The following is a 113094-nucleotide window of genomic DNA, read 5'->3' as shown; positions in this document are numbered from 1 at the left end:
GATGGTCGAGCAGCCTGTTGCCGTCGCACTGCACGGCGATCATCCAATCTGCCGCGTATGCCCGCGCGTCCACTGCTTCCAGCGCGCCGAGCCCCACCGCGCCACCCGGCAAGTCCATGATGCGTGCGCCGACAGCGCCGCTTTCGCTCAACTTTCGCATCTGCGCATCCGAAGTGTCCTCGTCGATGACGACGACGGCGCGCGCGGCGGCACCCATTGCCGCAACACAGGCAAGCGTGTTGCCATTGTCCCGCTGATGGGCGTTGCCCTGGGTGATGATCACCCTGTCGATGCCGAGCCAGGCCATGACCTGGCGATAGGCCGCAGCATCCGGCAACGGTTCAACAGGCAAAGGCGGACCGCCGGGAAGCGACGGGAAGGCTGGCAGATACATGTGCATCTGCGAATCGATCGCGCCCTTCGGCAGACGCGGTTCAGGCGGGCGGCCGGTCAGGATTCGCTCGATCATCTCGCAATCTCGGGCATCTTGAATTCGGTGAGCGCATCGCGATTGATCTCGATGCCGAGCCCCGGGGCGTCCGGTATGGCGACGACGCCGTTGACGGCCTCGATCGGCGCCGTCAACACGGCCTGGCGGAACGGGTTCTCCGTGCGGTCGAACTCCAGGACCGGCTCAATCGGCTTCACCCGCACCGGATCCGGCGTCATCGCCGCCATGAATTGCAGCGCCGCGGCAATGTGAACCCCCGTGCCCCAGACATGCGGCACGATGCGAACGCCATGCAATGTCGCGAGGCTGGCGATCTTCATCATTTCGGAAAAACCGCCGCAACCGCACAGGTCCGGCTGCAGGATGTCGATGGCGCGGCTCTCGATCGCCGGCCACATGCCATAGCGCGCATGCCAGGTCTCGCCGCCCGCGACCGGGATAGGCTGCCCTGCCCTGACCTCGCGATAGGCCGAGAGCTGCTCGGGCACCACCGGCTCCTCGAACCAATCGATGTCATAGTCCGCCGCAGCCTTGCCGAGGCGGATCGCTTCGGTGACGGTGTAGCCGTGGTTGGCGTCGATCATCAGCCGCATCTCGTCGCCGATCGCCTCGCGCACCGCGCGGATGACGGAAAGGTCTTCCTCGATGCCGAAGCCGATCTTGATCTTGCAGGCGTGAAACCCGTGCGCCCGGCGCTCCGCCATCTCCATCGCGTTGTCGGACACACGGTCGACGCCATCACGCTTGAAGCTGCCGGTCGCATAGGCGCGAACGCTCTCGCGCCAGCGACCGCCAAGCAGCATCGAGACGGAGGCACCGTAGTGCTTGCCCTTGAGGTCCCAGAGCGCGATGTCGATGCCGGACAGCGCCGTGATCGCGAGGCCACGCTGCCCCTGGTCGCGAAGCGCGTTATAGAGGATCGCCCAGAGCTTTTCGGTCTGGCGCGGATCCTGGCCGATCAGCCAGGGGGAATAGGCCGCGACCACGGCCGCATTCGGCCGCGCCGGCCCAAGGCACTCGCCCCAGCCGATAGTGCCATCATCGCATTCGATCTCCACCAGCACATGGGCGCGACGATCAAAGCGCATGGACGCGCTTTCGAAGGGCACGGCCAGCCGGTGCTCGAGGAGATGGGTGCGGACGGCGGTGATTTTCATCGGTTGCCCTCGCTGCGGTTCAATTCTTGCGCTTGTTCGCACCGATCAGGGCATCGAGCATCGCGACTTCGTCATCGGTGAGGTCTTTCAGCGGAGCGCGGACCGGGCCGGCATTGAAGCCCTGCAGGCGCACACCGGCCTTGATCGCCGAAACCGCATAGCCCTTGCCCCGGTTGCGGATTGCCATGAACGGATAGAAGAAGTCCTTGAGGATGCGCTCGCAGGTGACGCGGTCGCCGCCGCGAAGGGCGGCGTAAAATTCGTTGGCAAGGCCCGGCACGAAGTTGAAGACGGCCGAGGAATAGGTCGTGAAACCGGCGCCGAGATAGGCCTCGGCAAAGAGCTCGGCGGTCGGCATCCCGCCCAGATACATCAGGCGGTCGCCCATCTTGGCCGTGACCTGACGCACGAGACCGATGTCGCCGGTGCCATCCTTGAAGCCGATCAGGTTCGGGCACGCGTCACAGAGCCTCGCCAGCGTGTCGGCCTGCAGCACCGAATTGTCGCGGTTATAGACCATGACGCCGATACCGACCGACTGGCAGACCTTCTTCACATGCGCGTAAAGCCCTTCCTGCGGCGCGTCGATCAGGTAGTGCGGCAGAAGCAGGATACCGTCCGCGCCAACGCGCTCGACCGATCGGGCGATATCGATGGCCATCTCCGTACCGTAACCGCAACCGGAAACGATTGCCGTGTCGCCTGCAACCTCCTTAGCGGCCCGCACGATGCCGGGAATTTCATCGGGCTTCAACGAGAAGAATTCGCCGGTGCCGCCGGCAGCAAATAGCACCGGCGCCTTGTAGCCGGCCAGCCACTCGACATGCGCCCGATAGCTGTCCGGCGCGAAACGGCCATCGGCATCAAAATGCGTCACCGGGAAAGAAAGCAGGCCCGATCCAAGCGCGGCCTTGATCTGCTCGGGGGTCATTTCGTGCGGGTCCTCCTCAAAACGCAATGCATCCTACTAAGCGAGTCACGCCATCCATGTCAATAGGTCGTAATACAGGTGATCATACAAGATAAACATCCCACAATCGCGCTGAAATCAGGCTTTATTATCGGCTTTCTATCGGCCATCAGGGCGTACGCCACCCCGACGCAGAAGCAAAATTGACGCAGCTCGTCCATATTGCGTCGATCACATATTATGTGTTAGCCCCTATTGTATGACGGCATATGACAATGCCGCGACACCGGCTGGCCTTCTGGAGGAAAGAGGAAATGGAACGGCTTTTGATCACCGGCGCGGCGGGGCAGCTCGGCCGCGCCATGCGCAAGAAACTTGCGCCGCTGGCAACCGTGATCCGACTTTCCGACCGGTCGCCGCTCGATCCGCCAAGCGAAAACGAAGAGTGCATTCAATGCGATCTCGCCGATGCCGCGGCCGTCCATGACCTCGTCACCGGTTGCGACGCGATCCTGCATCTTGGCGGCATCTCGGTCGAGCGGCCGTTCTCGGAAATCCTCGACGGCAACATCCTCGGCCTCTATAATCTCTACGAGGCGGCCCGTGCGAACGGCAAACCACGCATTCTCTTCGCCAGCACCAACCACACGATCGGCTTTTATCCGCAAAACGAGCGGCTGGGTCCGAACGCGCCCTACCGGCCTGATGGGCTCTACGGCGTCTCGAAGTGTTTCGGTGAAGCGCTTGCCCGCATGTATTTCGAGAAGTACGGGCAGGAGACGGCACTTGTCCGCATCGGCTCCTGCATGCCTGAACCGACCAACTACCGCATGCTCTCCACCTGGCTTTCGCATGACGACTTCGCCTCGATGATCGAAGCGGTGTTCCGGGTGCCGGTCCTTGGCTGCCCGGTCATCTGGGGCGCCTCCGCAAACGACGCCGGATGGTGGGACAACGCCCATGTCTTCTGGCTCGGGTGGCGACCGAAGGATAATGCGGAGGTCTTCCGCGAGAAGATCGCCGCAAACACGCCGAAACCGAAGCCGGAGGATTCCCTGGTGCGGTTTCAGGGCGGCGCCTTCGTCGATGATCCGATTTTCAAGGACTAAGCGGATCGTGCTTTGCCCCCCATGGATTGCACTGCCGATCGGCAATGGCGTATCCAGAAGCTTCGTTAAATTACGGAATTGGCCCCATGACCAATGCAACCGCATCCGAGACCGCCGCCCCACCAGGCAAGACACTGGTGGCGAAGGTGACGGATGCACTCAGCAGCCAGATCGCCGGCGGCCATTACAAGCCGGGAGACCGCCTGCCGTCAGAGGCACAACTGACCCAGGAGTTCGGCGTCAGCCGCACCGTGGTGCGTGAAGCGATCGCGGCACTCCGCTCCGGCGGATTGGTCGAGGCGAGACATGGCATCGGTGTCTTCGTGCTGGAGCCGACCCCGGTCGCTCCCTTGCCTTTCCACGGCGTCGATCTCGCGCGGGTCTCCTCGTTGATCGAAATGCTGGAGCTCAGAACCGCAGTCGAAGGCGATGCCGCCGCCCTCGCCGCCCTTCGCCGCTCGCCGGCGCAGGAGGAAAAGATCGTCGAAGCCTTCGACAGCTTCTGTGCGAGCGCCGCCGAGGGACGTCCAACCGCCGAAGCCGATTTCAATTTCCATCTCGCGATTGCCCAGGCGACCAACAATCCGCGCTTCAGCGAGTTCCTGCAGATGCTGGGTCCGGCGCTTATTCCCCGCCGCGCGGTTTCCGAAAGTGGCGAGGAGACCGTGCTGGCGTCGGCAGAACTGAGCCGATTGATCTCCGAGCACGAGGCCATCCTCATCGCAATTCAGGATGGCGACGAGGAACAGGCGCGCAGCGCCATGCGCCAGCACCTCAAGAACAGCCAGGTGCGATACCGCTCGATGTTGCGCGCGGCCCGTTGAGGGCCGGGTGGCGGCGGCGCTCAGGCCCGGCCGAGCCGGCGTATGTTGCTCGCAAGCTCGGCCGCCAGGCGAAGCGCCGCTGCCGCTGCACCAGCCATCTGCGGCATAATCAGCCATTCGAGCGTCCAGGCGGCACCGGAGCGTTCCTGCTCGTGGATCAGCGCCTGGTGCATGCCTGAGAGCTGGGTCGCGTTGAAACGCGCCAAGGACACCAGAACCTCCGCCGCCACGGGGTTCTGCTTGTGCGGCATCGCCGAGGAACCACCACCGCCGGCCAGTTCGATCTCGTCGCCCTGCTGCGCCATTAGCGCGATATCCTGGCCGAACTTACCCAGGCTGCCGGTCATCAGCGATAGCGCATTGGCAAAATCCGCCACTTCCGAGCGCTGACTGTGCCATTGCGGAAAATCGGCGAGTCCCAGTTCTTCCGCAAGCGTGGCGCGCACGTCATCTGCCCGGCCATCGAGTTTTTCGAGCGTTCCTGCAGCGCCTCCGAACTGGACGGCGAAGAGGTCGCGGTCCATCGCTTCCAGCCGGTCCTTGTGGTCAAGCAGCGGTTCGATCCAGCTGCGCAGCCGGTCGGATACGGTGATCGGGATCGCCGCCTGCATCCGGGTCCGCCCCATCAGCGAACGCTCCCCCCATTCGTTGTCGCACTCCTCGAGCACCGAAACGACATTGCCGAGGCGCGCGGCGAAAAGCTCGGCGATCGCCTTCATGCGCAACATCATGCTGGTATCGATGACATCCTGACTGGTGGCGCCGTAATGCACATAGTCCGCAACCTCGCCACCCACAGCGGCGCGCAATTGCCGGACGAGTTCCGGCACAACCACCCCATCGACACCCATGGCGCGTTTGAGCGCGATGACATCGGGCGAGAAAGCACGACAGGCTCCGGTGATCCGGTCGGCGGCGCTTGCCGGGATGATGCCGTGCACGGCTTCCGCCCGTGCAAGCGCCGCCTCGAAGGCGAGCATCGCATGGATATCAGCGGAGGCCGAAAACTCGGCGGCAACCGCCTCATCACCCAGGAGACCGGACAGATAGGGATGGTCGAAGGCGGAATAGGTCATGGTTTCCCCGTTTCTGCTTGCTGAACGAAATGCCACCTGCTGCATGGGACGCACTTCGCCCCATGTCCAGGCGTGACATTCCTGTTCAGATGTCGAGGAACACCGTTTCCTTCTCACCTTGCAGGTGAATGTCAAAAACATAATTAGGCGCCGCTCCGGTCGCGACAAGCGTCGCGACGCGATGGCGATGTTCTATTCGCGCAAGCAACGGATCGACGGCGTTGGCCTCGGCTTCCTCGGGGAAATACATGCGCGTGTGCAGCCCGACATTGATGCCGCGCGCAACGATCCAGAAGGTGATGTGCGGCGCCATCGGCCGGCCGTCCTTGAAAGGCACGCGCCCCGGCTTAACGGTCTCGAAGGTGAAGACGCCGTCGTCCGCGGCAGTCGGGCAGCGTCCCCAGCCGGAAAAATTCGGATCTGCCGAACCGCGCAACTCGGTTGGCGAGTTATAGAGACCCGCCGCATCCGCCTGCCAGATCTCGATGAGCGCGTCCTTCAGCGGCGTGCCTGTGCCATCGATCACGCGGCCAGTAATGGTGATGCGCTCGCCAAGCGTCTGCTCGTTCACCATCCGTGCGCCGAGATCCGTTTCATAGACGCCGCCGATGCCGCAGAAGTTCGGGGTCAGGCCGATATGCACATAGGGGCCGGCCGTCTGTGACGGCGTTTCCTTGAGATAGCTAAGTTGCTGAACCATCAGTTGCCCTCCAGCCGGTTCTCGAACAGCGTCGAGCGGCGTCCCCGCAGCACGATATCGAACTTGTAGGCACGCGCGTCGAACGGAATCGTGTTCGCCCAGTCAAGCGGCGCGATCAATTGTTCGATCGCCTGGCGATCGGGGATCGTGTTGACGATCGGACACTTCCAGATCATCGGGTCGCCCTCGAAGTACATCTGAGTGATCAGGCGCTGCGCGAAGCCGTGGCCGAAGACCGAGAAATGGATGTGGGCCGGACGCCAGTCGTTGACCCCGTTCGGCCAGGGATAAGGGCCAGGCTTGATTGTGCGGAAGGAATAGAAGCCCTCGTCGTCGGTGATCGTGCGGCCGCAGCCGCCGAAATTCGGGTCGAGCGGCGCAAGGTAGCTTTCCTTCTTGTGGCGATAACGGCCACCGGCATTGGCCTGCCAGAATTCGAGCAGAGCGCCCGGCACTGCGCGCCCGCGCTCGTCGAGCACGCGCCCATGCACGATGATGCGCTCGCCGATGGCGCTTTCCCCTGGTCTGGCGAAATTGTGGATCAAATCGTTGTCGAGCTTGCCGATGACAGAATGGCCGAAGACCGGGCCGGTGATTTCCGAAATCGTACCGTCGAGCGACAGGAGTGCCTTTTGCGGCGAGCGCAAAACCGAGGTTTTGTAGCCCGGCGTCAGCACCGGCGCGTGCCATTGCCGGTCACGCGGGAAAAAGGCGCCGGTCTCCGGCTTTCCATTCGTTCTGTCGGACATCATCTTCTCCCGTCAGGCCGCCTTGCCGGCATCGATCTCGGCAAAGACCTGCTTGGCGATCTTGATTGCGTGATTGGCCGCCGGCACGCCGGCATAGATCGCCACATGCAGCAGCGCTTCGCAGATATCCTCGCGGCTTGCGCCCGTATTACTCGTCGCCCGCACATGCATCGCCACCTCGTCATCCTGGCCGAGCGCAGCGAGCAGCGCGATCGTTACGATCGAGCGCTCGCGCTTCGTCCAAGTCGGACGCGACCAGACATGGCCCCAGGCCGCCTCGGTGATCAGTTCCTGAAAGGGGCGATCGAACTCGGTGGAAACCGACTGCGTCCGATCCACGTGATTGTCGCCAAGCACGGCCCGGCGCGTGGCCATGCCCTGGCGATAGCGATCGGAGGGCGCAGAGGCGTCATTCATGGGTCTTGTCTCCATGCATTGCGATTTCGAAGAAGGCGCGCAGCACCGCGGTCAGCGCCTCCGGGTTTTCGACGCAGGGAATATGACCTGCATCGCGAATGACTTCGTATCGTGCACCGGGAATGAGGCGGGCTGTGGCGAGCACGACATCCGGCGGCGTCGAACCGTCCTGTTCGCCGACGACGCAGAGCGTCGGCACCGCGATGCGAGCGGCGGCCTCCGTATAGTCGGCGTCGCGGATGGCGGCACAAGTGGCCAAGTATCCGGTCACCGGCTGGCGCACCAGCATGTTGCGATAGCCGGCATAGGCGGTGTTTTCCGGCCGGCGGAAGGCCGACGTGAACCAGCGTTCGAGCACACTGTCGGCGATCCCTTCGATACCATGTTCCTCGATGGCGGCGATGCGCGCCGCCCACATCTCGGCGGTACCGATCTTGTGCGCCGTGTCGCAAAGAACCAGCGCACGCACGAGATCGGGCCGGCGCCGGTAGAGCGACTGCGCAACCAGGCCACCGACGGAGAGGCCGCAGACGATCGCCTGCTTGACCGAAAGCATGTCGAGCAGACCGGCAAGGTCGTTGGCATGATCCTCGATCGCATAGGGCGTCGGCCCGATATCCGAAAGGCCATGGCCCCGCTTGTCATAGAGGACAATGGCGTAGTCCCCCGCGAGCCGAACGACGACGTCGCGCCAGATGCGAAAATCCGTGCCGAGCGAATTGGCAAAAACCAGCACCGGCCGGTCGCCGGTCGCGCCGATCACCTGGTAGTGAATCGTGATGTCGTTGATGCGGGCAAACTGCACGGGCTCTCTCCTCCGTCACCAAATTGGATATTTAATCTGGTTAGGTAAAATGATATTTCATGGCCTTTCATTAACTTGAGGGTTATGAATTCCATGCTCGACGCCCGGGTCAAGTTTCGCCATCTGCAGACTTTTGTCGAGGTCTCCCGGCAGAAGAGCGTGATGAAGGCGGCCGAACTGCTGCATGTCAGCCAGCCGGCCGTGACCAAGACGATCCGCGAACTCGAAGAGGTGCTTGGCGTCGCGGTTTTCGAGCGCGATGGGCGCGGCATCAAGATAACACGTTACGGCGAGGTATTCCTGCGCCACGCCGGTGCGGCACTGACCGCGCTGCGGCAAGGGCTCGATTCCGTTTCGCAGGAGCGCGCTGGCGACGGGGTACCGGTCCGGGTCGGGGCGTTACCGACGGTCTCGACACGGATCATGCCGCACGCCATGACGCTCTTCCTCAAAGAGGATACCGGTGCGCGCATCAAGATCGTCACCGGCGAAAACGCCGTGCTTCTCGAACAGTTGCGCGTCGGCGATCTCGACCTCGTCGTCGGGCGGCTTGCGGCGCCGGACAAGATGACCGGTTTTTCCTTCGAGCATCTTTATTCCGAACAGGTGGTCTTTGCCGTCAGGGCTGGCCATCCCCTGCTTGCGGGCGCGCATTCCACATTTGCACGGCTCGCGGATTTCCCGGTGCTGATGCCGACGCGCGCGTCGATCATCCGCCCCTTCGTCGAACGCTTCCTGATCACCAACGGCATCGCCAGCCTGCCGAACCAGATAGATACCGTGTCCGACGCCTTCGGTCGTGCTTTCGTGCGGGCGAGCGATGCGATCTGGATCATCTCCGCCGGCGTCGTCGCAGCCGATGTCGACGACGGCACGATCGCGATCCTGCCGATCGACACCAGCGAAACGAAGGGACCGGTCGGCCTGACCATGCGCGCCGACGCGGCGCCGACGCTCGCCCTCTCGCTGTTGATGCAGACCATTCGCGAAGCGGCGACGTCGGTCTCGGCCAAGCTCTAGCGGGCCGGCGGCGGCTGCGGCACCACGGAGGCGACAGCAGCGAGCCGTTTCCTGATCAAAGCGACGGGCTGACAAGCCCGCTTGCCATCATCTCGCGCCGCCAACCGCTCCGATATTCAGTATACGGCTGCTGCTCAGCAAACCGGCAGGCTGCACCAACGGGTAGCCAGCGGCTGCGATCGGCGTTGGTCCGGTGGGGATCGCGCACGAGATCAATGAAGAGGGCGTCGTGTCCGGCGCCGGCTGCCGTGTCCGCATGCTCGCCGGCAAGACGCCGGCGCACAATCTCATCTTCGAACCCTCGGAAACGGCCGCCGCCAGACGGGAATTGTCGCGGCCGTTCATCCGCTCTCCGCGGGGAACTGAAGCCTGAGAACTTCAGCTCCCCGGACGGGACCGGACGAGCACCGCCTGAGAGCCCGCAAACAGACCCGGCGCGGGTCGCGTGGCTACTCCTCGATGTCGACCTTGTCGAAGCGATGCGAACCCAGAGGCTCCATCACGTAGTTCTTCACCTTCTTTGACATCGGCAGCACGACGGTGGAATGGGCGATCGGAACCCAGGGCGCCTGCTCGCTGATGATCGCCTGCGCCTCCTCGTAAAGCTTCGTCCGCTCACTCTGATCCGCGCTCATCCGCGCCTTCTGGAAGATCTCGTCGAGCGGCTTGTAGCACCAGTTGGCATTGTTGCTGCCGCCGACGCCGGCGCAGCTGAAGAAGTAGCTGAGCAGGTTGTCCGGGTCGCCGTTGTCGCTCGTGCCGCCGAGGATGATGGCGCCATCGCGCGCCTTGTCGCGCGACTTCTTGAGGTATTCACCCCACTCGTAGGAGACAATTTCGACCTTGATGCCGACCTTGGCGAGATCCGCCTGCATCAGTTCCGCCGTACGGCGTGCGTTCGGCATGTACGGGCGGCTGACCGGCATCGCCCAGATCTTCATGCTTAGATCTTTGACGCCTGCCTCGTCGAGGAGCTTCTTTGCCGCCTCCGGATCATAGCTGTATCCATCGATACTGCCGTTATAGCCCCACATCGTCGGCGGCAGCACGCTCTGGGCGAGCTGGCCCATGCCCTGATAAACGGAATCGACGATCGCCTTCCGGTCAATCGCCATGTTGATGGCGCGGCGGACCTCCAGCTTATCGAACGGCGCGACCAGGGTGTTCATCGCCAGATAGGAAACGTTGAGGCCGGGCTGCTCGAGAACGTTGAGGTCCGGATTGGCCTTCAGCCCTGCGATATCAGCCGGTGCCGGATAGGGAGCGACATGGCATTCGCCTGCCTGAAGCTTCTGCATGCGGGTCGTCGGGTCGGTGGTAATCGCAAAGATGAGATTGTCGATCTTCGGCGCGCCATCCCAATAGTCGGCGTTGGCGGCAAAGCGGATTGCCGCGTCCTGCTGGTAGTCGACAAAGCGGAACGGCCCGGTGCCGACCGGCTTGCGGTCGAGGTCCTCGCGCCGCCCTTCCGCCGCCAGCTTGTCGGCATATTCCTTCGAAACGATCGAGCCGAAATTCAGCGCGAGCTTCGACGGCAGCGACGCATCCGGCTGGTTCAGGACGAATTTGACGGTCCGGTCATCGACCTTGACGATCTCTTTGATCGCCGCCGGCATCTCCATCGCGTTGAACATTTCCCAGTTCGCGCCGGCAAAATAGCTGTGCCACGGATCATCCTTGTCCAGCTGGCGATTGAAGGTAAAGAGCACGTCATCAGCGTTGAAATCGCGCGTCGGCGTAAAATCGTCCGTCGTCTGGAACTTCACACTCTGGCGCAGCTTCAGCGTATATTCGAGATTGTCGGCGGAAATGGTCCAGCTTTCGGCAAGGCCGGGCACGACATTGGTGGTGCCCGGCTCGAATTCGGTGAGGCGGTCATAGACCGTCTCGGCCGACGCGTCCCAAGTGCTGTTGGCCGAATAAAGGGCGGCGTCGAAGCCTTCCGGCGCACCCTCGGAGCAATAGACGAGCGTCTTTGCCATGGCCGGTGTCAGTGCTGCTCCCGAAAGCACGGTTGCAGCGAAGAGCGAGACAAGGATCTTGCGTGTAGGCGCGAATTTCAGGTTCATTGGTGTGTTCTCCCTAAAGGAATGCGATGGACCGGCAGATGGCGTGCCGGAAAGATCAGTCGGCCCTGCCGGCCGTCGTGCCGAGCCCGCGACCGGGCGCCCAGACGGGATCCGGCGCAGTCCAGAGCACGTCGTTGCGGATGAGCTTGACGAGTTCACCTGCCTGCAGGTCGAGGAAGCGTTCTCCCTTTTCAGCCGTTGCGCTGCGCGGATCGCCCCAGGTGCCGGTGACCGGCGCGCGCTCGGAGAAGGAATAGAAGCGCGACACGTCCGCAGGCACGTCGACGGGGTGCTGCTGATTGCCGAAGGCCTGGCCGAACATCTCGGTCTTCACCGCGTCCGGCACGATCGCCAGCATGACCGAGGCCTCGCCTTCGCAGGCGTGGTGGGCGCCGGTATCAACCTCGAAGATCTTTGATGCTTCCTCCGGTGCCAACATCCATGGCGTCGTGGCGACAATCGGCATGGCGAACTCGACCGCCAACTCGCGCACGGCAACCGCCAGCGGGTCCATGTTGCCGCCATGACCGTTGACGATGAACAGGCGCTGGAAGCCGAGCGTCTTCAGCGAGCGGACGATGCAGCGGATGAGGCGGCTCAGCGTATCGTAGTCGAGCGTGATCGTGCCGCCGAAGGGCAGGTGATGCTCGCTCATGCCGGTCCACAAGCCCGGCAGAACGGCAACCGGAATGTCATCGGCAACCAGCCGGGCAGCGCGGATCGCGGCTGCCGATGCGCTCGCCGTGTCGGTGATGACCGGCAGGTGCGGCCCATGCTGCTCCAGCGAGCCGATCGGCAGGATTGCCAGCGCGCCCGGCTTGCCGGCAATTTCGCGCAGGCTCGGCGCGGTCATGCGCGCCCATTCGACTTCCTTCGTCATGTCCAATTCTCTTTCATTTCATCGAACCAAAATCTGTTCGCCGCCGCACGGGCGGCGTGCGGCTTACGTCTGGCGTCCCCGGGCATCGACCCGCAGCGTCACAGCGCCCCCGTCCGATGGCCGCAGGGTGACGTTGTCGAATTGCGCGACGACCGCGCAGGAATGGTTGGGAAAGATGCGGACGCGGCTGCCGATGGCGGGTGGCGCGTCTGCAAAACGGACAAAGCCGTGTTCCTCGGAAAGCCGCTCGACCTCCCAGGACGCCTGCGCGCAATCGTCGGCACAGACCGCGATACCGAAGCCGCTGCCGCCGGAGCCATGCGCGCCGAGGTCGGACGAGAGCGATTTGGAGCCGGCGTCGACGATGAAATGGCTATCGTTGTGGGCGACGACGGTCGCGACCACCGAAAGCGAAAGATCGTCCGGCGTGGCGATACCGAGGCGAAGCGCCGTGCGGTCGAGAAAGGCGTAGTTGCCCGGGCGGATCTCCGTGACGCCCTCAGGAATGGGAGCGCCGAGGCAGGTCGGCGTCGCGCCGACCGAAATTCTCGGCACGTCGATTCCGGCTTGCCGCAAACGCCCGGCCAGTTCGAGAAGATCGCGTGCCTCCGCCGATGCGATGTTTGCGAGTTCCTCCGCGCTCTTGCTGCCGTAGGCGTGACCGGCATGGGAGAGCAGGCCGGCAAAGGCCAGGTGGGGATGGCGGTCGATCCTCTTCGCCAGCGCAAGGGCTGCCGGATCCTGCGGCTTGACGCCGACGCGGCCGAGACCGACGTCCACCTTGAGAAAAACGCCAAGGCGAACGCCAAGTGCCGCGGCTGCGGCTGCGATGGCGTCAACGCCCGTTTCATGCGCCGCGATCAGCAGCAGTTCGGTTCCGCGCGCCTTGGCGCTTGCCACCAGCCGGTCGATCTTTTCGGGCCGGACGATCGGATAGGCAAGTGTCAGCGACGGGACCCCCGCCTCGACGAAAACCAGCGCTTCCTCAGGCTTGGAAGCGGTCACGCCCACCGCACCGAGATCGAGCTGGCGGCGGGCGATCGCAAGGCTCTTGTGGGTCTTGATGTGCGGGCGCAGCGTGACACCCGAGGCATCGGCCCGCGCCTGCATGCCGCGCAGATTGGACATCAGCCTGATTTCATCGAGTTCGACATAGGGCGTCGGCAGGTCGGCCGCGTTCGGTCGACGGAAGGCGGCGATCAACGTTGAGTCAGTCAATCTCATCTCCGGCAAGCGGCGGAGTCGCGAAGAAGCGCCCCCGATTGGCAAGCTCCGCCCAAAGGCGGCGGCTACAAATTTACACAGTCGGAAATATCAATCAAATTATTTTTCCTATAAGAAAATTATATTTCTCAAAATGTGCGCACGGCGCATCAAACGGCATAGACGGCGATGCGGCACCGCTCCGGTGGCTACCAGCGGCCAGGATGTGCCACGGCGCCTGCGCTTTCATGTCTGCGCCAGATGGCACCTTACTTGGCGTGTGTTGTCGGCCAGGCGCCGCAGGGCCTGCCCCACCTCGCAGCCGCCACTGATCCTGTCGCATCTCTGCCTGTAGAAGCAGCCATCCGGCAGGCTGCGGTTGTTGGGCAGTTCGCCTGCCCGTACCTGGGCGATGTCCGGCAGCGGGCTTTCGAAACTCGGCGCCGCCGCCAAAAGCGTCTGGGTATAGGGATGGCAGGGATTGCGCAGGACCTCTTCGGCCGGGCCGGATTCGACGATCTGGCCGAGATACATCACCGCGACGTCGTCACAAAAATGGCGCACCAGCGCGACGTCATGCGAGATCAGGAGATAGGTCAGCCCGCGCTCTCGCTGCAGCTTCAGGAGCAGGTTGATGATCTGCGCCTGCACCGACACGTCGAGCGCCGATGTCGGCTCGTCCAGAACCATGAGGTCCGGGTCGGTGCTGATCGCGCGGGCGATGGCGATGCGCTGGCGCTGGCCACCGGAAAACTCGTGTGGCAGCCGATCGAGATGTTCTGGCCGGAGCCCGACGGCGACGGCCAGTTCCTCCGCCTTCTCATACAGCTCGGCCCTCGTGTGGCCGCCGCGAACATGCAGCGGTTCGCTGATCAGCCGCCAGACCGGCAGGCGCCGGTCTAGCGAGGACTGCGGGTCCTGAAAGACGATCTGCATCTTTTGCCGCAAGACGCGCTTCTGCTTGCCTTGAGCCGCCTGAAAATCCTCGCCGTCGATCTTGACCTTGCCCACTTCGTAAGGCGCAAGTCCGATGATCGCCTGGGCGAGCGTGCTCTTGCCGCAGCCGGACTCGCCGACAATGCCGAGGCTCCGCCCGGCGCGAACCGTCAAGGTCACTCCGTTGACGGCATGCACATGGGAGGTGGGGCGGCCGAGCCAGTTGCGGGACGCCGGGAAGCGGACGTGGAGATCGAAGACTTCGAGCACCGGCCGCGTGAACGTATCAACGCCTTCCGTCATTGGCGGCTCCCCTGTCCGGCCAGTTCCACTGCTACGCCGCGCTGCCAGCAGGCCACCTGCTGGCCGTCGGTTCCCGCCAACTGCGGGGTCTTGGATCGACATTGTTCGACCGCCTCCTTGCAGCGCGGCTGGAAATAGCAACCCGCGGGCGGATGCAGGAGGTTCGGCACGGCACCGGGAATCGCCTCGAGTTCCTGTTTCGGTGCCACCCGCTCCGGCAGGCAGCGCAGCAGCGCCTGGGTGTAGGGATGCTGCGGTGTTTCGAGCACGGTGCGGGTGGCGCCGTGCTCCACGATCCTCCCGGCATACATCACGTAGAGCCGGTCGCAGAGCTGCGACACGACGGCGACATTGTGTGAGATGAAGATGACGGCGGTGCCCGTCCGGCGCGCGCGGTTCTGGATGAGCCTAAGGATCACCGCCTGGACTGTGACATCGAGCGCGGTCGTCGGCTCGTCGGCGATGATCAGGCCGGGATTGCAGGAAAACGCCATGGCGATCAGCACCCGTTGCCGCATGCCGCCGGAGAGCTCGAACGGATAGAGGTTCATCACCCGCTCGGGCTCGCCGATCAGCATGTCGGCAAGAATGTCGCGGGCGATGCGCCTGGCCTCAGTCGGGCCCACTTCCTCGTGACGCATGATGACGTCGGTCAGTTGCCTGCCGATGCGGATCGTCGGGTTCAGTGCGTTCATCGGTTCCTGGAAAATGGTCGAGACCACCTTGCCGCGCAGGTCCTGCAACTGACTGTCGTCCATGGAAAGCGTGCTGTGGCCAAAGAGCCTGACGGATCCGGCGGTGATCCTGTAGCGCCCCTTGGGCAGCAGGCCGGTTGCGGCCATTGTCGTCACCGACTTGCCGCAGCCAGACTCGCCGACGATACCGACGATCTCGGCCTTTCCGACGTTGATCGACACATTGTCGAGCGCCCTGACGGCGCCGCTGAAGGTAGGAAACTCCAGCGACAGATTGTTGATGGCCAGCGCCTGGCCGCGTGGTTCTGCCGTGCCCGTCATCATCTGCCCCTCAAGCGCGGGTCGAGCATGTCGCGAATGCCGTCACCAACGAGATTGCACCCCATGGCCGTGATCAGGATCGCCAGCCCCGGAAAGGTCGCGTACCACCATTGATCGAGCATGTAGCTGCGACCACTGCTGACGAGCGCGCCCCATTCGGCGGTCGGCGGCTGGGCACCGAGGCCGATGAAACTGAGGGCGGCCGCGATCAGCACGACGCCGCCGAGATCGAGCGTCGCCTGGACGATGATCGGCGACATTGCATTCGGCAGGAGATGCCAGCGCAGAATATAGAAGGGGGAGGCGCCGTAGGTGCGCGCCGCCTTCACGAAGACCTGCTCGCGCAGCGAAAGCGTCTGGCCGCGGGCGAGGCGCACATAGGCGGGAATTCGAACGATCGCCACCGCCAGCATGGAATTGAACAGGCTCGGGCCAAGGGCCGCGGCCAGCGCCATGGCCAGCACCAGCGCCGGCAGGGCGAGTACGACATCCATCAGCCGCATGATGGCGGTGTCGACCCGTCCGCCGACCACGCCGGAAAAACAGCCGATCAACACTCCGATCGCTGTTGAAATCAGGACGATCATGAAGGCGGCGCCACACGACGCCCTTGCCCCGTAGATCACGCGGGAGAACAGGTCACGCCCGACTTCGTCGGTGCCGAACCAGTGCGCGGCGCTCGGCGGCAACAGGCGCGCCGTCAGGGACACCTTGTCCGGATTGTAGGGCGCGATGACCGGTGCCGCGACGATCATGACGAGAACGACGAGGATGATCGCGACGCCGACCAGGGTCAGCGGGCTGCGGCGGCTGAGGTACCAGAGATAACGCAGCCGCTCGGAGAGAGACTTGGTCCGGCGCATTGCTGCATTTGTTGCGGCGGGTTCTGTCGGCATGACGGCGGTCATGGTCAGACCTCCCTGATCTGTGGATCGGCGAGCATATAGGCGAGATCGACCAGGAGGTTGATCAGCACATAGCCGACAGATGCGACGATGGTGAAGCCCATGATGGCGGGGAAATCGAGCGTCTGAATGGAGGTCACGACATAGGTGCCCATGCCCGGCCAGGCAAAGATAGTCTCGGTCAGCACCGCACCATAGAGAAGATCGCCCAGCGCCAGCCCCAGCAGCGTGATCGAAGGGATGAGCGCGTTTCTGAGCGCATAATTGAAGATGATCATGCCCTTGCGCAGGCCGCTGGCGCGCGCCGTTCGGATGTAATCTTCCTGCAGCACGTCGAGCATCGAGGCGCGGATCTGGCGGGTGATCACGCCCATATTGGCAAAGGCCAACACGAAGCCCGGCAAGATGATGTGGTAGAGGGCACTGCCAAAGGCATCGAAACGGCCCTGCAACAGCGAGTCGATGTGCAGGAAGCCGGTGATGCGTTCGGGTGCTACGATGCCCATCGCCAGCCGTCCGCTGCCGGGCAGGATCTGGAACTTGGCGTAGAAGACGTAAATCAGGATCAGCCCGAACCAGAAGACCGGCATCGAGATGCCACAGACGGAGACCGTGCGCGCGATCTGGTCGATCGGGCCATCCTTGTAGACGGCCGAGAGCACGCCGAGCGGTACGCCGAGACAGATCGCGATGAAGAGCGCTACCGTTCCCAGCTCCAGCGTCGCCGGCAGGAAGGTGCGGATGTCGGCTGCAACCGGGCGATTGGTGCGGAGCGACGTGCCGAGATCGCCTTGCAGGAGATTGCCGATATAGATGGTGAACTGCTCGACGACCGGCCGGTCGAGACCGAGGTTGCGCCTGACGTTTTCCAGCGTTTCAGCACTTGCCCGGTCACCCGCAATCATGCGCGCGGGATCGCCGGGAATGAGGTGCGAGATCGTGAAGGTGATGACCGCGACCCCCAGCACCACGAAAAGCAGCAGGATCAGACGCGGAAGTATGATGCGGGTGATTGCCATGGATGCCAGCCCTTCCGGCAGGGAAAACCCGGCCTAGCTTGGGAAACGATGAACCCCTGCCGGCACGGGCGCTGTGACCGGCGGCAGGCGTTCCGTGACATGAGGTTGGCCAAGGCGCGGCTTGGCCCTATGCCTCATTCCGTTTTCGACATCGTTGCGAAGTTGTAGACCTGGATCAGCATGGGATTGTAGACATAGCCCTTGACGGCGGCGCGGCGGGCGAAGATGTCGTTCTTCTCCATGATGTAGAGATAGGGCGCGTCATCGGTCGAGAGCTTCTGCGCTTCGATGTAAAGCGCCTTGCGCTTCTCCTCGTCGACGATGGATCCGGCTTCCTTGACGAGCGCAGTCACCTTGCTGTTGGCGTAGAAGGAACGGTTGCCCGGCCCACCCATTTTGTCGGCGTCGAACCAGTAGTTCATGAACATGTAGGGGTCGGCAAAGTCAGGCGTCCACGCGCCCGGCGCCATATCGAACTTGCCGTTGGCGACCAGTTCGCGCTTGGTCGTGTCGGCGACTGCCTGCAGATCGAGCTTGATGCCGATTTCCGCAAGCGAGGCCTGCAGTGCAAGGCCGACCGGCTCCCAGGCCGGATCGGCCTGCGAGAAGGTGTAGGTCAACCGAATGTCGCCCTTGCCGGATTCGGCAAGCAGCGCCTTGGCCTTCTCGATGTCGTATGTGTACTGGAAGCCTTGCGGGTCGTGTCCCCACATGCCGCTCGGCACCGCGCCGCGCATCTGCTTGGCCTGGCCGAGCATGATGCCGTCGATGATGCCCTGATAGTCGACCGCATAGGAAATCGCCTGACGCACCTTGGCGTCGTCGAGCGGCGGCTGGCGGTTGTTCATGTAGATGTAGTTCACATACATGCTCGGATTGCTCTCGACGACGACGGAGGCATCCTTCTGCAGCGCTTCGGCCTGATCGAGCGGAATCTGTTCGATGATGTCGGCATCGCCGTTGGTCAGTTGCAGGCGGCGGGCCGAGACATCGCCGACGATGCGGATGACCACCTGCTTCAGTGCCGGCTGGCTTCCGGCATAGTGTTCGTTGCGGTCGAGAACGATGCTCTGGTTGCGCTCCCAGGAGGCGATGCGGTAGGGGCCGCTGCCGGCCGAATGTTCGGCGAGCCAGGCCTTCGCCATGTCGCCGTCCTTCTCATGCTCGATCACCTTGGGATTGATGATCGCGGCACCGGAGACGGCAAGCGTCGAGATAAAGGGCGCAAACGGCGCCGTCAGGTGAAATCTCACGGTCTGCGGATCGACGACCTCGACCTCCTTCAGCACCGGAAACGCATCGGAGGGGCCGGCCTTCAGCTTCATCAGCCGATCGAAGCTGAACTTGACGGCCGCCGCATCGACCGGCGAGCCGTCATCGAACTTGTGACCGGCCGCAATCTTGAAGGTCCAGACGAGGCCGGCATCGTCGGCGGTCCAGCTTTCGGCGAGTTCCGGCCCGACTTCAGTCGAGGCGCCCTTGTAGGCGACGAGCCTTTCATAGGCGGCATAAGTGAGCGTGTAGCCGCTGTTGCTGATCTCAATGCCCGGATCGGCCGTCGGCGGATCTTCCGCGCGCGCCAGCACCAACACGTCCTGCGCGGCCATCGCGCCGGAAAGCGGCGTCGATGCCAGAAGCAAGGCAATGCCGATCGATTTCCACTTGGAACCGTTCATCTCGTAGTCCTCCCCAGAACTGCGGCGTGCGATGCCCTCCCGGCACCTACCGCAGTGCTAGACTAGGAAACGATTTTCCTAAGTGCAATATTTTTTCTTATCGTATTCGTTTTTTAGTTTCGATCAGCTTTTGAGCTTGATCGTCTGCGCATTTGCCAGCGTGGACACCAGCTCGGTTTCCGGGGTCGAGCAAACGCACAGGATCTGCGCCGGCTCTTCACTGACACTCAGATAGGCGTGCCCCATCATTGCGTCGAAGTAGCAGGAATCGCCCTTCTTGAGCCGCAGGGGGGCATAGATCTCCGTGTGAAGCTCCAGTTCGCCGTCGATAACGTAGAAGAATTCCTCGCCCTTGTGCCGGATAAGCGGGCCGAACTCCTCGAGCGTGCGTGCCCGCGCCACCGCCAGAATAGGCACCATCGACTTCTTCGAGATCTCCGTACAGACATAGAGATAATCGTAGTTCTGGGTGATGATCTCCCGCCCGTCGCCGGACTTGGTATAGGTGCGCCGGCCAAGCATGTTGGGAGCATCTTCCCCGCCCGCCGTGGTCCCGAAAAGCTCGACGATGTCGACCTTCAGGCCCTGGGCAAGCTGGATCAACCGGTCGTAGGTGAGCTGCATCTGGTTGTTCTCGACCTTGGAGAGGGTCGAGACAGCAAGCCCGGTCATGGAACTGACTTCGGCCAAGGTCCAGCGATTGCGGTTGCGAATATCCTTGAGGATATCGCCGAGGCTGGATTTCGCGTCGGTCATCGTTGGCGTCTCCATTTGCCTGCAGCCATCGAAGTGCTCGCGGGTCTACACCCGCCCGAAACAGAATCCGATTGGCATGATAGGAAAACCATTTCCTATAATACGTGACCGAAATCAACATCGTGTCGAAGGCAAGTGCCTGCCCCACATCCACTTGCAGCGTTTTGCCATCCGCCTATTCGGCGAACGGGTTGGCGATCCTTGGCCAGTAGGGGCGCTTCAGCTTGGTGAAGGCCAGGTCCTCGAAAGTCGGCTGCAAGGCGCCGGGCGCGCTCACATAGAGAATGTCGCGCGCGATCGGTTCGAAGCCGGCGCGGAAGTGGTTGCTGGATTTCACCACGACGATCTTCTTCCGTGCGGGGTCCAGGCCCAGCGCCGTCATGCATTCCGGATGGAAGGTCTGGGTGCGCACGGTGTTGAGCACGATGTCGATGCTGCCGGACGAGACCCATACGGCATCGCCGATGGCAAGCGGCGTCGGGCCGAAGCGCTGGGTGATGCCGGACGCCACGCGCCTGACGGTCACCGTCAGATCGAGCGGGTTGCCGGAGGCCGGCCCGACCTTGCCGCCGATCCTCAGCGCCAATGTGGCACCCTCTCCCGCCTCGCGGCACATGCGCACCGCAATCGGATCCCAGTAGAGACAGGAAGCCACATCTTCGATGCGGCGCTCGATGATGCGACGCAGGATGAAGGTCGAGTCTCCGGGAGCCCCCCCACCCGCATTGTCCGAGACATCGGCGAGCACGACGGGTCCTGCTTTCGCGGCCACCGCCCGGTCCAGAGCGGCGTCGATGCCGAGATAGTCTCCCCGCATGTCTTCACGTGCCTCGAAAATTTCACGGCCGAAGGACCGGGCGACACGCGTCGCCTTTTCCGGATCGTTGTCAGTCACAACAAGCATCTTGGCGCCGACATCTTCGACGTCGCCCCAGGGAAAGCCATGGCCAAAGGAGACCGACAGCACACCCTCCTCTCCCTCCATCGCCTTCATGCGATCGACAATGCCGCGCAACGGCGCGCGATGGGGATGGAAGGTGTTGATCATCCGGCAGTCGTGCACGCCCATTGTCGGCTTCACTTCGCCCGCGAGCGTGCGCTCCATCAGCCGGAACAGTTGCTCCGCAACCTCCTCGATGTCGGTATGCGGGTATTCCTTGTAGGTAGCAATCATGGTCGCATTGGCGAGCATGCGGTCGGTGATATGGCAGTGGAGATCAAGTTCGGCCGCGACCGGCACATCCGGTCCGACCACCTGCCGGACATGCGCAAGCAGATCCCCTTCGACATCGTCGTATCCGTCGGCGACGCAGGCGCCGTGCAGGGCAAGCATGACGGCGTCAACCGGCATCGCTGCCCTGAGATCGTCGAGAATGGTGGCGCGGAAGCTTTCATAGACCGCCCGCGTCGTCCTGCCGCCGGGCTCGGCCACGGCGCACAGGCTCTCGACCACATTCCAGCGATTTCGCTCAGCGGCGTTGCGCCAGACGAACATCTGGGACGAGCAGCAGTTGAGTGGTTTGCTGGTAGCATCGCCATAGGCGATCAGGTTTTCCCGGAAGGCCTCGAGGCCTGTCTGCATTGGCGAGAAGGTGTTGGTCTCGGTGTCCAGCCCCGCGATGAAAAGTTTCATTTTTCGCCCTCCGCCTATCAAGAAAGATATTTTCTAATCATAAAACTATGTTTATCGTCGGAAAGTCAAATGCATTATCCGCGCCCACGCGCGGCTGACCGGGGGAGGCAGGAATGCGCATCTATATTTCCGCTGACATCGAGGGGATCGTCGGGGTCGTCAGCCGCGACCACCTGATGCCCGAAGGTTTCGAATACGAAAACGCCCGGCGCTGGATGACCGACACAGTGGTCCATGCCTGCGAGGCTGCGCATGAGGAAGGTGTAGAGGAAGTCATCCTCAGCGATTCCCACGGAAATGGCGAGAGCGTTCTGATCGACCGTCTGCCCGACTATGTGCAGGTCGTGCGCAGCTGGCCGCGACCGCTGATGATGATGCAGGGCGTCGAACTCGGCTCCTTCGTCGGCGCCATGCTTCTCGGCTACCATGCTGGAGCGAGCCATTTGGGCGGCGTGCTGTCGCACACGATCGGCGGTACGGCGTTCGCCGAAGTGCGGATCAACGGCGTCGTCATGCCGGAGGCCGGCATCAACGCCGCCATTGCCGGACATTTCGGCGTCCCGGTGCTGCTCGCATCCGGCGACAACGTCGCCCTGGAGGAGATCAGGGAGCGCATCGGCGACATCGTGACGGTGCCGGTCAAGCAGGTCTACAGTACACAATCGGCGATCACGTTGACGCCCGCCGTCGCCCATCGCCGCATCCGCGAGGGCGTCAAGTCGGCGCTGGCGAAAGCCGGCTCGGCCAAACCGTTCAAGCTGGAAAACCCTGTCCTTGAGATCGTCTTTCGCAACCGCCTTCCCGCCGAATACCTCTCCTATCTCAAGGGCGTCGAACGCACCGACGGCTACACGATCCGCTATCAGGGTGACGACATGGTCGACGTGTCGCGCTTCATCCAGTTCGTGGTCGGCTACAACTCCCGCCTGACTTTCTGAAACCCCCTTCTTCGGTACCTACAATGACCACCTCTATCGTCCTCGGCGCCGGCATGGTTGGCGTCTCCACCGCGCTCGCCTTAAAGGAGGCCGGGCACGAGGTGGTGCTCGTCGATCGCAAGGCGCCGGGCCGGGAAACCAGCTACGGCAACGCCGGCATCATTCAGACCGAGGCCGTCGAACCCTATGCCTTCCCCCGTTCGCTTGCCGAAATCATCAGGGTCGCTCTGAAGCGCGGCAACGATACGGACTGGCGGCTCGGCGACATGCCGCACCTGGCGGGACCGCTTTGGCGCTATTTCACGCAATCGGCACCCACGCCCTATGCGAGAACCATTGCGGCCTATTCGAAGCTGGCGCTGAGGGCGAGCGACGACCACGCGCGCTTCGTCGAGCCTGCCAAAGCCGATGACCTGATTGTTCGCCAGGGCTGGCGCGCCGTCTACCGTTCACGCGCGAAACTCGACGCAGCTGCCGCGACCGCTTCGCGCCTCAAGCGTGATTACGGCGTGCCGTCGGCCGTGCTCACGTCCGACGAACTTGCGGCAAGCGAGCCTGCCCTGAAAAGCCGGCTGGCGGGGGCGGTCCACTGGACCTCGCCCTGGACCTGCCGCGATCCCGGCGAGCTGGTCGCGCGCTACGCCGCGCTCTTCGTCGCCCGTGGCGGGAAAGTCGCCCGGGGCGACGCCATGTCCCTGCAGCAGACGGGCGTCGGCTGGCGGGTCCGGGCGGAGGACGGCGACGTCACGGCTGAAAACGCGGTCGTCGCCCTGGGGCCGTGGTCACCGGTGCTCTTGGCGCGCTTCGGCTATCGTGTCCCCATGGTGCTCAAACGCGGCTATCACTGGCACTTTGCGGGCGAGGACGGCCCTCGCATCTCGATGCTGGACGTCGATAGCGCCGCCCTCATCGCCCCGATGAACGCGGGGTGGCGGGTCTTGACCGGCGCGCACCTGGCGCCGCTCGGCACCCCGCCGGCGTCGCGGCAGATACGGCACGCCGTCAGCGCCGCCCGCGAACTCTTCACGCTGCGCGAGCCCGTTGAAGCAACGCCGTGGTCGGGCACGCGCCCCTGCATGCCCGACATGTTACCCGTCGTCGGGCCCACTCGGCACAAGGGCCTTTGGTTCCATTTCGGCCATGGGCACCAGGGCTTTACCCTGGGGCCGACAACAGCGCTTCTCCTGGCAGAGCTGATTGACGGGCATCACACCAATCCGCTGGCCCTGCCCCTGTTGCCGTCGACCCGAGACTGGGCATAGTCGAACGCTGAAGCCCGGTCATTGCATTGCTGTCGAAAACGTGCGGTCGGCGAGCCGCGGCAGCATCAGGCGGAAGGCGACGCTGCGGGCGCTTTGGAACAGGATCAGCGCGATCCACAAGCCGTCATTGCCGAACACGGGCTGCAGGATCGCCCAGGCGGCAAAATAGATCGCCAGTGACGCGACCATCAGGTTTCGCATCTGTTTCGACCATGTAGCCCCGATATAGACACCGTCCATCTGGAAGGCGACGATGCCGAAGATCGGGAGAGCCGCGACATAGGGCAGGTAGGTATGCGCAAGCGCGGACACGCTCTCCGTCGGGGCGGTGATGCCGATCACCCAGTCGCCGGCCGCAAGCAGTGATAGCGCGACGATCCCGGCAAAGATGAAGCCCCATATCGTGGTCAAGCCGACAGCCCGGTCAAAGGCCGGCCGGTAGCGCGCGCCGACGGCACGCCCCGCCAGTTGCTCCGCCGCCGTTGCCACCCCGTCGAGAAAGGCGACACCGAAGAAATAGAACCGCAGCAGGATCGTATTGGCCGCGAGGATCTCGATGCCGAGCATACCGCTCTGGCGGGTGAAGAAGGAGAGCCCGATCAGAAGCGCGAAGGACCGGATCATCATGTCGCCGTTAACTGAGAAGGCGCGGCGAAAGGCGGTAAGATCCGGCAGGTTCCAGGCGGTCCGGTCGGTCTTTGTCCAGATGAGATAGAGCCCCGCCAGCGCCGTGACAGCCTCTGCCACCAACGAAGCGGCAGCAACGCCCGCCACGCCCCAGCCAAGGCCGAGGACCCAATGGACACTCAAGCCGGCGTTCAGTGCATTGAGCAGGGTTTGCAGGATCATGCCCCAGAGCGCTTCGCCGCGCCCGATGATCCAGCCGAAGACCACGAAATTGAACAGAACGAAGGGCGCCGACCACACGCGCCAGGCGAAATAGGTGGCGGCCGCCTCGGCCACTTTCCCCTCCGCTCCCATTGCGGCAAGACCGAGCGCGCCGATCGGCTTTTGAAGCAGAAGCAGCGCCGCCCCCGCCACCAGCGCGATGACAAGCCCGCTTGCGAGCATGCGCTGCTCTTCGCGTCGGTCACCGGCGCCGAGCGCCTGGGCGGTAAAGCCCGTGGTCGCGCCGCGCAGAAAATTGAAAGTGACGAAGATGACGTCGAAGATGACGGTGGAAAGTGCTACGCCGCCGATCAGGGTCTCGTCACGCAGCTGGCCGATGACACCGGTTGCGACGAGCCCGACCAGCGGGCTCGACAGATAGGCGACCATCATCGGCAGCGCGATGCGGAGCACGTCGCGATGCGCGATGTCGAAGGGGCGGATTGTCACCGCAGTATGGTCGCGAGGCGCGTGTTTCACTCAATCCAGCCGGTGGGGTTCGCCGAGCGTATGCATCAGTCGGTTGGCCCAGCCGAAGATCGCGACCGCATGGATGAGATCGAGGATCTGGAGGTCGTCGAGACCGATCTCGCGCAGATGGTAGAACTGGTAGGCGCCGACATTGTCCGGGTGGGCGGTCAGGTCGACGCCGAAATTGAACAGCGCCTGCTCGAACTCCGGCAGGTTCGCGTCGAGGCCGCTGCCATAGATCTCGTCCACCACCTCCGGCCGCTTTTCGAGCTGGATGTAACGCGCGGCATGAACCGAAGCGCAGTAGATGCAGCGGTTGACGAAGGACGCGGCAAGCGCACCAATCTCGCGACCGCCGCGGGAGAGGCCGCCCTCGCTATACATGATGTCGTTGAAGAGCGGCGTGCGCTCCTTCAAGGTTTCGGGCTCGTTGGCAAGAACCAGCACATAGTCCGAGATCTTCTTGTTGGAAGGCGTAATCTTCAGCGCGTCGAGCTGTTCGGCTGTCGCCGTATCGATATCGACCGGCTTGACGTAGGGCTTCCAGTCGAGCGCTTCGACGGTGAATTCGTGCACGGCTTTTGACATGTCAGTTATCCCTCAGCATCTTGAGGCCAGCCACCACCAGCACTTGATAGTTCACAAAGGCGATAAGCCCGGCGAGCGTGACGATGTCCCGATCGTCGAGGCCGGCCGCAAGAAGCTTTTCGATATGGGCGCGTGTCGCCTCTTTTGGTGAAAGCGTGACCAGATCGACATGGGCGAGAATCGCCTGAAGGCGGGGATCTTCGGTGCCGTTGCCAGGATCGGCAATCGACGCCAATCCGGAACCCTCCTCCTCGCGTTCGAGCAGCGCCCGGAAATGCGCGGCAAGTTCCTGCGACTTCCAGAGTGCCGCCATACGCGCGGCAAGCGCCGCCCTCAGCGCATAGGAGAAGTTGCGGGGCTCGGCCGGGCGAAGGGCTGCCTGATAGCTCGTCTGGCTCAAGTGTTTCAGTTTCGCCCGTTGTTCGCGCAGTTCCTGCAGGTCGGGAAAGCGACCAAGCCCGAGCACGGTGTCGATCACGTCATTTGTCGATGGTGAGGTCATTGGTTTTCTTTCCAGCTATCTGAAATGAGGTTCATGCCGTTTTCTGCGCCGGCGTCGGCGCATCCGCATCCACCCATTCGGTCCCGTCGAGCTCCGGCTTTTCGTAGGCGATCAGCGCTTCCCAATGGTAGTCGACGTCGCGGATGAAGAGCGAGGCGGCAACCCCGCGCGCCAGCCAGAGGGCGCCTTCACTGATGGCGGGGATGTCGCCGCTGACCTTGCCGACGCTGACCGAGGCACCGTAGTTGAAGCAATGGATGTCCTTCAGCCAGGGTGCCGTTCCGGGCTCCTTCTCGGTGAAGGAGAAATCCGCATTCAGCCAGGGAAAGCGCCCGAGCCCCGGGTTTTCTTCGCCCGGCGGCGGCGCGTAGCGATCCTCCCAGCAGGCGATCTGGTGCTGGTAGGGGGCAAGCTCGCTGCGGCTCAGCGGATCGATCGAGAAGCCGGTGCCGAGGATGACGAAATCGGTGCGGAAGATGCGACCGTTGGTGGTGGTGATGACGACCTCGCTGCCCTCCTCCTTCATCGAGCGGATACCGCAGCCGAAATGGAAGTAGGCGTTCGGATGCCGGCTGACACGCAGCGTCGAATTGTGCGGCGCCGGTGTCTGCTGTTTCGCCGCATAGTCCATCAGCCGCCAGCGCCATTCCGGAGAAATCTCGGCAAAGCCTGCGGTGACGCCATAGGAGCCGATGCCCATCAGCTTGTTGACGGTCGGCATTTCCTTGCGGCGGGCGAGAAGCCGCACCTCTCCTGCCCCCTGCTCCAGGGCCTCCGCCGCATTGTCCACCGCCGAAGCGCCGACGCCGATCACGACAACACGCTTGCCCTTCACACGAACGAAGTCGATGCCGTCGGCCGAATGCGCCCAGGACCGGTGCCGCTCCATTCCCCTGACGAAGTCGGGAATGGTCGGCTCACCGAGCCCGTCGCGGCCGGTCGCCATCACCAGCTTGCGGGTGATGATCGCAGGCTTCGCGCCGCCTTCGATTTCAAGCTCCAGCAAACCGTCGGTACGCGGCACGATGCGGGTGACATGGGTGTCGTTTTCGACCGGAACATCCATGACCTCGCGATACCAGCGCAGGTAATCCATCCACATCGGCCGCGGAATACGGAACAGTTGATCCCATTCCGCTTCGCCATTAAGTGCAGTGAACCAGGCGCGAAAGCTGAGCGAGGCAATTCCCAGCGCGGGGCCGAGAAGGTTCTTCGGCGAGCGCAGCGTCTCCATGCGCGCATAGGTCACCCAGGGCCCCTCGAAACCCTTCGGCGCACGATCGACGATGCGCAGATTGACAATGCCGGCGCGCGTGAGCGCATGCCAAGCAACGAGCCCGCACATACCGCCGCCGATCACCACCACGTCGCTCACGGCATCGCCCGCCGCCGTCGTCACAGGCTTCGACCAGTTGGCCGGCGGATAGTTGAGATAGCTCAGATCCTGCCTTACGCGCGCATTGAGCTCGGTAAGCCGCTGCTTGTGTCTGTCGGTCATCCCCGGTCTCCCTTTCATTTCGCCAGCAGGACGGCGTCGCGGTCGCGCCAACCCACCCAGACGTCGTCTCCTTCGACATGAGAAAGTGCCACGGGGTCGATCTGCGCCGAGAGCATGCTCCCGTTGTCGAGCGTGACGGTCAGCGACGTGTGGGCGCCCTTGAAGACGCGCTGGTTGATACGCGCCTTCAGCGACGGGCGATCTTCGGGCTTGCGCGACAAGCAGAAAACCGCCTCCGGACGCAGCGCCAGGGTGACATGGTCTCCCGGTCTCGGCGCCGTGCCGTTCACGTCCGCGTTCACGACGTTGCCGCGCCACTCGACCGCGGCGACCCGGCCCGAAACCGATACGACCGTGCCCTCGAGAAAATTGCTCTGGCCGATGAAGTTCGCGACGAAACGGCTGCGTGGCCGGGCATAAAGCTCGTCCGGTCCACCCATCTGCTCGATCCTGCCCTTGTTCATCACGACGATGACATCGGACATGGTGAGCGCCTCTTCCTGGTCATGGGTGACGAAGATGAAGGTCTTGCCCGTCTTCTTTTGGATCGACTTGAGCTCGATCTGCATCTGCTGGCGCAGCTTGGCGTCGAGCGCCGAAAGCGGCTCGTCGAGGAGCAGCACGTTCGGATCGGGCGCCAGCGCCCGCATCAAGGCCACGCGCTGGCGCTGTCCGCCGGAGAGCTGCGCCGGCATTCGCTCGGCATGGTCCTCCAGCGAGACAAGAGAGAGAAGCTCGGAGACCCGTCTGTGGATCGCGGCACTTTCCATGCCCTTCAGCTCCAGACCGAAGGCGATGTTGCGGCCGACCGTCAGGTGCGGGAAGAGCGCATAATCCTGGAAGACGATGTTGACGTTGCGCTTGTTCGGCGGCAGGTGCGAAATCGGCTTGCCCTCGAGGTAGATTTCCCCCGACGTCGGGCTATCGAAACCGCCGAGCATGCGTAGCGTCGTCGACTTGCCGCAGCCGGAAGGGCCGAGCAGCGTGACGAACTGGCCGGGCGCGATCGAAAGGTCGAGATCATCGACGGCGGTCAGCGCCCCATAGGACTTGTTGACGTTCTTGAAATGGACGACAGGTTGCATTCGCGTCAGCTCCTGGAACGGCGGGTGAAATGCTCGGCGTAAAGGCCGATGGCAGTGGTGACGACGAGCACGATGGTCGCCATGGCGTTGATTTCCGGCGACATGCCGCTTTGCACCTTGGCGAAGATCAGCATTGGCAGCGTCGGCTGGTAGCCGCCGAGGAAGAAAGTGCGGACGAAGTCGTCGATGCTGGTCAGCACGCAGAAGATCATGCCGCCGAAGAGCGCCGGCATCAGATAGGGAATGGTGACGCGCAGGAAGGCGATGAAGGGGTCGGCCCCGAGATCGCGCGCCGCGTCCACCAGATTGGCCGGCATCGAACGCAGCCGCGTCAAAACCATGATGACGACAAAGGGCACGGCATGAACCGTATGTGCGAGGATGATTGCGAAGGATCCGGTCGGAATGTCAACGGCACGGATGAAGATGCGCATCGAGATCGCGTTGATCAGCCCCGGCACGACGGCGGGCAGACAGGCAAGCGCGAAGATCATCGCCTTGCCCCAGATGTTTTCTGCCGACACGAGAAGCGCGATCCAGACGCCGATGATCGTCGCCGAGACCGTGGTGGCAAGCGCGATGCCGATGGAATAGAGCGAGGCTTCGAGGAACTGCTTGTCCTGGACCACCTTGCCGTACCAGGAAAGCGTCCAGTTGCCGATCGGGAAGGCGATGAAGTTCGCGTCCTTGAAACTCATCGCCGTCATCAGTGTCAGCGGCAAGACCAGATAGACGGCGAAGATCCAGTAGGAGGCGCCGAGCGCGGTTTTCGGAAGGTCGTTGAAGTAGTTTCGCATCGGTCCGCCCTCACATCAGCCGGATGGAGCGGCCGCCGACGACCCGCATGAACAGCCCGACGGTCGTCAGCGACACCACCAGCATGATCATCGAGAAGGCGGCACCTTCCGGCCATTTGTCGTTCGACCCGTGGAAGAGGGTCGCGATGACCTCGGGAAAGATCACCGCATTGGGGCCACCGAGCAGCAGCGGTGCTGCGAAGACGCCGACGGCCGTCAGGTAGACGAGGCTGCAGCCGGAGACGATGCCGTCCTTGGAGAGCGGCAGGATGACCCGGCGGAACCGCTGGAGGGGGCCGGCGCCGAGGTCGGCGGCTGCGTGGATCAGCGGCGTCGGGATCTTCTCGATCGCCGAATAGAGCGGCAGGAGCATGTAGAGCGCAAGCAGATAGATGACGCCGAAGCTCAGTGAAAAGAAGGTGTAGAGCATCGGGATCGGCCGGTCGATGAAGCCGAACTCGCGCAGGAGCACGTTCAGCGCCCCGCGATTGGCAAGCAGCATGATGACCGAGAAGGTGCGGATCAGTTCACCGGCCCAGAAGGGTATGAGCAGCAACAACAGGGCCCGCATCCGGTTCTTCGGCTGCACCACCTTCGCCACGTAGTAGGCAACGGGGTAGACAATCACCAACGTCGAGATCGTCACCACAGCGGCAAAGATCAGGCTGCGGACGAAGGGCAGGAAATAGAGCCGGTCGGAAAAGAACAGCGCATAGTTCGCAAGCGTATATTCGCTGCTTTTGTCCGGCTGCGGCGGGTAGTTGGCAAGAAGGCTGATATTGGCCATCTGCAGGATCGGGCCGATATGCAGCATGGCGATCCAGACAAGTGGCACGCCGGCGAGCACGGCGAGACGCACGCGCCGGCTTTCGACCAGAAGTCCGATTGTATGGCGATAAAGCCCCGAACGCGCCGTCCTGCCGATCCAACCGGCATAGCGCGGCACCATCGACAAACCGACGGGTGGCGGTTGTGTTGTCGTATCCAGCATTCTCTTTGTTCCCGGCTCTGGAAGAGTCATTTTTTTTAAAGGCGACCGGCCGCAGCCGATCGCCCGGGTTCAGACGTCAGGCTGCCTTGATCTCGGCGGCGGCCTTGTCGATCATCTCGTTCTTCATGTCGCGGTTGACCGAGCTGAAGAACTGGATGCGTTCGACCTGCTCGGGCGGCAGCGACAGCGCGGCACGCTCCTTGTCGTCCAGCACCTTGTCGACGCCTTCGAAGGCCGACGAGAAGCCGGACTGGCGAGTCATCGCAGCGCCGATCTCCGGCGAAGACAGGATGGCGTCGAGGAAGGTGTAGGCCGCGTCAGCGTTCGGTGCGTTGTTGACGATGTTGAACGAATAAAGGAAGCCGAAGGTGCCTTCCTTCGGCACCGAGATTTCGATCGGATGTCCGTCCATGACGAGCTTGGCGGCCGGCCCGGACCAGGCCTGCGCCAGGTAGATGTCCTCGTTGACGAACATCTGCTGCAGCTCGGAGCCGGCATCGTAATACTTGCGAACCTTGTCCTTGTGCTGGATGAGGAAATCGCGGGCCTGGTTCGTTGCGGCCTGCGCGACATCCGGCTTGTCGCCATAGGTCACGTAGTCGCCGTCGTTGCCCTGGTAGCGCATGACGATCGAGAGGAAGTCGCTGACGATATAGGACGTCAGGTTCTTGTTCTCGTCATCGAACATGATGCTCCAGCTGTCGGAGGCCTTGGCGTATTCGGTGTTGCGCACAAGGCCCTCGAAGCCGGCAAGCAGCGGCACGCCGAAGGTCTTACCGTCGACGGTCAGCTGCGGCGCGCCCTTGTAGGCGGCGGCGAGCTTGTCCCAGTTCTTCAGCCGCCCGGTGTCGAGCGTCGCCAAGAGGTTCGACTTCATGAACTGTGAGAGACGGTGTCCGGTCACGGTCACGATGTCGGTGGAAGGTGCGGCCCCCTCCGCGGTCAGGAGGTTGTACTGCTTTCCCTGGTCGTCGGTCAGCCGAATGCGCACCTCGATACCGGTATCCTTCTGGAACTGGTCGATGAAGGACTGCGGTACGAACTTGTCATAGGTCGTGATGTTGACGACCTTGCTCTGTGCGAAAGCCGGGCGAAGGATCGAAGGCGCAGCAAGCACGCCGGCCCCAGCCGCCAGCAGCTTCATTGCCGATCGGCGGGTTACGTCAAAATTGTTCATCTCATTCTCCTCATTTTAGCAGGCTCAATTCCGTGTGAGCGTTTAGAGCTTTTGCTCCCCTTTATTCCGCCGCCGGGTTATCCGGCAGCGCACCGATGCCGGCCTTCCTGCCGGCAAAGCTCCTTTCGGCGATACGCGCCATCTGCTTGGGATCGTGGGCACTAAGATCCGGCATCCGCTCCGAGGCGATCCGCGCTATCAGTCGAATGAGTTCCCGGACGCCGGCGGAGAGCGGGCGCGAACCTGCCGACAGGATCGCCCACAGGAAGGGGATCTCGACATCGAGCGGCCGAACGACGATGGACGCCGATTGCAGGCCGTAGGCCGTCGCCGGCTCGATGATCGCCACGCCAAGGCCGAGTGATGCGATCTGCACGGCGTTGTTGGCCGCGTTGGTCGCGATGATCCGATTGGGCCGCACCCCGGCTGCATCGAGTGCTTCATCGACGCTGTGGCGGAGCCGAAAGGGGTTGGACATGGTGACGAGCGTGCGCCCGGCAAGATCGGCGATCGAGATCACGTCCTTGGCAGCCAGCGGATCGTGCGGCGCAACTGCAGCCACGCAACGGCCTTCGAAGAACCCTTGTACCTCCAGGCCCGGCTGGTCTGCCGGCAGCGAGGTCACGCAGAAATCCGCCGTGCGGGCGAACACCGACTGAACGGCAGCCTCGGCCGGCATGCTGCGAAGATTGATCGTGTGCGGCAGCAGATGCTCTGGCAGTTCTGCGAGCGCGATCGGAATGATGCCGCTGGCGAACGCCGGAGTCGCGGCGATCTCGATCGGCTCGGGCTCCTTGTCAGCGATTGCCTTGGCGCGGTTGCGCAGATGGCCGATGCCGCTCACGAAACGCTCCGCATCCTCATGGAAGGCAATGCCCTTGTCGGTCGGCGCGATCCTCGGGCCATTGCGCTCGAACAGCGCGAAGCCGAGCGACGTCTCCAGGTCCTGGATCAGACGCGTCACCTGCGACTGCGAGCGGTCGAGAAGGCGAGCGGCACCGGTAATGCTGCCCGTCGACATAACGGCGAGAAAGGCCTCGAGATCGCGAACTTCCATGGGCTATCATGCGCTCCTTGCATGCTGATTTATCAATAGTGCATAAAACGCATTCTTAGTTCTAGTGACAAAAGACAATTTTTCTCGTTGGGTTCTTTGAGCGCCTGCTCACCAGTCCATGACGACCTTGCCGGAGTTGCCGGAGCGCATGGCCTCGAAACCGTCGCGGAATTCGTCGATCGTGATGCGGTGGGTGATGACCGGAGACAGGTCGAGGCCGCCTTGCACGAAGGCGATCATCTTGTACCAGGTCTCGAACATCTCGCGGCCATAGATGCCCTTGAGGTTCAGCATCTTGAAGATCACCTTGTTCCAGTCGATCTCGAAGCCGGCCGGCGCGATGCCGAGGATGGCGATCTTGCCGCCATTGTTCATCTTGTCGATCATGTCGCGGAAGGCCGGGGCCGCACCGGACATCTCCAGCCCGACGTCGAACCCCTCGGTCATGCCGATCGCCTTCATCACGTCGGCAAGGTTTTCCTTCGAGGCGTCGACGACGTAGTCGATGCCGACGCTTCTCGCGAGCGCCAGCCGTGTCGGGTTGATGTCGGTGATGACCACCTTGCGGGCGCCGGAGCGCTTGGCGACCAGCGCTCCCATGATGCCGATCGGCCCGGCGCCGGTGACGAGCACGTCCTCGCCGACGAGATCGAAGGACAGCGCCGTGTGCACGGCATTGCCGAACGGGTCGAAGATCGCGGCGATCTCATCGGGCACGTCGTCCGGGATCGGCACGACGTTGTATTCCGGCAGGCAGACGAACTCGCCGAACGAACCCGGCCGGTTGACGCCGACGCCGAGCGTGTTGCGGCACAAATGCCCGCGGCCGGCGCGGCAGTTGCGGCACTTGCCGCAGACGATATGCCCCTCGCCCGACACCCGTTCGCCGACATGGTACTTGGTGACGGCCGAGCCGACCGCGGCAATCTCGCCCATGAACTCATGGCCGACGACCATCGGCACCGGTATCGTCTTCTGCGCCCACTGGTCCCAGTTCCAGATGTGCACATCGGTGCCGCAGATCGCCGATTTCTTGACCTTGATCAAGACGTCGTTCGGGCCGATCTCCGGCACCGGCACGCGCTCCATCCACAGGCCCTCTTCCGGCTTCGACTTGACCAGCGCCTTCATCATCTTCGTCATCGGTCCCTCCTTCAGATCACCCCGAGCGCGCGGCCGACCTCTTCGAAGGCGGCGATCGCCCGGCGCACGTCGTTGTCGCTGTGCGCCGCCGACATCTGCGTGCGGATGCGCGCCTGCCCCTTCGGCACCACCGGGAAGGAGAAGCCGATGACATAGACGCCCTTCTGCAGCATGCGGGCCGCCATCTCCTGGGCGAGTGCGGCATCGCCGAGCATGACAGGAATGATCGGATGCCCCTCGCCGGCAAGCGTGAAGCCGAGTTTCGACATCTCGGTGCGGAACAGCGCCGCATTGGCATAGAGCCGCGCGCGCAGCGCAGCGCCGTTCTCGATCAGGTCGAAGACCTTGAGCGAGGCCGCCGCGATCACCGGCGCCAGCGTGTTGGAGAACAGATAGGGGCGCGAGCGCTGCCTGAGCCAGTCGACCACTTCGGCCTTGGCCGCGGTGTAACCGCCGGAGGCGCCGCCGAGCGCCTTGCCGAGCGTGCCGGTGATGATGTCGATCCGGCCCTCGACGCCGCAGTGCTCGGCCGAGCCGCGGCCATTCCTGCCGACGAAACCGACCGCGTGGCTGTCGTCGACCATGACCATGGCGCCGTATTTGTCGGCGAGGTCGCAGACCCCTTTGAGATTGGCGATGATGCCGTCCATCGAGAACACGCCGTCGGTGGCGATCAGCTTGAAACGGCTGCCGTCGGCCTTCTTCAGTTCCTCCTCGAGCGCCGCCATGTCGTTGTTGGCATAGCGGAAGCGCTTGGCCTTGGAGAGGCGCACGCCATCGATGATCGAGGCATGGTTGAGCGCGTCGGAGATGATCGCGTCCTCTTCGCCAAGCAGCGTCTCGAACAGGCCGCCATTGGCATCGAAGCAGGAGGAATAGAGGATCGTGTCTTCCATGCCGAGGAAGGAGGAGATGCGCGCCTCGAGCTGCTTATGCTCCTCCTGGGTGCCGCAGATGAAGCGCACCGACGCCATGCCGTAGCCGTAGCGGTCGAGCGCCGTCTTGCCGGCCTCGGCGAGCGCCTCGTTGTCGGCCAGGCCGAGATAGTTGTTGGCGCAGAAGTTGAGCACCCGGTCGCCCGAGGCGACCGCGATCTCGCCCGCCTGCTTCGAGGTGATGACGCGCTCGGACTTGTAAAGCCCGGCCGTCTTCAGGCCCTCGAGTTCGAAACGAAGATGAGACAGAAAGCGTTCGTCCATTCAGGCACGTCCCTCGGCTCGATCGGCAGCGGTAATGGGCGGAAAGCCGGTGCGGCAGAGGGCATCGAGACCTTCGAGACCCAGTCGCTCGAGGCCCAGTTCAGGCAGGAGATCGTTCTCGCCTTCGAAGTCTCGGCCATACATGGCCGAGAAGATGCGGATGCCTGATTCATGCAGGATCGCCGGGCAGCCGGCGAGGCGCGCGAGCTGCGCCGTGACCACCAAGCCGAAGGGGACATCTTCCGTCACGTAGCGGCTGTCCGCTGTCGCAGGACCGGTGCCGTTGTTTCCGGCCTGGTACATTTCCTGGTTCATCTGCGAGATGGTGCTGACGGGCACATGGAATGACAGGTGGAAATGCTGGAAGATGTCGCGAACCTTCAGGTCCAGCTTCTCGGCTATGGCCAGGCGCTCGCGATCAAGCGTCTCCAGAAGGCGGCCGATGTTGGGGGTAACGTTTTGCGCCTGCACCCAGCTTTCGCCGCGCTCCATGCGCGACATGTTGCCGAGCGCGATGCCGAGGTGATTTTGCGGGTTCAGGTTTGAAAGGGCGATCGCCAGCAGGCTGCCGCGGTCGACGAAATGTTCGCCGAACAGCGCCGTGCAGACCGCATGCCCGCGCGCACTCTCCGATGTGGGAACGGTCGCCAGGTCAACCTGCTTGCGAATCGTATTTACGTGCACCACCGCCGGGCCGAGCTTCCGGCCGCTGACGATCGTCGTGCCCCAGGCAACGATCGGCACGGTGATACCGCGCGCCGCAAGCAGCGACGAAAGATAAAGCGCTCCGAACGAGGTATGCGAACTGAAGATCACGACCTGCCCGGCCGTCAGATGCGGCGCGATCGCATCCAGCACGAAGCGGTGGCCGTAGGCCGGCAGCGCGATGAGGATCGCATCCGCATCGCTGACCAGATCTTCCGCGCTTTCCGCAACTGCCGGAAGGAAGGTGCCTTCAACGGCACCTTCGGCCGTCAGGCTTTCTCCCGCGGCAAGTGCCAGTGTTCCCGTGCCAGACGGCGACCAGAGCGTTGCCTTGTGCCCGAGCTTTTCCAGAAGGGCGGCAGTGCCGAAGGCAATAGAGCCAGCACCCGCGATACCTACACGCATGTCGTTTCCATTCCATTTGATAGTCGGTGGCGGGCGCCGCCCGCCGTCGAGACGTCGTTTCTATTGAAGCGTTGCCGGACGAAATGAGCCTGGTCGCCCCTTCACCCGGTTGGCGACACCCGGTTCGCCTGCCGAACACGCTTCCGGGCGCAGCGACGCAGATCGCCTCACCGGCCTTGGGCGACAGCGCCACCTGCGCCCAGCAGCTTGAGCGCGTTCCTGCGATTGATTTTCTGCCCGAATACCATTGTTCCTCCGCTCGTCTCCCAGCGTGACTTGATGGCGCCGGGGCGCGCATGCGCGCGCTTCCGGTCCTGTCGCCAATCGCGCAACCGGAGCGATCCGGCTGCAGCCTGCCTATAGATAGGCGCAGCAAATTTGAGCCGTCTAATTGTTTTTGAGCCTGCATCCATTCCAAAAGGTTATAGCTCGACATCTAAGCCGGAACCGCGAAGGGCTATATTTTGCGGGGATCTCGAGGCGCTCGATTGTCAACCTCTGCGCGCAAAGCTAGGGTGAAGGCAGGTCGGCCCTGTGAGAAGTTATGGAATGAAGCGTGCACCGAACCTGCGACAAATCGAGGCTCTCAAAGCCGTGATCGAATGCGGCACCGTCAGCCGTGCCGCGGAAGTCCTGCATATCTCGCAGCCCGCGGTGAGTAAGCTCCTGGCGCATCTCGAAGAAGATACGGAACTTGAACTCTTCGACCGCATCAAGGGGCGGCTCATTCCTTCAGAGCATGGGATGCGGCTCTACAAGGAAATCGATCGAGTGTTTGCCGGCATCAAGCAAATCGAGCGTGCCGTCGACCTGATCCGGCGCGAGGAACTCGGGCAGATCTCGGTCGGCGTGATGCCGGCGCTTTCGGGCCTCTTCATCAGCCACACCAACAAGCGCTTTCTCGCCCGGCACGGCGATGCCTACATCTCGGTGGTGATCCGCAGTTCGCAGTTCATCGTCGAATGGCTTCTGTCCAAGCAGGTGGATATTGGCCTGATCAACCGCAATACGGACAACCCCTATATCGAGTGCGTTCCGCTCCGCGGCGGAGACCTCGTCTGCATCGCGCCGCGCGATCATCGCTTCGCTGAGAAACAGGAGATCGTGCCCGGCGACATCCACGGCGAACCCTATATCGGCTTTGCCGCGGACAACCGCATCCGGCAGAAGATCGAAAGCACACTCGATAGCTACGGCACCCGCCTGAACTACATCATGGATGCCACCCTTGCGCCGGCGGTATGTGAAATGGTCGCCAATGGACTGGGGATCGCCATCGTCGATCCGGTATTCACCTTTGGCCAGCGCGACCGGCTGACGATCAAACCTTTCCTCCCCAGCATCGCATCGGATCTCAGCCTCTGCTGGCTGCGCGATACGAAAAACCGTCACCTGGTCGACGCCTATGTCGAGGCGACCCGCGCCACGGTTCATGATATGCGGCTGGCGATGGATGCAATCTGAGACTGCGCGCGGCTGCCTGCCGGATTTCGCGGCTTTACAAGCTTCGGCCTGCAACCGAGATTGCGATCCAGACAGAATTGGTGATCCATGCCGACCGTTCCCCTCCTCGTTGACGCATTTTCCGAAGCGCACATTCCCGAGATGCTCGATTGGTTTTCGAGCCTGGAAGCGCTGGTGCAATGGGGCGGCCCTGGTCTCTCCTTTCCACTGCAAGCCGCACACATCAAGGCGATGCTTGCGGAAACCAAAGCTGCCGAGCCTGAACGGTTGATGTTCGCCGGCCTGGTCGACGGCAAGCTCGCCGGCCATGCACAGGTCGCGCTTGATTGGCAGCACGGTGTCGGCCGCCTCAGCCGGGTTGCCATTAACCCGGCCCTGCGCGGTCGCGGCCTCGCCCGGCCGTTTCTGCGTGAGGTGACCGCGCTATTCTTCGCCAATCCCTCTTTCGAGCGACTGGAACTCAACGTCTACACCTTCAACGAGGCGGCGATCCGCACGTACCGCAGTCTCGGCTTTCGCGAGGAAGGCGTCCGCCGGTCCTCGGCCAAGGTCGGGGATGCCCGTTGGGACACAGCAATCTACGGACTGCTCAGAGGCGAATGGCCCGAGCGCGCCATCTCTTCTCAGTAAGGCAATCCGACATAGTTCTCGGCCAGCACCGTCTCGGCGGCAACCGAGTGGGTGAGGTAGTCGAGCTCGGCTTCCTGGATCCGCTGGTCGAAATCGCCGGTGTCCGGGAAACGATGCAGCATGGAGGTCATCCACCAGGAGAACCGCACCGCCTTCCAGACACGCGCGAGCGCCCGTGCCGAATAGGCATCGATCCCAGCATTCGAGCGATCCTGATAATGCTCGAGCAGCCCTTCGAAGAGATAGTGCACGTCGCTGGCCGCGAGGTTTAGCCCTTTCGCCCCGGTCGGCGGCACGATATGCGCGGCATCCCCAACCAGGAACAAACGACCGAAGCGCATCGGCTCGGCGACGAAGGAGCGCAGCGGCGCGATCGACTTTTCGAAGGAAGGACCGGTCACCATCGCTTCGGCATGGTGCTGCGGCAGCCGCCGGCGCAACTCGTCCCAGAAACGTTCGTCGGACCAATCCTCGATCCTTTCGCTCACGGAGCATTGAATGTAGTAGCGGCTGCGCGTCTGCGAGCGCATCGAGCAGAGTGCGAAACCGCGGGGATGGTTGGCGTAGATGAGTTCATGATCGACGGGCGGCACGTCGGCCAGAATGCCGAGCCAGCCGAAGGGATAGACCTTCTCGAAAGTGCGGAGCGCCTTTTCGGGGACCGACTTGCGGCTGACACCGTGAAAGCCGTCGCAGCCGGCAATGAAGTCGCAATCGACACGCTGCGTCGAGCCATCCTTCTCGAAAGTGACGTAGGGCCGATGGCCGTCGAAGTCATGCGGTTCGACATTGCCCGCCTCGTAAATCGTCGTCGCACCCGATCGCTCGCGATGTTCCATCAGATCACGCGTCAGTTCCGTCTGGCCATAGACCATGACGCGCTTGCCACCGGTCAGATGCTTGAGATCGATGCGGTGGTCACGACCGTCGAAGGCAAGCGAGAAGCCGACATGCGGAAGTCCCTCCTTGTGCATTCGTGCGCCGGCCCTGGCGCGATCCATCAGGCCGACCGTCCCCTCCTCCAGCACGCCGGCGCGCACGCGGCCGAGGATATAATCCTTGCTGACGCGGTCGAGAATGACGTTGTCGATGCCGGCTTCCCTCAGCAATTGCCCAAGCAAAAGCCCGGATGGCCCTGACCCGATGATGACGACCTTGGTGCGCATGCTCTCCTCCAGAATTGTCTTTTGGCAGAATTGTCTTTTGGCAAAATCTGCGCCGAGCGGACGTCGCTCTCAATGGACAAATCCGCCATGAAATTGCACAAATCGAACATGGCTTTGGGGTACGTGAGATGAAGAGGACGGTTCCGACCTATGACCTCTATGGCGAAAGGATCGGCGAGCGGCCGGATTTCTGGCTGCATTGCGAGACGATACCATCACGCAGCAGCCTCTATCATTGGGAGATCGGGCTGCATCGCCACGAGAGCTTCTTTCAGATCTTGTACATTGCCGCTGGTTCCGGCGACGCCGTCTTTGGCGACACGGTGTATGCCATAGAGCCCCCGGCCGTGATCATGGTTCCACCGGCGCTCAGCCACGGCTTCCGCTTCTCACGCGACATTGACGGCTTCGTCTTCACCATCCTGGCTTCGCATCTCAAGACATCTCCCGGTGAACGCAGCCGTCTCGGTGCATGGCTGGCCAGCCCGCATCTGACCCGGCTCGACGACCGCGAGGATGCGGCCTATATCGCGGCAACCCTCACCCGCCTGGCCCGGGAGTGGGAAACCAACCGCAGCAATCGCGCCGACCTTTTGGATGCCTATCTGACCTCGGCCCTGACGCTGACGGCGCGGCTCGACGAGGCAAGCGACGAGCGGGACGATACGGCCGATAGCGAAAACGAACAGCGGGTCCAGCGCTTCCAGGCGCTCCTGCAGCAGCACCACCGCTCGCATTGGCCAGCCGCAGCCTATGCCCGCGAACTTGGCCTGTCGCCGACCCACCTTAACCGCATCACACGCGCCATCATCGGCCTCAGCGCCCACGAGATCATCTCACGAAAGCTTGTTGGCGAGGCGAGGCGCGAACTGGTCTTCACCCGCGCCAGCGTGCAGGAGATCAGCTTCCGCCTCGGCTTTGCCGATCCTGCCTATTTCTCCCGCTTCTTCCTGCGCCACACCGGCATGACGCCGCGCGCATGGCGGCTCGCCGAGCGGGACAGGCTCGGCGCGTAGAGGGCCGCCATGCCTCCCTGCCGGTCGTCCCAGCCTAGCCGAAGTGTACGTCCTGATAGAATGTCCAGATGCTGATGGTACTTTCAGGCGCCGCCGAGGTGCTGTGAAGCGTCAGAATGATCGGGAGATCAACCGGATCGTTGAAAACCAGTTTGGCGAAGATCAGGCGACTTCCGTCATCGTGGTACTTGACGATCGCCTCCAGGGTCGGCTCGTCACGGACGCGCCGCAGCATTCCTGAGGCGTCCCGGAATTGTTCCGCCATCGCGGTGGTGTTCGCGAAAGGTCGGTCGGTCAGGCATGCGAACCGCTCCCAGTCCTCGGCTTTCGCAGCCTCGACGATTTCCACGAGACGCGACCGTTCGACAGCACTCGGTCCTCCAGAGCCAATCAACACGGATCGTACTCCGGCCTCCACTGCTGTTCAATGCGGACCGCCAGTAGCGTATCGTTCCAGACGCCTCTGATATTGAGCTTTCGCAGCTGGTGTTCGAGCTTGTCGACCCGGATTTCGTTCACACCATCCCACAACCACCAGACGTCAACCCTGCCTGTCTCCGGGTTCACCATTCCTGCCCGAAAAATCGGAAATGGCCGAAGCGCCTCAGCAACCGGTTGATGCCCGGCTATTGCCACACGCCGTTGTCTGACGGCCGCTGCCAGCGGAAAGAAACAGGAGAAGAGCGGAACGCTAGTCACCACCGCCGAGAGGTCCCGGGGTCTGACTTCAAAGATGCCCGGAAAAACTCTCAAGAGTGCGCCGTAAGGTTTCGCCGTGTGTGTAAGTTGAGCGTAAGCCAGTCCTGACGAAACGGGCACCTCGACCACGGCGCCAGTATTGATCTTCATCGAGATACTCCAGGCGGCAAGCGCCCATAACAAGCCGGGTGGGGCGCATGTGAATTCCAATGCACTCACCCTTCCTGCATCAAGGAGAAAACGCAACACGCCGGCCTAAAAAGACTTTTGCAACGACTCAAAACAGGAGCAGAATCAATGCTCGGGTCCGAGGGGGACCCGGAGGATATACGGAGGAAGACATGGCAGTACGCGATCCGTCGCCCTCGTTGTATAACGAGGATCTGGCACCGGCCGAGGAGCGCCGGTGGGGCGCTTTCAGCATCTTCAATGTGTGGACATCCGACGTGCATAGCCTGTGGGGCTATTATCTCGCAGCGAGCCTGTTCCTGCTCTGCGGCAGCTTCATAAACTTCGTCATCGCGATCGGCATCGGGTCGCTGGCAATCTTCTTCCTGATGAGCCTCGTCGGCAATGCGGGCGTGCGCACCGGGGTGCCCTTCCCCGTGCTCGCCCGCGCCTCCTTCGGTACGTTCGGGGCTAACGTTCCGGCACTCGTACGCGCGGTCGTCGCCTGCTTCTGGTATGGCGCGCAGACGGCCGCCGCCTCAGGCGCGATCGTCGCGCTTCTCGTCCGCAACGAAAGCATGCTGGCGTTTCACCAGAACAGCCACATGCTCGGCCACTCGACGCTCGAGGTCATCTGCTATGTCATCGTCTGGTCGCTGCAATTGCTGATCATCCAGCGCGGCATGGAGACCGTTCGAAAATTCCAGGACTGGGCCGGCCCCGCGGTCTGGATCATGATGCTGATCCTCGCCGTCTATCTGATCGTCAAATCCGGAACCTTCTCCTTCGGCTCGGAAATCCCGCGCGATGTGCTCATCGAAAAAACCAAGGATGCGGGTGTACCCTGGGAGCCCGGCACCTTCCCGGCGCTTGCGGCGGTCGCTGCCACCTGGATCACCTATTTCGCCGCGCTCTATCTGAATTTCTGCGACTTCTCGCGCTATGCGACGGACGTAAGTACGCTGCGCAAGGGCAATCTATGGGGCTTGCCGATCAACCTTCTGGCCTTCTGCCTGGTTGCCGGCGTGACGACGACAGCGGCTTTCGCCGTCTATGGCGAGGTGCTGCTGCATCCGGACCAGATTTCGGCGAAGTTCGATAGCTGGTTCCTGGCGCTGCTTGCGGCGCTCACCTTTGCGGTGGCGACGCTCGGCATCAACGTCGTGGCAAACTTTGTGTCACCCGCCTTCGACTTCGCCAACGTCTTTCCGCGGCAGATCACCTTCAAGCGCGGCGGCTACATTGCGGCCCTGATCGCCCTCATCCTTTATCCCTTCGCACCGTGGGAAACGGGCGCAGCGCATTTCGTCAACTTCATCGGTTCGACAATGGGGCCGATCTTCGGGGTGATGATGGTCGACTACTATCTGATCCGCAGAGCCCAGCTCAACGTCGAAGCGCTCTACCATGAGGATGGCGAATTCCGCTTCCAGAACGGATGGCACAGCAACGCCTTTATCGCTTTTGCGATCGGCGCGCTGTTTTCGTCGATCCTGCCGACATTCACGAATGTCCTTCCGGCCTGGTGGGGAACCTATGGCTGGTTTTTCGGTGTCGCGATCGGTGGAGCGATCTACTACGTGCTGAGGATCGGCGCACGCAAGCCGGCCTTTGCCTCCTAGCTGTCCGACGCCGTACCTAGCCGAACCGCTGGGTACGGCATCCATGCGATCACGAGCCTCGGCTTGGGCGGCCGAGAATCTGGCGAACGCCTTCCTTGGTGAAGGGCTGGACCAGTTGCTTCAGAAATCCCCGTGCGATCTGCCCCTTGATGCCGATATCCGTGGAGGATGGACGATCGGGATTATAATAGGTGGCGAAGATCAGATCCCAGATCACGACGTTCTCGCCGTAGTTCATGTTGCCTTCACGAAGGTCTTTCGAATGATGCCAGCGGTGAAGGCGCGGCGTGCTGAAGACGAAATCGAAGGCGCCGGTGCGCATGTCGACATTGCAATGGGTGAGGATACCCATGAAGGCAGTAACGGCCCCAAGCCACCAGAAAACGTGGAGCTGTGCACCGAGGAAATAGAGCGGAATCTGGCTCATCGCGACCTTGAAGAGCGAATCGGCAACATGGAAGCGGCCGGTGTTGATGACCCAGAGCCGGACGACACTGTGATGCAGGGCGTGGAACCGCCAGAAGAACAGTTTTTCATGGGCGAGGCGATGGGCCCAGTAGAGGCCGAGTTCCGCAATCACCACCGCGAGCGCCACCTGAACCACCATCGGCCAATCCGAGGGCCACAGTCCGACCTTCAACGCGGCAAGGGGCTGCAGGATGTTGGCGGCGTACATGGGGAAGACGGCAGCGATCAACCCGGCCAGTTGCAGCAATCCCTTGGTCGTCAGCGTGTGCCCGATGTCGTTTACCGCTTCGCCATCCGACATCAACCAGCGCCTCTCATAGGGGATGTATCGTTCGAGCAGGAACAGAACGAAGACCGCGGCGGCATAGACCGCCGCGAAGGCGGCCATCGGATGGGCGCTTGAAAAGGCAAAATACGAACCCAACAGTCCGCAGAGGAACACCAGAGGCCAGGACAGGTATCGAACAACATGTTTTAGTAAGTCCCCGAGCTTCGAATGGGCGCGACTACGCTCTGAAACCATCAATGACGCTCCATCCAATCCAGCAGTTCGCGGCATGTGCGCGGACGACCATCGCTGATGCGCCCATCGGAACATGCACCCAGGCGGAGGTCCGGCTCGGACCAGTCGCCCCACCTCGTGCCGCCGTATATGTGCCTGATCTCGGCGCAAGTGCGCGGCCTTCCGTCACTTAGCCGACCATCACGACAGGGATCGTACAGATGCTGTGTGGTGCGTTGCGGATCGTCCGCAATCCACAGTCCTTTGTCGTCGGCATGGCCCGCACCCGCGCCGAACAGCATCATCCACATTGGCAAGACGACCAATCGCATGGACAACCGCCCTTGTTTGAAACGTTGTTGCCGAACTTTGGGGGGAGCGGATTACACGAGCATTGCGAAAAGAAGGATGGAGCGTCCATTCAGACGGCATCGATCTCTTCTGCCGCTACCAGCCCGCGGGCCTGCAGTCACTGATGGATCCGGTAAAGCCTTGAAAGGCGGCGAAGATATTAGTCGTCGGAATAGCGCTCCTCGCGCCACGGGTCGCCGCGCATATGATAGCCGTTCTTCTCCCAGAAGCCGGCGATGTCGCTGGCGCGAAAATCGATGCGCGTCAGCCACTTGGCGCTCTTCCACAAGTAGAGATGTGGAACGATGAGCCGCATCGGCCCGCCATGGGTGCGGGTGATCGGCTGCCCCTCCCAGTCCGTCGCCAGGATCGCATCCTCGGCGGCGAAGTCTTCGAGCGGCAGGTTGGTCGTGTAGCCGTCATAGCTCGTGAGCATGACATGACTTGCTTCGGGCTTCGGCATGACATGATCCAGCAGATCACGGGTCGCGACACCCTGCCAGCGGTTGTCATAGCGCGACCAGGTGGTGACGCAGTGCATGTCCGAGAGCCTATCGCTCTGTGGCAACGCCTTGAAGTCGGCCCAGGCGAGCGACACGGGGTGCTCGACAAGGCCGGTGATTTCGAGCCGCCAGCTTTCCGTCCGAATGATCGGCTGCTGGCCGAGATCGAGCACCGGCCAATCCTTGACCAGGTGCTGACCGGGCGGCAGGCGTTCGTCTTCCGGCCGGGCGGTTCGTCCGGTCAGGAATTTGCCGTCCGCGGCCCAGCGCCGCTTCGTCGACGTGAGCTTGGTTTCCGGCGGATGCGTGTCGTCGGTCATGAATCTCTGCTCCCCAGCCCTGGTTCCCTCGCCAAGTGAGAGTAAGAAGGGCGCAGCCGTGGAACGTCAAGCACAGGCGCGTAAAGTTGCTATCGCAGGACCACACGCAGGGCGGCCTGCGTTTCCTTGAGCAGCGGCAGATAACGCTCCACCATCTCCGCCGCGGCCACATGCACGGCCGGTGCGCCGATATTCAGCGCCGCAACGATCCGGCCGCGATCATTTTCAAGCGGCACGGCAATGGAACAGAGACCGAGTTCCAGTTCCTGATCGATAAGCGCGTAGCCTTGCTCGCGTACGCGGCGGAACTCGGCGATCAATTCCTCCGGATCAGTTTTCGTATAGGGGGTGTTTGCCTTTAGGCTCGAGCGCGAAAGGATCTCGCGCGCCTCTTGCTCCGGCAAAGCAGCAAGCCACACCCGCCCCATGGAGGCGCAATAGGCAGGCAGTCGCGAACCCGTCGTCAGGTTGATCGACATCACCCGCTTCTGCGAGGCCCGGGCGATGTAGACGATTTCGGTGCCATCCAGCACCGAGGCCGAGGCGCTCTGCCCGGCGCGGTCCGAAAGCTGGTCGAGATAGGGCTGGATGATGGTCGGCAGCGGCGTTGCCGAAAGATAGGCATGGCCGAGCCTTAGTATCTTCGGCGTAAGCGCGAAAAACTTGCCGTCATAGTCGGCGTAGCCGAGTTCGGAGAGGGTCAGCAGCGAACGACGCACCGTCGCCCGGTCGAGGCCGGTGATCTTCGACGCCTCGGCGATCGACAGTTTCGGCCGCGTTTCATCAAAGGCTTCGATCACCGCCAGCCCTCTGGCAAAGCCGCTGACGAAATCGGTTTCTCGCATTGTCGCCTCCCAAATCACGACAACGATTTTGTGCGATATACGAACAAAAGTCAAATAACGCACAAAATATTTGACCGCGCTTTCTGATCGGCGCTTATTGGCATGCGGAAGAGCAAGCCGCCTCGCCACCGAAGAGGTGCCGGGGCCGCAAACAGAAAAGCAGCAGAGAGAGGAAACATGGCGAAGATCGTTTCGCTCGCCGAGGCCGTCGGCGACAATGTCAGGGATGGCGACACCGTCGCCATGGAAGGTTTTACCCATCTGATCCCCTATGCCGCGGGCCATGAGGTGATCCGCCAGGGCCGCAAGGACCTCTTTCTCGTGCGCATGACGCCCGATATTCTCTACGACCAGTTGATCGGCGTGGGTGCGGCGCGGGGCATGAAGTTTTCCTGGGGCGGCAATCCCGGCGTCGGCTCGCTGCACCGGTTCCGCGATGCCGTCGAAAACCAGTGGCCGCGACCGCTCGAAATCGAGGAGCACTCCCATGCGGCGATGGCCAATGCCTATGAGGCGGGTGCCGCCAACCTGCCCTTTGCGACGCTGCGCGGTTATATTGGCGCCGACCTGCCGAAGGTGAACCCCAACATCAAGTCGGTCACCTGCCCCTTCACCGGCGAAGTACTGGCCGCCGTGCCGGCGATCCGCCCGGATGTCACGATCATCCACGCCCAACGCGCCGACAAGAAGGGCAACGTGCTGATCGAAGGCATCGTCGGCGTGCAGAAGGAGGCGGTGCTCGCCGCCAGGCGCTCGATCGTCACGGTCGAGGAGATCGTCGACGAACTCAACCCGCCGTCGCCCAATTCGCTTGTTCTGCCGAGCTGGGCAATCACGGCTGTTGCCCACGTTCCGGGCGGCGCCTTCCCGTCCTATGCGCACGGCTATTATCCGCGCTCCAACGCCTTCTACATCGGCTGGGACGAGATCGCCCGCGACCGCGACAGCTTCACCGCCTGGATCAAGGAAAATGTTTTGAACGCCAAGCCGGAAGATTTCGCCAGGCATGCCGGCAACAAACCGGCGAAGGCGGCCTAAAGGGAGGATAGGATGAGCGACTTCACCCCCATCGAAATGATGACGATCGCCGCCGCCCGGGCGCTTTCCAACGACGACGTCTGCTTCGTCGGCATCGGCGCCCCATCGGCTGCCTGCAATGTCGCGCGGCTGACGCACGCGCCGGATATCACGCTGATCTATGAAAGCGGCACGGTCGGAACCAAGCCCGACGTGCTGCCGCTTTCGATCGGCGACGGCGAACTGTGCGATACAGCGCTTTTCACGGTCTCGGTGCCCGAGATGTTCCGCTACTGGCTGCAGGGCGGACGCATCACCACGGGCTTCCTCGGCGGCGCCCAGATCGACAAATTCGCCAATCTCAACACCACGGTCGTCGGCCCCTACGATCACCCGAAAGTGCGACTTCCCGGCGGCGGCGGCGCCCCGGAGATCGCCTCCAATTGCGGCCGCATCTTCATCACCATGGCGCTGTCGAAGCGCGGCTTCGTCGAGAAGCTGCCCTTCATCACCTCCATGGGCCACGGTGAAGGCGGCAATCATCGCGAACGGCTCGGCATGAAGACGAAGGGGCCGACCCGGGTCATCACCGATCTCTGCATTCTGGAGCCGGATCCTGAGACCAAGGAGCTGACCGTCGTTTCGGTGCACCCTGGCGTGACGCGCGAGCAGATCGTCGAAAATTGCGGCTGGGCGATCAAATTTGCCGACCAGGTGATCGAGACGCCTGCGCCGACGGAACTGGAACTTGCGACCCTTCGCGACATCAATGCCCGCACCAAGAAGGCGCATCAGGGCGACAAGGAGGCAGCCTAATGGCCGAGGCATTCATCTGCGACTACGTGCGCACCCCGATTGGCCGCTTCGGCGGTTCGCTTTCCTCGGTACGGGCCGACGATCTCGGTGCGATCCCGCTTCGCGCCCTGATGGAGCGAAACGCTAATGTCGACTGGGACGCGGTCGATGACGTCATCTTCGGCTGCGCCAACCAGGCGGGCGAGGACAATCGCAACGTCGCGCGCATGTCGCTGCTGCTGGCCGGTCTGCCGGTCGGCGTGTCGGGCACGACGATCAACCGGCTCTGCGGCTCCGGCATGGATGCGGTGATCACCGCGGCACGCGCCATCAAATCGGGCGAAGCGGAACTGATGATCGCAGGTGGGGTCGAGAGCATGTCGCGCGCGCCCTTCGTGTTGCCAAAGGCCGACACCGCCTTCTCGCGCAACGCCGAGATTTACGACACGACGATCGGCTGGCGCTTCATCAATCCCCTCATGAAGAAGCAGTACGGCGTCGATTCCATGCCGGAGACCGGCGAGAACGTCGCGGAGGATTTTCACGTGAGCCGTCAGGACCAGGACGCCTTCGCCGTTCGCAGCCAGGCGAAGGCGGCGGCGGCACAGGCGAATGGACGACTGGCGAAGGAGATCGTTGCCGTGACGATCCCGCAGCGGAAGGGCGAGCCCGTCGTCGTCGATCGCGACGAACACCCGCGCGCAACCACGATGGAAGCGCTCGCCAAGCTCAGCACGCCCTTCAGACAAGAAGGCGGCACGGTGACCGCCGGCAACGCCTCCGGCGTCAACGATGGCGCAACCGCCCTGATTATTGCCTCGGAAGCGGCGGCGAAGAGGTATGGCCTACGACCGATTGCCCGCATCCTCGGCGGGGCCACCGCCGGCGTGCCGCCACGCATCATGGGCATGGGGCCGGCGCCGGCGTCGAAGAAGCTGATGGCGCGCCTCGGTCTCACGCAGACGCAGTTCGACGTCATCGAACTCAACGAAGCCTTCGCTTCGCAGGGGCTTGCCGTACTGCGCGATCTCGGGATTGCCGACGATGATGCGCGCGTCAACCGCAACGGCGGCGCCATTGCACTCGGCCATCCGCTCGGCATGTCCGGCGCCCGCATCACCGGCACCGCCGCGCTCGAACTGCAGGAAACCGGCGGCCGCTACTCGCTCTCAACCATGTGCATCGGCGTCGGCCAGGGCATCGCGGTGGCGCTGGAACGGGTCTGACCACGGAATAAAGGCCGCCTAAAACCAGCGAGCCCCGCCTTGGAGAAGGCCGGGCTCGTTGCTTTTGAGATCAAGTCGGTCGGTCGGTAGGCGCGATAGTCCGCTTTCCGATCATTCCGACCAGATCGCGACATCGACGGGGCCGAGCTTGCGGCCACCGACATGGAAGGTGGCGCCGGCCGCTGCCGGCACGTCGACGGCCGTCTTGCCATAATTGAAGGCGAAGGTGAGCTTGCCGCGGCGGGTGATGCGCAGATCGCCCAAATCCGTTAGTGCCTCGACCGAGGCCCAGCTCAACGCGTCGGCGATGACCTTCTTCAGCAGGTCACCACGTGCGCCCGTTGCGAGGTACCGCGCCTTGTCGTTGCCGACGAGCGCCGGCGCGCCATTGCGATAGTCGCCTTCGAAGGTCGCAAGCACGGTCTCGCTGGTCCTGACCGTCTCGCGCCAGACGCCGGCCGGATATGTCTCATTGCCATAGAGCACGCTCTCACCGTGAAACTCCGGCAGTGATTCGACCCGGGACACGCTGAGGTCGATCAGTGAGGCGAGTGGACCCGGCGGCAAGCCCTCCGGAATATGCATGTCCTCGGTCTTGCTGCCGCTGCGCGGTCCGAACAGAACCTTGGCGCCTGACGCTGCAAGCTTCTGAACGAAAGCCTGGTCAGGGATGACAAGGTCGGGCGCGAGCACGAGCTGGTAGCCTTCGAGGTCCGAATGCTGGCCGATGAAATCGACATCGATGCCGAGCCGCGAAACGGTCGAGTACCAGTCGAGTGCGATCGCCGATGCCAAATAGGTACGGCCCTGCGGCAGCGCGCGTGTCGCCCAGCGCGAATTGTAGTCGAGCAGGATCGCGACCTTGGCCTTCTGGCGGCGTTCCCCCTTGGGAAGCCGCTTCATTTCCTCGGCAACCTGCGCGACTTCGAGATAGCCCTGGTCCGCCTCGCTGTTTGGCAAGAGCAGTCCGGCATGGAATTGTTCTTGCGCGAACGGCACCTGGCGCCAGCGGAAATAAGAGACCATGTCGACGCCATGGGCATAGGCGAGCCAGGTCCACAGCCGCACCATGCCGTCCGCCGGCGACTGGTTGTGCGAAGCCCAGTTCACCGGACCCGGTTGCTGCTCCATCACCCAGACGCGGCCATTGCCGACGGCCCGGTAGAGATCGTGGTTGAAAGCCGGCTGGTCCGGATCACCGACGCGGAGGTAGCGGCCCTTGTCTTCCGACGAGAGACGACCGTTCAACAACCCGCCCATCGGATAGACGTCCCAGGACGCGATATCGATATCCTCGCCGACCTTGTAATGGTCGAAGTCGGTATTCTGCGACATGAAGTTGTGCGTCACCGGACGGCCCGGCGAATGCTTGCGGATGATGTCGACCTGCGCCTTGTTGAAGCTTTTCACCTGATCGGAGGAGAAGCGGATGTAATCGACGATATGGGTCGGGCTCGGCTCCTCCACGAGGTTGTTCGGAAGATCGACCTCGTCGAAGCTCAGATAGTTCATCGCCCAGAAAGCCGTACCCCAGGCACGATTCAGTTCCTCGACGGTGCCGTAGCGCTCAGCCAGCCACTCACGGAACGCGCGTAGCGCCTCGTCGGAATAGCTGTAGATCGTGTCGTGGTCGCCATATTCGTTGTCAGTCTGCCAGGCGTGCACGAAGGCATTCTGTCCGTAGCGCTCCGCCATGGCTTCGCAGATGCGTGCCGCCTCGACGCGATAGCGGCGACTGGAAAAACAATAGTGACGACGGGCGCCGAACTTTCGCACCACACTCTTGACGTCGACGGGCAGAATGTCGGGATAGCGATCGATCAGCCACTTCGGTGGCGCGGCGGTCGGCGTTCCCAAGATCACCTTGAGGCCGGCATTGCCGAGCACGTTGATAGCATCATCCAGCCACGCCCAATGGAACTCGCCCGGCCGCGGCTCGATCTTCGCCCAGGCGAATTCACCGATGCGCACCCAGGCAAGGCCGAGCTCGACCATGCGGCGCGCATCCTCTTCCCATTTCTCGCGCGGCCACTGCTCCGGATAGTAGCAGACGCCGAGTTCCAGCATGTCGGTCTGCTGCTCTTTGGCGTTGAAGCGGTTCGATCTCGTCAGGGGCATGTGCACGGGTCCGGTCCTTCGTCATTCTCTCGGCCGGTTGGGTCCGGCCTGGGGTTTGTCTGGCGCTCGGATATAAACGTTTATATCCTGAAGCATGAGTGAGCGGCCCTTCGGGACCACGGTTTCATCAACGGTTGGGGTTCAAGCGATCGTCGCAGCGCTCGATCAGATCGGGCATCAGGAGCGTTTGCAGCGCCTCCGGCGGTTCGCCTTCCATGCGCCTCAGAATATAGGCGCCGAGCAGGCTGCTCGGTTCACTGATCGGCAGGTAGTAGGTGGTGATCGGCGGCGCGAAATACTGGCTGACGTTGAGATCGTCGGTGGCATTGATGACGGCGTCACGCCCATGAACCAGTCCGCGCTCATGGAAGCCCGAGAAAGCACCGAGCGCGGAAGCTTCGTTGGCGCAGATATAAGCGGTCGGCGCATCACTGAGCTCCGACATCGTCAGCACGTTCTCGCGGCCGAAGGCTGGCGTCAGCCGGCCATGGGCAACGAGCGCCGGATCATAGGGAAGCCCCGCCGTCTCGAGGGCGTGTTTGTAGGCTTCCAGCCGCGTGATACCATAGCTTAAGTCCGAGAGCGGGTTGAGCAACGCGATGCGGCGATGGCCGCGCTCGATCAGCCGCGCCATCGACACCCGGATCATCTGCTCGTTGTCGGCATCGACATAGGCATGCGGCGCGTTGTGGATGCTGGTGCCGTAAGTGACGAAGGGGAAGTCCGCCGCCTGCATGGTGCGGATGCGCGGATCGTCTGCGCGCGTGCCCGAGATGACGATGCCGTCCGCCTTCTTCAACGATACGATCTGCTTGATGACCGCCTGGCTTTCTTCGAAATTCCGGACGGCATAAAGCGAGACGCGATAGGGGCTTTCTTCCAGCGCCCAGGAAATGCCGCTCAAGAGCTGGGCGTATTCGACGCCTTCCCATTCGTTCTGCTTCGGGCCCGGCGCCGTCATGATCGCGGCGACCTGATAGGTCTTGCCGGTGCGCAGCTGCACGCCATGCATGTTGAGCTCGTAGCCGACACGTGTCGCCGCCTCGATCACGATCGCGCGCGTCTCCGGGCGAACCTGAGGCGAATGCTTCAGGGCCTTGGAAACGGTGGCGATGGAAAGCCCCGTCTCCTGCGCGATGGTCTTGATCGTCGGTCTCTGCATGGCGTCTCGACTCGTCACGGTTAGTTGGCGCTGAGCGATGCCGCCAGCACGAGATAGACTGCGGATGTCCAGGCGAATGCCCGATCGCGAAGGCCCCTCCCCGAGCGCGCATCGAAGTTTTCGGCCATACCGCTTTTGCTTGCAAGTGAACAGAACTTTTCCGCGACCTCATGCGCAAGCTCAGTCTTCCCTTGCCGGCGCAGACCATCCCAGAGAAGAAGCGTTGTCGGTGCCCAGATCGGCCCGCGCCAATAGCCGTCGTCCTCGTAGAAGGAACTCTGCGGGCTCTCGGTCGCCGGTCCCCAGTCGGTAATGAAGCCGCCGGTGACGAGACGAGCCACGAGCTTTTCGCGCATGTCGGGTGTCAGTCGCGCGCCCAAGAGCAGCGGCATGAACTGGATGAGATTGTCGCCCGGCAGCGCTCGCTCCGGATTCTGTGTCAAGCGCGCGCCAAAAGTTTCGCCGGTCCACAGGCGCTCGAACAGCAACGCCTGCAGGTGGTCAGCCTTTTGCCGCCACGTCGCCTGGCGTTCCGCGCCGTCCTCCAGCAGGTCCGCCAGCGTCTCGCAGGCAAGGATCAGGAAAACCGGCAGGTCCGGCGAGATCACCGGACCGCCTTCGGCAAAGAAGGTCGCATTGTCCCAGCCGCTATCGTTGCCGTGGAAATAGGACGGCAGGCTCTCCGCATCCTTGCGCCCATAGGTCAGCCAGTAATCGACCTGGCGGCCAATGGCATCACGCAGATAACACTTGCGCTCAGCCGTCAGGAAGGACGGATCGGCAGCCGCGATCAGCGACACCGCCCAGCCATGCACCGGCGGCTTGGTGAAAGCGAAGAGCACGTCGCGGTCGTTGATATAGTCCGGCAGCAGGCCGGAGGCGTCCTGATGGTCGAAGATCGCCGCGAATTGATCGAAGGCGAGGTCCTGATCGAAGGCGGCGACGCCAAGAGCTGAGAAGGCGTTGTCCCAGCTCCAGATATTGATCATGTGGTTCTTGGACATGTAGATCGCCGGCCGCGTGAGTGCACCGCCCGCGGGCACGCCGTTCGCCCAGAGCAAATAGCTCGCCAGCCGATGCGCCTCGTCCTTGCCGCGGACGCCCTTTGGAACGCGGGCGTGCCATTCAGCAAATTCGGCCGTAGCGCCGGACAGGGCCTGTGCGAAACGGCCGGGTCGATCGACAGGCGGCACGGTGCGGAAGAAGTCCACATTGCCCTCGAAGAGGTCGGTCGCCGAAAAGGAAAAGGACACGTCATCGGAATGATCGCGCTGCCAGGCGCCGGTGACTTTCAATTCCCCAGCGATCGCCCGTGGGATGAACTTGACGTTCTCGACCGCAGCAACGAGGCAATCCTCGCCGTGGGGCGTGCGGTAAACATAGTCGTAGCGCGACCCCTCCAGATGGAAGCGGACGCCGGCCTGCTTGCCGGATATGTGCAGCCTTTCTCCTTCGCCGATGACGAAGCGGACCATACCCTCGCCGATGCGGGCGTCGAGCCGCTCCGGGGAAAGCATCAGCTCGGGCGTCACGGTCTTGCCTTCCGCATCGAGAAACTCGACGCGGCAGAGGCGACCAAGCGAGGGCCGCTCGTCGCCACCGGCAACGTGGCGCAGATAAAGCGCCCGCTCGCCATCGCGGCCCGGTACCCGCATCGTCGAGAGCGTCAGGAACCGGCCCCTGCGACTGAAGGGGACGTGGTTAATATCGAACAGCATGCCGTTATCCCTTCACCGACGAGCCGACCGCGCCATCCATGATGTAGCGCTGGGCGACGAAGAAGAGTGCCAGCGGCGGCAGGCAGAGGATGACGGTGATCGCGGCGATTGATGTCACATCTACCTCGTGCAGGCCCTTGAACATCGAGAGGCCGAGCGTCAAGGTGTACTTCGATTGGTCGTTCAGGAAGATCAACGGGCCGAGATAGTCGTTCCAGGCGTTCATGAAATGGAAGGTGCCGACCAGCACCAGCGCCGGCATCATCAGCGGCAGATGGATGCGCCAGTAGATGTCGAAGGCATTGGCGCCGTCCATGCGCGCGGCCTCGTCGATCTCCATCGGCACGGTCATGATGTATTGCCTGAGAAGGAAGACGAAGAAGGCGTCGGCGAAATAGGCCGGCACAATCAGCGGCTTCAGCGTGTTGATCCAGCCGAGCAGGTTGAACTCCATGTAGAGCGGAATCATCTTCACGTCCCATGGGATCATCATGGTGGCGAGCAGCAGGATGAACAGCGGATCACGGCCGGGGAAACGGAAGCGGGCAAAGCCATAGGCGACGAGCGACGAGGAGATGAGCTGGCCGATCGTCGACAGCACCACGACGATCACCGAGTTGGTGAGATAGGTGCCGAAGGGCTGTTTGTTCCAAGCGGCGGCAAAGTTCTCCCAGTGCCATTCCGACGGCCAGAAGACCGGCGGGAACTGGTAGAGCTCGGCGGCGCTTTTGATCGCCGTCATGAAGGTCCAGTAGAACGGCGCAATGAACAGCGCAGAGAGCAGGATAAGCGCGGAATAGAGCAGCGTCTTACGCATTGTGCTCTCCATCGTTCTGGCGGACTTCGCCTTCGTAATAGACCCAGGCGGCCGACCAGCGCATGACCCCAAGGCTGAGCAGAAGGACGATGATGAACATCACCCAGGAGCCGGCGGCGGCGTAGCCCATGTCGAAATATTTGAAGGCGTTGTCGTAGATATACATGGCGAAGAAATAGGTGGAACCGAGCGGCCCGCCCTTGGTCAGAAGCAGCGCGATCGTCAGTTGCTGGAAGGCGGAGATGATCGAGGTGATGAAGGTGAAGAGCAGCATCGGCCCGAGCATCGGGAGCGTGATGAACAGCATCTGCGCCCAGCCGGGAACGCCCGAAACCGTCGCCGCCTCATAGAGTTCCTTCGGGATCGCCTTGAGGCCGGTCAAGAGGATCAGCATCGTGCCGCCAAGCCCCCAGAGGCTGGCGATGATGATCGCGACGATCGCCAGGTTCGGATCACCGAGCCAGTTCGGCCCCTCGATGCCGACGAAAGACAGCATGAAGTTCAGGAGGCCGTATTCCCTGCTGTAGATCCAGCTCCAGATCGTCACCAGGGCTACGCCGGAAATGACGCTCGGCAGGTAGAAGGCGGTGCGGAAGAAGCCGCTGGCGAAGGTGATATGGTGCAGCATCAGCGCCAGCAGGAACGACATGACGATGTTGAACGGCACGTAGATTGCCGCAAACTTCACCGTGATCCAGAGGCTCTCCCAAAACTGCGGGTCCTCGAAGAGCATGGAGCGGTAGTTGTCGAGGCCGACGAAGCTGCGCTCGCCGACCACCGGCCAGTCGTAGAAACTCATCGTCAGCGAGAAGACGAGCGGGCCGAGCGTGAAGAACAGGAACCCGAGGATCCACGGGGAGATGAACAGGTAGGGCGCCGCATAGCGCGCGATGGCGGAGCGCTTGCGCCTTGCCACCTTTGGCTCCGCACCGGCATAGGTCATATCCATCTCCCCGTACTCCCTTCGCTTACTTGATCAGACGCTTGGAGCGGTTGACCGCATCGTCGAGATGCTGCTTGGCATTGCCCTGGTCGATCATCGTCGCCTCGATGGCGCGGGCGAGATTGTCCTGGACCTTGCCCCAGTTTGCGTTCTTCAGGAACGCGTGGGTCTCGGTGTTCGAGGTGGCGAGAATGTCGAAGAAGGGCTTGTAGATCGGGTCCTTGGTCATGCCCTTCTCTTCGGCGACGCTGGTGCGCACCGGCAGGTCATTGACGCGCATGGCGACGGCTTCGGGCGAAGAGAAGAACTTGACGAACTCCCAGGCGAGGTCCGGGTGAGCCGCATCCTTGGCGATCGAGATCGCCGAAACGCCGAGCGCCGAATGGGCCGTCTTGTCGCCGAACTTCGGCAGTGGTGCCACGCCATACTTGATGCCCGACTGATCGATGCCGGACTTCGACCACATGGCGCTCTGGAACATGGCGATCTTGCCGCCCTTGAAGAGCGTGCTGCCTGATGTGTCGTCACCGAGGTTCAGCGTGATCGCTTCCTGCTTCTTGGCCATGTCGGCGAACATGTCGAGCACCTGGGCGGCCGCATCGCTGTTCATGTAGCCGTCGATCTTTTTGCCATCGTCGGAGATGTACTTGGTGCCGTTCGACCAGAGGAACTGCTCGAAGTCATAAGGGTCGGGCTTGGCGTCGACGGCGAAGCCATAGACCTTGTTCGGCTCGTCGCGGAACTTGGCGGCCTTGGCGCGCAGGTCGTCCCAGGTCCAGCCGTCCTTCGGCTCCTCGACACCAGCCTTGGCAAACATGTCCTTGTTGTAGAAAACGACCTGCGTGGTGAAGCCCGACGGCATGCCGTAGGTCTTGCCCTCGACACGCACGGTGTTCATCAGGCCCTTCGGGAAATCGTCCGGCTTGATCTCGGCCGCGTCCTTGGCGATCAGATCGTCTAGCGGCTTCAGCGACGTGTAGTATTGCGGGAAGTTCCACATATACATCACATCCGGCGGGTTGCCGGCGCCGAAGGCGGCGATCAGCTTCTGATCGTAACCATCCGCATAGGGCTCGACCTGAACCTTCACGCCAGGATGTTTCTCCTCGAACTTCTTTGCGATCGCCTGCTGGATCGCCAGGCTTTCGTCCGTGTCCCAGGTCGCAAAGCGCAGCACTTCTTCCGCGCGGGCCGTCGCGGTTCCGGCCATTGCCAGAACCATCAGCGAGCCGATGATCGACTTCCTGTTGAGCATGCTTCTCCTCCTCATTCGGGTTACGCGACCCGCTTTGCCTTTTCCTGATTGATGAGCGCCTGCGTCTCGACGTCGAGACGCCGCGCGACCGCCCGACCATCGCCGTCGAACAGATGGCAGTGCTCGGCCGGCAGGCGCAGATGCACGCGCTCTCGCGCCGAAACCGGGTGTGTCCCGCGCACGACGGCGGTCATGTCGCCGCCGTTTTGCAGGCTGATGTGAACATGGCTTTCGGTGCCGAGCCGCTCGACCAGGCGCACGTCGCCGACGAGATGCCCCGCCTCAGCCGAAACCAGCTCGATCTTGTCCGGACGAATCCCAAGCGTCACCGACTTTGCCCCGGCAATCGGCGCGGCGTTAAGCATCTCGAGCGTCAGCGGATGGGCGAGACCACCGCCGGCAAGCGTTACGGATGTGTCGACCTGCCCGGTTACTTCTGTCGTCACGAAATTCATGCGCGGCGAACCGATGAAGCCGGCAACGAACAGGTTGGCCGGCTGGTAGAAAAGTTCGAGCGGGGTACCGAACTGGCTGACCTTGCCTTTGTCGAGCACCACGACACGGTCGGAGAGCGTCATCGCCTCGACCTGATCGTGGGTGACGTAGATCATCGTGACGCCTAGCCGCTCATGCAGGGCCGCAAGCTCGACGCGCATGGTGACACGGAGGCCCGCATCCAGGTTCGAAAGCGGCTCGTCGAGCAGGAAGAGCTTTGGTTCGCGCACGATCGCACGACCAATCGCCACGCGCTGGCGCTGGCCGCCGGATAGCTGGCGCGGCTTGCGGGCGAGCAGTTCCTTGATGCGCAGGATGTCGGCGGCATTCTCGACGCGGCGATCGATCTCGTCGCGCTTCATACCGTTCAGCGCCAAACCGAAAGACAGGTTCTTGCGCACGTTCATATGCGGATAGAGCGCGTAGTTCTGGAAGACCATGGCAATGTCGCGTTTGGCCGACGCCACCTCGGTGATGTCGCGCTCGCCGAGGTGGATAGAGCCGCCATCCAGATCCTCAAGCCCGGCGATCGAGCGAAGCAGCGTGCTCTTGCCGCAGCCCGACGGGCCGAGGAAGCAGACGAACTCGCCATCGGCGATATCGAGGTTGATACCTTTCAGGACTTCGAGTGAACCGAAGCCTTTGCGCAAATTTTCGATGCGGATCGCTGCCAACGGGCCCTCCCTGCCGGCCAGCGCTTAGCAGAGGCCAACGGCACGAGCTATGCGCCTAGTTAAACGTTTATATGCACGATAAAAACGTTTAACTTTCTTGTAAAGGAAAAAATCGCGTTGATCAGATTTTGCTGTTGAAGGTCACGCGCAAAAGCAAAACGGCCGCCGGACGGCGACCGTTTGGTTATTCCTGTCAGGGCGTTAGACGCCCGAGCGTTTCGTCCAAAGCGTTGAGGAAGTAATCGCAATCCTCGGCGCTGAAGGGGGCCGGCGGCTTCACTTTCAGCACATTGTGATGCGGCCCCTCGCTGCTCAAGAGAATCCGGTGCTTGTGCTTCATCTCGGCGATGACGAAATCGAGCTCGCGCGCTGCCGGCTCCAGCGTCTCACGGTCGCGCACCAATTCGATGCCGTTGAAGAGGCCATGGCCCCTGACATCGCCGATGATGGCGTGTTTTTCGGCGAGCGCCCGCGCGCCGTCCATCAGCCGGTCACCGACGACGCGGCAATGGTGCATCAGCCGTTCGTCGCGGATGACGTCGAGCACTGCAAGCCCGATTTCGGCCGAAACCGGATTGCCGCCGAAGGTGTTGAAATACTCCATGCCATTGGCAAACGAGGCGGCGATCGCTTCGGTCGTCACGACGGCCGCCATCGGGTGGCCGTTGCCGATCGGTTTGCCCATGGTGACGATATCGGGCACGACGCCCTGCAGCTCATGCGCCCACATGTGGCGGCCGACTCGGCCGAAGCCCACCTGCACCTCGTCAGCGAGGCAGAGGCCGCCGGCGGCGCGCACATGCGCATAGGCTTCGCGCAAATAGCCTTCCGGCAGCGTCAACTGCCCGCCGGTGCCGAGGATGCCCTCGCTGAAAAACAGCGCCGGGCGACGGCCGTTGGCGGCAAGCGCTGCGACCTGATTGCGGACGTCCTCAGCATATTTGCGACCGGCATCCGCATCCCCGTAGCGGTAGCGCCCACGGTAAAGATCCGGCATCTCGGCGACCTTCACATGCCCCTGCTGCCCCTCCCCGCCCTTGCCGGCGAACTTGTAGGGGCTGACGTCGATCAGGCTCGACAGATGGCCGTGATAGGCGTGATCGACGGTGATGATGTCGCGGTTGCCGGTATAGGCACGCGCCAGCCGGATCGCCAGGTCATTCGCCTCGCTGCCGGAATTGACGAAGAAGCAGACATTCAGTGGATCCGGGAACTGCGCGGCAAGCCTTCGGGAATATTCGACCAGCGAATCGTGCAAGTAACGCGAATTGGTGTTCAGCCGCTGCATCTGCGCCTGCGCGGCTTTGACGACGCGCGGATGGCAATGGCCGACGTGGCAGACATTGTTGACCATGTCGAGCCAGCGAGTGCCGTCCTCGTCGATCAGATGCGCGCCTTCGCCGCCAACGATCTTCAGCGGTGCGGCGCTATAGGCGATGCTCAGCGACCGGCCAATGCGGCGATGGCGCTCGCGCACCAGGAACGCCTTGTCGCGCGGCACGATCACCGACACCGGCGCCGTGAGACCAAGCACGACACTCGGGTCCGGGCTCACCTCGCGCCACACCTGCCATTGATCGCGCACGCCGACGCCATGCATGCGGCCGCCAAGGCCGAGATGGTCGGTGACGATCTGGAAATGCAGGTGCGGCGCCCAGTTGCCGTTCTCCTCGGCCGTGCCGAAGGCAGCGAAGACCTCACCCTTGGCAATCGATTGCCCCTCGGAGAGCTTGGCGACGCTTTCGCGCGACAGGTGTCCGTAGAGCGTCCAGAACTGCACGCCACTTTCAATCTCATGTTCGAGCAACACGGTCGGACCGAAACCACAGGCAACGGCGTCGTCATGAATGAAGGCGACCTTGCCGGCAAAAGGTGCGGTAACCGGCTCGCCCGCCGGGGCGAAAATATCGACACCGAGATGCACCGATCGACGTGCGCCCTTTGCTGCCGTTTCGTAGGCCTCGCCCTGATAGATCTCGCGGTCCTCGCCATAGCGACCAATGCCGAAGGCGGCCTGTTCGCTGCCGATCTCAGCCGCGATCCGGGCCTCGGCCTCCGCCGCATCGAGGTTGGCCCATTGCGCGGCCTCGGCGCCGGTGGCGGAGAAATCGAACACCGTCACTTTCGGTTTGCTGGCCGAAGACCGAACGATCGATGCGAAGTCATGGGCGTTCTTTTCCAGCCAACGGACGACCGCGGCTGCCTGCGGGATCGGCGCAAAACCACAGGCGTCGCGGATGCGCGCCACGGCGATTTTCCGGTTCTCGCTCCGCAGGCGATTGAGTTCGCGCCAGACATCCTCCTGACTGACGAGCAGGTAGGTATTCTCAGGGTTCTCGCGGATCTGCTTGGCCGCCATGCACATGCTGACTGCATAACGGGTCAACACCAGATCGAAGACCAGTTCGACTTCCGCTTCGCTCAAGCGATTGACCTGATGGTAAGCGCCGGCGAGCGCTGCGATGGTCCCAACCGGATCGTCCGATCCGATCAGCGCATAGGCCGAGGCGACGGCGACTTCGATCACCCGCCAGGTCTCGACCACGTCGCCGAAATCGAGCAGGCCGCTGACCTGACCCGCCTCGTCGAGCAGCACGTTGTAGTCGTTGGCGTCGTTGTGAATGACCTGCATCGAGCAGGTCGTGAGGCGTGGCAAGACCGTCGTAGCGAAATGCTCGAGGATTACGTCGACCGCCGCACGCTTGTCGGCGCCATCGATCAGCTCGACGTGTTTGCGATGCATGTCCGCCCGGCCGATATCCCAGCCATAGAGCCGCTTGGCGCCGGCGTGGGAGAAGTCTTCCAGGCTGCGATCAAGCCCTGCGAGCAGGCGCCCGAGGCTTTCGGAGCTGGCGGCGCTGCGGATTGGCGCCTTCGCCCAGACGTCGCCGGGCAGCCAGGAGAGAAGCCGCGCTGTACGCGGGCCGCGAAGTTCGATCTTGCTGGTAGCGGCCCCTGAGCGGTCGCGAAAGGCCCGGGATATCGGTAGACCCGACACCTTGGCAGCGAGGTGTTCGAGCACCGCCACCTGCATATCGAGCTCGTCCGCGTTGCCGGCGGCGTGCAGCTTCAGCAGGAACTCTTGGCCATCGGCAGCAAAGACCCGATAGTTGAGGTCGTGTTCGCCCGGCAGCGGCGACAGGCTCGCCTCGATGCCGTAGGTCTCGCTGAGCCAGCCGCGGATCGTTGCCAGCTCCTGCTCGGTTCTCAAATCTCTGTCTGCCATTTTCACTGTCCTGTCACCATGAAACCCGCCGCCCGTCATAGGCGTGGAAGCTGCCGCTATCGGCCAAATCCGTCTTGTCGATGATCGCCTTCAGTCCAGCCGCGCTCTCTGCGACCGAAACGACGGCTTCGCTGCCGCCCATATCGGTCTGCACCCAACCCGGATGCAGCGAGACGACGGAGATCCCGTCGCTCTTCAGGTCCTGCGCAAGCTTGACCGTCACCATGTTCAGCGCCGCCTTCGAACAGCGATAGGCATAGTCGCCGTCGTCATCGTCGAGTGTACCTTCGGCAAGCGAGCCGGCGCGGCTGCTGATATTGGCGACGACCCGGCGCTCGCCGGCACGCAGGTTCGCAAGCAGCGCTCGCGTCACCAGCAGCGGCGCCAGCGCATTCACGCGCATCACATCGAGGAAGCCTCCCGTATCGAGTGTCGCTAGGCCGCCAATGTCGCCGCGCACGGCCGCATTGTTGATCAGCACGTCGATCGCGACGCCCTGGAGCGTCCGTCCGAGTGCGTCAATCGAGGCAGGATCGGCAACGTCCAGCGTCAACCGATCCGTCGCGTCTTCGGCCCGGATCGCTCCCCGCTGGCAGGCGATCACCCGCCAGCCGTCTTCGGCATAGAGCCGCGCGAGCTCCGCGCCGAGCCCGCGGGAGGTGCCTGATATCAGCACCGTGCGAGGTCTAGCGGTGCTTGATGTCATATTTCCGCTCGATCATGTTGACGAGGCTTGCCGCCGCCAGCGTCAGGAAGATGTAGAAGATCGCCGCCGAGTTATAGGGCGCAAACGGCAGGAAGCTTGCCGACTGGAACTCGCGCATGCGCTGGGTGATGTCGCGGATCGACAGGATCGACAGCAATGACGTGTCCTTGAGGATCGCGATCAACTCGTTGCCGAGCGGCGGAATGATAATGCGGAAGGCCTGCGGCAACACGACGAGCCGCGCCGTCTGCCAGCGGTTGAGACCGATGCTGCGCGCCGCCTCGATCTGGCCAACCGGTATGGCGTTGATGCCCGAGCGGAAGATTTCGGCGAGATAGGCCGAATACGCAAGCGCCATGGCGACAATACCGCGCATCAGGTTCGGCGGGTCGAGCACGCCTTGCGTCGCATCTTTCAGTGCACCGCTCAAAGGCAGGCCGACATAGAGCACGATCACCAACATCGGGATGCCGCGGATCGTATCGACGATGAATTCCGATCCGATCGCCAGCGGATGGCGCTGATGCAGGTAGCCGCCGAAGCTCAAGAGGCCGAGAATGATCGCAAGCACGGCGACGGTGATGCCGGCGGCGCGATCGCGATCGTTCAGTGCCTCAGTTTTCCAGAGGACCGGCATGTCGGCTGGTGCGGAGGCCGCCGGCAGTAGAACCGCGGATACACCTTCGCCCTTGGCGATCGATGCCAGCGCCTCGGTCGGGCCGAAGAAGGTGCGCACCGGCGTCTCCGTCTGCGGGGCGCCATCATATTGGCCGAAGCGCACGCCGCTGATCAGGCCCGCCGGTGTGTTGGTGACAATACCGACCTTGCCGTCCAGCGTACCGGCCAGCACATAGGCGTCGCGCGGCTGCATCAGGAACCAGCCGGAGGCGAGCGCCAGCACCAGCGTGGCAAGCGCGAAATAGAGGCTGGTTCTGGCCGTCGATCTGAGCTGCAGCAACCCGACCCAGACGAGGCCCATGAGCGCCGCCAGAATATAGGCGGCGATCGCCGCACGGATGGTGGTCGCAACCCCTGCCGCAAAGGCGATATGGGCGAAAAAGAAGACGAAGACGAGACCCGCGCCGTTGACGAGGCCGATGATCCAGCGGGCAATGTGCCGCGCCTTTCCGTTGGAAGAAACATCGGAACGACTGCTCAGGAAATGGAGACCAAGCCCGACCACAGTAACAGCGAAATAGATCGGAAACAGCCAAGCCTCGACGCCTCGCACCATGAGGTCGGCCACCTCGGTCAGTTGCCGGGGCGTCACACCCTTGATGATCAACGTCGACTTGAACGGATCGACACCGTTGGCGACGACTGAGGCAATGAAGGGATGGATGTTGTGGCCAAGGACGAGCACGGTGGCAGCAGCGAGATTAAGGAGTGCCGCCAGGTTGGCCAAGCGCGGACGCGGCGCCTTGGCGCGCGAAAAAACAAGCACAGAAATGCCCGAGCAGAATGCGATTGCCAGCGCCAGGAAACCGGGCACAAAGGCCGCGGAACCGTTTTCCACGCCGAGGATCGCCCTCAGCGAGCGCTGGTAGTCGCCTGAGGAAATGAAGAGATAGATGATGAAGGGCAGCGCGGTCAGGATGATCAGATTGCTCGGACGCACGCTTCTCAGGAACGACATTCATTCCTCCGGGGGCATGGATAAACAGAAGGAAGATCCGGAGCGCGATGCGCACTCCGGGTCCGATTGGCACTGAGGGCCTATTTCAGGCCCCAATACTTGTTGATCAACTGGTCGAGCGTGCCGTCGTCCTTGATCATCTTCAGGCCTTCGTTGAAGGCCGCGACGTTTTCATCGCCCTTGCGGAAAACGAGGCCGAGCGGGTCGGATTCGAGGTCCTTGATGGCAACGACGAGTTCGCCGGCGAATTCGCGTTCGTAAGCGGCAGCGTTGGCGCCGTTGATGACGACGCCGTCGACGTCCTTGTTCTTGAGTGCGATGATTGCCGCGCTGAAGGTGTCGTAGGCTGCGACATTCTCCTTGCCGACAACACTCTCGGCAACCTGCGCGTCCGTCGTGTTCGCCTGGGCAGAGAGCTTTCTGCCGGCATCCTTGAAGCGGTCGAGGGTGATCCCCTGATCCTCAACCCGCATCAGCACGGCCTGGCTGTTGACGATGTAAGGATCGGAGAAGTCCATCGCCTTCTTGCGTTCCTCGGTGATCGAGACGCCCGATGCGACGAGGTCGAAATTGCCCTGGTCGAGGGCTGCGAAGATGCCGTCCCAGCCGGTGGTGATGAATTCGGCCTGGCAGTTGATCTTGGCGCAGACGGCATTGACCACGTCGACGTCGAAGCCGACGACCTGGCCGGTTGCCGGATCGATGCTCTCCATCGGCGGCGAGGTCGTGTCGGAGCCGACCTTCAGAAGCTTACCGCCGAGATCGGCGGCATGGGAAACGCTCGAAGCAAGGGCCGCAACGGCCAGGGCAATCATCAGTCTTTTCATGGTTCTCCTCCTTGGATGATTAACTTTTAAGGCGGCCGCCGAGATTGTCGGGCTGGCGCGCGATCAGCGTCGGCCTGAAGACCTGCCGCAGCGCCTTGGGATCCTCACCCTCCATGCGCCGCAGCAGAAACTGTCCGAGCGTGCGGCCGAGCACTTCGATCGGCTGGTAGAAGGTGGTGATCGGCGGGGTGAAATAGGCGCTGACATTGATGTCGTCATAGGCGATGACGTCGACGTCGACGCCGATCTGGCGCCCGAGGCTGCCGAGCCCCGAAAGCACGCCCAGCGTGGTGGATTCGTTGATGCAGACGAAAGCGGTCGGGGCATCGTCCAGCTGCAGGAAGTCGATCACCGTCTGCCGGCCGAAATGGGTCGAGAGATCGCCTTCGGCGATCAGCGCCATCGGCGCATCGAGACCCGCCTCGCGGAACGCCCGGACGAATCCGTCGACCCTGTCGAGCGCATAGGAAAGCCGCCGCTCGGGATTGACCAGCGCGATCCGCCTATGGCCGCCGGCAATCAGCCGTGCGGTCGCCGCATGTGCCGCCCATTCGTTGTCGATGTCGACATGGGCATAGACGAGATCCTTGCGGCAGCGCCCCATCGAAACGAAGGGGAAGTGCTCGGCAACGAGCAGATCGATCCGCGGATCTTCCGCGAGAATGCCGGAGAAGATCAGCCCGTCAGCCAATCCCTGATCGACGATCCGGCGCGCGGCTTCGGCGCCGTCGGCTGCATCGCGGATGACGTGCACCGACATGCGATAATCCGTGCCTTCGAGCGCCTGACTGATGCCGCTCAAGGTCTGCGTATATTCGACACCGTCCCATTCGTAGTCGCGCGCAGCGGTCACCGGCATCAGGACCGCCGCCTGGAAGCTCTTGCCGGTGCGAAGCGCCATGCCGCGCGCATTCGCCTGATAGCCGACTTCACGCGCCGCCTTGAAGATAAGGTCACGGGTCGCCGGGGCGACCACGGGAGATTCACGCAGCGCCTTCGAGATCGTGGCGATGGAATAGCCGGTCATCTCGGCCAAGGTCTTGATCGTCGGCGTCGGCGCGCGCTGCGCCCTGTGCATCTCAGTCGCCATGCACCCTCCCCAGGCGTCGACCTCTCCTGGAGATTAGAGGTATCAGCCAATAAAAACGTTTTCAAGAAAAATAAAAACGTTTTTATTTTGATGTGTGCAAAACAAGACGACCGGTCTTCACAGTCGCTAGCGCGCCCGGGAACAATTCCCTGCTACAGAAACGAATAAGCCGCCCGGAGGCGGCTTATTCGATAGTGCGGGATAGCGGCTCCATGTAAGAGCGGCTCCAATCAATCCATATCGTCGTTGTCGGGCGCGTTCATGTGGTCGCGGTTGCCGTAGATGATCTCGCGCTTGCCCACATGGTTAGCGGGGCCGACGAGGCCTTCCTTTTCCATGCGCTCGACCAGCGAGGCGGCGCGGTTGTAACCGACGCCGAGGCGGCGCTGGATATAGGAGGTCGAGCACTTCTTGTCGCGCAGGACCACCTTGACCGCCTGGTCGTAGAGTTCGTTGCCGTCCTCGGAGGCAAGCGCGCTCTTGTCGAAAACCGGCGTTTCTTCCTCGGGCTCCTCTTCCTCCTCATCGGCCGTAACGGTCTCCAGGTACTCCGGGCGCCCCTGGGTCTTCAGATGCGCGACCACGTGTTCGACCTCCAGGTCGGAGACGAAGGGACCGTGAACGCGGGCGATGCGTCCGCCGCCCTGCATGTGCAGCATGTCGCCCTGGCCGAGCAATTGCTCGGCGCCCTGTTCGCCGAGAATCGTGCGGCTGTCGATCTTCGAAGTGACCTGGAACGAGATACGTGTCGGGAAGTTCGCCTTGATCGTGCCGGTGATGACGTCGACCGAGGGACGCTGCGTTGCCATGATCAGGTGGATACCGGCGGCACGCGCCATCTGCGCCAGGCGCTGGATCGCGCCTTCGATCTCCTTGCCGGCGACCATCATCAGGTCGGCCATCTCGTCGACGATGACGACGATATAGGGCATCGGCGCCAGATCCATTTCCTGCTGCTCGAACAGCGGCTCGCCGGTGCCCTTCTCGAAGCCGGTCTGAACCGTGCACATCACGGGCTCGCCCTTTTCGCGGGCGGCGGCGGCGCGCTGGTTGTAGCCGTCGATGTTGCGCACACCGAGTCGCGACATCTTGCGGTAGCGATCCTCCATCTCGCGCACGGCCCATTTCAGCGCCATCACGGCCTTCTTCGGGTCGGTAACGACTGGGGTGAGCAGATGCGGGATGCCGTCATAGACGGAGAGCTCGAGCATCTTCGGATCGACCATGATCAGACGGCACTCTTCCGGCTTCAACCGGTAGAGCAGCGAAAGGATCATAGTGTTGATCGCCACCGACTTGCCCGAACCGGTGGTGCCGGCGACGAGCAGGTGCGGCATCTTCGCGAGCTCGGCGATGACGGGCTCGCCACCGATCGTCTTGCCGAGGCAAAGGGCCAGCTTGTAGCTGGTCTTGCGGAAATCGACGGATTCGATCAGTTCACGGAAATAGACGGTCTCGCGGGTGGCGTTCGGCAGTTCGATACCGATGACGTTACGACCGGGGACAACCGCGACGCGGGCCGAAAGCGCCGACATGGAGCGGGCGATATCGTCTGCGAGGTTGATGACGCGGGACGATTTCACGCCTGGCGCCGGCTCGAATTCGTAGAGCGTGACGACCGGCCCCGGACGGACGTGAATGATCTCGCCCTTGACGCCGAAGTCCTCCAGCACGCTTTCGAGCAGACCAGCATTCTGTTCGAGCTGCTCCTGAGTCATGAAGAAGCCCTGACCGACCGGCGCTTCCTGCAGCAGGTCCTCGGACGGGAACTCGTAACTATCGGCGCTCGAGGCGCGATCGGTGGTGCCAATGGCCGGCAAGGCACTCGGCGCACGCGTGACCTGGGCCGGCATGGTGATCGCCGCCTTGGAGGCGACCGGCGCCGGCTGCTCGATTTCAGCCGGTTCGGCGTCGATGACTTCCGGTTCGGTGGTGACGACGACCGCAGATGTCTCGGCCACTGCAACGGGGGCCGAAGCAATGGCCGCAACGGGCTCGGCGACGGCGGGCTGCAACGGAGCCGACCCCCCCTCAGCCTTCGCGCCGCGGACATCAACGACGCGGAACAGCGATGTGATTGCCGTCGGCGGCATGCGGCGGATTTCGACCGGACGCACCGGTGCCGGCGGGACAGCAGCAACGGGAGCGGTCAACGGCGCAATCTGCGGGGGCGCAGGCGTCTCGACAAAGGGCTTCGGGCGCGTGGCTTCCTCGCCGGCGATTTCGACATCATCGGCCGGGCCGAATTCGAAGAAAGCGAAGTCGGAGAGGAAGCTCGAACGCGCGGCGCTATGATCGGCGGCCGGGCTGGTCGGTTCTGGAGCGGGCGCGCGCTCCGCGACAGGTTCGGAAACGGCGATCGGCATCGTGAGAACCGGCGCAAGCGAGACGCTGTCATCGGCCGGAGCCTCGGCGCGCAGGAGCATCGCCGGCTCGATCGTGTTCTGTGCCGCAGTCCAGGTCGGGAGCTGGTTCGTCAGCATGCGCAACAGTTCGGACGGGCTATAGGACGGCAGTGTGACTTCGGCCTGCGGCGCGGCGTCAACGGCAGGAGCGGACGCTTCCGTCTGTACCGGTTCGACCGGAGCCGTCACGGCGGGCTCGATCACTTCTGCAGAAACCGGCGCAGGCTCCACCGTCATCTCGACGGTTGCCGCGTCGACTTCCGCCGCCGATGTTTCGTCGGTGGCGGTTTCGCCTTCTTCGACCTGCGGCGCGCGCCGCTTCATGAATTCGCGCTCCGGCGTACGGGTAAAGCGGACGTTCGGCGCCAGGAAGAAATGGCTTTCCCACGTCGAATCGCCGTAGTGGCCGGCAATCTCCGACAACGTCGGCAGCGGCTCGCTGGTCGTCGCAGTCACCTGCGCCGGCGCATAGGCCGAGCCCTGGCCATAGAGACGCGTTGCGCGGCTAAGCGTTTCGGTCTGCTGGTTGGCGGCACGGCGGGGTGCCGACGGCGCCTCATACAACTGATAGGGGTCGGCGGTTTCCGCCTCATGGGTGGGCATACCGCTCAACGCATCGTCATGCGGACCATCGATATAATCCGCCTGGTTTGCATCATGCAAAGCAGCCTGTGAGAAGTTTGTCCTGGGAATACGCATGGGTCCTGGAAGAGCTAGAGACATCGCCGCGGCCTTCTAAGCGATAGGAAATGAAGGTTAACAAGTCCCTTCCAACGCCCCGTTTCGAGCCGACATCCGGGGTCTAAACCCGCCTTCTCCGAGGCGAGAAACGTCCTCAACGCCCGGCGCCTCAATGGGCCCCGCGGCGTTCCGTCGCCGCGGTCACTGAGCAGAAAATATTTCTAGAGGAAGAGCCAAATTGATGCATGGGGCCAGCGCCTGTGGTGGCGCGCTATCAGTGTCGCCAGGAAAACGAATCGGGCCGGCGCGCAGTTGAATGGCGGGATTGCAGGCTCTCACCCGCCTGCCTCCTTGCGCCGCTGAATTTCCCGAAACAGATCGCGGTTGCGATTGCCGATGGGAGCGGCCTACCCTGAAGAGAAGATCGTCGGGAGTGACGATGCCTTGCTTGATCGTGAAGGCGCGATCGAACCATCGACCCGACCATCAATCCCGACCAAGACGAGGGCTCAGGTGGCGTCCACTACTCGAGCCAGTTCGGTCAGCCGCTCCTGACAGATCGTCTCGACAAGGCGGTGGAGATGCTCTGTCCGTTCGAGAAGCCAGGCGAGCGCTTCTTCGGTGACCTCGAAGTGCTTCGAATAGCGTGCCTTCACATAAGCTTCGTTGAGAATATTGTACCAGGCGGTAAAACGATGCTGGTCCCGCGGCCAGGCTTCGACGAGCCGCTGGTCACGGTCTTCGGCGAGACCGCGGAGAAATTTGATGTTGTGCGAAGGTGGGCTGTAATTGGTGAGAGTGAGGAGCAGGCAGGAATAGGCTGTCTCTACTGCTTGGTGCAAATTAAACGCTGCATGATTTCGCTGCTTGTCAGAGATGGCGTATCGAGCCAACTGACAAAAGTAATTCGCGCTCGCACATTGTCTCTCGAAATGCTCCTTCGCCACCCTGAGCGCATCGCCAGGCGAGAGTTGTTTCGGCTCGGCCAGAGGCCGGTCGTCGAGTTCGTAGAGCACGACGCCCTCGCGCAGGATATCGACGAAGAAGTATTGTCCGTCCGCAAGGAAGTTGTTCACTTCCCGGGCGCCATGGACGATCAGCCCAACCGGCGTTGAGACCCCCTTGTCCCACATCAACCGGTCGGTCGCCTTGTCCCAATATTCCGGTTCTGCGAGCTTCTTCGAATTGACGATGACGAGGATATCGTAATCCGAGCGATAGCCCTTCATCGTATGCGGTTCGTCAACAAAGGTGCCGCGGGCGTAGGAGCCGAAGAGGATGATCTTCAGGATCCGCCCGCGCTTCTTAAAGTCGGCCGAGCCACCCTCGAGCGCATCGGCAAACTCCTCGTGGATGATCTCCACGACGCGGGTAAGCTCGCGCTGCTTCTTCTCGGGAAGGTGTTCGAGGCTCGTTTTCATACTCAACCGATAGGATAAAGACGATTCGCCGTCTACTACTGGAATCATGAGTAAGGCGCGCGTGCGATCGGTGGCGCAGATCGGTGTCTCTTAAGCCTCCTCGACCGCACGCAGTTCAACCTTAGCCTGCGGCCTACCGCAAGCGCCTACGCTGCGGCACAGCCGAGGGAAACGTGAACGCGCCAGAAGTCGTCAACACCGGCTCGCCCCGTATGAGTGAGCAGGGACTTCGAGCTATTTTGCATGCAGCGAATGGGGCCGGATATTGCCCGACCAGTTCATCAACGGTCAACAGCGTGACACCCTCCACGATCGATTGAGCGACCAAGATCTGATCAAAGGGTCCTTATGGATCGCCGGCAGTCCATCCACCGCTACTACGTGTTCGTTAGTGATTGGGAGCTCGTGGTAGCCGTTATCGATGAGACCGCGACGCAGTAGGCGAGCATCCACGGTAAAATCGGCGCGGCCAAGCCCGCGCTTGATGGCGACCTCCCAAAGACTCGTCGCGCTAAATAACAAAACACTGTCGGTATTCTCGATTTCAGCCAGAGCGGCCGGCGGTACGCCGCCGGCTTGGCAATGGGTAAAATCTCTTGGTCACTCCGGCTTTGACAAAGCGAGAAAGTTCGTGCTTAATGTCCTCAGTCCTAGGACAGAGGACATTCGCCATGAAAAGCCAAGACATAATCGTCCTGCTGAAGCTACTCAGCCTGCAGGATCAGGGACGCACAAAGGGTACAGATCAACTGCAATCTGAATCCCTCGGCGGCGACCCTTATTCAGTGCGAAATCTTGAAGCCCTACTCGGGATCAGCAAATCCGAAATCGCGCAGTCGATCAAGAGAAGCATCGCTTCCGGAATCGCGCGGAAAGATAGCCGCACCAATGAACCACGGCCACATCGGCGAAACCTTTTCGAGTTCATCATCCATGGCCTTAAATTCGTGTTTCCCGCACAGGTGGGGCCGTTGCAACGCGGCGTCCCCACGGCGTTTGCTGCGCCGATGCTCCAAGAGCTTCTCGTCAGCGGCGGGACCTATAACTACGTCTGGCCCCACCCCGCTGGACGAGAGATGGGTCAAACGGTCGCCCCCCTTTTCAAAAGCGTCCCGGAGGCCGCTTTGAAAGACTGGCGACTTTATGAATACTTGGCATTGGTAGATGCGATTAGGCTCGGGAACCAGCGGGAAGTCGGTCTCGCAACCGATCACCTCAAGTCGAAGATCATGAATAAATGACAGCAATCCGCGCTCAATTGCTAGAGATGCTCAAAGCCGTTGCAGCCGCACTTGGCGAGGACCTGCGGAGACGACTGGTCTTTGTCGGCGGTTGTACTACTGCGCTGTTCATCACCGATCCCGTCACGCTCGAGGATGTTCGCGCCACCGACGACATCGATCTCATCGTCGATCTGACAGGCCAAGCGGAATGGGCGCATCTTCAGGAAGAGCTTCGACAGCGCGGTTTTGTAGAGGCGGCTGACGAGGAGGTGATATGCCGGATGCGTCTTGGTCCTCTCAAGGTTGATTTCATGCCCGATGACGAAAACATCCTCGGCTTCAGCAATCGCTGGTACGCGAAAGGCATCGAAACGGCGACGCAGCATCAGCTTTCAGAAGATCTGTCCATTCAGGTGCTGACGCCGGCGCTGTTTCTTGCAACGAAGCTCGAAGCCTTTGCCGGGCGCGGAAACGATGACCTTTTCATGAGCCGGGATGCGGAAGACATCCTTCTTATCGTCGACGGAAGAGAAAGCCTCCCGGGCGAAATCACCACGACAGAGGACGACATCCGGGACTTCATTGCCGGCCAATTTCGCGCGCTGTTGGAGCACCGTGACTTCGATGATTTCCTTAACGGCAACATCCGTGGTCCTGCCGGCCGGGTCGATATCGTGCGGGATCGCTTCGTCGCGATAAGTCGCACATGAACATTGAAGCTCTCTGGTGATGGGGGCCGGCGGCCTCGCCCATATTGCTGACGACGCCTCCATCCTCAATGCTCTCAACCCGATCCATGCGGTCAACTTCATAACGCACGCGGGCTTTGTCGGCCTGATTGTGCTCGGTACAGTGTTCTTGACGGTCACGGGGGCGGAGGCGCTCTACGCCGATCTCGGTCATTTCGGGAGGCGGCCGATCCAGGCGGCCTAGTTCGCTCTCGTGTTTCCATCGCTCGCCCTCAACTATCTCAGGACCATTTGGCTGATCGGCGCGAATGGCGAGGCGGGGGAGCACGTGATTATCCCCGGAGCCAAAGGTCGACATGCAGGCCCTCAGGGCCAAGATTGGGCTCGCCGCGAAGCCGAGCGTCCGGCAGGCAGCCACCCGTTTCGCCGGTCCCGTTGCTGCGAACTTCGGCATATCCGCTCCTTCCTCAAATACTATTTCCAGCGAATGTGTTAGCAAGAAGCTACCGCGAGTGGAGGGCCGGGCGGGAGTTACAAATGTGGCGGGATCCACATGGACGTGCGGATTGTCGTGGCAACACCGACCCTTTTTGTAAACGGAATATCCTCGCGAGGCCCTACGGAATAACACTTGGTTCTTGGGATGATTTCCTTAGCCATATGCCCGGCGGGAGCACGACGGCCGTTTTCTCGCCACTCGCAGCGAGTTCGCGCCATGCATCCATGGCTGGCCCCCGTTTGCCCCATAGTTCTGCAAGATTAAGCAGAATTTGGGCCGCTTCGATATAAGCGTTCCGCGCTTGCGAAAGGCGAAAAGGTCGGCTCATCCATCGTTGATAACGGCGAAGTTGCCAGATCACGCGTGGCCCCTCGCAGTAGTGGCTGTCCGGCCGTTCCTTATAGGAACATCCTCGCCGTCGCCTCCAAGGCGATGTACTTTTCTACGATCGGATACGCCGGCAGCGCGGGATACCCCGAGGAGGTGTTGCGGGACGCTGCATGCTTTGTTCTGGTGGGTCGCATACTCGCGGCATGAAAGGAGCGTTAGGCACGGCGGCGTTTTGGGCGATTTGGAGCATGCTCCTGCGGCGGTGTTAGGAGTGGTTCGTCAAGCGGCAATGAGGCTTGGGACTTGGTTGATTTCCCACCTGAGATTGGAAGGCGAAGAGATGGGGATTCCCGTATTTCCGCTGGCGTAAGCTTTGCCGGGGGGCGCTTTCGCTGCAATACGCGCGCCTCCTGAGCGGCTCTTACCGTATTGAGCTCGGTCAGAATACCGAGGTTTGGTCCCGCGATCAGATCCCTCACGGTTATGATTTGAATTCGCGCTCGTTCTCCGCCCGGAAGTGATATTCTCCCGCCTGTTGCCGCCTCGGTACGCATGTCTTGAGTGGGGTCGTTTAGACAGATAAGGACACCCATGTCGGCTGCTTCTCGTTGGACAACGCTTTTCAATACCCGAACCGCGTCTGGGCCGATGTGTTTTCCGCCTTTTACAGAAACTATTGCGTGACCGTATTTACCCGGGCCGGTTACAAAGGCGATTTCACCATCAATGCCCTTGTCAGGACCACGACCCTTAGCCTGACCACCAATTCGTCCGACTGCCCATTCCTGAAACGTATACGGCTCAGTAGCAGCAAGCTGACGCGCTCCGTATTCGTCCTTTGGAATTCCCTCAATGGAGTAGGTGGCGAGGGGAAGCCACGTCTTCATTCTATCCTGAATTACCTGGATCGCCAGATAGGTGATATCAATTCCGACCCATGCTCTTCCAAGCCGTTCCGCAGCATGCAGCGCCGTCCCGCAGCCACAGAAAGGATCCAGCACAACGTCGCCTGGCGCCGTTGAAGATAGGATGACACGTTCTAGCAATGCGAGGGGTTTCTGTGTAGGGTAGCCGATGCGCTCCTCAGCCTGCGAGTTCAGAGGTGGTATGTCACCCCAAAAGCTGCCGACAGGGTTTCCCCGATCATCAGTGGGCCGAAGTTTACGGCGCGGCGCGCCTGATCTGCTCCACGACAGATTGCCCCCCGCGTCAATCTCACGGAGTTTTTCCAACTCTACGCGCCATCCGTATGGTGGAGGTGTGAAGCCCTTATACTCGTAGACGAGATTTGGGCGGACACCCATGCTCGCCGATCGAAGAATTGGGCCGTCGGCATAGGGGCCAAGTTCGTCCGATCTATCATATTTTTCCAGGAGCTCGGCCTGTGACAAAGGTACGCGTATCGCGTCTTCGTAAAAGGGCGCCGCGTCTGACTTCGCATAATAGAGAATAGTATCAGTGTTCGGACTGAACTTCTTGCTTGCGTGTTGTGACCCCTTCGGATTTCGAGACCTGAGCCAGATAATTTCGTTCCGAAAGTTCGAGGCTCCAAATATCGAGTCCATGACGGTTTTCAGATAGTGGCTGGCCGTGGGATCACAGTGAAGGAATATGCTCCCAGTTGGCCTCAAGACACGCTTCAAATGTATTAGGCGAACAGTCATCATGGCGAGATAAGCCATAAGATCACTCTGGCCCAGAAAACCTTGGAGAGCTTGTAACATTCGGAAGATTGAGACATCGGATCGGCGCACCGATTCCATCGCGGCTTCCGCCCCGTCTTCCCAGCGCCAAGTATCTTCGAAGGCCATCCGCTGCGCATCAGCCCCGACAGGTGACTTATAAAGGATGTTGTATGATGCTTTGGAGTTGAATGGCGGGTCCAAGTAAACCAGATCGACGGAGTTTGCAGCCATCTTCTCCAGCCAATCGAGATTGTCCCCGAAGTACAGCTTGTTCACAAAAAATCCCCGATGAGCGCGACGGATACTCTTCCATCTTCTACAATTTTGGTTGAATTTTCGTTTCTATTAATGGAATATTTTCCGGCCTCAACTTTTACCCGGAAGGCACCGTTCAATCGGGACACAGCCGAAAAGCTTGCGCCTGATGACTTCGTGGAGCATGTCTAGGCGTCGACATCGAGGATGCGCTGGACTGGCGGAGCATACTGAACTTTGAAAATGCACGGCCCCGTTACCGTGCGGGGCCATGCATTTTTGCGCGTAGGGACTCATCTGAGGACGCCGATTGAGCGGCTATGCGCCTCCATTTATATCAGCGAGTGGCGGCAATACGCCGAGAGTGGATGTTGCATCATAGGGCCGCGGCGAAACTGGGTGGATGCGATCAGCTGCCGAACCGTACTTCCATTGCCCCATCACTTGAACAAGCTTTTGAAATCGGGGCCGTGCCCTGGCATTCAGGCGCCTTTCATTCCCATATGCAATGATTGTAAATGCCAATATATTACAGGAAACAATTATGCGTACCGACCTCGAGACCCTTGGGGACTTCATCGGACAGCAGTTCATCCGCAACAAGCTGGCCACGAATATCGCCAAATCATATGCGAGCTCGGTGAGCCGGGTCTTCTCGATCGCCACCGCCGCCGAAAAAGCCACCGTGTTGGGGGTTGACATAGAGGATCTCTACGCTCGCTTCCGCGCTGCCAATGACAGGCTCGCTGACAAGACGGCCGAGTCGTATGAAGGTCGCCTCAGTGCCATTCTCAAGCAGTTCGCCGAGTTCGTCGCCAAAGAAGGCGCCGGCGGTGGCCCGACGATCATGGGGACGCTAGCGATCCCCCTGCGCACTGGTGTCGTCAAAGTGGATGGACTTCCGAGCGATCTCACTGTTGCCGAGGCGACCCGTATCGCTGCCATGATCACTGCGATGGCGAACTGACGGATGAGGAAGAGTTCAAACGGGCCGGGTCAAGAATCATGTTCGAGGAACTTCCCCAATCCCACATGTCCGAGGAGCAGCGCCACACCACCTCGCTCCTGCAGCGCCTACTGGGAAAGCGGACCGCCGGCCGATATGTCGACTTTTGTCGGCTCGCGGCAGGCACCCCGCCCCTTCGCGTATCGGTGCCGCTGGCAGGCCACGCCATGCGCGAGATCGACGCGCTTCTCCGTCAGCTTCTCGCAACCCCCGCCGACCTAACAGTAGCAGCTTCGCCCCAGACGAAAGATCGCCTCGAGCAGGCTGGGGCCGCGCTGCGGGCACTTGGTTTCAACCAGCAGGCGGCGGGTCGAGCGGCCAAAGCGCTCATCCCCAACCTCAGCCATCGCGAGCAGATCGAACGGATCTGCGCGACCCTAGGTCTCACTCCTGACGGTGATGTTGCTCGATCCTGGAAGTCCGTGATGGCCGCGCATGCAAAGGCACATTACGGCCGTGAACTGCATCAGTCGCTGGAGGTGGACGCCAAGTTCCGTGCGGAATGGCAGGCCCCTTTCGACACCGCGGTTGGGGGCCAGATGGTCGCCCTTCAGGGCAAGTACACAGCCTATATCCTGCGCCTCGACCAACTTCTCGCCATGCCGGACCGAAAGGCGGCCGTTGAGGCTTTCACGCGAGATTCCCGGTGCTCTCCCGCTGTTGTCCTACTTCTTCGAGCGATTCGACTCCGCAGACTGGCTCGATCCCCTTGCCGCAAACAAGTTGCTGACCGCTTCCTGGGCCGGCCTCGATGACATAGACGACGGGTTGCACCTGCAGCATTGGCCCGCAGGCCCGATATTTGATGAGGATGGCTGCCTCGACCGATCGCACGGTCCGAGCGAAAGTAGCCGCCGCGCTGCGTTCAGTCGGTAGGTCACAAGATCAGGATGTTCATTGGCATGGCGCCGAAGCGATCGCCGCTCTTCCGGCCGGCGAGGCCGAGCCCCTGATCGACATCGTTGACGGCTGGCTCGGTCGAGATACTCGGCTGGCCCATTCGTCGGCCGTCCACGTGATCCTCGAAAACCTCGTCAAAGGGGGGCGCCCCGAGGCCGCGCTCAGCCTCTTCGGCTCGCTTTACCGGATCGTTGCCGAGGACGGCAGGGCAACCACCCTTTTCGGCCAGCAAATGTTCGAGCAACGAGCCCAACGACGAAGAAAGGGCCACCTTCAGGGCATCCGTGCTGCGGAAGGTGCAGTGGCGTTGGCGCCAGGTACTTCCCAAGGATCGTCAAGGGGAAGTCGAACGTCATGGTGGCCCTGATGCGTGGCTCAACGAGCTCAATGAGCCCGATGTCAGTCCAGCAGACGCGGCCCACCTCGCGAACCTTTTGGTCGACGAGATCGTCTCGTTCCTCACGGACTGGCGCCCACCTCCGCAGGCGCGGAAGGTCACGGTGAGCGCTCTCGGCCAGCAATTGCGGCAGGCCGCCGAGCAGAACGCTGCGGCTTTCTCGGAAGAGGCCGCCAAATTCTCCAGCGTTCCAGCGATCTATATCCGCAGGATCATCGAGGGCCTGACGATCGTCGTCCGGAACAATGCCGCGGTCGACTGGCACGGCATTCCTGCGCTTACGAGAACGCTCGTGTCTCGCGTCGGCCCGACCGGTAACGAAGGCGAGAGCCATGACGCCGATTGGTCGTGGGCCTGCAAGGCTGCAATCGAATTGATCTCGGTGGGGCTGCAGCTTGGCAAGGAAGGCATCGGCTTTGGCCTCGAGGCGGAGGTCCAGGCCCCGGTCATCTCCTTCTACGAGAGCTCGTCGCCGGCGGACTCCGAGAGCTTTGAGGAGAACTACCGCCGGCAGGTCTATTACGCCGCCACGTCGACGTCGCGCGGCGCCGCCTTGGAGCTTTGCATTCAACTCATCTTCTGGCTGAGCAAAAACGTCCGTAAGGATCCGGGCAACGCTCTCGCCGTACTACCGGAGATCAAGAGCATTCTGGACGTCGAGATCGCCCGGAGCGGTGCCGATGGAAGAATACCGCGGGCGGTCATCGGACGCCACCTTGGTTGGCTCAGCTACTTCTCGGCCGACTTTCTCAAGGCCAATGCGCCCAGTTTTTTTGAGACATCCGATGCGCGGCTGCGCAACGCGGTCTGGCTGTCGCACGTCCAGATGGGAGCGGGGCCCCTTTCGTGGCTCGCCACTGAAATGAGCGACTGCTACCGCCAAGAGATTCGGCGGCTGGCTGAGAACGTGCCGGGCGCCGATCGAGACCATCTCACCGAGAAGTTCACGCATTACTTGGTCATCCTCTACATCGTGGATGCCCTCCCTGAAGACGTCGGAGCCCAGTTCTGGAACGACGCCCCAGTCGAGGCGCGGCGGACGGCGATGTGGTTCCTTGGCACGCAGCTGGCGCGGCCCGAAGAGGAGATTCGCCTCAGAGCGCAGAGCTATTGGGATCGAAGGCTGCTGGCCGCTTCAGAGCTCTCGGCTCAGCGCACGGTTTTCCAGAAGGAAATCGGCGCGATCGGCCAATTCTACTACCAACAGGGCCTCGACACCGACTGGCTCATGCAGCAGACAATCGCTGCGTCGAATGCCGGATATGCGCCAGGCCAGACCTTTCACCTCGTGGATCGGATCGCCAAGTTCAGCGCTTCGCTCCCGCATCGGGCCGTGGAAACCATCTCAACGCCGATCAAGAACCGTCACCTCGAAATGATGGAGCTCGGCGCGAGGTCGAAAGACCCTGCGAACAATCCTCGTCGCCGGCCTGTCCACCGGCGACACGCAGGCCGTCGCCAATGTGGTCGACGCCATCAATTTCCTGGCAGCCGCTGGCGATACGAGCTGCCTCGACCTGCTGCCGAGTGCGACGGAATAGCCGCTATTGGGATGCCGACTTCCGCTTGGAGGAAATGATGACGACCGACCCGGAACGTCTCAAGCTTGGCCTCGAAAACCTGCTCGATGATCGCGACTACCTGTATCGTCTGGTGGCTACGATCGACTGGGATGCCCAACTCGACGCCATTAGGGCTGTTCTCGGAGAGCACCGGCGATCGGCCGACTATGTCAACACCAACATCGAGGAGCTGGAGGCAGAAGCTCGAACCTACAGGGGGCCGTACCACGATCATGTTGTCGACGAGCATGTCGATGCGATGTGGCGGGCGACATACAGCAACGCCGCGATCAGCCTCTCTGCCGTCGGCATGATCGTCCCGACGATCGAGACCATTTTCGCGCAGACCTTCCATGCCCTTGGCGAGAAATACGTCGCCAAGGGCATCGCTCCGCCCGACCATAAGCGGTGGCACCGAGCCAAGGAGCATCCAGGACGGTGGAACGTCCAGTAGTACTTCGGCAAGAATGACGGCCGCGTCGATGGCCTGTCGCAGCTCTGTGACGCCACCGGGGTTTCTGCCCATCTTGCCCCTGATGATCTCGACTGGATCGTCGCCCCACTCAGCTACCGGAACCGGATGTTCCACGGCGGTTTCGAATGGTCGATCCCGCAGCGCCAGACGTTCGTTACCTTGATCGAGGGGCGTGGCTGGGACCAGTACTTCGTCTGGTCCACGACCAACAAACAGCCCTGGATTTGTTACCTGCGCGACGAGGTGATCGACGCGCTGCCCGACAGGGTATTCGCGATCCTCGGCAGCCTGGGCCGCTTCACGAAGGCCCTGCCACACGAGCTGATGTCGGACCCTCGGGACCAGCGACTGCCCAGCATTGAGGAGGCCTAACGGGCATCGTTGCCCCAGGCTGGTCGGAGACACTGGTAGGCCTGCTTTGGGCAAAAGCGCAATCGTCGGCATGGAGAGCGAAAGACGGGCGTGGGATCGCTGCGGGCAGATAAAGACGCGCTGCAGCCAAGATCTGACAGACCGCTGTCGGCCCCAATTGAGGGGTAGCACTGGGCAAGTATCCACTCCTAACGTTTCCTGGGCGTTCAGACTAAGGGCACCAACTCCGTACTCTCACACGACTGAGACGACGGAAGCCGCTATGCCGCCCAGTCCCGACATCTCCGATCCCTCGCCTTGAAGGCGAACTGTCGACCCCGCGAACATTCTCGACCGATCTAATCGTTCGGCCGAGTCTGCTTTCATAACAGGCAGGCCCGCTCGCATCCTTTGTCTGGGCGTTCACAACGACGCCGTGCCAGGGCATATCTCGCCGGAGCAGAGAAATTATCTTGACAGAACACGAAAGCCGAAATCTTATTGTAAAGCGGTTTAGTAAATCGATTTACAACGGCAGGATGGAGCCAAGGTGACCACACGACGCGTGACAAGTCTGAAGGATGTAGCCCGGGCTGCCGGTGTTTCCGTTACGACGGTCTCGCGCCTTCTGAACGGATCGCTCGACCTGCCGCACGAGACGAAGAAGCGGATCTCCGACGCGATCCGCGAACTCAATTACCAGCCCAACCCGCACGCCCGCCGGCTTAGCCGCGGCCGCTCCGACACGATCGGCCTCGTCGTTCCGGATATCGCCAACCCGTTCTTTGCGACGCTCGTGGCAGCGGTCGAAGAAGCGGCCGATAGCCGGGCACTTGCCGTCTCCCTCTACGCGACGCTGAACCGGGCCGGACGCGAGATTGCCTATCTCCAGCTGATCGAACGCAATCACGTCGACGGCCTGATCTTCGTCACCAACCACCCGGACGACGGACAGTTGGCCACGCTAATCAACCGGACCGGCAAAGTGGTGATCGCCGACGAAGACGTGCCGGGCGCCCGCGCCCCGAAGCTGTTCTGCGATAATGAGCTCGGCGGCTATCTGGCGGGCCGGCATCTCGCAGAGTTCGGACACAGGCACGTGCTGTTCGTCGGGGGCCCTGAGGAAATGATCAGCTCGCGTCGGCGCCTCAACGGGCTTGAGCGTGGCCTGCGGGAAGCTTCCAGCGATAGTTCCCGGGTTTCCAAATATGCCGGGGACTATACGGTTGGTTTCGGCCGGCAGGCGGCGAAGCGCTTCATCGAGGAAAATCGCCCCGCGACCGCGATCTTCGCGAGCTCGGACGAAATCGCCATCGGCATGATTGAGGTCTTCCGCGACCAGGGGGTTTCGGTCCCCGACGATGTCTCGGTGATCGGCTTCGACGACGTCGGTCCGCTCCACCTTTTTGGCCCGCCCATGACCGCCATTCGTCAGCCGGTCCGCACCATCGGTGCGCGCGCCCTATCCCTGCTTCTCGAAACAAACTGGCAGGACAAGCAGGCTCCCGTCGAGGAGCTCCTGCCAGTCGAAATCGTCGTGCGGAAATCCGTTGCTCCGCCTGCGAAACGATAAATCACGCAATGGAGAACCAACAGAGGATGAGAACATGAACTGGACTTTGAAACGCAGGACTTTAGTTGCCACGCTTGGGTTCACGGCATTGACGACCCTCGGCGCGGCCCTCTCGCCGGCCCTTGCCGCCGAAAAGACCTTTGCACTCGTGCAGATCAACCAGCAGGCGCTTTTCTTCAACCAGATGAACGAGGGTGCGCAGAAGGCGGCCGATGCTGCCGGCGCAAAGCTCGTCATCTTCAATGCCAATAACGATCCGGCCGCACAGAACAGCGCGGTCGAGACCTATATCCAGCAGAAGGTCGATGGCATCGCAGTCGTCGCCATCGACGTCAACGGCATTATGCCGGCCGTCAACCAGGCCGCCGAAGCCGGTATCCCCGTCGTCGCCATCGACGCGATCCTTCCGGAAGGCCCGCAAAAGGCGCAGATTGGTGTCGACAACGCCAAGGCGGGCGCCGACATGGGCAAGTACTTCCTCGACTACATCAAGGCCAATGCCGATGGCAAAGCCAAGATTGGCGTCGTCGGCGCGCTCAATTCCTTCATCCAGAACGTTCGTCAGGAAGGGTTTGAAAAGACCATCAAGGATGTCGACGGCATAAGCTCGGCCGGCGTTGTCGATGGGCAGAACGTGCAGGACAACGCGCTTGCAGCCGCCGAGAACCTGATTACCGGCAATCCCGATCTGACCGCGATCTACGCGACCGGCGAGCCGGCCCTGATGGGCGCCATTGCCGCCGTCGAAAGCCAGAGCAAGCAGGATAGCGTCAAGGTCTTCGGCTGGGATCTGACCGCCCAGGCGATCGCGGGAATTGACGCCGGCTACGTCACCGCCGTGATCCAGCAGGATCCCTCCGCCATGGGTGCTGCCGCCATCGACGCCCTGAAGAAGGTCTCCGAAGGCGGCAGCGTCGAAAAAACCATCGCCGTGCCGGTAACGATCGTCACCAAGGACAATGTCGAGCCATATCGGGCGATTTTCAAATGATGACGATTGAAAGACAGCATCCTCCCGCTGTCGCTGGTGTCGGGGGGGCTTTGCCCTCCCGCACCGGTGTCAGTCCCCGCGTGTCCCTCAAGGGGATCGTCAAGACGTTCGGGTCGCACCAGGCGCTGCGTGGCGTTGACCTCGACATCTATCCCGGTGAATGCCTTGGCCTCGTCGGTGACAACGCCGCCGGAAAATCGACGCTGACGAAGGTCATCTCGGGAACCTACATCCCTGATGGTGGGACCATTACGCTCGAAGGCGAAGAGGTTCGGTTCTCCGGGCCTGCGGACGCGCGCAACCGCAATATCGAAATGGTTTTTCAGGACCTGAGCCTTTGCGACCACATCGATGTCGTCGGCAATCTCTTCCTCGGCCGGGAAATCAGCAAAGGGCCATTCCTCGATACGAAGACCATGCTCGCCGAAGCCCGCAAGATGCTCGACGCGCTGGAGATCCGTATTCCGAGACTGACCGGCAAGGTCGCCCAGCTCTCCGGCGGCCAGCGTCAGGCGATCGCCATTGCCCGCGCTGCGTCGTTCAATCCTAAAGTCCTGATCATGGACGAGCCTACGTCGGCGCTTGCCGTGGCCGAGGTCGAAGCCGTGCTCGCGCTCATCAACCGCGTCAAGGCCAAGGGGGTATCGGTGATCCTGATCACCCATCGCCTGCAGGACCTCTTCCGTGTCTGTGACCGCATTGCGGTCATGTACGAGGGCACCAAGGTCGCCGAGCGCGAAATCGGCAAGACCAACCTGGAAGACCTCGTCAAGCTGATCGTCGGGGAAGGAGCCAAACAATGACGGCCTATACCGAACGCGCAAAAGGCTCGCCGGCGGCAGACTTCCTCTCGGAAAACGCCCAGGTCCTGTCGATCGCCTTCTTCTTCCTGGCCTGCGTCGTCTTCTTCGCCGCAACGACCGACACCTTCATGACGCTCGGCAACATCCTGAACGTCATCCGCCAAGCGGCGCCGATCCTTATCGTCGCAGTTGCCATGACGCTCGTCATCATCACCGGCGGCATCGACCTCTCGGTTGGCTCCCAGGTGGCGCTGGTCAATGCGGTTGCGGCCATTGTGCTGGCGATGGGCTATCCCTGGCCCCTCGTCGTAATCGCCATGCTCTTCTTCGGCGCCTTCCTTGGCTTGGTGCAAGGCTGGTTCACGGCCTATCAGGGCATCCCGGCCTTCATTGTCACACTTGCCGGCCTGTCGATCCTGCGCGGGCTCGCGCTCTATCTGACACAGGGCTACTCGATCCCGATCAAGGACGCACCGGGCTTCTTCATGCTTGGCCGCGGCGAGTTGCTCGGCATTCCCGTACCTGCTCTGATCGCGGTTGCCGTCGCGGTTGCCGGCTATGTGGTCATATCCTCGACCAGATACGGCCGCCAGGTCGTCGCTGTCGGCTCCAATATGGAAGCCGCCCGTCGCGTCGGCATGCCGGCAAAATGGGTGATCGCCTCGGTCTATATGATCGCCGGCGTTGCCTGTGCACTTGCCGGCCTTTTGATAGCAGCACGCCTCGGTTCCGGTTCGTCGAATGCGGCGGTCGGCTTCGAACTGCAGGTCATCGCTGCCGTGGTACTGGGCGGAACGTCACTGATGGGCGGCCGCGGCACGATCCTTGGCACCGTGCTCGGCACGATGACGATCGCCGTCATCGGCAACGGCCTGATCCTGATGCATATCTCGCCGTTCTTCACGCAGATCGTCACGGGCGCGATCATCCTCGTCGCCATCTGGCTCAACACCCGGATCTTCACCGCCAACTTTCGCTTCGGCGGCAAGAAGAGATAACCGCGATGAGCAAGGAACTGTCAGAAGCGCATGTGCGCTCCGGCAAGGTGATGACCGTCACCGGGGCGATTGACGCGGGCGAGCTCGGCGTCACCCTGATGCACGAGCATATCCTCAACGATTGCCGCTGCTGGTGGCATGCGCCCAAAAGCAAGGAGCGTCAGCACCTCGCCGAAGGCTTCGTCTGCATGGAAATCCTCGGCGAACTGCGCCAGGACCCCTTCGTCAACAAGCACAACATCGCGCTGGATGACGAACCGCTGGCGATCACCGAGTTGAAGGCCTTCGCCGCCGAAGGAGGGCACACGGTCGTCGAGCCCACCTGCAACGGGATCGGTCGAAATCCGCTCGCACTCAGGCGGATTTCCAAAGCGACCGGCCTCAATATCGTGATGGGCGCGGGATACTACCTTGCCTCCTCGCACCCAGCCGAGGTCGCCGGCATGAGCGCCGACCAGATCGCCGACGCTATCGTTCGCGAAGCAATCGAAGGCGTCGACGCCACAGATGTGAAAATCGGGCTGATCGGCGAGATCGGCGTCTCCTCCGATTTCACGTCAGCGGAGGAAAAGTCGCTGCGCGGGGCGGCCCGAGCGCAAGTTCGGATCGGTTTGCCGCTGATGGTGCATCTGCCGGGCTGGTTCCGGCTCGGCCATCGCGTGCTCGACGTTGTCGCCGAGGAAGGCGCTGATCTCCGCCATACCGTGCTCTGCCACATGAACCCGTCGCACGACGATTTCGCCTACCAAAGCGAACTCGCGGCACGCGGGGCATTCATCGAGTACGACATGATCGGCATGGACTTCTTCTATGCCGATCAACAGGTGCAATGCCCAAGCGATGAAGAGGCGGCGCGGGCGATTGCAAGGTTGGTGCAAGCCGGTCACATCGACCGCATCCTGCTTTCGCACGACGTGTTCCTGAAGATGATGCTCAGCCACTACGGCGGCAACGGCTACGCCTATGTGCTGCGCCACTTTCTGCCGCGCCTCAAACGACACGGACTGGACGACCACGCGCTCGACCTGATGATGCGGGGCAATCCCCGCTCGGTGTTTCAAACCGGGGCCTGACATCCGGCTCCAAACGCAATTCAAGACCTACGGATAGACCATGACCAAGAAAGTACTTCTCGTCGGCGAAAGCTGGGTAAGTTCCGCCACCCACTACAAGGGTTTCGACCAGTTCGGCAGCGTCACCTTCCATCTCGGCGCAGAACCGCTCGTCAAGGTGCTGAAGGACAGCGAGTTCGAGCTGACCTACATGACCGCGCATGACGCCGTGGAGCAGTTCCCCTTTGAGATGGCCGGCCTCGACGCGTATGATGTGATCATTCTTTCGGATATCGGCGCCAACTCACTGTTGCTGCCGCCGGCAGTCTGGCTGCACTCGCGGACCGTTCCGAACCGCCTCAAGCTGATCAAGGCGTGGGTGGAAAAAGGCGGCGCGCTGCTGATGGTCGGCGGCTATTTCTCCTTCCAGGGCATTGACGGCAAGGCGCGCTGGCGCCGCACCGCCGTCGAAGACACGCTTCCGGTCACATGCCTTCCCTATGATGACCGCGTCGAAATTCCTGAGGGTGCGGTCGCTGACGTCGTCAAGCCGGACCACCCGACGATGGCCGGCCTTTCCGGCAACTGGCCGCTTCTTCTCGGTGTCAACGAAGTCGAGGTGCGTCCGGGAGCCGAAGTTATCGCCCGCCTTCCAGCAGACCAGGGCGGTCACCCGCTGCTCGTCCTCGGTGGCTTTGGCAAGGGCCGCACCGCCGCCTGGACGTCCGATATCGGGCCGCATTGGCTGTCACCGGCATTCTGCGAATGGGAAGGCTACGGCCGTCTGTGGAAGAACATCCTTGGCTGGATGACCGAGACGGCGCGCTAAGAAGCCGACGTTGCGCGCTGGGCAAAAACTCAGCGCGCGGCGAGGATCGCTCTGAGCTGCTCGATCGACGGAAACGCCGAGCGGGTGCCGGGACGACTGACGGTGATGGCGGCGGCCCGTGTCGCATGTTCGATTGCCGTGCAATCGAGACGGTTGCCGCGAAGCGCCGCCGATGCAAGCGCCACTGCCATGAACGTGTCGCCGGCGCCCGTGGTGTCGACGACATCGCATGCGACGGCCGCAATCCGGACACTGCTCTCGGCAGTGACGAGCATGGCTCCGTCGCCGCCGAAAGTCAGAACGACTTCGCGAACGCCGGCCGCAAGTAGCTTGCGGGCAGCCTCTTCACCGCTGGTCCCAGTCAATGCCTGTGCCTCGCCCTGGTTGAGGAAGGCGATGTCGATCAAGGGCCACAGGGTGCTGAAGAAAGGACGCAGGGGAGACGGATTGAAAGCGGTGATCATTCGGCGGGCGCGCGCAGCTTCAAGGACGCCGCGCGTCGTTTCGTCCGAGAGGTTTCCTTGGAGCACCGCAAGGTCCCCGGGAGCGGCGTCGGCCAGAGGCGCGATGGCGTCGGCAAGCGCGAGGTTCTGGGCGGAGTCGGTGGTGGTGATGTTGACGTTTTCGCCATCCGGCGTGGTCAGCACGATCGAGAAGTCGGTGGACTTGCCGGGTACCGGCACAAGCTGACTCACCACCGGTTCGCTCGCCAGATGCTGGCGGATCATGTCGGCGCGAAAGCCGTCGCCAAAGGCAGCTACGAGACTTGTCGGGAGGCCCGTGCGGGCCATGACGACAGCCTGGTTCGCGCCCTTGCCCCCGAGGTCGCGCGAGCGCTGTCTGCCATGGATAGAGGCGCCCGCGGCAGGCATTTCCGACACGGCGATGGTCTCGTCCACCGTCACATTACCGATTACGTAAGCGTGCATGAACATACCTTCGAAAGGGAGAGAAATGCAGGAAATTTCTGACAAGTCCTCAAGCGCCATAAGGGAAATATTCGGGACTGACAAGGTTCTGATCGGCATGATCCATTGCCCCGCCTTCCCAGGCGCACCGCGCTATCGTGGCGCCGATATGTCGACCATCTACGATGCCTGCATGCGCGACGCAGAGGCGCTGGTCGAGGGTGGCCTTCATGGCCTGATGATCGAAAACCACGGCGACGTACCGTTCTCCAAACCGGAAGATATCGGCCATGAAACGGCAGCCTTCATGTCCGTCGTCACCGACCGGATCGCGCGGGCCACCGGTGTGCCGCTCGGCATCAACGTCCTTGCCAATGCGCCGATCCCGGCCTTTGCGATCGCCATGGCCGGCGGCGCCAGGTTCATCCGCGTGAACCAGTGGGCCAATGCCTATGTCGCCAATGAAGGCTTCATGGAGGGCCGTGCGGCAGAAGCAATGCGATATCGTTCGCTGCTGCGCGCCGAGCACATCAAGGTCTTTGCCGACAGCCACGTGAAGCATGGGGCTCACGCGATCGTCGCCGACCGCTCGATCCAGGAACTGACCCGCGACCTTGCCTTCTTCGATGCCGACGGCGTGATCGCCACCGGTCAGCGCACCGGCAACACGGCAACCATCGAGGAAATCGAGGAGATCGGTTCGGCGACGCACCTGCCGCTGCTCGTCGGCTCGGGCGTGACCAAGGACAACATCGTTGAAATCCTCAAGCGCACCAACGGCGTCATCGTCGCCTCGTCGCTGAAGCAGGGCGGGGTATGGTGGAACCCGGTCGATATCGAGCGCGTCAAAGCCTTCCGCGCCGCTGCAGCGCCCGCGCTGGAGGCGTGACGATGCCGACCGAAACACTGTCGGAACAGATGCTGCGGGAAAACGCTGCTGTCTTCGAAGCGATGGTGAACCATCGCTTCGTCGAGGACATCGTGATGGGGCGCCTGTCCCCGCGAGTTTTCGAACGCTATCTCGTCTATGAGGGCGCCTTCGTCGAAACCGCAATCTCGATCTTCGCCTTTACGGCGGCGAAGGCAGAGACGATCGAACAGAAGCGCTGGCTGATCGCCGTTCTGGATGCGCTCGCCAACCAGCAGATTGCCTATTTCGAACGGGTTTTTGCCGAGCGCAGCATCGATCCCGGCGCCTACGATCTCGATGTTGCCGAGGTCGAGGCTTTCCGAACGGGCATGCTGCATATCGCCCACAACGGCGGCTTCCTCGATACCGTCGCCGCCATGTTCGCCGCGGAATGGATGTACTGGACCTGGTCGAAAAGGGCTGCGCAAGCAAACATTGCCGATCCGCATCTGAAAGAATGGGTCGAAATGCATGCCCATGACGACTTCGCGGCGCAGGCGAAGTGGCTGAAACAAGAGCTCGACGCCGCCGGCGAAACGCTCGACGCTTCCGAGCGCAAGCGTCTGAGCATCATTTTCGGGCAAGCACAGCAACTGGAAATCGCCTTTCATGATGCAGCCTATGGCTGATCAAGGCGACGTGTGGGAACGACCATGACCCCTCGCATCAATATTGACGGCAAGCGCCTGCTGCAGCGTCTCGATGATTTCGCAAAGATCGGAGCGACGCCGGCCGGCGGAGTCAACCGGCAGGCGTTATCGGCTGAAGATCAGGCCTCGCGCCGACTGCTGGCGGAACTCGCACTTGCTCGCGGTTTTCGGATCTTTCAGGATCCGATGGCAAACCTGTTCATTCGGCGGGAGGGTCGTTTTCCTCAAAGGGCGCCGTTTATGATCGGCAGCCACCTCGACAGCCAGCCGACCGGCGGGCGCTTCGATGGCGCGCTGGGCACGCTCGCCGCCTTCGAGGTCATGGAAAGCCTCGAGGATGCCGGGATCACGACCGATCTGCCACTTGAAGTCGTCGCCTGGACCAACGAGGAGGGTAGCCGGTTTGCCCCGGGCACAATGGGGTCCATGGCCTTTGCCGCGGGCGCGATCCCTGAAGCGTGGTCTGATCTTCGTGGTCGCGACGGCATACTATTCCTCGAGGAACTGAAAGCGACGCTCGAAGCCTTGCCAGCGGCCGAAATGCGCCCCCTCGGTTTCCCGATCTCCGGCTATATCGAGCTTCATATCGAGCAGGGTCCGTCGCTCGAACAGGAAAACACCCCGATCGGCATCGTCTACGGCATCCAGGGTACGCGGTGGTTGGAGGTGACGATCAGGGGCCAGGCAGCGCATGCCGGCACGACGGCACTCGAGTTCCGTCGCGATCCCATGGCGGCCGCCATAGCCGCGCTCGAACCGCTCTACAGCAACATGGTGCCGCGCGCTCCGGGCGTCCGTTTCACTGTCGGCCGGTTTGCGGTCGAGCCGGGTTCGGTGAATGCCATCCCGGGCTTGGTGACGTTCACCATAGACCTCAGGCATCCGGAAACTACGGTCATCGACGCGTTGGAAAACCAGATCCGGCGCGCCTGCGATAACGCTGCCGCAGCCGCCGGCTGCCGGAGCGAATTGACGCAGATCTTCGACATGCCACCGGCTGTCTTTTCGGAAGACCTGCTGGCCTACCTCGATCGCGCCGCCGCGTCACTCGGATTGAAGACCAAGCGCATGCTTTCCGGCGCCTTCCACGATGCCTTGTTCGTCAGTCGTGTTGCGCCGGCGGCCATGATCTTCGTGCCTTGCCGCGATGGGCTTAGCCACAACGAGGCCGAATATGTCGAGCCTGAGCACTCCGTAACAGGTGCGCGCATGCTACTTGCAGCTACCATGGAAGCAATTGTCCTAAGCGCCTGACGGTCGGGCGAGATCAGTGACTCGAGTGATGGTAAGGCAACCGAGCCGCGCCCCCATTCGCGCAACCCTTTCTGACCGAGAGACTGGCAACTTATCTGGGGTGCGCACGAACTGTTAGGGCCGGCTGGGCCATCTTGGTTGCCTCGATGAAGGAGGCGACGATGGCAGTGGAATGGACGATCACGATCGAGGGAAAGAATGCGTTCGGCGATATTTGCCGAAAAGAGGTCCGCATCGACAAGTGGTGAGAGCGGCTGTTTGATGGTGACCTCGGCCTGTCGATCGAGGACGGCAAGAAGATTATGGAAGCGCTGCAGAACGCCGTCGTGAATCATGAGGCCGAGACCTATTCCCTTTATCGTCGGGTCTGCCCGCACTGCCATACGTTCCGGACAGTCAAGGATTACACGGCGCGCCGCATCAGAACCGTCTTTGGCACCGTGAGGGTTCGCAATCCTCGCTGGATGCTGTGCAGCGATTGCTATCCAGGCATAACAAGTGCCTTCGCGCCGCTGAAGGAAATCTGCCCGATCGGGCGACAGCTGAGCTGATGGAGCTGACGGCACAGCTGGGAAGCGTTATGTCCCACAGGCAGGCAGCGAATGTACTCACCAAGTTTCTGACTGTTGAGCCAACCGAGACGCACGCGACCGTGCGCAAGCGTACCATCAGGGTCGGCGACCGGATCGACGACCAGCTCTCGCGACAAGGAAGATGGAGGAACGGCATCAACTCGAAACGCCGCTTCCTGGTGACCGACGCAAAGAGTTCGTCATCAGCATCGACACGGCCCATCTCCATAGCGCCGAGCCCAATTCAGCGCGAAGCTTCGAGCTTGTTGTCGCCCGATGCGGTCGCGGTGGTAGGGGCGATGCCGGCGGCCGCTATTTCGCCACCGCCAGCACCGAGCTGAAGGCATCCGGGACCGGCGCCATGCCGCCCAGTTCCTAAACCGTCTTTGCGAACTCGTCGCACATCCGGAGGCCTGTGACAGATGTCGAACTTCCCGATCTCGTGGCAAGGTCCTATGCAGTTGCTCCGGAGCGCGAAGGCGAGCCTATCGATCCGAAAAAGTCGTCTCGCGCACAATTCAGGATCGACTCGATCGACTTTTTGAACTTCGTCATCGGCCTCCACCAGGCGACAGGCGTGGAGATCCTTGAGCGAGACTATCCGAACCTGCGCGGGCCCGAACGGTGCGTCTACTGACCTCTGGCGAAATAAACCCTTACAATCCATTTACGCATCTCCTCGCCAGCCAACATGGCCGCCGCAAACGGTCCAGCGGACAGCCATGCCTGCCATCCCAAAGGTGCGGTGCCGAAGAGGACATTGCCCGGCTGCGTGTAAACGACGGCGAGGATCATCGCGAACTCAAAGGCGATCCCGACGAAGATCAGTGGATTTGCCAAGCGTGCTCGAGAAAATAGCGAAGTTCGTTCGTCCCGACAGAGGAACACGTTAACGACTTGTAGAAGGACGATGGCTACCAGGCATGCTGTTGTGGCCTGGAGATAAAGGTGCGCGTCAGCCGTCAACCGCTCGCCAAACGACCACCCGCCTTGCAAGAGAACAAAGGAAAATGCCGCCATTCCGGCTGCGGCCTCGAACAGACCAAGGAACCCGTAGGCACGCAGAAGCAAACGGTGGTCCAACAAAAGTTCCGCACGAGAGCGCGGCGGCCTTTGCATGACGTCAGCACACGGCTTTTCCGCTCCCAGCGCGAGCGCGGGCACCAAATCGGTGCCCAGATCTACAGCCAGGATCTGAATGACGGTCAGCGGCAGCGGGATGCCAAAGAGAACGAAAGCGAGATAAGGGACAAATTCGGCGATGTTCGAGGTGAGCACATAGGTTAGAAATTTGCGGACATTGTCGAAGACCGCACGGCCCTCCTCGATGGCATCGACAATGCTGACGAAGTTGTCGTCGACGAGGATCATGTCGGCCGCTTCGCGCGCGACATCGCTTCCGGTCCGGCCCATGGCAATGCCAATGTCCGCCTCTTTGAGTGCCGGCGCGTCGTTCACGCCGTCGCCGGTCACCGCCGTAACATGCCCCTTGGCTCTCAAAGCGCGAACGATACGCAGTTTTTGATCGGCAGCGAGGCGTGCAAAGATTGGACACGGCGCATCGAGAGCGGTCCACAGTTGAGATTCGGACAAATGGAGCAAACGCTCGCCCGTAACGACCTGCGGGATCTCCTCTTCGCCGACTAGCCCGATCTGACGGCCAATGGCGATGGTGGTATCGGGATGATCGCCTGTCGCGGTGACAATCTTGATGCCTGCCTGCAGAGCGCTCCGCACGGCTTCGGCGACGCCCTTGCGCGGGGGGTCTTCGAAAGCGACCAGCCCGAGAAAGACGAGGCTCGCCTCATTCGTCGGCAAGGGCGCTTCGGCCGGCAGACGCCGGTAGGCAAGGGCGAGCAGACGCAAGCCCCGTTTTGCCAAGGCTTCCTCCGCCTCCTTAAGGCGCTGGCGCAAGTTCCGCGTCAAAGGCGCTACCCGTCCATTGGCCTCCAGGTGCGTGCAGAGGGGGAGCACCGTTTCGGGAGCGCCCTTCGTGTACATAAACGTCCCATCAGCCATCTCGTGGAGGGTCGACATGCGCTTCCGGTCGGCATCGAAGGGAATCTCACTGACGAGCGAAATGCCGGCCGAAGCAGATCCCGTTCGTTCCGCCATCTCGACGAGAGCCACTTCCATGGGATCGCCCAGCCACCCACCGTCCGTTGCCCACTGGACTGTCTGGCATCGTCGTGAAACTTCGCAGAGCAGGCGGTCCGCCGTGTACTGCTCCGGCTGGAGATCCGCCGGGTGGGCAGCCGCTAATGTTCGCGACAGGAAGAGTTCCCTGACGGCCATACGGTTTTCAGTCAGTGTTCCTGTCTTGTCGGTGCAGATGACCGTGACCGCCCCAAGTGTCTCAGTGGCTGGGAGATGGCGAACAAGTACCTTTCGGCGTGCCATCCGTCGGGCTCCCATCGCCAATGTCAGCGTGATGGTGGGCAGGAGCCCCTCAGGAACGTTCGCCACAATCGTGCCGATGCCGAACATCGATGCCTGCCAGACCGATAGCCCTGCCTCAAATCCGATACCAAAGAAGGCCAAGCCGAGCCCGAACGCAAGCACGGCGATCACACGGCTCACGGAATCGACTTCCTCCAGTAGCGGCGAACGGTCCTCTGTCCCGCCCTGTGCCAGTCGCGCGATCTTACCGAACTCGGTGTGCGAGCCGGTGGCAAAGACGACGGCGACGCCATCTCCGGCAAGGACGGACGTGCCGGCAAGCAGGGCGTTGGTGCTGCGCAGGACGTCCGATGCATCGGAGGGAGCGGCAGAACGGCCGAGCGGCATCGCTTCGCCGGTCAAGGTGGCATTGCTGATGCGCAGTGCAAACGCCTCGATCAGGCGGCAATCTGCCGGCACCCGATCACCCTGTCCAACCACGATGACATCCCCAGGCACCAATTCCTCGGCGGGCACGGTGGCGACACCTTCCCCGCGCATCACCTTGACCTGCGCCGGCAGCAGCTTCGCCAACTCCGACAGTGTCCGTTCGGCTCGAAACTCTTGCCAGAAGGCAAAGAGCCCGTTCACGAGGATAACGCCGACAATCGCATAGCCCAGCGTCGCCATACCGAGGCCTGGCTCGATCAGGTGCGCGACAAAAGCGATCGCCGCGGCAAACCACAGCAAAAGCGCGAACAGATGCGTGAGGGTTTCGAGCGCACGTTTATGAAGAGGCTTGCCGCGGACCCTTTCGACCGCGTTGGGTCCATACTCGGCCAAGCGTCTCGCGGCCTCCTTCGAAGATAGCCCGGCTCGGCTGGTCCCAAGGCTTGCAAGGACCTCGTCGGCGGTTGCGCGATACACGTTCATTGGCGAAGTCCCGGAACGACCCGAAGGGCGTTACAGAGGGGCTGAGGTGCCGGTTTCGAGCCTCCCGGCTCCCACCAATTGATATGCTTCTCGAAAAGAGGCCATGCATGCGGGCACTCACGATGCCATCGTGCCGTATCGCGAAGCTCCAGGTAGCCCCCATACATCACTACGCTCCTCCACTGCGTTCCGGTATCGGTCCATCGCTGGTGGCGGAAGCCTCAGCCTCTCCCTCGGAAAGTCATGGTCTTCTTCCTGTTGCGGAAGATTTCCTGTACGGCATCGAGTTCGTCCATGCGGCCCATTTCAGAGGCTTGCTGGCAAATCCGCCGCATCTCATCAGCAAGGACATAGGGATCGGAAGAGAAGCTCTCCGGCAGCTTGATCGGGGTCCTTGTGCCGCCACCGATCTGTTCAATCCAAATCTCGTGAGCCATGGTCCATCTCCGGTAACATTCTCCGCTTAGTTTCGCCTGGGTGACGCCTCAATCGCATCGAGCAACCTATTGCCGATCTTCCGTGACGCTTCGAAATCGGTGCGATTGGCGGCGCTCATGTAGCGCAAGAGAACGGCTTCGAGATAGTCGACATACAGGACGGCCCTTTGCCGGTTGGCGATTCGGCTCGTCGCCTGCAATGCGAGCTGCCTTCCGGCGAAGAGATCGATCCGCGCATCAACTGCCAGAAGCGCACGAAGCTGTATAACAGCGGCGGTTGACGAAACATCGCGCATGATAACCCTCATCCGCGGCTTGTTGGTCGACGAGTAAAACAATCTTAATCCCGCGCGAAAGGTTGGCCACGACAGCAATCACGGCACCCCAGACGCGCACTGCCCTTCAACGAAGATGAGCAAACTCAACATCTCAATTATAAAGATAGCGCGGTACACCGAATTCGCATTGACGCGTCTCAATGTCGAACCTTGATTGTGCCTCCACAACGCCAACATCGCTGCCGGTTCAACCGAATGGCAGATCTGCTCTAAATCGAAGCTGTCAATCCGTTTCGCGTACGCGCCCATCGCCGGGTAACCTCGTGATCATCACGCCGGCAAACCCTTGATCTTTACCGCTGCAAGGCGACACCAAAAAACGGCTGCGCAAAATCGCAACCAGCTGCAAGGAAGATCTCCGTCACATCGTTGAGGTCTAACCAATGGCTATAGCAGACCGGCCGAACAACGATCGCGTCTTTTGGAGTGGTGTAGCTCGGCTTGGTGATCGCCGTGCTTTCCGGCTGAGCCGGGAAAGGGTCAGCGAGCCGCAGCAGGCAGGCTGATGAGGGGATCATCGCTCATTTGTGCGATGGTCTCAAGGGTCATGTATCGGGATCGCTGAACGGCCCATTCGTCATTCTGTTCGAGCAACAGCGCACCGACGAGCCTGACGATGGCGTCGTCGTTGGGGAAGATGCCAACGACATCAGTGCGTCGCTTGATCTCGCCATTGAGACGCTCAATGGGGTTGGTGCTGTGCAGCTTGGTCCAATGCTGCTTTGGGAATGTCATGTAAGCCAGCACATCTTGCTCGGCATTGTCCATGAGGTTTGCGAGCTTTGGCACTTTCGGCCTGATCTGATCGGCAACGCTGCGCCACTGTGTGCTTGCTGCTTCCGGCGTGTCCTGAGCAAAGGCTGTGGCGATGAAGGCTGAGACGACCCGTCGGCCACTCTTTCCGGCATGCGCCAACGCGTTTCGCATGAAGTGCACCCGGCAACGCTGCCAAGTGGCGGAAAGAACTTTGGAGACGGCAGCTTTGATGCCTTCATGGGCATCGGAAACCACAAGCTTGACGCCGCTGAGACCGCGTCTGGTCAGCTTGCGCAGGAACTCCGTCCAGATCGGTTCGGCTTCCGATGTGCCGATCTCCATGCCCAGCACCTCGCGCCGCCCGTCAGTGTTGGCGCCGACAGCGATGATGACGGCCACAGAGACAATGCGCCCGCCGCGCCGGACCTTGAGATAGGTGGCATCGATCCACAGGTATGGCCAATCGCCTTCGATCGGCCGAGCCAGGAAAGCCTTGACCTTGTCGTCGATCTCCTCGCACAGGCGGGAAACCTGGCTCTTGGAAATGCCGCTCATCCCCATTGCCTTGACCAAATCATCGACCGAGCGGGTCGAGACACCCTGGATGTAGGCTTCCTGGATCACGGCCGTCAGAGCCTTCTCGGCCATGCGGCGCGGCTCCAGGAAGCTCGGAAAATAGCTGCCCGTCCTGAGCTTGGGGATACGCAGCTCGACGGTTCCGGCCCGCGTCTCCCAGTCCCGCTCGCGGTAGCCGTTGCGTTGGGCAAGCCGGAGTGCATTCTTCTCGCCATAGGGCGCGCCCGTCTTGGCGCCGACCTCCAGCTCCATCAGCTTCTCGGCGGCAAAGCCGATCATCTCACGCAACAAATCGGCATCGGCGCTCTTCTCAACGAGCGAGCGCAAGTTCATCATATCGTCGGTCATCAGTGGTCTTTCCATCAGGTTTGAGCTTGAACAACCCGACCCTACCGGAAAAACACTGATGATCACCCGCTGCGCCGCTCACTCCCTACAGCGCTGTTGTGGGCGCGCTCGCGAGCGGCGTAGCTACCGTCGAATTACACCTCGCCCCGGGACACGACCCGAACAACCCACAGGTATGGCGCTCCTGCGGCGCGCGATCCACAGTTGAGAATACATTCGCATTAACGGAAAGCAACCGCCGAACCGGCGAGGGAAAACGGTCCCGAAACGTCGCGGTTGGCAGCAAAGCGTGCAAGCTCTCCCGCAAACCCGTTCAGCTGATTTACTGCCGTGTTGATGGTTTCCTAGAGCCCTCAGGATTTTCAGCCGGAACCGTAACGGTGATTTTCTTCGACAAATCGCCCGGGGCAACCGCCGCGGCGACTTCAGCGATGTTCCGGACTTGAGCCGTCCGTCGGTCCCGACTTCTCGGCATGAATTACTCTAGGATGTCTCAGACCACGCTTCATTCGCATCACCTACGATAACTCGCCGGGTTATTGACAAGGTTCAAATCAATAAACGCCAAAACGGAGTATTGTTAAAAATAGAAGTGGAGGCTGCGATGGTCGACTTGGTACTCAGTCAGGCGCAAATTAGATCTGCACCGCAGGAAGTGAAGGAATGGTTGAGGACCATCCTTCTTGAGGAATTGGATATAGGGCTGCAACCAGTAGGCGCAGACGAAAAGGAAGCCGAAATATCTTTAACCGAATGCGGTTTCAAAGAGGCTGGCCTCGTCCTGGAACAGATACGCAATGACTATATTACCTGCCAAATTTTCTTCGAGTTAGGGCGTGACAGTCCAAGCGACCGACTAGGACAACAGAGGCTGCGCAGGATAGCCATCGCCGACATTCTTCGCCATACGCGCCTCGCAGACGCAGAGCATCTCTCCGCATCCCTCGTAAAGATCAGGGACGCTTTTCAAACTGTCTTGGGCAACGCGAATGCAGAACTCTTCGCGTTTGATCACATGGGTGGTCTCTACATTCACGGCACGACGAAAAGAAGTATCAAGGCGTTATGGCAAGCGCTGATGACCCAGCGAACATTCGATCTCTCGGAGTTACCTGGCATGGCTACTCCATCTGGCCCGACCATGCCGCTCAACTCCCGCGTTGCAACCTGAGGCTTGGGACTCAAAGTGCATCGCGCAGCCGATTGACCGTTTTGAGTCCTGCCGAGTTCATGAAAGCCATCGCCCGTGCACGCGATCCGCATGCATAGGTCCAGCTTCAAGTCGCAATCCATGGCCACCATGTGGATCGGTCGAGGCATTTCGGTTCGGTGTCACCATGAGCGCGGCAGCTGTTATGGTAACGGGAGGTGACCTCTGCCGACGCGAAGATGTCGTCGCGGGCCATGATGTACGCTGGCTATGAGACCATAGAAGTTAAGGAAACCTTTTGCTGTCGCCAATCTAGCTTCACGATTAGCACGCTTATTGATCATAGGCCCATGAGGGTTTGATCTTCATCAATGAACCAAATCTCCAATGATCCATGCTGTTGTTATGGAGAGGTATTTTAAATTTCTGGACAGAACTGATGCGGGCCGGCAGTTAGCGGCCCGAGTGGCTGCGATGATGCCTGATCGTCCGGTCGTTTACGCCTTGCCGCGCGGTGGCGTGCCGGTAGCCTTGGAGATTGCGCGGTCGCTTCACGCACCTCTCGATCTTGTTCTGGTGCGCAAGATCGGCGCGCCGGGTGCGCCCGAAGTGGCGGTCGGAGCCGTTGTCGAAGGCAAAAGTCCTCAGACCGTCATCAACGAAGACGTGCGACGGGCGACTGGCGCCAATGACGCCTATCTCGATCGTGCGCGTCAGCGCGAGCTTGCCGAGCTTGAGCGACGCCGCGCCCTGTATCTTGGGAGCCGTGGGCGACTGGAGCCGGCCGGGCACACTGCCATCGTCGTCGATGACGGTCTTGCCACGGGGGCTACAGCGAAGGCAGCGCTCATCGCGATAAAGAGACAAGGCGCCGCCAAGATTATTCTCGCCATTCCCGTTGCGCCGGAAGAAACACTCGCGGAAATGGGGGAGCACGCGGACATTGTCATATGCCTGCATCCCGCTCCTGATTTCCCAGGCGTTGGCTCGTTTTACAGCGATTTTCATCAGCTCACCGATGAAGAGACAATCGGATTGCTGCGGCAAGGGTGGGGTGAAGATGGTGGCACAGCGCATGATCTCGACAGACGGAAGATTACTATCCCGCCGCTTGGACTGGCCGGCGATTTATGCGTCCCGGCGGACCCGCGGGGCATCATCCTGTTTGCTCACGGCAGTGGCTCGAGCCGTCTCAGCCCGCGAAACATCGACGTTGCCGACCGACTGAATGCCGAGGGCTTTGCAACTCTTCTTGTGGATCTGCTGACGGCGGATGAGGCAAGCGACCGCCGAAATGTCTTCGACATCCCATTGCTCGCGGAGCGTCTGCTTGAAGGCGTGATCTGGATAGGGGCCGAACCGGATATCGCCGATCTGCCGTTGGGTCTCTTCGGCGCCAGCACCGGCGCGGGAGCAGCATTATTGGCTGCGGCGGAACTTGGAGACCGCGTAGCGGCGGTGGTCTCGCGCGGTGGACGCCCTGATCTTGCAGGCCCACGTCTGGCAGAGGTCAAAGCACCGACCCTGCTCATTGTAGGCGGCAACGACCAGCAGGTCCTAACACTAAACGGCAAGGCGCTCGCTGCGCTCACATGCGAAAAGCTGCTGAGAATTGTCGCCGGTGCTACCCATTTGTTCGAGGAGCCGGGCGCGCTGGAGGCCGTGACCGAAATGGCGAGTGGTTGGTTCCAGCATTATCTGTCGCCGCCAGCCCACAGCCACATGGCAACGCCCGCCGCAACGGAAGCGACACCGCCCGTATCCACGGCGGCTGTCATGCGGGCCGCAGCCGAGCCATTGCCTGCGCTGGATGAACCGGAATTTGCCACCGCGTTCGACCGGTTTGCCGAAGCTCGCGTGGTCCTGCTCGGCGAGGCCTCCCATGGTACGTCGGAGTTTTACCGAGCGCGTGCCGCCATCACACGTCGCCTGATTGAACGACATGGCTTTAAGATCATTGCGGTGGAGGCCGATTGGCCGGACGCAGCTGTCATTAACCGCTATGTGCGGCAAAGCCCTCATCGACCCATGAGCTCAACACCATTTAGCCGCTTCCCGACTTGGATGTGGCGCAACAAGGATGTGGACGCCTTCATCAGCTTTCTGCGCGACCACAACGCGACGACACGCCCTGAGGACAAGGTTGGCTTTTACGGTCTCGACCTCTACAACATGACGGCATCGATCTCCGCAGTGCTCGCCTACCTCGACCGCGTCGATCCGCAGGCCGCCGAGTTGGCGCGTCGTCGCTATGCATGCCTGTCACCGTGGTCGCGGGAGCCCGCAGCCTATGGACGCGCATCGTTAACGGAAGGCTATGCACTATGCGAGCAAGCGGTGATGCGCATTCTGATTGATCTGCTGCTAAAGGAGCTCCAGTATTCAGAAAGGGACGGCGCGGACTTCTTCGACGCTTCACAGAATGCCCGTCTTGTGGCCGATGCGGAACTCTATTATCGAGCGATGTATTACGGCGCGCATGAATCGTGGAATCTGCGGGACCGGCACATGTTCGACACTTTGCAGAATATCCTTAAGCAGGCAGGCTCAAAGACAAAGGCCGTTGTCTGGGCACACAATTCCCATATCGGCGATGCGCGGTTCACCGAGATGGGGTCAGAGCGAGGTGAACTGAATATTGGCCAGTTATGCAGACAAGCTTTTGGAGGCGATGCTGCCCTGATCGGCTTTGGCACACATACCGGTACTGTCGCTGCAGCCTCGGAATGGGATGCGCCGATGGAGATCAAGGCGGTACGGCCGTCTCGCCCGGATAGCTACGAGGCCTTGTGCCATGACATAGGGACGGAACGCTTCCTCCTTGATCTACGCGTCGGGGTACACGACGATCTCCGCCGCGCCATGGCTGAGCCACGGCTCGAGCGCTATATTGGCGTCATCTACCGGCCTGAAACGGAGCGATGGAGCCATTATAGTTTCGCGTCGCTGTCTGACCAGTACGATGCCTTCGTGTGGCTCGACAAGACGAGCGCGGTGATCCCTTTGCCGACACAGGTGACCACCGGAGAGGATGAGACGTATCCCTTTGGGCTCTGACCCAATGCAGGCCGCCAAGCAAGTTGTTGTGCGGCTCCCTGTCCAGTCGACCTGATCGTTCTCTTTTCCGTCTTCGCCGCGTTGATCGCGACGGCACGCATGTATCCGCGGCTTGACGCTGGTCATAGGGTCGAAACCAGCAACTTTATCGCCGCTGAAGTGAAAAAAGAGGCGACCTCCTGCAAACAGGAACGGAGGATATCCGTGATGAGCAGAAGATGGACCATCAACATCGATGCATCTGAAAAGGCGGGTGATGCAGCCAGGACGATATTCCAGAACGCCCGCGCTAATCCTAAAGGCGGTGCAGCCCTGCGGCCCGCCCGAGAAACAGCGGAGTCCCTCGACCTCGCGGTGCTGACCCGCAAGGAGAAACAGACGCGGCTACGGGAAAACCTCATGACCTGGGGGGAGTTGACTTGAGCGATACGAGCGTGGGGCAACGCCGCCAAGACGCAGCGACGTCGGTTGAGAGGCAAGGAAATTCTGAACCACTGCCTGGACTTGCTGATGTTGAGCCAGGTGGAATCGGTCTCGTTGCCGGTTGGCTTTCCGGCATTTTGATTCTGGGCGTCTTCATCAGCTTCACTCTTCATTTCGGCGATGTTGCGGTTTTTCTGTCCACCCTGAGATCCGCCGACCCAATCTGGCTTGCCGCGGCCGCCGCTTGTCAGGGCGCCACTTACGCTTGCGCCGCAGCAGTGTGGTTCCGCGTGCTTTCACGCGCTAAAGTGAGGCAGCCTTTCGCTGGTCTGTTCAGGCTCGCGGTCGTCCAACTCTTTGCCAATCAGGCGCTTCCCTCTGGCGGACTGAGTGGCGCAGCAATCGTTGCGCGTGGGCTCGCTCAGCGCGGAGTATCCTCTTCGCTTGTTACGACATCACTTTTGGTCGGTGGGTTTTCATACTACGCGAGCTACCTGATGGTCGGCCTTTTAGCCTTCGTGATCTTGTGGCACAGCGGTGATCTTGGCGCGGCCTGGCTTCCCCTTGCGACAGCATTCAGCATCGTTCTGCTTGCTCTGGCGGGGACAGCGTTCCTACTGATCCGGCGGCAGGGGCGAATTGTTCCGAAAACGGCACTAGGGTGGGCGCCGGCGGCAAAGCTGGCCGCTATACTCGGCAGCGCCCATACTGACATGCTTCGCGATGGGAGACTTGTCCTTGAAGCATTCTCCTTTCAGATCGGCATATTTTTGCTGGACGCGGCGACCCTCTGGATCGCCGCTCGCTCGGTCGGCCTCACGGTCGATCTCATCAGTGCCTTCTTGAGCTTCGTGCTGGCATCTGCGGTGGCAACGCTCTCGCTAGTTCCCCTTGGCCTTGGCACCTTCGAGGGGACCTGTACAGCCCTGCTCCACATCATGGGAAGCGGTATCGAAGGCAGCCTTGCCGCCACGCTGATCCTGCGTGGCTTCACACTATGGTTGCCCATGGTGCCGGGTCTTTGGCTGATACGAAGCGAGATGAACCAGAAGGACGCCTCCACTCCCGAAAGCAACAACACAGGCGACCCCGGTCCCGATCAATACGTCGCCGGCGGAGACGGTCAACGAAGATCAACATAGCCCTTGGCCCAATCTCTTGCGCACAGAGCCGGAAAACTCATCGGTGGCAGGACTGCAGCACCTGTAAGACCAAGGGGCGTCTTTAACAGAAGTTTGGAAAATACAGTTCGTTCGCGGACCACTCGGTTGAAGCAGGGACTGGGTCGTCGCGCGAATTCGACAGGTGACACCGTCTATGATCCCGATCTACCCGCCTCCGGGCGAACAATAAATGACCCGGCACGAGCGCTCATTGCGTAAAATCCGATAATCTCGAAGTGCAATGGCTTCCGGAGACGCGCGCCCATCGGATCATCTGTCCGCAGCTCCGCTTCTGCAGGCCGAACTCGGTGGCGTGGTCGCGGTACTGGCAGGGGCTTCATCCTCGGCGGTGTCGCGGGCGAAGCATTCGGCGCATTCGTCGCAGCACATCTTTCCGCCAGGAACGGCGTGCTCAATAGACTGTTCACCTCACTGATCTTCGTGGTCGCGGGCTACATGATCCATAGGGGCGTTGGCCAGATTGCTGCGGCTTGATCCGCACGCGTCCCAAAGCGTGCATACTTCAGTCGTTCAACCGTTGCTGAACCGGGCTGAAATGCACCGACGAAACCGACGAAAGGAAGTCCAATGAGCTACTATTTCGCAAAAACATTGTCGTGCGATTTTGACGAGGCCGTGAATAGAACGATGGAAGCGTTGAAGGCCGCTGGCTTTGGCATCATCTCCGAAATCGACGTCAAGGAGACGCTCAAGAAGAAGATTGACGTGGACTTCCGTCCTTATCGAATCCTTGGCGCTTGCAATCCGCGCATGGCCTATGAGGCGCTCAACATCGAGGATAAGGTCGGGACTATGCTGCCGTGCAACGTCATCATACAGGATACTGGTGGCGGCGAGATAGAGGTCGCCGCCATTGATCCTCTCGCCTCAATGCAGGCGATCGGCAATCCAACGCTTTTGGAGACCGCCAAGCGGGTGCGATCGATGCTGGAGAGCGTCGTTGACGGACTTTGAACGGTCACTGCACTTATCATAACAGCGCAAGAAAACCAGCGCCATTCGTTGTCGGCCAGAGGCCTCGGTTCACCGTTGATGTCGATCAATGACGAATGGCGGTCAGCGACTTAGCATTGAGTTTCATCGAGCCGGAGCACAGCGATGTACAAGGCCTCCATTCTGGTAGTGATGCCCTTGGGATGTGGCCAGGGCAGGCGCTTGCCGATGACGACTTCGGACCGCGATGGGGTTGGCGACAGGGTCCTGGCCCTGGAATGATGCAACGTCTCGGCGCTATACCAATGACGACGGCATGATCAGCGATGACGAAGCCGCCGCCGAGGTGGAATCGGTGTTCGCCGCGATGGACGGTGATGACGACGGTGAGTTGACCGAGGACGAACGTATGAGCGTGCGCATGGGACCCGGAGGAGACCTCACTGCAGCACGGCAAAAGCAAGAACGCAAGAATACCCGGTTCGGTGAAATGGACGACGACAAGAACGGCAAGATCAGCAAGATGGAGTTCATGGCGGCCGGCAAGGCCCGCTTCGAAGCGGCCGATACTGACAAGGATAGCCTGATGAGGCCTTGGGAATTTCGTGCGCAGCAAAGGAATTTGATGTGAGTGCGGTCAAACACGTTGTATGTCCTCATTGTACTGCGGTGAACCGGCTGGCGGCAAACCGTGATGCGGGGTCGGGTAAGTGCGGCGTCTGCAAGCAAGTGTTGTTCGACGGACGTCCGGTGGACGCCAACGCGGAGATGTTCGCGCGGCAGATCAGTCGCAGCGACATCCCCGTTCTTGTTGATGTCTGGGCGCCGTGGTGCGGTCCCTGCCGGATGATGGCCCCTGCCTATGCGGAGGCTGCGAAAATACTCGAGCCGGGCATACGCGTAGTGAAGCTCAATTCCGAGGAGCATCAGCAGGTCGCCGCAGAGCTCGGCATCCGAGGTATTCCGACGTTAGTCCTTTTCCAAGGCGGTCGAGAACTGGCCCGGACATCAGGCCCTATGAATATGCGCCAAATTGTCGACTGGACCGGCGCTCACTTGTCTAATGTGCAATGATGGCTACGCGCTCTGCCCGCGCGAAGAGGACCGGCAACACGTGCGCAGCGGCAAGTGGGTAATTCACTTCTTGCCGTAACTGGCCGACAGGTATTCCACGATCTTCTGCTGATCGGCCGCCCCGATCGGCGCTCCGCATTCACCATCTTGGTGACTTCGACGCGCCAGCCCTTTTCGTCCAGCAAAGGCGAGTTCATCTGCACATAATCCAAGCTGTGGCAGGCGGCGCCATGCTCCTCTACAACCTCGAAGTTTGCGCCTGGCGCCAATTGGAACTCGGGGCCATTGGCCTTTGCCTCCAATGACAGAGCGACCAGGATGCCGGCCATCTGAAGCAATTTCCTTGAAATGTGCATGACGGCCTCCTCAAACAACCTTTAAGCCGAGCGTCTGCACGACATTGTTGTGGTATCCGGCCCCGTTGAATAGCAAGGCGTCGACCTGCGTTTGTCCCAGCTTGTTGCGGGCGCGAACCATGACGGTGACGGTGCCAGCGCGCTGCGCGGCGAGCCGATGCGTTCATTGCCGCCATGAAAAATGGCCGATGTCTTTGCCCAATTGCGTCGATGTCCAAGTCCCCCCAGCATCGACGGAGACGGCGACTTCAACGATGCCGTAGCCGCCATCCCACGCGAGGCCCTTAAGATCGATCGGCTGGCCCGCCTTGACCTCCGCCCCCTCCTCCAGGTTGGTGATCATCGAGTTTACCACCATCTCGGTGATGGGCGTGTTGACGGAACTTGGTGTCTCCTGGCTGGTAAAGCGCTCGACGACGGGAAAGAGCGATCGTGGAATCCGGTAAGCTGGATTCATCCGAAACGACTTCAATGGCTCCGCGTGTGCTTAGATCTCGATCAGATGCTTCACTCAGTAGGTGCCAGTCCAGCCTAGCACCACCAGCCGCGCTGGAAATCCGTTCCAATGCGGCAAGACTAGGCGATCAGCGTATTCGCTTTCCAGACCGGCAGACTTTTTACAAGATCGGGCGTCTTGTCATGGACCGGCCCGTCAGCACCGTTGAAAGCTATCTCGATCACGTTCTCTGAAAGACCTGCCTTGTCCAGCAGGTCCTTCAGGCGAACGCCAGCCCATTTGGCGTTCCCCATCGCGCCCGAGCCCCCACTCCACGCCAGGCACGTGCGGCTCTGAGAACCCACGGCGATTTCCTGAACATTGGCACACGGCCGCGATCTCGACCCGTTCGAAACCTTTCGTCAGGTCGTCAAGTGTGAACTCGACCTGCTGCCGCGCTGCGGGCCCACCGATCTTTCCACGACGCAGCGTCAACTTCCGGGATATCGAACAAATGATAGCGGATGAAGAAGGCGTTGTTGGGCGTGAAGGCTTCGTTAAAATAACTGATTGGGGTCTCAAAATTGGGCGGTCGAATCGTTTTCCTGATGAGAGGAACCTTGCCGGGTAGGGCTTCGAGCGCCTGAATGGCAATGGTCCCCTCCGGCAGTGCCTCGGCGCCAAAGCTGAGCTTCGAAAGCACACCGAGCCCACTGCCGACGACCAAGGCGCTCGCCCGCGACTGAAGAGGAATCAGCATAACCCGTTATCAGCATTTCGAATTAATCGAATTGCGCCACGTATCTATGATCGCGAGTCAGCGGCCTACATCGTATTGCCTCTGAGCCGATCCGACTGTTCTTCGACGAATGTGCAGCTCAATGAATCCGCTCGCGGCTTTGCCGGATACTCCACGAAGGTTCGCGCTCCCGTGTCGATGAATACCTCGATAAGCATTCCCGGCAGTAATTACTCTCTTCTAATGCCCGCAGGCATGGCCTCCGCTATTTAGCAGCAGGGGGCAATTATTGGGTGTCGCATGCATTCGGAAAGACGACCACGGCGCGAAAGCCACCTGCTTTGCGGTTCTCCAAAACAAGTTTCAGATCGTAGACGGCGGCGATTTCCGAAACGATCGCGAGACCTAGTCCGGCCCCCGGCTTCTGATGGTCTAGACGGACGCCCCGGCGCGGAAGCTCGGGCAACATTTCAGTAGATACGCCCGGGCCATCATCCTCGATGACAAGGCAACAGGAACTCGCCTGACGCTGTGCCCGTACGCTCACGAGGGCCTGAGCCCACTTGGACGCATTCTCGAGTAGGTTTCCCGTCAGCTCACGGAAATCATTAGGATCAATCGGAATCCTGAGTTCGTCGGGAATATCAACAGTCCAATCGAGACGCTCACCTGCCTCCGTATGCCCCAACATGTGGACCGTCTCTCCGATGATCCGCGCGACATGTGTGTCCCCGCTCCGCTGCTCGGCGCTGGGGGTAATTCGTGCACGGGCAAGCTCGTGTTCGACATGCGAAAGCATCCTCGTTGCGAGTTGGTCGAGCTCGTCGGCGATTTCGACTTCGCCCTTCTCCCGGAGAGTGAAGGCGGTGTTGGTGAGAACGGTCAACGGAGTCTTCAGACCGTGGGCAAGGTCACTAGCCCTACTTCTGGCCCTTTTTATCGTCGCGGCCTGACTCTCCAGCAGCTTGTTCAACTGGTTTACGAGCGGCTGGAGTTCGCGCGGATAAGGCCCTGGTAGCTGGCTGGCACGCCGATCGCGAACAGCGTCAAGATCGTGTCCAATTTTGGTGAGTGGGCGCAAGCCAATCCAAAGTTGGCCGATAGACATGACCACCAGGAGAATGGCCAGCGCACCGGTGTAGGGAAGGATATCGAACGCGAAGGCGCGACGTGCGTTATCAACCTCATCGGCGTTTACTGCCACGGCAATGCGGATAGGTCGACTACCGTTGGGCGCGGCCAGCGACAGCACACGTTCCCGCACCAAGACATCCTCACCGTCCGGACCCGCAAGGCGGTATTGGTGCATAACTCCGACCGGATGCTCCTCCTCGGGTAGTGGAAGAGCATAGTCGAAGAGCGACACGGACCGCAATTCGACCCCGCCGGTGGCGTCGTTGATTTGCCAATAGAGCCCCCCGTAAGGCAGCAAGAAGCGATTGTCTGGAGGACTTTCAGGGGGCTGGAGTTTTCCGTCCGGAGCGAAGCGGAGAATGGCGGCCAATCGGTTGATGTGCCCGGTCAATTCGTTCTGGATACGCTCGCTGTAGCTGTCGGCAAAGATCTGGATGAGGACACCGGACGCGGCGGCAAGCGAAACCGAAACGGCGACGAGAGACGTTACGATGAATCGGCTCTGCAGGGATTTCATGCTACCTCATCTGTCGCGATCTGGTAGCCGAAGCCTCTCCTGGTCAGGATCGCGTCCCTTCCGAGCTTCTTTCTCAACCGCGCGATCAGAACCTCAACAGAGTTGCTCTCCCGTTCGAAGTCCTGGGCATAGAGCTGTTCCGTCAGTTCGAGCTGGGAAGTGGCGCGCCCGCGGTTCTGCATGAGCACAGCCAGACACTTGTATTCCAATGGCGTAACGTCAACGGGCGACCCGTACACCATGACAAGGCGTCGCCGGGTATCGATCGACACCTGACCTGAGGACAGGATTGGGCCTGATTGTCCAGAATATCTACGCAGAACCGCATGGAGGCGGGCAAGTAGCTCAGCTATACGAAAAGGCTTGCAGAGATAATCATCGGCCCCGGCATTGATGCCATCGACACGCTCCTCCCAATTGCCACGGGCCGTCAAGATAATCACAGGCATCTCACAACCGTTCGCCCGCCAACGCTTCAAAATCGTCAACCCATCGAGACTGGGGAGACCGAGATCGAGGATTACGGCAGAAAAGTCTTCATGCTCACCCGCAAACAGCACGGCCTCGCCATCCTTTTCATGGGTGACGTTAAACCCAGCCTTTGTGAGTTGGGCAGATACATCGCGGGCGATAAGGGGATCGTCTTCGGCGAGGAGCAAGCGCATTATTCGTTCTCGATTTCAATAATCCTGCCTGATGTTGCATCGATCTCCACTTCGGTGACCTGACCGCCGTCGCGCAGAACCCGCAATTCGTAAATAATAGCGCCGTCATCGCGCTTGACACTGACATCGATCAATTTGCCCGGCACCCGTGAGAGCGTTAGCGCTTTCAATGCCGCCAAGGAAAGTAGCTCGCCCTTCTGAACCAAGTCGTGGAGCTGGTCGCGTGGCAAAGCTTCCTCATGTTCAGGAAACTCCCGGTTTGGATCATCGGCATGCGCCGGTGCTGTGCCGAGCAAGATGCTCAGGCAGATGAGCGGCAAGGCGATCAGGTAAGACTTGAGCATCCTTGATGGATAGCCCGGCCAAGATGACAAGAAGCTGACAATCGCCATCAGGTCACGGTCAGGTTGGGTTTTCTAGGTTTCTGCCGACCAGAAGAGCAGAACCGCTCCTGGCTTTTTAACGGAGACGAATCAATGAAGTCGATCATCCTGGCAACCCTCCTGCTCACGGCCGTCTCGGTTGGCAGCACTCGCGCTGAGGAAGACCAGAACTGCACCCAGGCACCGAAAGACAAATGGCTGAGCGAGAATAGCATCAAGGACAAGGCGAAAGCCACCGGCCTCGACGTACGCCGCGTCAAGATGGAGGGTAGCTGCTACGAAGTCTACGCCATCGACGCCAAGGGCAACAAGGTCGAGGCGCTCTTCAACCCCGAGACCGGCAGCGCCGTCGGAAATGAAAGCGAATGACATGGGTGCCTTGAATTCTAATGCGGCGAGCTTTGGCTCGCCGCCGAAAGTCACCGTTTGGGATCCCTTGGTGCGCGTGTTTCATTGGGGTTTGGTGGGGCTATTCGCCTTTTCCTATTTGACAGGCGATGAATGGAAAAGAGCGCACACCTTATCGGGATACGTGATCATCGGCCTCGTGGTCGTGCGCGTCATCTGGGGATTGGTGGGCACGCGCCACGCCCGTTTCTCCGACTTTGTCTACGGCCCTCGCGCGACGCTCAGCTTTCTGCGAGACAGCATGGCCCTGCGGGCAAAGCGCTATCTCGGTCACAACCCGGCGGGAGGTCAAATGGTACTAGCCCTTCTCATTGCGATTTCCAGTGTTGCCGCAACCGGTTACATGATGACCACCGACGCGTACTGGGGTGTGGAATGGGTCGAGGAGGCACATGAGATGCTGGTCAACCTCACCCTTGGCCTGGTCGGTCTTCACATGGCGGGTGTGTTGTTTGCAAGCATCGAACACAAAGAAAATCTTGTTCGCGCGATGATCACTGGCCGGAAACGTGCAGAGGGACAGGTAGACCCCGATAGCGGTCAGTAAGCTCACTTCGCAGCGCCTCGAGACGCTGCCCTCACCAGTTCGATTGACTCGACAGCGCGCGGTCCGGACGGCGCTGCTGATTTTTTCTTTACTGATCGCGCATGAAACCCTGCATCTCCTCGGGCGTTACCTTGCCGTCGTCGTTTGCATCGACCTTGTCGAAGATTCGCTTATTGATCGTGGTTACTTCTTCGAACGAAAGCGCACCGTCGCCATCGACATCGGCAACGGCAAACATGATCTTCATCATGTGCCCTTGCATCATGCCCTGCCGCATGCCACCCATCATGCCGTATCGCCGCGCCCCCATCATCGCACCCGGCATCATCTCGGAGTAGCCAGGTTGTTCATCCTGCTTCTCGGCCGGGGCCTGCTGGGCGAAGGATAGCGTGGGGCTGCTGGATAAGAGCGTGATGGCAATCGCCACATGTGCGAGTTTTACCGTGGTCATGTGCGTTCTCCTTTCAAATGCAGGAGATCTGCGCCAACAGACGTGGTTTCACTTCCCGCGTTGGCACGCACCTGCAATCATTCGAGACGCAACAAACTACCTCCAGAACCGAGCGTGTTCCTTGCGCTGCATCAACTGAACTCGAAACTCAGTCAGGATGGACATCTTCTGCCTTTGTCCCATTATGCCGACGCCTCGCACTCATCCGAGAGTGATGTTCTGATGTTCTAAAGATCTGATGATTTCGACGCGCGCAGCGCTGATGCGCGAAAGCGAAAATACCGACAGGTCGCTCAAGGACGAATTGGCGGCGCCGAAGCTAATCCGACGACACGATCCGGGCGAAATGGGCGGCATCGTCCCGCGCGAAGCCGGCTGGCTCCGAGGGGGGATCAGCGGCGGTTCGAATGGCCGGCTCGTCCGTGAGATCTTTTCCCGGATCGCAAAACAGCCTGAAGAGCAGCTTCATTACAGCTTGGGCGCGGCCGTCGGCGATCGAGTAGTAGATCTGACGAGACTCTCGTCGTGTTTTGACGAGACCTGCTTGTCGCAATTCGGCGAGTTGTTGCGAAAGGGCCGGCTGCTTGATGCCCAGCGCTTCCTGAATGTCGCTTACGGAGGATTCCCGCTGGGTGATGTGGCATAGCAACATCAGCCGGTTGGCATTGCTGAAGTACCTCATGAACTCGGCAGCTTCTGGCGCCTTAGCGGTGAGCACTTCGATTGGAGTTCCCGCTTCGATACTCATGTGCGCCTCTCGCGAAAATACCAACTTTCGCCCGGACGCAGCACCGCTTCGTCGAGGTCAATCGTGGGCGCGTGCTCGAGGAGAGGATCACCTACGAGCCACCCCTGCGGCGTCAACGCATTTTCTCTTTCTGCCGTCTGGATTGCGGTAACTAGACGTAACAGTTCGTCCACTGAACGACCTACATTCATCGGATACCAGACAATGGCGCGGATAATGCCCTCCGGGTCAATCACGTACGTCGCCCTGACAGCAGCACTGTTTTCAGAAGTACTGTCAATCATTCCATAGGCTTTTGCGATCGCCATTGATGGATCTTCGATGAGCGGAAACGTCACCATTACTCCGAAGCGCTCCTTGATGTCGCGGATCCAGGCGATGTGGGAGTAGAGGCTGTCGACGGAAACCCCCAACAGCGCGCAGTCGAGCTTCTCGAACTCCGGCAACGCCCGCGCAAGCGCTAGAAATTCGCTCGTACAGACCGGCGTGAAGTTCGCGGGATGGGCAAAAAAGAGTACCCACCGCCCCCGATAGGACGACAGCGTGATGGGTCCCTCAGTCGAACGCGCCGCAAAATCGGGCGCTAAGGCATTGAGGCGCGCAAACGAAATGGGATGAAGTGTCGTCTCAGTCATATCGATGTCCTGCTCGCGGCCGCCTGACCCTTGATAGCCGGTACCCGGCTCCGAATCCAGACGATGCATAATTGAATTATTACTGTAATTATGTATATATGAAATAACTCAAAGAAAAAGGATGAAGGTTCAATGACCCGCTCCGTTACGGACCACCCCTTGCTGTATGCCCGCACACTCATCGAGAATGCGCTGAACGATCCCGCGAGGCGCCCGGTTGTAAAGTCTTTTTTTGACGCCCAGACCTACACGGTGAGCCATGTCGTGCAGGATCCGAAATCGAATGCCTGCGCGATCATAGACAGTGTGCTTGACTACGACGCCGCCTCTGGCCACACGTCCGGCAATTCGACTGGGCCAGTTGTTGACTACGTAAAATCCAAAGGTCTTGAGGTTCGATGGCTGCTGGAAACCCATGCGCACGCCGATCACCTTTCAGCCGCCCCTCTCCTCCAAGCCGAAGTCGGTGGGCAACTTGCCATCGGACATGAAATTATTCGTGTCCAGGAAGTCTTTGGCAAGATTTTCAACGCGGGCACGGAATTTGCGCGCGATGGCAGCCAGTTCGACCAACTCTTCAATGATGGCGATCGCTTCAAGATTGGCGAATTGGATGCAACGGTGTTGCATGTGCCTGGTCATACGCCGGCCTGCCTCGCCTATGTTGTTGGCGACGCCGTCTTTCCGGGAGATACACTATTCATGCCGGACTACGGAACGGCGCGCTGCGACTTTCCTGGGGGCGACGCGCGTCAACTTTACCGATCGATAAGGCGCCTCATGGAACTGCCCGGCGAAGCTCGCATGTACCTCTGCCACGACTACAAGACACCTGACCGCGAGCACTATGCTTGGGAGACGACGGTTGGCGCCCAACGTGCCGTCAACATCCATGTGCATGATGGCGTCAGCGAGGATGAATTCTACAAGATGCGCACTGAACGCGACGCAACGCTTGCGATGCCGAAGCTTATTTTGCCTTCGGTGCAAGTCAATATGCGCGCAGGTCAGCTTCCGCCGGCAGAAGTCAACGGTGTGCGATACCTCAAAATCCCATTGAACGTGTTGTGAGCAAGATGAACGACATCAACTATCTGTGGCCACTGATGGGCGGCCTTCTCATCGGACTGTCCGCGGGACTGTACCTTCTGACAACCGGGAGGATCGCCGGGATATCTGGCCTTGCCGCGGCAGCAACCGGCCTGACGGGGGCAGGCTTCAGCAAGCTAGGCCTGGGATTTCTCGGAGGTATCCTCGGCGGCGCCTTAGTCGCTTCGACCTTCGTCCGAGAGCCCAACATCGAAGTAACCTCATCTGTACCCCTCCTCCTTGTCGGCGGCCTGCTGGTCGGCTTCGGCACACGCCTTGGTTCGGGCTGCACCAGCGGCCACGGCGTCTGCGGACTGGCGCGACTGTCGCCACGCTCGATCGTTGCGACATTGACCTTCATGGCGGTTGCAGCAGCCACCGTGTTCATCGTGCGTCTTTTCTCGGGAGCAATCGCCTAATGTTCACAAGAGTATTTGCGACCATCGTCTGCGGCATGCTATTCGGTGCGGGCCTTGTTGTTTCCGACATGATCAACCCTGCCCGCGTGCTCGCTTTTCTCGATATCGCCGGCGATTGGGATCCATCGCTGGCTTTCGTCATGGGCGGCGCCCTCATACCTTCAACTCTTGCCTACTTTGTCCGCGACCGATGGCAGGCCCCGCTCTTCGACGACCAGTTCCATGTGCCCGCGAAGGGGGTAGCGGATGCCCGGCTTGTAGTAGGCGCCGCGCTTTTCGGGATCGGCTGGGGCTTGGTCGGGCTCTGCCCCGGTCCTGCGATTGCCGCTCTGACGATGGGTCGATGGCAAGTAGGTCTTTTTGTTGGCGCGATGCTCACAGGAATGACCATTTATCGCTTCGCCTTCGCTCGCCTTACCCTGGCACCGCGATAATCGCATCGAAGCGATAGATCGCCAGAGATGCCGGAACCAGAAGCACCACGACAGCTCAACTGAAAAGGCCGGCCAGGCCACTACAAGATGATCCTCGAACCATTCCTGTATGCGCTCGGCGCCTTTTCCGGCGGCTTGTCGGACTGGCCCTCGGCCTGTTTGGCGGCGGCGGCTCGATTCTTGCGGTCCCGCTGATGGCCTATGTGGTAGAGGTCCAAACGTACGCATCCGAGGTGGGCCGCCTTGCTGAGAAGTGAGGCGAACTGGATGTTCTGTCTATATGGACGTCAATATAGACAGTGTGAGAACCGTGGATTTAACGATAGAGAAGCGGCCGCAAGTTAGCC

General features: G+C 61.4%; 110 protein-coding genes and 2 pseudogenes (1 of these 112 only partly in view). 44 read left to right on the top strand and 68 right to left on the bottom strand.

What is annotated here, in order from left to right; translation table 11 throughout:
• The 3 genes in view from ACQ5BM_RS28565 to kdgD are tightly spaced (at most 19 nt apart) and all read right to left on the bottom strand, a layout consistent with a single transcriptional unit that may run on beyond the window.
• Positions 1–469, bottom strand: partial view of an amidohydrolase family protein gene (locus ACQ5BM_RS28565; RefSeq protein WP_429818568.1) — the 5' portion only. 404 nt of this gene lie to the left of the window's left edge; the window shows 469 of its 873 coding nt (coding positions 1–469); its start codon is at positions 467–469; its stop codon lies beyond the left edge, outside the window.
• The gene (locus tag ACQ5BM_RS28560) at positions 466–1608 is read right to left on the bottom strand and encodes a mandelate racemase/muconate lactonizing enzyme family protein (RefSeq protein ID WP_429818566.1); all 1143 of its coding nucleotides are present in this window, start codon (positions 1606–1608) and stop codon (positions 466–468) included. Before ACQ5BM_RS28560 ends, ACQ5BM_RS28565 begins: the two co-directional genes overlap by 4 nt.
• Before the next feature lie 19 nt (positions 1609–1627).
• Entirely contained in the window at positions 1628–2539 is a 912-nt protein-coding gene (gene kdgD, locus ACQ5BM_RS28555; RefSeq protein WP_429818564.1) for a 5-dehydro-4-deoxyglucarate dehydratase, read from the bottom strand.
• Positions 2540–2832: 293 nt separating this feature from the next.
• Here kdgD and ACQ5BM_RS28550 point away from each other — a divergent pair, with 293 nt between their 5' ends.
• Positions 2833–3627 (top strand): NAD-dependent epimerase/dehydratase family protein, encoded by a 795-nt coding sequence (locus ACQ5BM_RS28550; RefSeq protein WP_429818562.1) that lies wholly within the window; start codon positions 2833–2835, stop codon positions 3625–3627.
• A gap of 86 nt (positions 3628–3713) precedes the next feature.
• The gene (locus ACQ5BM_RS28545; protein ID WP_334196939.1) at positions 3714–4451 is read left to right on the top strand and encodes a FadR/GntR family transcriptional regulator; all 738 of its coding nucleotides are present in this window, start codon (positions 3714–3716) and stop codon (positions 4449–4451) included.
• 20 nt (positions 4452–4471) lie between these two features.
• Here ACQ5BM_RS28545 and ACQ5BM_RS28540 read toward each other — a convergent pair whose 3' ends face one another.
• From ACQ5BM_RS28540 to pcaD, 5 genes are all read right to left on the bottom strand, one after another.
• On the bottom strand, positions 4472–5527 hold the full coding sequence (locus ACQ5BM_RS28540) for a 3-carboxy-cis,cis-muconate cycloisomerase (protein ID WP_429818560.1): 1056 nt from the start codon (positions 5525–5527) through the stop codon (positions 4472–4474).
• Positions 5528–5612: 85 nt separating this feature from the next.
• Complete coding sequence (gene pcaG, locus ACQ5BM_RS28535; RefSeq protein ID WP_429818558.1) at positions 5613–6227, bottom strand: protocatechuate 3,4-dioxygenase subunit alpha; 615 nt, start codon at positions 6225–6227, stop codon at positions 5613–5615.
• Positions 6227–6976: a protocatechuate 3,4-dioxygenase subunit beta gene (pcaH, locus tag ACQ5BM_RS28530; protein ID WP_429818555.1), complete on the bottom strand. Its 750-nt coding sequence runs from the start codon at positions 6974–6976 to the stop codon at positions 6227–6229. Before pcaH ends, pcaG begins: the two co-directional genes overlap by 1 nt.
• 12 nt (positions 6977–6988) lie before the next feature.
• Positions 6989–7393, bottom strand: a complete 405-nt coding sequence (pcaC, locus tag ACQ5BM_RS28525; RefSeq protein WP_334196943.1) for a 4-carboxymuconolactone decarboxylase — start codon at positions 7391–7393, stop codon at positions 6989–6991.
• Positions 7386–8198, bottom strand: coding sequence for a 3-oxoadipate enol-lactonase (gene pcaD, locus ACQ5BM_RS28520; RefSeq protein WP_429818552.1), 813 nt, complete (start codon positions 8196–8198; stop codon positions 7386–7388). The genes pcaC and pcaD overlap by 8 nt, the downstream gene beginning before the upstream one ends.
• A gap of 93 nt (positions 8199–8291) precedes the next feature.
• On the opposite strand from pcaD, the gene pcaQ reads away from it, so the two are divergent.
• Together pcaQ and ACQ5BM_RS28510 are read left to right on the top strand one after the other, a co-directional pair.
• Positions 8292–9218 carry a pca operon transcription factor PcaQ gene (gene pcaQ / locus ACQ5BM_RS28515; RefSeq protein ID WP_429818685.1) on the top strand — a complete coding sequence of 309 codons (927 nt, stop codon included), beginning with the start codon at positions 8292–8294 and terminating at the stop codon, positions 9216–9218.
• A gap of 193 nt (positions 9219–9411) precedes the next feature.
• Positions 9412–9591, top strand: coding sequence for a hypothetical protein (locus ACQ5BM_RS28510; protein WP_429818550.1), 180 nt, complete (start codon positions 9412–9414; stop codon positions 9589–9591).
• A gap of 76 nt (positions 9592–9667) precedes the next feature.
• Here ACQ5BM_RS28510 and ACQ5BM_RS28505 read toward each other — a convergent pair whose 3' ends face one another.
• From ACQ5BM_RS28505 to ACQ5BM_RS28460, 10 genes are all read right to left on the bottom strand, one after another.
• Positions 9668–11287: an ABC transporter substrate-binding protein gene (locus tag ACQ5BM_RS28505; RefSeq protein WP_429818548.1), complete on the bottom strand. Its 1620-nt coding sequence runs from the start codon at positions 11285–11287 to the stop codon at positions 9668–9670.
• Positions 11288–11342: 55 nt separating this feature from the next.
• Positions 11343–12167, bottom strand: coding sequence for a creatininase family protein (locus tag ACQ5BM_RS28500; protein WP_429818545.1), 825 nt, complete (start codon positions 12165–12167; stop codon positions 11343–11345).
• Positions 12168–12230: 63 nt separating this feature from the next.
• Positions 12231–13391 (bottom strand): alanine racemase, encoded by a 1161-nt coding sequence (locus ACQ5BM_RS28495; protein ID WP_429818543.1) that lies wholly within the window; start codon positions 13389–13391, stop codon positions 12231–12233.
• A 225-nt stretch (positions 13392–13616) separates the two neighbouring features.
• Positions 13617–14609, bottom strand: coding sequence for an oligopeptide/dipeptide ABC transporter ATP-binding protein (locus tag ACQ5BM_RS28490; RefSeq protein WP_429818541.1), 993 nt, complete (start codon positions 14607–14609; stop codon positions 13617–13619).
• Positions 14606–15625 (bottom strand): ABC transporter ATP-binding protein, encoded by a 1020-nt coding sequence (locus ACQ5BM_RS28485; protein WP_429818539.1) that lies wholly within the window; start codon positions 15623–15625, stop codon positions 14606–14608. The genes ACQ5BM_RS28490 and ACQ5BM_RS28485 overlap by 4 nt, the downstream gene beginning before the upstream one ends.
• A complete protein-coding gene (gene ddpC, locus ACQ5BM_RS28480) occupies positions 15625–16533 on the bottom strand; it encodes a D,D-dipeptide ABC transporter permease (RefSeq protein WP_429818536.1) in 909 nt (302 codons plus the stop codon). The genes ACQ5BM_RS28485 and ddpC overlap by 1 nt, the downstream gene beginning before the upstream one ends.
• Before the next feature lie 2 nt (positions 16534–16535).
• Complete coding sequence (locus tag ACQ5BM_RS28475) at positions 16536–17549, bottom strand: ABC transporter permease (RefSeq protein ID WP_429818533.1); 1014 nt, start codon at positions 17547–17549, stop codon at positions 16536–16538.
• 134 nt (positions 17550–17683) lie between these two features.
• Positions 17684–19225 (bottom strand): ABC transporter substrate-binding protein, encoded by a 1542-nt coding sequence (locus ACQ5BM_RS28470; RefSeq protein WP_429818531.1) that lies wholly within the window; start codon positions 19223–19225, stop codon positions 17684–17686.
• Positions 19226–19348: 123 nt separating this feature from the next.
• Complete coding sequence (locus ACQ5BM_RS28465; RefSeq protein ID WP_429818528.1) at positions 19349–19981, bottom strand: helix-turn-helix domain-containing protein; 633 nt, start codon at positions 19979–19981, stop codon at positions 19349–19351.
• Between the two features lie 175 nt (positions 19982–20156).
• On the bottom strand, positions 20157–21614 hold the full coding sequence (locus tag ACQ5BM_RS28460; RefSeq protein ID WP_429818526.1) for a M81 family metallopeptidase: 1458 nt from the start codon (positions 21612–21614) through the stop codon (positions 20157–20159).
• 113 nt (positions 21615–21727) lie between these two features.
• Between ACQ5BM_RS28460 and ACQ5BM_RS28455 the strand changes: the two genes are divergently transcribed.
• Together ACQ5BM_RS28455 and ACQ5BM_RS28450 are read left to right on the top strand one after the other, a co-directional pair.
• On the top strand, positions 21728–22552 hold the full coding sequence (locus ACQ5BM_RS28455; RefSeq protein ID WP_429818523.1) for a M55 family metallopeptidase: 825 nt from the start codon (positions 21728–21730) through the stop codon (positions 22550–22552).
• A gap of 23 nt (positions 22553–22575) precedes the next feature.
• A complete protein-coding gene (locus tag ACQ5BM_RS28450; RefSeq protein ID WP_429818522.1) occupies positions 22576–23814 on the top strand; it encodes an NAD(P)/FAD-dependent oxidoreductase in 1239 nt (412 codons plus the stop codon).
• An 18-nt stretch (positions 23815–23832) separates the two neighbouring features.
• Here the strand turns inward: ACQ5BM_RS28450 and ACQ5BM_RS28445 are convergent, their stop codons facing one another.
• The 12 genes from ACQ5BM_RS28445 to ACQ5BM_RS28390 all read right to left on the bottom strand — a co-directional run bounded on the left by ACQ5BM_RS28445 (position 23833) and on the right by ACQ5BM_RS28390 (position 36320).
• The gene (locus ACQ5BM_RS28445) at positions 23833–25182 is read right to left on the bottom strand and encodes an MATE family efflux transporter (protein WP_429818520.1); all 1350 of its coding nucleotides are present in this window, start codon (positions 25180–25182) and stop codon (positions 23833–23835) included.
• Entirely contained in the window at positions 25183–25761 is a 579-nt protein-coding gene (locus ACQ5BM_RS28440) for a peroxidase-related enzyme (protein WP_429818517.1), read from the bottom strand.
• A gap of 1 nt (position 25762) precedes the next feature.
• A complete protein-coding gene (locus ACQ5BM_RS28435) occupies positions 25763–26263 on the bottom strand; it encodes a CMD domain-containing protein (protein WP_429818515.1) in 501 nt (166 codons plus the stop codon).
• Positions 26264–26294: 31 nt separating this feature from the next.
• Complete coding sequence (locus ACQ5BM_RS28430) at positions 26295–27761, bottom strand: NAD(P)-binding domain-containing protein (RefSeq protein WP_429818513.1); 1467 nt, start codon at positions 27759–27761, stop codon at positions 26295–26297.
• Positions 27762–27775: 14 nt separating this feature from the next.
• Positions 27776–28846 carry an ABC transporter ATP-binding protein gene (locus ACQ5BM_RS28425; RefSeq protein WP_429818511.1) on the bottom strand — a complete coding sequence of 357 codons (1071 nt, stop codon included), beginning with the start codon at positions 28844–28846 and terminating at the stop codon, positions 27776–27778.
• Between the two features lie 5 nt (positions 28847–28851).
• Entirely contained in the window at positions 28852–29643 is a 792-nt protein-coding gene (locus ACQ5BM_RS28420) for an ABC transporter permease (protein ID WP_429818509.1), read from the bottom strand.
• A gap of 10 nt (positions 29644–29653) precedes the next feature.
• Positions 29654–30634, bottom strand: coding sequence for an ABC transporter permease (locus ACQ5BM_RS28415; protein WP_429818507.1), 981 nt, complete (start codon positions 30632–30634; stop codon positions 29654–29656).
• A 76-nt stretch (positions 30635–30710) separates the two neighbouring features.
• Positions 30711–31811, bottom strand: a complete 1101-nt coding sequence (locus tag ACQ5BM_RS28410) for an extracellular solute-binding protein (RefSeq protein WP_334196962.1) — start codon at positions 31809–31811, stop codon at positions 30711–30713.
• Between the two features lie 61 nt (positions 31812–31872).
• Positions 31873–32868 (bottom strand): LysR family transcriptional regulator, encoded by a 996-nt coding sequence (locus tag ACQ5BM_RS28405; protein WP_429818505.1) that lies wholly within the window; start codon positions 32866–32868, stop codon positions 31873–31875.
• Between the two features lie 108 nt (positions 32869–32976).
• Positions 32977–34011 (bottom strand): L-threonine 3-dehydrogenase, encoded by a 1035-nt coding sequence (tdh, locus tag ACQ5BM_RS28400; protein WP_429818503.1) that lies wholly within the window; start codon positions 34009–34011, stop codon positions 32977–32979.
• A gap of 11 nt (positions 34012–34022) precedes the next feature.
• A complete protein-coding gene (locus ACQ5BM_RS28395; RefSeq protein WP_429818501.1) occupies positions 34023–35210 on the bottom strand; it encodes a glycine C-acetyltransferase in 1188 nt (395 codons plus the stop codon).
• Positions 35211–36320, bottom strand: coding sequence for an NAD/NADP octopine/nopaline dehydrogenase family protein (locus ACQ5BM_RS28390; protein WP_429818499.1), 1110 nt, complete (start codon positions 36318–36320; stop codon positions 35211–35213). It lies immediately after the preceding gene.
• Positions 36321–36869: 549 nt separating this feature from the next.
• Between ACQ5BM_RS28390 and ACQ5BM_RS28385 the strand changes: the two genes are divergently transcribed.
• The gene (locus ACQ5BM_RS28385; RefSeq protein WP_429818497.1) at positions 36870–37784 is read left to right on the top strand and encodes a LysR substrate-binding domain-containing protein; all 915 of its coding nucleotides are present in this window, start codon (positions 36870–36872) and stop codon (positions 37782–37784) included.
• A gap of 87 nt (positions 37785–37871) precedes the next feature.
• Complete coding sequence (locus ACQ5BM_RS28380; RefSeq protein WP_429818495.1) at positions 37872–38414, top strand: GNAT family N-acetyltransferase; 543 nt, start codon at positions 37872–37874, stop codon at positions 38412–38414.
• Here the strand turns inward: ACQ5BM_RS28380 and pobA are convergent.
• On the bottom strand, positions 38408–39580 hold the full coding sequence (pobA, locus tag ACQ5BM_RS28375) for a 4-hydroxybenzoate 3-monooxygenase (protein WP_429818493.1): 1173 nt from the start codon (positions 39578–39580) through the stop codon (positions 38408–38410). The genes ACQ5BM_RS28380 and pobA overlap by 7 nt on opposite strands.
• 128 nt (positions 39581–39708) lie before the next feature.
• On the opposite strand from pobA, the gene ACQ5BM_RS28370 reads away from it, so the two are divergent.
• Positions 39709–40596: a helix-turn-helix domain-containing protein gene (locus ACQ5BM_RS28370; RefSeq protein WP_429818490.1), complete on the top strand. Its 888-nt coding sequence runs from the start codon at positions 39709–39711 to the stop codon at positions 40594–40596.
• 34 nt (positions 40597–40630) lie between these two features.
• Here ACQ5BM_RS28370 and ACQ5BM_RS28365 read toward each other — a convergent pair whose 3' ends face one another.
• A complete protein-coding gene (locus tag ACQ5BM_RS28365; RefSeq protein WP_429818488.1) occupies positions 40631–40945 on the bottom strand; it encodes a hypothetical protein in 315 nt (104 codons plus the stop codon).
• A gap of 41 nt (positions 40946–40986) precedes the next feature.
• Positions 40987–41445 carry a hypothetical protein gene (locus ACQ5BM_RS28360; RefSeq protein WP_429818486.1) on the bottom strand — a complete coding sequence of 153 codons (459 nt, stop codon included), beginning with the start codon at positions 41443–41445 and terminating at the stop codon, positions 40987–40989.
• A gap of 191 nt (positions 41446–41636) precedes the next feature.
• Here ACQ5BM_RS28360 and ACQ5BM_RS28355 point away from each other — a divergent pair, with 191 nt between their 5' ends.
• Positions 41637–43085 carry an NCS1 family nucleobase:cation symporter-1 gene (locus tag ACQ5BM_RS28355; RefSeq protein ID WP_429818484.1) on the top strand — a complete coding sequence of 483 codons (1449 nt, stop codon included), beginning with the start codon at positions 41637–41639 and terminating at the stop codon, positions 43083–43085.
• Between the two features lie 49 nt (positions 43086–43134).
• Here ACQ5BM_RS28355 and ACQ5BM_RS28350 read toward each other — a convergent pair whose 3' ends face one another.
• From ACQ5BM_RS28350 to ACQ5BM_RS28340, 3 genes are all read right to left on the bottom strand, one after another.
• Entirely contained in the window at positions 43135–44076 is a 942-nt protein-coding gene (locus ACQ5BM_RS28350; RefSeq protein ID WP_429818482.1) for a sterol desaturase family protein, read from the bottom strand.
• A gap of 490 nt (positions 44077–44566) precedes the next feature.
• Positions 44567–45229 (bottom strand): sulfite oxidase-like oxidoreductase, encoded by a 663-nt coding sequence (locus ACQ5BM_RS28345; protein ID WP_429818480.1) that lies wholly within the window; start codon positions 45227–45229, stop codon positions 44567–44569.
• Positions 45230–45318: 89 nt separating this feature from the next.
• Positions 45319–46074 (bottom strand): IclR family transcriptional regulator, encoded by a 756-nt coding sequence (locus ACQ5BM_RS28340; RefSeq protein WP_429818478.1) that lies wholly within the window; start codon positions 46072–46074, stop codon positions 45319–45321.
• A gap of 177 nt (positions 46075–46251) precedes the next feature.
• On the opposite strand from ACQ5BM_RS28340, the gene ACQ5BM_RS28335 reads away from it, so the two are divergent.
• From ACQ5BM_RS28335 to pcaF, 3 genes are read left to right on the top strand one after another with little or no spacing between them, the layout of a single operon-like run.
• Entirely contained in the window at positions 46252–47112 is an 861-nt protein-coding gene (locus tag ACQ5BM_RS28335) for a CoA transferase subunit A (RefSeq protein ID WP_429818476.1), read from the top strand.
• 12 nt (positions 47113–47124) lie between these two features.
• Entirely contained in the window at positions 47125–47907 is a 783-nt protein-coding gene (locus ACQ5BM_RS28330; RefSeq protein WP_429818474.1) for a CoA-transferase subunit beta, read from the top strand.
• On the top strand, positions 47907–49112 hold the full coding sequence (gene pcaF / locus ACQ5BM_RS28325) for a 3-oxoadipyl-CoA thiolase (RefSeq protein WP_429818472.1): 1206 nt from the start codon (positions 47907–47909) through the stop codon (positions 49110–49112). The genes ACQ5BM_RS28330 and pcaF overlap by 1 nt, the downstream gene beginning before the upstream one ends.
• A gap of 111 nt (positions 49113–49223) precedes the next feature.
• Here pcaF and ACQ5BM_RS28320 read toward each other — a convergent pair whose 3' ends face one another.
• The 14 genes from ACQ5BM_RS28320 to ACQ5BM_RS28255 form a co-directional block, all read right to left on the bottom strand.
• Entirely contained in the window at positions 49224–51236 is a 2013-nt protein-coding gene (locus ACQ5BM_RS28320; RefSeq protein ID WP_429818470.1) for a beta-galactosidase, read from the bottom strand.
• Positions 51237–51357: 121 nt separating this feature from the next.
• Positions 51358–52392 (bottom strand): LacI family DNA-binding transcriptional regulator, encoded by a 1035-nt coding sequence (locus ACQ5BM_RS28315; RefSeq protein ID WP_429818468.1) that lies wholly within the window; start codon positions 52390–52392, stop codon positions 51358–51360.
• Between the two features lie 20 nt (positions 52393–52412).
• A complete protein-coding gene (locus tag ACQ5BM_RS28310; RefSeq protein WP_429818466.1) occupies positions 52413–54110 on the bottom strand; it encodes an amylo-alpha-1,6-glucosidase in 1698 nt (565 codons plus the stop codon).
• A 4-nt stretch (positions 54111–54114) separates the two neighbouring features.
• Positions 54115–54927, bottom strand: a complete 813-nt coding sequence (locus tag ACQ5BM_RS28305; protein WP_429818464.1) for a carbohydrate ABC transporter permease — start codon at positions 54925–54927, stop codon at positions 54115–54117.
• Positions 54920–55876 carry a carbohydrate ABC transporter permease gene (locus tag ACQ5BM_RS28300; protein ID WP_429818462.1) on the bottom strand — a complete coding sequence of 319 codons (957 nt, stop codon included), beginning with the start codon at positions 55874–55876 and terminating at the stop codon, positions 54920–54922. Before ACQ5BM_RS28300 ends, ACQ5BM_RS28305 begins: the two co-directional genes overlap by 8 nt.
• A gap of 19 nt (positions 55877–55895) precedes the next feature.
• Entirely contained in the window at positions 55896–57125 is a 1230-nt protein-coding gene (locus ACQ5BM_RS28295; protein WP_429818460.1) for an ABC transporter substrate-binding protein, read from the bottom strand.
• A gap of 20 nt (positions 57126–57145) precedes the next feature.
• Positions 57146–58294: an ABC transporter ATP-binding protein gene (locus ACQ5BM_RS28290; RefSeq protein ID WP_429818458.1), complete on the bottom strand. Its 1149-nt coding sequence runs from the start codon at positions 58292–58294 to the stop codon at positions 57146–57148.
• 193 nt (positions 58295–58487) lie between these two features.
• Positions 58488–61520: an aminotransferase class III-fold pyridoxal phosphate-dependent enzyme gene (locus ACQ5BM_RS28285; protein WP_429818456.1), complete on the bottom strand. Its 3033-nt coding sequence runs from the start codon at positions 61518–61520 to the stop codon at positions 58488–58490.
• A gap of 13 nt (positions 61521–61533) precedes the next feature.
• Complete coding sequence (locus ACQ5BM_RS28280) at positions 61534–62196, bottom strand: SDR family oxidoreductase (RefSeq protein WP_429818683.1); 663 nt, start codon at positions 62194–62196, stop codon at positions 61534–61536.
• Between the two features lie 10 nt (positions 62197–62206).
• Positions 62207–63862 carry an amino acid ABC transporter permease gene (locus tag ACQ5BM_RS28275; protein ID WP_429818454.1) on the bottom strand — a complete coding sequence of 552 codons (1656 nt, stop codon included), beginning with the start codon at positions 63860–63862 and terminating at the stop codon, positions 62207–62209.
• A gap of 80 nt (positions 63863–63942) precedes the next feature.
• The gene (locus ACQ5BM_RS28270; RefSeq protein ID WP_334196993.1) at positions 63943–64689 is read right to left on the bottom strand and encodes a transporter substrate-binding domain-containing protein; all 747 of its coding nucleotides are present in this window, start codon (positions 64687–64689) and stop codon (positions 63943–63945) included.
• Between the two features lie 19 nt (positions 64690–64708).
• On the bottom strand, positions 64709–65779 hold the full coding sequence (locus ACQ5BM_RS28265; RefSeq protein ID WP_429818452.1) for a LacI family DNA-binding transcriptional regulator: 1071 nt from the start codon (positions 65777–65779) through the stop codon (positions 64709–64711).
• Positions 65780–66009: 230 nt separating this feature from the next.
• Positions 66010–68883, bottom strand: a complete 2874-nt coding sequence (locus ACQ5BM_RS28260) for a DNA translocase FtsK (RefSeq protein ID WP_429818450.1) — start codon at positions 68881–68883, stop codon at positions 66010–66012.
• A 491-nt stretch (positions 68884–69374) separates the two neighbouring features.
• Positions 69375–70286, bottom strand: coding sequence for a nucleotidyltransferase and HEPN domain-containing protein (locus tag ACQ5BM_RS28255; protein ID WP_429818448.1), 912 nt, complete (start codon positions 70284–70286; stop codon positions 69375–69377).
• Positions 70287–70957: 671 nt separating this feature from the next.
• Here ACQ5BM_RS28255 and ACQ5BM_RS28250 point away from each other — a divergent pair.
• The 3 genes and pseudogenes from ACQ5BM_RS28250 to ACQ5BM_RS28240 all read left to right on the top strand — a co-directional run.
• On the top strand, positions 70958–71527 hold the full coding sequence (locus tag ACQ5BM_RS28250) for a hypothetical protein (protein ID WP_429818446.1): 570 nt from the start codon (positions 70958–70960) through the stop codon (positions 71525–71527).
• Entirely contained in the window at positions 71524–72219 is a 696-nt protein-coding gene (locus ACQ5BM_RS28245; RefSeq protein ID WP_429818444.1) for a hypothetical protein, read from the top strand. The genes ACQ5BM_RS28250 and ACQ5BM_RS28245 overlap by 4 nt, the downstream gene beginning before the upstream one ends.
• 13 nt (positions 72220–72232) lie before the next feature.
• Positions 72233–72514 (top strand): annotated as a pseudogene (locus ACQ5BM_RS28240) (KUP/HAK/KT family potassium transporter); the annotation flags it as partial.
• Positions 72515–73242: 728 nt separating this feature from the next.
• Here ACQ5BM_RS28240 and ACQ5BM_RS28235 read toward each other — a convergent pair.
• On the bottom strand, positions 73243–74988 hold the full coding sequence (locus tag ACQ5BM_RS28235) for a DNA methyltransferase (RefSeq protein ID WP_429818442.1): 1746 nt from the start codon (positions 74986–74988) through the stop codon (positions 73243–73245).
• Between the two features lie 523 nt (positions 74989–75511).
• On the opposite strand from ACQ5BM_RS28235, the gene ACQ5BM_RS28230 reads away from it, so the two are divergent.
• Positions 75512–75934, top strand: a complete 423-nt coding sequence (locus ACQ5BM_RS28230) for a hypothetical protein (protein ID WP_429818440.1) — start codon at positions 75512–75514, stop codon at positions 75932–75934.
• 38 nt (positions 75935–75972) lie between these two features.
• Positions 75973–76728: a hypothetical protein gene (locus ACQ5BM_RS28225; RefSeq protein ID WP_429818438.1), complete on the top strand. Its 756-nt coding sequence runs from the start codon at positions 75973–75975 to the stop codon at positions 76726–76728.
• 122 nt (positions 76729–76850) lie between these two features.
• On the opposite strand, the gene ACQ5BM_RS28220 is transcribed toward ACQ5BM_RS28225, so the two are convergent.
• Positions 76851–77144, bottom strand: coding sequence for a hypothetical protein (locus ACQ5BM_RS28220; protein ID WP_429818436.1), 294 nt, complete (start codon positions 77142–77144; stop codon positions 76851–76853).
• A gap of 13 nt (positions 77145–77157) precedes the next feature.
• Here ACQ5BM_RS28220 and ACQ5BM_RS28215 point away from each other — a divergent pair, with 13 nt between their 5' ends.
• The 9 genes from ACQ5BM_RS28215 to ACQ5BM_RS28175 all read left to right on the top strand — a co-directional run bounded on the left by ACQ5BM_RS28215 (position 77158) and on the right by ACQ5BM_RS28175 (position 85904).
• Complete coding sequence (locus ACQ5BM_RS28215) at positions 77158–78849, top strand: hypothetical protein (RefSeq protein WP_429818434.1); 1692 nt, start codon at positions 77158–77160, stop codon at positions 78847–78849.
• Positions 78849–79286 (top strand): hypothetical protein, encoded by a 438-nt coding sequence (locus ACQ5BM_RS28210; RefSeq protein WP_429818432.1) that lies wholly within the window; start codon positions 78849–78851, stop codon positions 79284–79286. The genes ACQ5BM_RS28215 and ACQ5BM_RS28210 overlap by 1 nt, the downstream gene beginning before the upstream one ends.
• Positions 79287–79412: 126 nt before the next feature.
• On the top strand, positions 79413–79679 hold the full coding sequence (locus ACQ5BM_RS28205) for a hypothetical protein (RefSeq protein WP_429818430.1): 267 nt from the start codon (positions 79413–79415) through the stop codon (positions 79677–79679).
• 529 nt (positions 79680–80208) lie between these two features.
• Positions 80209–81231, top strand: coding sequence for a LacI family DNA-binding transcriptional regulator (locus tag ACQ5BM_RS28200; protein WP_429818428.1), 1023 nt, complete (start codon positions 80209–80211; stop codon positions 81229–81231).
• Positions 81232–81265: 34 nt separating this feature from the next.
• A complete protein-coding gene (locus ACQ5BM_RS28195; protein ID WP_429818426.1) occupies positions 81266–82222 on the top strand; it encodes an ABC transporter substrate-binding protein in 957 nt (318 codons plus the stop codon).
• Positions 82222–83025 carry an ATP-binding cassette domain-containing protein gene (locus ACQ5BM_RS28190; protein WP_429818681.1) on the top strand — a complete coding sequence of 268 codons (804 nt, stop codon included), beginning with the start codon at positions 82222–82224 and terminating at the stop codon, positions 83023–83025. Before ACQ5BM_RS28195 ends, ACQ5BM_RS28190 begins: the two co-directional genes overlap by 1 nt.
• A complete protein-coding gene (locus tag ACQ5BM_RS28185) occupies positions 83022–84023 on the top strand; it encodes an ABC transporter permease (RefSeq protein ID WP_429818424.1) in 1002 nt (333 codons plus the stop codon). The genes ACQ5BM_RS28190 and ACQ5BM_RS28185 overlap by 4 nt, the downstream gene beginning before the upstream one ends.
• Before the next feature lie 5 nt (positions 84024–84028).
• Positions 84029–85096, top strand: a complete 1068-nt coding sequence (locus tag ACQ5BM_RS28180) for a phosphotriesterase family protein (RefSeq protein WP_429818422.1) — start codon at positions 84029–84031, stop codon at positions 85094–85096.
• A gap of 40 nt (positions 85097–85136) precedes the next feature.
• Positions 85137–85904, top strand: coding sequence for a glutamine amidotransferase (locus tag ACQ5BM_RS28175; protein ID WP_429818420.1), 768 nt, complete (start codon positions 85137–85139; stop codon positions 85902–85904).
• A gap of 29 nt (positions 85905–85933) precedes the next feature.
• Here ACQ5BM_RS28175 and ACQ5BM_RS28170 read toward each other — a convergent pair whose 3' ends face one another.
• Positions 85934–86833: a ribokinase gene (locus ACQ5BM_RS28170; protein WP_429818418.1), complete on the bottom strand. Its 900-nt coding sequence runs from the start codon at positions 86831–86833 to the stop codon at positions 85934–85936.
• A 25-nt stretch (positions 86834–86858) separates the two neighbouring features.
• Here ACQ5BM_RS28170 and ACQ5BM_RS28165 point away from each other — a divergent pair, with 25 nt between their 5' ends.
• The 5 genes from ACQ5BM_RS28165 (at position 86859) to ACQ5BM_RS28145 (ending at position 90835) form a co-directional block, all read left to right on the top strand.
• Positions 86859–87701, top strand: coding sequence for a BtpA/SgcQ family protein (locus tag ACQ5BM_RS28165; RefSeq protein ID WP_429818416.1), 843 nt, complete (start codon positions 86859–86861; stop codon positions 87699–87701).
• 2 nt (positions 87702–87703) lie between these two features.
• Positions 87704–88351: a TenA family protein gene (locus ACQ5BM_RS28160; RefSeq protein ID WP_429818414.1), complete on the top strand. Its 648-nt coding sequence runs from the start codon at positions 87704–87706 to the stop codon at positions 88349–88351.
• A gap of 24 nt (positions 88352–88375) precedes the next feature.
• Positions 88376–89626 carry a Zn-dependent hydrolase gene (locus ACQ5BM_RS28155; protein WP_429818412.1) on the top strand — a complete coding sequence of 417 codons (1251 nt, stop codon included), beginning with the start codon at positions 88376–88378 and terminating at the stop codon, positions 89624–89626.
• 302 nt (positions 89627–89928) lie between these two features.
• The gene (locus ACQ5BM_RS28150) at positions 89929–90177 is read left to right on the top strand and encodes a hypothetical protein (protein ID WP_429818410.1); all 249 of its coding nucleotides are present in this window, start codon (positions 89929–89931) and stop codon (positions 90175–90177) included.
• 436 nt (positions 90178–90613) lie between these two features.
• Positions 90614–90835: an acyl carrier protein gene (locus ACQ5BM_RS28145; protein ID WP_429818408.1), complete on the top strand. Its 222-nt coding sequence runs from the start codon at positions 90614–90616 to the stop codon at positions 90833–90835.
• Here the strand turns inward: ACQ5BM_RS28145 and ACQ5BM_RS28140 are convergent.
• The 5 genes and pseudogenes from ACQ5BM_RS28140 to ACQ5BM_RS28120 all read right to left on the bottom strand — a co-directional run.
• A complete protein-coding gene (locus ACQ5BM_RS28140; protein ID WP_429818405.1) occupies positions 90829–93510 on the bottom strand; it encodes a cation-translocating P-type ATPase in 2682 nt (893 codons plus the stop codon). The two genes, ACQ5BM_RS28145 and ACQ5BM_RS28140, sit on opposite strands and share 7 nt — an antisense overlap.
• A gap of 221 nt (positions 93511–93731) precedes the next feature.
• A complete protein-coding gene (locus tag ACQ5BM_RS28135) occupies positions 93732–93947 on the bottom strand; it encodes a hypothetical protein (RefSeq protein WP_429818403.1) in 216 nt (71 codons plus the stop codon).
• Positions 93948–93973: 26 nt separating this feature from the next.
• Positions 93974–94243: a hypothetical protein gene (locus ACQ5BM_RS28130; protein ID WP_429818401.1), complete on the bottom strand. Its 270-nt coding sequence runs from the start codon at positions 94241–94243 to the stop codon at positions 93974–93976.
• Positions 94244–94765: 522 nt separating this feature from the next.
• Positions 94766–95965 carry an IS256 family transposase gene (locus ACQ5BM_RS28125; RefSeq protein ID WP_429818399.1) on the bottom strand — a complete coding sequence of 400 codons (1200 nt, stop codon included), beginning with the start codon at positions 95963–95965 and terminating at the stop codon, positions 94766–94768.
• A 236-nt stretch (positions 95966–96201) separates the two neighbouring features.
• Positions 96202–96416: pseudogene (locus ACQ5BM_RS28120) on the bottom strand (hypothetical protein); the annotation flags it as partial.
• A 153-nt stretch (positions 96417–96569) separates the two neighbouring features.
• Here ACQ5BM_RS28120 and ACQ5BM_RS28115 point away from each other — a divergent pair.
• The 7 genes from ACQ5BM_RS28115 (at position 96570) to trxC (ending at position 103786) form a co-directional block, all read left to right on the top strand.
• Positions 96570–97136 carry a hypothetical protein gene (locus ACQ5BM_RS28115; RefSeq protein ID WP_429818397.1) on the top strand — a complete coding sequence of 189 codons (567 nt, stop codon included), beginning with the start codon at positions 96570–96572 and terminating at the stop codon, positions 97134–97136.
• Between the two features lie 366 nt (positions 97137–97502).
• Complete coding sequence (locus ACQ5BM_RS28110) at positions 97503–100172, top strand: erythromycin esterase family protein (RefSeq protein WP_429818395.1); 2670 nt, start codon at positions 97503–97505, stop codon at positions 100170–100172.
• 99 nt (positions 100173–100271) lie between these two features.
• Complete coding sequence (locus ACQ5BM_RS28105) at positions 100272–100595, top strand: hypothetical protein (protein ID WP_429818393.1); 324 nt, start codon at positions 100272–100274, stop codon at positions 100593–100595.
• The gene (locus tag ACQ5BM_RS28100) at positions 100592–101737 is read left to right on the top strand and encodes a lysylphosphatidylglycerol synthase transmembrane domain-containing protein (protein ID WP_429818391.1); all 1146 of its coding nucleotides are present in this window, start codon (positions 100592–100594) and stop codon (positions 101735–101737) included. Before ACQ5BM_RS28105 ends, ACQ5BM_RS28100 begins: the two co-directional genes overlap by 4 nt.
• A 609-nt stretch (positions 101738–102346) precedes the next feature.
• Complete coding sequence (locus tag ACQ5BM_RS28095) at positions 102347–102733, top strand: DUF302 domain-containing protein (protein WP_429818389.1); 387 nt, start codon at positions 102347–102349, stop codon at positions 102731–102733.
• 295 nt (positions 102734–103028) lie between these two features.
• Complete coding sequence (locus ACQ5BM_RS28090) at positions 103029–103343, top strand: hypothetical protein (protein ID WP_429818388.1); 315 nt, start codon at positions 103029–103031, stop codon at positions 103341–103343.
• Positions 103340–103786: a thioredoxin TrxC gene (gene trxC, locus ACQ5BM_RS28085; protein WP_429818386.1), complete on the top strand. Its 447-nt coding sequence runs from the start codon at positions 103340–103342 to the stop codon at positions 103784–103786. Before ACQ5BM_RS28090 ends, trxC begins: the two co-directional genes overlap by 4 nt.
• Here trxC and ACQ5BM_RS28080 read toward each other — a convergent pair.
• From ACQ5BM_RS28080 to ACQ5BM_RS28050, 7 genes are all read right to left on the bottom strand, one after another.
• Complete coding sequence (locus ACQ5BM_RS28080) at positions 103765–104142, bottom strand: hypothetical protein (RefSeq protein ID WP_429818385.1); 378 nt, start codon at positions 104140–104142, stop codon at positions 103765–103767. The genes trxC and ACQ5BM_RS28080 overlap by 22 nt on opposite strands.
• Positions 104143–104305: 163 nt before the next feature.
• A complete protein-coding gene (locus tag ACQ5BM_RS28075; RefSeq protein WP_429818384.1) occupies positions 104306–104599 on the bottom strand; it encodes a hypothetical protein in 294 nt (97 codons plus the stop codon).
• 119 nt (positions 104600–104718) lie between these two features.
• Entirely contained in the window at positions 104719–104943 is a 225-nt protein-coding gene (locus ACQ5BM_RS28070; protein WP_429818382.1) for a molybdopterin-dependent oxidoreductase, read from the bottom strand.
• Between the two features lie 65 nt (positions 104944–105008).
• Positions 105009–105338, bottom strand: a complete 330-nt coding sequence (locus tag ACQ5BM_RS28065; protein ID WP_429818692.1) for a hypothetical protein — start codon at positions 105336–105338, stop codon at positions 105009–105011.
• Positions 105339–105603: 265 nt separating this feature from the next.
• Entirely contained in the window at positions 105604–106968 is a 1365-nt protein-coding gene (locus ACQ5BM_RS28060; RefSeq protein WP_429818381.1) for an ATP-binding protein, read from the bottom strand.
• Positions 106965–107636 (bottom strand): response regulator transcription factor, encoded by a 672-nt coding sequence (locus ACQ5BM_RS28055; protein WP_429818679.1) that lies wholly within the window; start codon positions 107634–107636, stop codon positions 106965–106967. Before ACQ5BM_RS28055 ends, ACQ5BM_RS28060 begins: the two co-directional genes overlap by 4 nt.
• Positions 107633–108025 carry a PepSY domain-containing protein gene (locus tag ACQ5BM_RS28050; RefSeq protein ID WP_429818379.1) on the bottom strand — a complete coding sequence of 131 codons (393 nt, stop codon included), beginning with the start codon at positions 108023–108025 and terminating at the stop codon, positions 107633–107635. The genes ACQ5BM_RS28055 and ACQ5BM_RS28050 overlap by 4 nt, the downstream gene beginning before the upstream one ends.
• 84 nt (positions 108026–108109) lie before the next feature.
• Here ACQ5BM_RS28050 and ACQ5BM_RS28045 point away from each other — a divergent pair, with 84 nt between their 5' ends.
• Both ACQ5BM_RS28045 and ACQ5BM_RS28040 read left to right on the top strand, forming a co-directional pair.
• Positions 108110–108385 carry a PepSY domain-containing protein gene (locus ACQ5BM_RS28045; protein WP_429818377.1) on the top strand — a complete coding sequence of 92 codons (276 nt, stop codon included), beginning with the start codon at positions 108110–108112 and terminating at the stop codon, positions 108383–108385.
• A 1-nt stretch (position 108386) separates the two neighbouring features.
• Positions 108387–108971 (top strand): cytochrome b/b6 domain-containing protein, encoded by a 585-nt coding sequence (locus ACQ5BM_RS28040; protein WP_429818375.1) that lies wholly within the window; start codon positions 108387–108389, stop codon positions 108969–108971.
• Positions 108972–109059: 88 nt separating this feature from the next.
• Here the strand turns inward: ACQ5BM_RS28040 and ACQ5BM_RS28035 are convergent, their stop codons facing one another.
• The 3 genes from ACQ5BM_RS28035 to ACQ5BM_RS28025 form a co-directional block, all read right to left on the bottom strand.
• Positions 109060–109422, bottom strand: coding sequence for an EF-hand domain-containing protein (locus tag ACQ5BM_RS28035; RefSeq protein ID WP_429818373.1), 363 nt, complete (start codon positions 109420–109422; stop codon positions 109060–109062).
• 319 nt (positions 109423–109741) lie between these two features.
• The gene (locus ACQ5BM_RS28030) at positions 109742–110170 is read right to left on the bottom strand and encodes an ArsR/SmtB family transcription factor (RefSeq protein WP_429818371.1); all 429 of its coding nucleotides are present in this window, start codon (positions 110168–110170) and stop codon (positions 109742–109744) included.
• Entirely contained in the window at positions 110167–110805 is a 639-nt protein-coding gene (locus tag ACQ5BM_RS28025; RefSeq protein WP_429818369.1) for a peroxiredoxin, read from the bottom strand. Before ACQ5BM_RS28025 ends, ACQ5BM_RS28030 begins: the two co-directional genes overlap by 4 nt.
• 132 nt (positions 110806–110937) lie before the next feature.
• Between ACQ5BM_RS28025 and ACQ5BM_RS28020 the strand changes: the two genes are divergently transcribed.
• The 3 genes from ACQ5BM_RS28020 to ACQ5BM_RS28010 are packed head-to-tail and all read left to right on the top strand — an operon-like array spanning position 110938 to position 112747.
• Positions 110938–111876: an MBL fold metallo-hydrolase gene (locus tag ACQ5BM_RS28020; RefSeq protein ID WP_429818366.1), complete on the top strand. Its 939-nt coding sequence runs from the start codon at positions 110938–110940 to the stop codon at positions 111874–111876.
• Between the two features lie 5 nt (positions 111877–111881).
• The gene (locus ACQ5BM_RS28015) at positions 111882–112313 is read left to right on the top strand and encodes a YeeE/YedE family protein (protein WP_429818364.1); all 432 of its coding nucleotides are present in this window, start codon (positions 111882–111884) and stop codon (positions 112311–112313) included.
• Positions 112313–112747, top strand: coding sequence for a DUF6691 family protein (locus tag ACQ5BM_RS28010; protein WP_429818362.1), 435 nt, complete (start codon positions 112313–112315; stop codon positions 112745–112747). The genes ACQ5BM_RS28015 and ACQ5BM_RS28010 overlap by 1 nt, the downstream gene beginning before the upstream one ends.
• The last annotated feature ends 347 nt before the right edge of the window (positions 112748–113094 follow it).

This window comes from Ensifer sp. B1-9 (assembly GCF_050474445.1).
Taxonomy (GTDB): domain Bacteria; phylum Pseudomonadota; class Alphaproteobacteria; order Rhizobiales; family Rhizobiaceae; genus Ensifer.
This window is presented reverse-complemented; position numbering and strand designations above follow the sequence as displayed.

Bases quoted from the DNA above. Each gene is read 5' to 3' on its own strand.
- ACQ5BM_RS28060 (WP_429818381.1), bottom strand. From the start codon at position 106,968: ATGAAATCCCTGCAGAGCCGATTCATCGTAACGTCTCTCGTCGCCGTT.
- ACQ5BM_RS28015 (WP_429818364.1), top strand. From the start codon at position 111,882: ATGAACGACATCAACTATCTGTGGCCACTGATGGGCGGCCTTCTCATC.
- ACQ5BM_RS28105 (WP_429818393.1), top strand. From the start codon at position 100,272: ATGTATCCGCGGCTTGACGCTGGTCATAGGGTCGAAACCAGCAACTTT.
- ACQ5BM_RS28030 (WP_429818371.1), bottom strand. From the start codon at position 110,170: ATGAGTATCGAAGCGGGAACTCCAATCGAAGTGCTCACCGCTAAGGCG.
- ACQ5BM_RS28560 (WP_429818566.1), bottom strand. From the start codon at position 1,608: ATGAAAATCACCGCCGTCCGCACCCATCTCCTCGAGCACCGGCTGGCC.
- ACQ5BM_RS28310 (WP_429818466.1), bottom strand. From the start codon at position 54,110: ATGCTGTTCGATATTAACCACGTCCCCTTCAGTCGCAGGGGCCGGTTC.
- ACQ5BM_RS28330 (WP_429818474.1), top strand. From the start codon at position 47,125: ATGAGCGACTTCACCCCCATCGAAATGATGACGATCGCCGCCGCCCGG.
- ACQ5BM_RS28195 (WP_429818426.1), top strand. From the start codon at position 81,266: ATGAACTGGACTTTGAAACGCAGGACTTTAGTTGCCACGCTTGGGTTC.
- ACQ5BM_RS28385 (WP_429818497.1), top strand. From the start codon at position 36,870: ATGAAGCGTGCACCGAACCTGCGACAAATCGAGGCTCTCAAAGCCGTG.
- ACQ5BM_RS28035 (WP_429818373.1), bottom strand. From the start codon at position 109,422: ATGACCACGGTAAAACTCGCACATGTGGCGATTGCCATCACGCTCTTA.
- ACQ5BM_RS28130 (WP_429818401.1), bottom strand. From the start codon at position 94,243: ATGCGCGATGTTTCGTCAACCGCCGCTGTTATACAGCTTCGTGCGCTT.
- ACQ5BM_RS28335 (WP_429818476.1), top strand. From the start codon at position 46,252: ATGGCGAAGATCGTTTCGCTCGCCGAGGCCGTCGGCGACAATGTCAGG.
- ACQ5BM_RS28165 (WP_429818416.1), top strand. From the start codon at position 86,859: ATGCAGGAAATTTCTGACAAGTCCTCAAGCGCCATAAGGGAAATATTC.
- ACQ5BM_RS28115 (WP_429818397.1), top strand. From the start codon at position 96,570: ATGGTCGACTTGGTACTCAGTCAGGCGCAAATTAGATCTGCACCGCAG.
- ACQ5BM_RS28020 (WP_429818366.1), top strand. From the start codon at position 110,938: ATGACCCGCTCCGTTACGGACCACCCCTTGCTGTATGCCCGCACACTC.
- ACQ5BM_RS28090 (WP_429818388.1), top strand. From the start codon at position 103,029: ATGATCAGCGATGACGAAGCCGCCGCCGAGGTGGAATCGGTGTTCGCC.
- ACQ5BM_RS28370 (WP_429818490.1), top strand. From the start codon at position 39,709: ATGAAGAGGACGGTTCCGACCTATGACCTCTATGGCGAAAGGATCGGC.
- ACQ5BM_RS28185 (WP_429818424.1), top strand. From the start codon at position 83,022: ATGACGGCCTATACCGAACGCGCAAAAGGCTCGCCGGCGGCAGACTTC.
- ACQ5BM_RS28250 (WP_429818446.1), top strand. From the start codon at position 70,958: ATGAAAAGCCAAGACATAATCGTCCTGCTGAAGCTACTCAGCCTGCAG.
- pcaQ (WP_429818685.1), top strand. From the start codon at position 8,292: ATGCTCGACGCCCGGGTCAAGTTTCGCCATCTGCAGACTTTTGTCGAG.
- ACQ5BM_RS28305 (WP_429818464.1), bottom strand. From the start codon at position 54,927: ATGCGTAAGACGCTGCTCTATTCCGCGCTTATCCTGCTCTCTGCGCTG.
- ACQ5BM_RS28210 (WP_429818432.1), top strand. From the start codon at position 78,849: ATGACGACCGACCCGGAACGTCTCAAGCTTGGCCTCGAAAACCTGCTC.
- ACQ5BM_RS28500 (WP_429818545.1), bottom strand. From the start codon at position 12,167: ATGACGAAGGAAGTCGAATGGGCGCGCATGACCGCGCCGAGCCTGCGC.
- ACQ5BM_RS28260 (WP_429818450.1), bottom strand. From the start codon at position 68,883: ATGCGTATTCCCAGGACAAACTTCTCACAGGCTGCTTTGCATGATGCA.
- ACQ5BM_RS28135 (WP_429818403.1), bottom strand. From the start codon at position 93,947: ATGGCTCACGAGATTTGGATTGAACAGATCGGTGGCGGCACAAGGACC.
- ACQ5BM_RS28550 (WP_429818562.1), top strand. From the start codon at position 2,833: ATGGAACGGCTTTTGATCACCGGCGCGGCGGGGCAGCTCGGCCGCGCC.
- ACQ5BM_RS28395 (WP_429818501.1), bottom strand. From the start codon at position 35,210: ATGGACGAACGCTTTCTGTCTCATCTTCGTTTCGAACTCGAGGGCCTG.
- ACQ5BM_RS28340 (WP_429818478.1), bottom strand. From the start codon at position 46,074: ATGCGAGAAACCGATTTCGTCAGCGGCTTTGCCAGAGGGCTGGCGGTG.
- ACQ5BM_RS28225 (WP_429818438.1), top strand. From the start codon at position 75,973: ATGTTCGAGGAACTTCCCCAATCCCACATGTCCGAGGAGCAGCGCCAC.
- ACQ5BM_RS28285 (WP_429818456.1), bottom strand. From the start codon at position 61,520: ATGGCAGACAGAGATTTGAGAACCGAGCAGGAGCTGGCAACGATCCGC.
- ACQ5BM_RS28245 (WP_429818444.1), top strand. From the start codon at position 71,524: ATGACAGCAATCCGCGCTCAATTGCTAGAGATGCTCAAAGCCGTTGCA.
- ACQ5BM_RS28050 (WP_429818379.1), bottom strand. From the start codon at position 108,025: ATGGCGATTGTCAGCTTCTTGTCATCTTGGCCGGGCTATCCATCAAGG.
- ACQ5BM_RS28230 (WP_429818440.1), top strand. From the start codon at position 75,512: ATGCGTACCGACCTCGAGACCCTTGGGGACTTCATCGGACAGCAGTTC.
- ACQ5BM_RS28495 (WP_429818543.1), bottom strand. From the start codon at position 13,391: ATGAGATTGACTGACTCAACGTTGATCGCCGCCTTCCGTCGACCGAAC.
- ACQ5BM_RS28065 (WP_429818692.1), bottom strand. From the start codon at position 105,338: ATGCTGATTCCTCTTCAGTCGCGGGCGAGCGCCTTGGTCGTCGGCAGT.
- ACQ5BM_RS28095 (WP_429818389.1), top strand. From the start codon at position 102,347: ATGAGCTACTATTTCGCAAAAACATTGTCGTGCGATTTTGACGAGGCC.
- ACQ5BM_RS28025 (WP_429818369.1), bottom strand. From the start codon at position 110,805: ATGACTGAGACGACACTTCATCCCATTTCGTTTGCGCGCCTCAATGCC.
- ACQ5BM_RS28265 (WP_429818452.1), bottom strand. From the start codon at position 65,779: ATGGCGACTGAGATGCACAGGGCGCAGCGCGCGCCGACGCCGACGATC.
- ACQ5BM_RS28420 (WP_429818509.1), bottom strand. From the start codon at position 29,643: ATGCGAAACTACTTCAACGACCTTCCGAAAACCGCGCTCGGCGCCTCC.
- tdh (WP_429818503.1), bottom strand. From the start codon at position 34,011: ATGACGAAGATGATGAAGGCGCTGGTCAAGTCGAAGCCGGAAGAGGGC.
- ACQ5BM_RS28045 (WP_429818377.1), top strand. From the start codon at position 108,110: ATGAAGTCGATCATCCTGGCAACCCTCCTGCTCACGGCCGTCTCGGTT.
- ACQ5BM_RS28415 (WP_429818507.1), bottom strand. From the start codon at position 30,634: ATGCTGGATACGACAACACAACCGCCACCCGTCGGTTTGTCGATGGTG.
- ACQ5BM_RS28205 (WP_429818430.1), top strand. From the start codon at position 79,413: ATGTTCCACGGCGGTTTCGAATGGTCGATCCCGCAGCGCCAGACGTTC.
- ACQ5BM_RS28545 (WP_334196939.1), top strand. From the start codon at position 3,714: ATGACCAATGCAACCGCATCCGAGACCGCCGCCCCACCAGGCAAGACA.
- ACQ5BM_RS28040 (WP_429818375.1), top strand. From the start codon at position 108,387: ATGGGTGCCTTGAATTCTAATGCGGCGAGCTTTGGCTCGCCGCCGAAA.
- ACQ5BM_RS28190 (WP_429818681.1), top strand. From the start codon at position 82,222: ATGACGATTGAAAGACAGCATCCTCCCGCTGTCGCTGGTGTCGGGGGG.
- pcaH (WP_429818555.1), bottom strand. From the start codon at position 6,976: ATGTCCGACAGAACGAATGGAAAGCCGGAGACCGGCGCCTTTTTCCCG.
- ACQ5BM_RS28010 (WP_429818362.1), top strand. From the start codon at position 112,313: ATGTTCACAAGAGTATTTGCGACCATCGTCTGCGGCATGCTATTCGGT.
- ACQ5BM_RS28160 (WP_429818414.1), top strand. From the start codon at position 87,704: ATGCCGACCGAAACACTGTCGGAACAGATGCTGCGGGAAAACGCTGCT.
- ACQ5BM_RS28150 (WP_429818410.1), top strand. From the start codon at position 89,929: ATGGAAGCGCTGCAGAACGCCGTCGTGAATCATGAGGCCGAGACCTAT.
- ACQ5BM_RS28460 (WP_429818526.1), bottom strand. From the start codon at position 21,614: ATGAAACTTTTCATCGCGGGGCTGGACACCGAGACCAACACCTTCTCG.
- ACQ5BM_RS28435 (WP_429818515.1), bottom strand. From the start codon at position 26,263: ATGACCTCACCATCGACAAATGACGTGATCGACACCGTGCTCGGGCTT.
- ACQ5BM_RS28380 (WP_429818495.1), top strand. From the start codon at position 37,872: ATGCCGACCGTTCCCCTCCTCGTTGACGCATTTTCCGAAGCGCACATT.
- ACQ5BM_RS28270 (WP_334196993.1), bottom strand. From the start codon at position 64,689: ATGAAAAGACTGATGATTGCCCTGGCCGTTGCGGCCCTTGCTTCGAGC.
- ACQ5BM_RS28080 (WP_429818385.1), bottom strand. From the start codon at position 104,142: ATGCACATTTCAAGGAAATTGCTTCAGATGGCCGGCATCCTGGTCGCT.
- ACQ5BM_RS28540 (WP_429818560.1), bottom strand. From the start codon at position 5,527: ATGACCTATTCCGCCTTCGACCATCCCTATCTGTCCGGTCTCCTGGGT.
- ACQ5BM_RS28425 (WP_429818511.1), bottom strand. From the start codon at position 28,846: ATGCAACCTGTCGTCCATTTCAAGAACGTCAACAAGTCCTATGGGGCG.
- ACQ5BM_RS28180 (WP_429818422.1), top strand. From the start codon at position 84,029: ATGAGCAAGGAACTGTCAGAAGCGCATGTGCGCTCCGGCAAGGTGATG.
- pcaC (WP_334196943.1), bottom strand. From the start codon at position 7,393: ATGAATGACGCCTCTGCGCCCTCCGATCGCTATCGCCAGGGCATGGCC.
- ACQ5BM_RS28175 (WP_429818420.1), top strand. From the start codon at position 85,137: ATGACCAAGAAAGTACTTCTCGTCGGCGAAAGCTGGGTAAGTTCCGCC.
- pobA (WP_429818493.1), bottom strand. From the start codon at position 39,580: ATGCGCACCAAGGTCGTCATCATCGGGTCAGGGCCATCCGGGCTTTTG.
- ACQ5BM_RS28465 (WP_429818528.1), bottom strand. From the start codon at position 19,981: ATGACCGACGCGAAATCCAGCCTCGGCGATATCCTCAAGGATATTCGC.
- ACQ5BM_RS28505 (WP_429818548.1), bottom strand. From the start codon at position 11,287: ATGAACCTGAAATTCGCGCCTACACGCAAGATCCTTGTCTCGCTCTTC.
- pcaF (WP_429818472.1), top strand. From the start codon at position 47,907: ATGGCCGAGGCATTCATCTGCGACTACGTGCGCACCCCGATTGGCCGC.
- ACQ5BM_RS28490 (WP_429818541.1), bottom strand. From the start codon at position 14,609: ATGACGGAAGGCGTTGATACGTTCACGCGGCCGGTGCTCGAAGTCTTC.
- ACQ5BM_RS28275 (WP_429818454.1), bottom strand. From the start codon at position 63,862: ATGTCGTTCCTGAGAAGCGTGCGTCCGAGCAATCTGATCATCCTGACC.
- ACQ5BM_RS28390 (WP_429818499.1), bottom strand. From the start codon at position 36,320: ATGCGTGTAGGTATCGCGGGTGCTGGCTCTATTGCCTTCGGCACTGCC.
- ACQ5BM_RS28125 (WP_429818399.1), bottom strand. From the start codon at position 95,965: ATGACCGACGATATGATGAACTTGCGCTCGCTCGTTGAGAAGAGCGCC.
- kdgD (WP_429818564.1), bottom strand. From the start codon at position 2,539: ATGACCCCCGAGCAGATCAAGGCCGCGCTTGGATCGGGCCTGCTTTCT.
- ACQ5BM_RS28405 (WP_429818505.1), bottom strand. From the start codon at position 32,868: ATGGAAGTTCGCGATCTCGAGGCCTTTCTCGCCGTTATGTCGACGGGC.
- ACQ5BM_RS28255 (WP_429818448.1), bottom strand. From the start codon at position 70,286: ATGAAAACGAGCCTCGAACACCTTCCCGAGAAGAAGCAGCGCGAGCTT.
- ACQ5BM_RS28315 (WP_429818468.1), bottom strand. From the start codon at position 52,392: ATGCAGAGACCGACGATCAAGACCATCGCGCAGGAGACGGGGCTTTCC.
- ACQ5BM_RS28075 (WP_429818384.1), bottom strand. From the start codon at position 104,599: ATGAATCCAGCTTACCGGATTCCACGATCGCTCTTTCCCGTCGTCGAG.
- pcaG (WP_429818558.1), bottom strand. From the start codon at position 6,227: ATGGTTCAGCAACTTAGCTATCTCAAGGAAACGCCGTCACAGACGGCC.
- ACQ5BM_RS28110 (WP_429818395.1), top strand. From the start codon at position 97,503: ATGATCCATGCTGTTGTTATGGAGAGGTATTTTAAATTTCTGGACAGA.
- ACQ5BM_RS28430 (WP_429818513.1), bottom strand. From the start codon at position 27,761: ATGACCGACAGACACAAGCAGCGGCTTACCGAGCTCAATGCGCGCGTA.
- ACQ5BM_RS28450 (WP_429818522.1), top strand. From the start codon at position 22,576: ATGACCACCTCTATCGTCCTCGGCGCCGGCATGGTTGGCGTCTCCACC.
- ACQ5BM_RS28360 (WP_429818486.1), bottom strand. From the start codon at position 41,445: ATGAAGATCAATACTGGCGCCGTGGTCGAGGTGCCCGTTTCGTCAGGA.
- ACQ5BM_RS28350 (WP_429818482.1), bottom strand. From the start codon at position 44,076: ATGGTTTCAGAGCGTAGTCGCGCCCATTCGAAGCTCGGGGACTTACTA.
- ACQ5BM_RS28410 (WP_334196962.1), bottom strand. From the start codon at position 31,811: ATGAACAATTTTGACGTAACCCGCCGATCGGCAATGAAGCTGCTGGCG.
- ddpC (WP_429818536.1), bottom strand. From the start codon at position 16,533: ATGACCGCCGTCATGCCGACAGAACCCGCCGCAACAAATGCAGCAATG.
- ACQ5BM_RS28475 (WP_429818533.1), bottom strand. From the start codon at position 17,549: ATGGCAATCACCCGCATCATACTTCCGCGTCTGATCCTGCTGCTTTTC.
- ACQ5BM_RS28455 (WP_429818523.1), top strand. From the start codon at position 21,728: ATGCGCATCTATATTTCCGCTGACATCGAGGGGATCGTCGGGGTCGTC.
- ACQ5BM_RS28295 (WP_429818460.1), bottom strand. From the start codon at position 57,125: ATGCTCAACAGGAAGTCGATCATCGGCTCGCTGATGGTTCTGGCAATG.
- ACQ5BM_RS28440 (WP_429818517.1), bottom strand. From the start codon at position 25,761: ATGTCAAAAGCCGTGCACGAATTCACCGTCGAAGCGCTCGACTGGAAG.
- ACQ5BM_RS28140 (WP_429818405.1), bottom strand. From the start codon at position 93,510: ATGAACGTGTATCGCGCAACCGCCGACGAGGTCCTTGCAAGCCTTGGG.
- ACQ5BM_RS28155 (WP_429818412.1), top strand. From the start codon at position 88,376: ATGACCCCTCGCATCAATATTGACGGCAAGCGCCTGCTGCAGCGTCTC.
- ACQ5BM_RS28300 (WP_429818462.1), bottom strand. From the start codon at position 55,876: ATGGATATGACCTATGCCGGTGCGGAGCCAAAGGTGGCAAGGCGCAAG.
- ACQ5BM_RS28355 (WP_429818484.1), top strand. From the start codon at position 41,637: ATGGCAGTACGCGATCCGTCGCCCTCGTTGTATAACGAGGATCTGGCA.
- ACQ5BM_RS28470 (WP_429818531.1), bottom strand. From the start codon at position 19,225: ATGAACGGTTCCAAGTGGAAATCGATCGGCATTGCCTTGCTTCTGGCA.
- ACQ5BM_RS28345 (WP_429818480.1), bottom strand. From the start codon at position 45,229: ATGACCGACGACACGCATCCGCCGGAAACCAAGCTCACGTCGACGAAG.
- ACQ5BM_RS28485 (WP_429818539.1), bottom strand. From the start codon at position 15,625: ATGACGGGCACGGCAGAACCACGCGGCCAGGCGCTGGCCATCAACAAT.
- ACQ5BM_RS28170 (WP_429818418.1), bottom strand. From the start codon at position 86,833: ATGCACGCTTACGTAATCGGTAATGTGACGGTGGACGAGACCATCGCC.